This window comes from Mangrovimonas sp. TPBH4, from assembly GCF_001280505.1.
Lineage (GTDB): Bacteria > Bacteroidota > Bacteroidia > Flavobacteriales > Flavobacteriaceae > Mangrovimonas_A.
On sequence record NZ_LBIO01000040.1, the window covers coordinates 1 to 115,343 of the forward strand.

At 39.1% G+C, this 115,343-nt stretch carries 101 protein-coding genes (1 of these 101 running past the window's edge); 50 read left to right on the plus strand and 51 right to left on the minus strand.

Features of this window, described 5'->3' with window-relative positions; translation table 11 throughout:
* The 4 genes from ZA05_RS04035 to gdhA all read right to left on the minus strand — a co-directional run.
* Positions 1 to 891: acyltransferase (locus ZA05_RS04035; protein WP_053990404.1), on the minus strand; the 891-nt coding region annotated here is incomplete at its 3' end.
* Positions 892 to 932: 41 nt separating this feature from the next.
* A complete protein-coding gene (recO, locus tag ZA05_RS04040; protein WP_053990405.1) occupies positions 933 to 1,652 on the minus strand; it encodes a DNA repair protein RecO in 720 nt (239 codons plus the stop codon).
* Between the two features lie 12 nt (positions 1,653 to 1,664).
* Positions 1,665 to 4,037 (minus strand): two-component regulator propeller domain-containing protein, encoded by a 2,373-nt coding sequence (locus ZA05_RS04045; protein ID WP_053990406.1) that lies wholly within the window; start codon positions 4,035 to 4,037, stop codon positions 1,665 to 1,667.
* Between the two features lie 128 nt (positions 4,038 to 4,165).
* Positions 4,166 to 5,509 carry an NADP-specific glutamate dehydrogenase gene (gene gdhA, locus ZA05_RS04050; protein ID WP_053990407.1) on the minus strand — a complete coding sequence of 448 codons (1,344 nt, stop codon included), beginning with the start codon at positions 5,507 to 5,509 and terminating at the stop codon, positions 4,166 to 4,168.
* 229 nt (positions 5,510 to 5,738) lie between these two features.
* On the opposite strand from gdhA, the gene ZA05_RS04055 reads away from it, so the two are divergent.
* Positions 5,739 to 6,578, plus strand: a complete 840-nt coding sequence (locus ZA05_RS04055; protein WP_053990408.1) for a hypothetical protein — start codon at positions 5,739 to 5,741, stop codon at positions 6,576 to 6,578.
* 60 nt (positions 6,579 to 6,638) lie between these two features.
* On the opposite strand, the gene ZA05_RS04060 is transcribed toward ZA05_RS04055, so the two are convergent.
* A complete protein-coding gene (locus tag ZA05_RS04060) occupies positions 6,639 to 7,778 on the minus strand; it encodes a cystathionine gamma-synthase (RefSeq protein ID WP_053990409.1) in 1,140 nt (379 codons plus the stop codon).
* Between the two features lie 86 nt (positions 7,779 to 7,864).
* Between ZA05_RS04060 and ZA05_RS04065 the strand changes: the two genes are divergently transcribed.
* Positions 7,865 to 8,584: a DUF3298 and DUF4163 domain-containing protein gene (locus ZA05_RS04065; protein WP_053990410.1), complete on the plus strand. Its 720-nt coding sequence runs from the start codon at positions 7,865 to 7,867 to the stop codon at positions 8,582 to 8,584.
* Here the strand turns inward: ZA05_RS04065 and ZA05_RS04070 are convergent.
* On the minus strand, positions 8,577 to 9,824 hold the full coding sequence (locus ZA05_RS04070) for a sodium:proton antiporter (RefSeq protein WP_053990411.1): 1,248 nt from the start codon (positions 9,822 to 9,824) through the stop codon (positions 8,577 to 8,579). The two genes, ZA05_RS04065 and ZA05_RS04070, sit on opposite strands and share 8 nt — an antisense overlap.
* A 3-nt stretch (positions 9,825 to 9,827) precedes the next feature.
* On the minus strand, positions 9,828 to 10,283 hold the full coding sequence (locus ZA05_RS04075) for a DinB family protein (RefSeq protein WP_053990412.1): 456 nt from the start codon (positions 10,281 to 10,283) through the stop codon (positions 9,828 to 9,830).
* A 99-nt stretch (positions 10,284 to 10,382) separates the two neighbouring features.
* Here ZA05_RS04075 and ZA05_RS04080 point away from each other — a divergent pair, with 99 nt between their 5' ends.
* Both ZA05_RS04080 and ZA05_RS04085 read left to right on the plus strand, forming a co-directional pair.
* Complete coding sequence (locus tag ZA05_RS04080) at positions 10,383 to 10,739, plus strand: arsenate reductase family protein (RefSeq protein ID WP_053990718.1); 357 nt, start codon at positions 10,383 to 10,385, stop codon at positions 10,737 to 10,739.
* Positions 10,740 to 10,759: 20 nt separating this feature from the next.
* The gene (locus ZA05_RS04085; RefSeq protein ID WP_053990413.1) at positions 10,760 to 11,647 is read left to right on the plus strand and encodes a DMT family transporter; all 888 of its coding nucleotides are present in this window, start codon (positions 10,760 to 10,762) and stop codon (positions 11,645 to 11,647) included.
* On the opposite strand, the gene ZA05_RS04090 is transcribed toward ZA05_RS04085, so the two are convergent.
* On the minus strand, positions 11,644 to 12,138 hold the full coding sequence (locus ZA05_RS04090) for a thioesterase family protein (RefSeq protein WP_255350050.1): 495 nt from the start codon (positions 12,136 to 12,138) through the stop codon (positions 11,644 to 11,646). The genes ZA05_RS04085 and ZA05_RS04090 overlap by 4 nt on opposite strands.
* Before the next feature lie 108 nt (positions 12,139 to 12,246).
* Here ZA05_RS04090 and ZA05_RS04095 point away from each other — a divergent pair, with 108 nt between their 5' ends.
* Genes ZA05_RS04095 through nadD form a run of 3 tightly spaced genes read left to right on the plus strand, consistent with a single transcriptional unit; the run spans position 12,247 to position 14,266 of the window.
* Positions 12,247 to 13,104 (plus strand): YicC/YloC family endoribonuclease, encoded by an 858-nt coding sequence (locus ZA05_RS04095; protein ID WP_053990415.1) that lies wholly within the window; start codon positions 12,247 to 12,249, stop codon positions 13,102 to 13,104.
* Between the two features lie 7 nt (positions 13,105 to 13,111).
* Positions 13,112 to 13,684 carry a guanylate kinase gene (gene gmk / locus ZA05_RS04100; protein ID WP_053990416.1) on the plus strand — a complete coding sequence of 191 codons (573 nt, stop codon included), beginning with the start codon at positions 13,112 to 13,114 and terminating at the stop codon, positions 13,682 to 13,684.
* Between the two features lie 3 nt (positions 13,685 to 13,687).
* Positions 13,688 to 14,266 (plus strand): nicotinate (nicotinamide) nucleotide adenylyltransferase, encoded by a 579-nt coding sequence (gene nadD, locus ZA05_RS04105; protein ID WP_053990417.1) that lies wholly within the window; start codon positions 13,688 to 13,690, stop codon positions 14,264 to 14,266.
* Between the two features lie 48 nt (positions 14,267 to 14,314).
* Here nadD and ZA05_RS04110 read toward each other — a convergent pair whose 3' ends face one another.
* The gene (locus ZA05_RS04110) at positions 14,315 to 14,974 is read right to left on the minus strand and encodes a hypothetical protein (protein WP_053990418.1); all 660 of its coding nucleotides are present in this window, start codon (positions 14,972 to 14,974) and stop codon (positions 14,315 to 14,317) included.
* 134 nt (positions 14,975 to 15,108) lie between these two features.
* A complete protein-coding gene (locus ZA05_RS04115) occupies positions 15,109 to 15,468 on the minus strand; it encodes a YraN family protein (protein ID WP_053990719.1) in 360 nt (119 codons plus the stop codon).
* Between the two features lie 127 nt (positions 15,469 to 15,595).
* Here ZA05_RS04115 and ZA05_RS04120 point away from each other — a divergent pair, with 127 nt between their 5' ends.
* The 5 genes from ZA05_RS04120 to ZA05_RS04140 all read left to right on the plus strand — a co-directional run bounded on the left by ZA05_RS04120 (position 15,596) and on the right by ZA05_RS04140 (position 20,596).
* The gene (locus ZA05_RS04120; RefSeq protein ID WP_053990419.1) at positions 15,596 to 17,533 is read left to right on the plus strand and encodes a S9 family peptidase; all 1,938 of its coding nucleotides are present in this window, start codon (positions 15,596 to 15,598) and stop codon (positions 17,531 to 17,533) included.
* Between the two features lie 738 nt (positions 17,534 to 18,271).
* A complete protein-coding gene (locus ZA05_RS04125; RefSeq protein WP_053990420.1) occupies positions 18,272 to 18,877 on the plus strand; it encodes a hypothetical protein in 606 nt (201 codons plus the stop codon).
* 81 nt (positions 18,878 to 18,958) lie between these two features.
* Positions 18,959 to 19,459 carry a DUF3592 domain-containing protein gene (locus ZA05_RS04130; RefSeq protein ID WP_053990421.1) on the plus strand — a complete coding sequence of 167 codons (501 nt, stop codon included), beginning with the start codon at positions 18,959 to 18,961 and terminating at the stop codon, positions 19,457 to 19,459.
* A 39-nt stretch (positions 19,460 to 19,498) separates the two neighbouring features.
* The gene (locus ZA05_RS04135; RefSeq protein WP_053990422.1) at positions 19,499 to 20,032 is read left to right on the plus strand and encodes a GNAT family N-acetyltransferase; all 534 of its coding nucleotides are present in this window, start codon (positions 19,499 to 19,501) and stop codon (positions 20,030 to 20,032) included.
* Positions 20,033 to 20,104: 72 nt separating this feature from the next.
* Complete coding sequence (locus ZA05_RS04140; protein WP_053990423.1) at positions 20,105 to 20,596, plus strand: hypothetical protein; 492 nt, start codon at positions 20,105 to 20,107, stop codon at positions 20,594 to 20,596.
* Between the two features lie 89 nt (positions 20,597 to 20,685).
* Here ZA05_RS04140 and ZA05_RS04145 read toward each other — a convergent pair whose 3' ends face one another.
* The 3 genes from ZA05_RS04145 to ZA05_RS04155 all read right to left on the minus strand — a co-directional run bounded on the left by ZA05_RS04145 (position 20,686) and on the right by ZA05_RS04155 (position 23,222).
* Positions 20,686 to 21,702, minus strand: coding sequence for an LD-carboxypeptidase (locus ZA05_RS04145; protein WP_082333667.1), 1,017 nt, complete (start codon positions 21,700 to 21,702; stop codon positions 20,686 to 20,688).
* Positions 21,703 to 21,797: 95 nt separating this feature from the next.
* Positions 21,798 to 22,424 (minus strand): hypothetical protein, encoded by a 627-nt coding sequence (locus ZA05_RS04150; RefSeq protein ID WP_157514502.1) that lies wholly within the window; start codon positions 22,422 to 22,424, stop codon positions 21,798 to 21,800.
* Between the two features lie 162 nt (positions 22,425 to 22,586).
* Positions 22,587 to 23,222, minus strand: coding sequence for a hypothetical protein (locus tag ZA05_RS04155; RefSeq protein ID WP_053990426.1), 636 nt, complete (start codon positions 23,220 to 23,222; stop codon positions 22,587 to 22,589).
* Positions 23,223 to 23,430: 208 nt separating this feature from the next.
* On the opposite strand from ZA05_RS04155, the gene metG reads away from it, so the two are divergent.
* The 8 genes from metG to ZA05_RS04190 all read left to right on the plus strand — a co-directional run bounded on the left by metG (position 23,431) and on the right by ZA05_RS04190 (position 33,149).
* Positions 23,431 to 25,500, plus strand: coding sequence for a methionine--tRNA ligase (gene metG, locus ZA05_RS04160; protein ID WP_053990427.1), 2,070 nt, complete (start codon positions 23,431 to 23,433; stop codon positions 25,498 to 25,500).
* Between the two features lie 12 nt (positions 25,501 to 25,512).
* Complete coding sequence (locus ZA05_RS04165; RefSeq protein ID WP_053990428.1) at positions 25,513 to 26,139, plus strand: class I SAM-dependent methyltransferase; 627 nt, start codon at positions 25,513 to 25,515, stop codon at positions 26,137 to 26,139.
* A gap of 116 nt (positions 26,140 to 26,255) precedes the next feature.
* Entirely contained in the window at positions 26,256 to 26,705 is a 450-nt protein-coding gene (locus ZA05_RS04170) for an META domain-containing protein (RefSeq protein ID WP_082333668.1), read from the plus strand.
* 53 nt (positions 26,706 to 26,758) lie between these two features.
* Positions 26,759 to 27,661 (plus strand): DUF6268 family outer membrane beta-barrel protein, encoded by a 903-nt coding sequence (locus tag ZA05_RS04175; RefSeq protein WP_255350051.1) that lies wholly within the window; start codon positions 26,759 to 26,761, stop codon positions 27,659 to 27,661.
* A gap of 5 nt (positions 27,662 to 27,666) precedes the next feature.
* Positions 27,667 to 29,796, plus strand: a complete 2,130-nt coding sequence (locus ZA05_RS04180; RefSeq protein ID WP_053990431.1) for a Tex family protein — start codon at positions 27,667 to 27,669, stop codon at positions 29,794 to 29,796.
* Between the two features lie 74 nt (positions 29,797 to 29,870).
* Positions 29,871 to 30,389: a ferritin gene (locus ZA05_RS04185; RefSeq protein ID WP_053990432.1), complete on the plus strand. Its 519-nt coding sequence runs from the start codon at positions 29,871 to 29,873 to the stop codon at positions 30,387 to 30,389.
* Between the two features lie 76 nt (positions 30,390 to 30,465).
* Positions 30,466 to 30,642 (plus strand): hypothetical protein, encoded by a 177-nt coding sequence (locus ZA05_RS18305; RefSeq protein ID WP_197276043.1) that lies wholly within the window; start codon positions 30,466 to 30,468, stop codon positions 30,640 to 30,642.
* Between the two features lie 116 nt (positions 30,643 to 30,758).
* On the plus strand, positions 30,759 to 33,149 hold the full coding sequence (locus tag ZA05_RS04190) for a carboxypeptidase-like regulatory domain-containing protein (RefSeq protein ID WP_053990433.1): 2,391 nt from the start codon (positions 30,759 to 30,761) through the stop codon (positions 33,147 to 33,149).
* A gap of 34 nt (positions 33,150 to 33,183) precedes the next feature.
* On the opposite strand, the gene ZA05_RS04195 is transcribed toward ZA05_RS04190, so the two are convergent.
* A complete protein-coding gene (locus ZA05_RS04195; RefSeq protein WP_053990434.1) occupies positions 33,184 to 33,516 on the minus strand; it encodes a single-stranded DNA-binding protein in 333 nt (110 codons plus the stop codon).
* Between the two features lie 193 nt (positions 33,517 to 33,709).
* Here ZA05_RS04195 and ZA05_RS04200 point away from each other — a divergent pair, with 193 nt between their 5' ends.
* From ZA05_RS04200 to ZA05_RS04215, 4 genes are all read left to right on the plus strand, one after another.
* Complete coding sequence (locus tag ZA05_RS04200; protein ID WP_053990435.1) at positions 33,710 to 34,354, plus strand: spermidine synthase; 645 nt, start codon at positions 33,710 to 33,712, stop codon at positions 34,352 to 34,354.
* A 53-nt stretch (positions 34,355 to 34,407) separates the two neighbouring features.
* Positions 34,408 to 34,758 carry a DUF2116 family Zn-ribbon domain-containing protein gene (locus tag ZA05_RS04205; RefSeq protein WP_053990436.1) on the plus strand — a complete coding sequence of 117 codons (351 nt, stop codon included), beginning with the start codon at positions 34,408 to 34,410 and terminating at the stop codon, positions 34,756 to 34,758.
* 50 nt (positions 34,759 to 34,808) lie between these two features.
* Positions 34,809 to 35,504 carry a hypothetical protein gene (locus ZA05_RS04210; protein ID WP_053990437.1) on the plus strand — a complete coding sequence of 232 codons (696 nt, stop codon included), beginning with the start codon at positions 34,809 to 34,811 and terminating at the stop codon, positions 35,502 to 35,504.
* Between the two features lie 103 nt (positions 35,505 to 35,607).
* Positions 35,608 to 35,916 carry a hypothetical protein gene (locus ZA05_RS04215; protein ID WP_053990438.1) on the plus strand — a complete coding sequence of 103 codons (309 nt, stop codon included), beginning with the start codon at positions 35,608 to 35,610 and terminating at the stop codon, positions 35,914 to 35,916.
* Positions 35,917 to 36,071: 155 nt separating this feature from the next.
* On the opposite strand, the gene ZA05_RS04220 is transcribed toward ZA05_RS04215, so the two are convergent.
* Entirely contained in the window at positions 36,072 to 36,539 is a 468-nt protein-coding gene (locus tag ZA05_RS04220; protein WP_053990439.1) for a CBS domain-containing protein, read from the minus strand.
* 112 nt (positions 36,540 to 36,651) lie between these two features.
* On the opposite strand from ZA05_RS04220, the gene ZA05_RS04225 reads away from it, so the two are divergent.
* The 8 genes from ZA05_RS04225 (at position 36,652) to ZA05_RS04260 (ending at position 53,338) form a co-directional block, all read left to right on the plus strand.
* Positions 36,652 to 38,955, plus strand: coding sequence for a M28 family peptidase (locus ZA05_RS04225; RefSeq protein ID WP_053990440.1), 2,304 nt, complete (start codon positions 36,652 to 36,654; stop codon positions 38,953 to 38,955).
* Positions 38,956 to 39,116: 161 nt separating this feature from the next.
* Positions 39,117 to 40,514 (plus strand): sensor histidine kinase KdpD, encoded by a 1,398-nt coding sequence (locus ZA05_RS04230; RefSeq protein WP_053990441.1) that lies wholly within the window; start codon positions 39,117 to 39,119, stop codon positions 40,512 to 40,514.
* On the plus strand, positions 40,511 to 41,209 hold the full coding sequence (locus ZA05_RS04235; protein WP_053990442.1) for a response regulator transcription factor: 699 nt from the start codon (positions 40,511 to 40,513) through the stop codon (positions 41,207 to 41,209). The genes ZA05_RS04230 and ZA05_RS04235 overlap by 4 nt, the downstream gene beginning before the upstream one ends.
* 1,082 nt (positions 41,210 to 42,291) lie before the next feature.
* Positions 42,292 to 45,186 (plus strand): T9SS type A sorting domain-containing protein, encoded by a 2,895-nt coding sequence (locus tag ZA05_RS04240; RefSeq protein ID WP_082333669.1) that lies wholly within the window; start codon positions 42,292 to 42,294, stop codon positions 45,184 to 45,186.
* 329 nt (positions 45,187 to 45,515) lie between these two features.
* Positions 45,516 to 48,458, plus strand: coding sequence for a T9SS type A sorting domain-containing protein (locus ZA05_RS04245; RefSeq protein WP_053990444.1), 2,943 nt, complete (start codon positions 45,516 to 45,518; stop codon positions 48,456 to 48,458).
* A gap of 550 nt (positions 48,459 to 49,008) precedes the next feature.
* A complete protein-coding gene (locus ZA05_RS04250) occupies positions 49,009 to 51,576 on the plus strand; it encodes a T9SS type A sorting domain-containing protein (protein WP_053990445.1) in 2,568 nt (855 codons plus the stop codon).
* A gap of 489 nt (positions 51,577 to 52,065) precedes the next feature.
* Complete coding sequence (locus tag ZA05_RS04255) at positions 52,066 to 52,356, plus strand: GIY-YIG nuclease family protein (protein WP_053990720.1); 291 nt, start codon at positions 52,066 to 52,068, stop codon at positions 52,354 to 52,356.
* A gap of 295 nt (positions 52,357 to 52,651) precedes the next feature.
* A complete protein-coding gene (locus tag ZA05_RS04260) occupies positions 52,652 to 53,338 on the plus strand; it encodes a M48 family metallopeptidase (RefSeq protein WP_053990446.1) in 687 nt (228 codons plus the stop codon).
* A 439-nt stretch (positions 53,339 to 53,777) separates the two neighbouring features.
* On the opposite strand, the gene ZA05_RS04265 is transcribed toward ZA05_RS04260, so the two are convergent.
* Both ZA05_RS04265 and ZA05_RS04270 read right to left on the minus strand, forming a co-directional pair.
* The gene (locus ZA05_RS04265) at positions 53,778 to 55,847 is read right to left on the minus strand and encodes a M13 family metallopeptidase (RefSeq protein ID WP_053990447.1); all 2,070 of its coding nucleotides are present in this window, start codon (positions 55,845 to 55,847) and stop codon (positions 53,778 to 53,780) included.
* A gap of 113 nt (positions 55,848 to 55,960) precedes the next feature.
* A complete protein-coding gene (locus ZA05_RS04270) occupies positions 55,961 to 56,488 on the minus strand; it encodes a hypothetical protein (RefSeq protein WP_053990448.1) in 528 nt (175 codons plus the stop codon).
* Positions 56,489 to 56,643: 155 nt separating this feature from the next.
* On the opposite strand from ZA05_RS04270, the gene ZA05_RS04275 reads away from it, so the two are divergent.
* On the plus strand, positions 56,644 to 57,609 hold the full coding sequence (locus ZA05_RS04275) for an NAD-dependent epimerase/dehydratase family protein (RefSeq protein WP_053990449.1): 966 nt from the start codon (positions 56,644 to 56,646) through the stop codon (positions 57,607 to 57,609).
* Here the strand turns inward: ZA05_RS04275 and ZA05_RS04280 are convergent.
* The 24 genes from ZA05_RS04280 to ZA05_RS04390 form a co-directional block, all read right to left on the minus strand.
* A complete protein-coding gene (locus tag ZA05_RS04280) occupies positions 57,606 to 59,162 on the minus strand; it encodes a DUF6377 domain-containing protein (RefSeq protein WP_231632445.1) in 1,557 nt (518 codons plus the stop codon). The two genes, ZA05_RS04275 and ZA05_RS04280, sit on opposite strands and share 4 nt — an antisense overlap.
* 237 nt (positions 59,163 to 59,399) lie before the next feature.
* Entirely contained in the window at positions 59,400 to 59,816 is a 417-nt protein-coding gene (locus tag ZA05_RS04285) for a DsrE family protein (RefSeq protein WP_053990450.1), read from the minus strand.
* A 12-nt stretch (positions 59,817 to 59,828) separates the two neighbouring features.
* Complete coding sequence (locus ZA05_RS04290) at positions 59,829 to 60,506, minus strand: Tat (twin-arginine translocation) pathway signal sequence containing protein (RefSeq protein ID WP_053990451.1); 678 nt, start codon at positions 60,504 to 60,506, stop codon at positions 59,829 to 59,831.
* A 2-nt stretch (positions 60,507 to 60,508) separates the two neighbouring features.
* Complete coding sequence (locus tag ZA05_RS04295) at positions 60,509 to 61,483, minus strand: c-type cytochrome (protein ID WP_231632446.1); 975 nt, start codon at positions 61,481 to 61,483, stop codon at positions 60,509 to 60,511.
* A 259-nt stretch (positions 61,484 to 61,742) separates the two neighbouring features.
* On the minus strand, positions 61,743 to 62,210 hold the full coding sequence (locus ZA05_RS04300) for a protein-disulfide reductase DsbD domain-containing protein (RefSeq protein WP_053990453.1): 468 nt from the start codon (positions 62,208 to 62,210) through the stop codon (positions 61,743 to 61,745).
* On the minus strand, positions 62,188 to 62,739 hold the full coding sequence (locus tag ZA05_RS04305; protein WP_053990454.1) for a peroxiredoxin: 552 nt from the start codon (positions 62,737 to 62,739) through the stop codon (positions 62,188 to 62,190). Before ZA05_RS04305 ends, ZA05_RS04300 begins: the two co-directional genes overlap by 23 nt.
* A gap of 109 nt (positions 62,740 to 62,848) precedes the next feature.
* On the minus strand, positions 62,849 to 63,295 hold the full coding sequence (locus ZA05_RS04310; protein ID WP_157514505.1) for a hypothetical protein: 447 nt from the start codon (positions 63,293 to 63,295) through the stop codon (positions 62,849 to 62,851).
* 156 nt (positions 63,296 to 63,451) lie between these two features.
* Positions 63,452 to 63,967, minus strand: coding sequence for a hypothetical protein (locus ZA05_RS04315; RefSeq protein WP_053990456.1), 516 nt, complete (start codon positions 63,965 to 63,967; stop codon positions 63,452 to 63,454).
* 157 nt (positions 63,968 to 64,124) lie between these two features.
* Positions 64,125 to 64,670 carry an HNH endonuclease gene (locus tag ZA05_RS04320; protein WP_053990457.1) on the minus strand — a complete coding sequence of 182 codons (546 nt, stop codon included), beginning with the start codon at positions 64,668 to 64,670 and terminating at the stop codon, positions 64,125 to 64,127.
* Between the two features lie 123 nt (positions 64,671 to 64,793).
* The gene (locus ZA05_RS04325; RefSeq protein ID WP_053990458.1) at positions 64,794 to 65,375 is read right to left on the minus strand and encodes a DUF1287 domain-containing protein; all 582 of its coding nucleotides are present in this window, start codon (positions 65,373 to 65,375) and stop codon (positions 64,794 to 64,796) included.
* Positions 65,376 to 65,515: 140 nt separating this feature from the next.
* On the minus strand, positions 65,516 to 66,358 hold the full coding sequence (locus ZA05_RS04330; RefSeq protein ID WP_157514506.1) for a hypothetical protein: 843 nt from the start codon (positions 66,356 to 66,358) through the stop codon (positions 65,516 to 65,518).
* A 339-nt stretch (positions 66,359 to 66,697) separates the two neighbouring features.
* Entirely contained in the window at positions 66,698 to 66,883 is a 186-nt protein-coding gene (locus ZA05_RS18575; RefSeq protein WP_082333689.1) for a PLD nuclease N-terminal domain-containing protein, read from the minus strand.
* 11 nt (positions 66,884 to 66,894) lie between these two features.
* Entirely contained in the window at positions 66,895 to 67,473 is a 579-nt protein-coding gene (locus ZA05_RS04335; protein WP_053990460.1) for an outer membrane protein, read from the minus strand.
* 203 nt (positions 67,474 to 67,676) lie between these two features.
* Positions 67,677 to 68,258 (minus strand): TlpA disulfide reductase family protein, encoded by a 582-nt coding sequence (locus ZA05_RS04340; RefSeq protein WP_053990461.1) that lies wholly within the window; start codon positions 68,256 to 68,258, stop codon positions 67,677 to 67,679.
* Positions 68,259 to 68,323: 65 nt separating this feature from the next.
* Positions 68,324 to 68,548 carry a PLDc N-terminal domain-containing protein gene (locus ZA05_RS04345; RefSeq protein WP_082333671.1) on the minus strand — a complete coding sequence of 75 codons (225 nt, stop codon included), beginning with the start codon at positions 68,546 to 68,548 and terminating at the stop codon, positions 68,324 to 68,326.
* An 85-nt stretch (positions 68,549 to 68,633) separates the two neighbouring features.
* On the minus strand, positions 68,634 to 69,218 hold the full coding sequence (locus ZA05_RS04350) for a hypothetical protein (protein WP_053990463.1): 585 nt from the start codon (positions 69,216 to 69,218) through the stop codon (positions 68,634 to 68,636).
* A gap of 87 nt (positions 69,219 to 69,305) precedes the next feature.
* Positions 69,306 to 70,154 carry a hypothetical protein gene (locus ZA05_RS04355; RefSeq protein ID WP_053990464.1) on the minus strand — a complete coding sequence of 283 codons (849 nt, stop codon included), beginning with the start codon at positions 70,152 to 70,154 and terminating at the stop codon, positions 69,306 to 69,308.
* 105 nt (positions 70,155 to 70,259) lie between these two features.
* Positions 70,260 to 70,523, minus strand: coding sequence for a hypothetical protein (locus ZA05_RS04360; protein ID WP_157514507.1), 264 nt, complete (start codon positions 70,521 to 70,523; stop codon positions 70,260 to 70,262).
* Positions 70,524 to 70,806: 283 nt separating this feature from the next.
* Complete coding sequence (locus ZA05_RS04365; RefSeq protein ID WP_053990466.1) at positions 70,807 to 71,670, minus strand: hypothetical protein; 864 nt, start codon at positions 71,668 to 71,670, stop codon at positions 70,807 to 70,809.
* A gap of 353 nt (positions 71,671 to 72,023) precedes the next feature.
* Positions 72,024 to 72,638, minus strand: coding sequence for a hypothetical protein (locus ZA05_RS04370; protein ID WP_053990467.1), 615 nt, complete (start codon positions 72,636 to 72,638; stop codon positions 72,024 to 72,026).
* An 819-nt stretch (positions 72,639 to 73,457) separates the two neighbouring features.
* Positions 73,458 to 73,601, minus strand: a complete 144-nt coding sequence (locus tag ZA05_RS04375; RefSeq protein WP_197276044.1) for a hypothetical protein — start codon at positions 73,599 to 73,601, stop codon at positions 73,458 to 73,460.
* A gap of 218 nt (positions 73,602 to 73,819) precedes the next feature.
* Entirely contained in the window at positions 73,820 to 74,026 is a 207-nt protein-coding gene (locus ZA05_RS04380; RefSeq protein WP_053990469.1) for a hypothetical protein, read from the minus strand.
* 424 nt (positions 74,027 to 74,450) lie between these two features.
* Complete coding sequence (locus tag ZA05_RS04385) at positions 74,451 to 74,663, minus strand: hypothetical protein (RefSeq protein ID WP_053990470.1); 213 nt, start codon at positions 74,661 to 74,663, stop codon at positions 74,451 to 74,453.
* A 168-nt stretch (positions 74,664 to 74,831) separates the two neighbouring features.
* Positions 74,832 to 75,419: a hypothetical protein gene (locus ZA05_RS04390; protein WP_053990471.1), complete on the minus strand. Its 588-nt coding sequence runs from the start codon at positions 75,417 to 75,419 to the stop codon at positions 74,832 to 74,834.
* A gap of 563 nt (positions 75,420 to 75,982) precedes the next feature.
* Here ZA05_RS04390 and ZA05_RS04395 point away from each other — a divergent pair.
* The 13 genes from ZA05_RS04395 to bglX all read left to right on the plus strand — a co-directional run bounded on the left by ZA05_RS04395 (position 75,983) and on the right by bglX (position 99,625).
* On the plus strand, positions 75,983 to 76,504 hold the full coding sequence (locus ZA05_RS04395) for a DUF5004 domain-containing protein (RefSeq protein WP_053990472.1): 522 nt from the start codon (positions 75,983 to 75,985) through the stop codon (positions 76,502 to 76,504).
* 10 nt (positions 76,505 to 76,514) lie between these two features.
* Complete coding sequence (locus ZA05_RS04400) at positions 76,515 to 77,597, plus strand: hypothetical protein (RefSeq protein WP_053990473.1); 1,083 nt, start codon at positions 76,515 to 76,517, stop codon at positions 77,595 to 77,597.
* 31 nt (positions 77,598 to 77,628) lie between these two features.
* Positions 77,629 to 80,562, plus strand: a complete 2,934-nt coding sequence (locus ZA05_RS04405; RefSeq protein WP_082333672.1) for a TonB-dependent receptor — start codon at positions 77,629 to 77,631, stop codon at positions 80,560 to 80,562.
* Between the two features lie 32 nt (positions 80,563 to 80,594).
* Entirely contained in the window at positions 80,595 to 82,100 is a 1,506-nt protein-coding gene (locus ZA05_RS04410; protein WP_053990474.1) for a RagB/SusD family nutrient uptake outer membrane protein, read from the plus strand.
* A 78-nt stretch (positions 82,101 to 82,178) separates the two neighbouring features.
* The gene (locus ZA05_RS04415; RefSeq protein WP_053990475.1) at positions 82,179 to 83,435 is read left to right on the plus strand and encodes a glycoside hydrolase family 71/99-like protein; all 1,257 of its coding nucleotides are present in this window, start codon (positions 82,179 to 82,181) and stop codon (positions 83,433 to 83,435) included.
* 21 nt (positions 83,436 to 83,456) lie between these two features.
* A complete protein-coding gene (locus tag ZA05_RS04420; RefSeq protein ID WP_053990476.1) occupies positions 83,457 to 85,478 on the plus strand; it encodes a glycoside hydrolase family 97 protein in 2,022 nt (673 codons plus the stop codon).
* A gap of 100 nt (positions 85,479 to 85,578) precedes the next feature.
* On the plus strand, positions 85,579 to 88,407 hold the full coding sequence (locus ZA05_RS04425; RefSeq protein WP_231632447.1) for a triple tyrosine motif-containing protein: 2,829 nt from the start codon (positions 85,579 to 85,581) through the stop codon (positions 88,405 to 88,407).
* A 237-nt stretch (positions 88,408 to 88,644) separates the two neighbouring features.
* Positions 88,645 to 91,719 carry a TonB-dependent receptor gene (locus ZA05_RS04430; RefSeq protein ID WP_053990724.1) on the plus strand — a complete coding sequence of 1,025 codons (3,075 nt, stop codon included), beginning with the start codon at positions 88,645 to 88,647 and terminating at the stop codon, positions 91,717 to 91,719.
* A 3-nt stretch (positions 91,720 to 91,722) separates the two neighbouring features.
* Positions 91,723 to 93,192: a RagB/SusD family nutrient uptake outer membrane protein gene (locus ZA05_RS04435; protein ID WP_053990477.1), complete on the plus strand. Its 1,470-nt coding sequence runs from the start codon at positions 91,723 to 91,725 to the stop codon at positions 93,190 to 93,192.
* A gap of 11 nt (positions 93,193 to 93,203) precedes the next feature.
* On the plus strand, positions 93,204 to 95,285 hold the full coding sequence (locus ZA05_RS04440; RefSeq protein WP_053990478.1) for a hypothetical protein: 2,082 nt from the start codon (positions 93,204 to 93,206) through the stop codon (positions 95,283 to 95,285).
* Between the two features lie 11 nt (positions 95,286 to 95,296).
* Complete coding sequence (locus ZA05_RS04445) at positions 95,297 to 96,181, plus strand: hypothetical protein (RefSeq protein ID WP_053990479.1); 885 nt, start codon at positions 95,297 to 95,299, stop codon at positions 96,179 to 96,181.
* Positions 96,182 to 96,201: 20 nt separating this feature from the next.
* Positions 96,202 to 97,311 carry a family 16 glycosylhydrolase gene (locus ZA05_RS04450; RefSeq protein WP_053990480.1) on the plus strand — a complete coding sequence of 370 codons (1,110 nt, stop codon included), beginning with the start codon at positions 96,202 to 96,204 and terminating at the stop codon, positions 97,309 to 97,311.
* Between the two features lie 7 nt (positions 97,312 to 97,318).
* Positions 97,319 to 99,625 (plus strand): beta-glucosidase BglX, encoded by a 2,307-nt coding sequence (gene bglX, locus ZA05_RS04455; protein ID WP_053990481.1) that lies wholly within the window; start codon positions 97,319 to 97,321, stop codon positions 99,623 to 99,625.
* A gap of 55 nt (positions 99,626 to 99,680) precedes the next feature.
* On the opposite strand, the gene ZA05_RS04460 is transcribed toward bglX, so the two are convergent.
* From ZA05_RS04460 to ZA05_RS04490, 7 genes are all read right to left on the minus strand, one after another.
* A complete protein-coding gene (locus ZA05_RS04460; protein WP_053990482.1) occupies positions 99,681 to 101,561 on the minus strand; it encodes a hypothetical protein in 1,881 nt (626 codons plus the stop codon).
* Between the two features lie 118 nt (positions 101,562 to 101,679).
* Positions 101,680 to 102,693, minus strand: coding sequence for a phytase (locus tag ZA05_RS04465; protein ID WP_053990483.1), 1,014 nt, complete (start codon positions 102,691 to 102,693; stop codon positions 101,680 to 101,682).
* A 3-nt stretch (positions 102,694 to 102,696) separates the two neighbouring features.
* On the minus strand, positions 102,697 to 105,543 hold the full coding sequence (locus tag ZA05_RS04470) for a TonB-dependent receptor (RefSeq protein WP_369793850.1): 2,847 nt from the start codon (positions 105,541 to 105,543) through the stop codon (positions 102,697 to 102,699).
* 162 nt (positions 105,544 to 105,705) lie between these two features.
* Positions 105,706 to 107,289: a transcriptional regulator gene (locus ZA05_RS04475; RefSeq protein WP_053990484.1), complete on the minus strand. Its 1,584-nt coding sequence runs from the start codon at positions 107,287 to 107,289 to the stop codon at positions 105,706 to 105,708.
* A gap of 134 nt (positions 107,290 to 107,423) precedes the next feature.
* Positions 107,424 to 107,684, minus strand: a complete 261-nt coding sequence (gene rpmA, locus ZA05_RS04480; RefSeq protein WP_053990485.1) for a 50S ribosomal protein L27 — start codon at positions 107,682 to 107,684, stop codon at positions 107,424 to 107,426.
* Positions 107,685 to 107,707: 23 nt separating this feature from the next.
* On the minus strand, positions 107,708 to 108,190 hold the full coding sequence (gene rplU, locus ZA05_RS04485) for a 50S ribosomal protein L21 (RefSeq protein ID WP_053990486.1): 483 nt from the start codon (positions 108,188 to 108,190) through the stop codon (positions 107,708 to 107,710).
* Positions 108,191 to 108,267: 77 nt separating this feature from the next.
* Entirely contained in the window at positions 108,268 to 108,723 is a 456-nt protein-coding gene (locus ZA05_RS04490; RefSeq protein ID WP_053990487.1) for a DUF4199 domain-containing protein, read from the minus strand.
* A gap of 192 nt (positions 108,724 to 108,915) precedes the next feature.
* Between ZA05_RS04490 and ZA05_RS04495 the strand changes: the two genes are divergently transcribed.
* Positions 108,916 to 110,238, plus strand: a complete 1,323-nt coding sequence (locus tag ZA05_RS04495) for a pitrilysin family protein (RefSeq protein ID WP_053990488.1) — start codon at positions 108,916 to 108,918, stop codon at positions 110,236 to 110,238.
* Positions 110,239 to 110,254: 16 nt separating this feature from the next.
* Positions 110,255 to 112,303 (plus strand): pitrilysin family protein, encoded by a 2,049-nt coding sequence (locus ZA05_RS04500; RefSeq protein WP_053990726.1) that lies wholly within the window; start codon positions 110,255 to 110,257, stop codon positions 112,301 to 112,303.
* Positions 112,304 to 112,362: 59 nt separating this feature from the next.
* Here the strand turns inward: ZA05_RS04500 and ZA05_RS04505 are convergent, their stop codons facing one another.
* Entirely contained in the window at positions 112,363 to 113,241 is an 879-nt protein-coding gene (locus tag ZA05_RS04505) for a DMT family transporter (protein WP_053990489.1), read from the minus strand.
* A 115-nt stretch (positions 113,242 to 113,356) separates the two neighbouring features.
* Between ZA05_RS04505 and ZA05_RS04510 the strand changes: the two genes are divergently transcribed.
* On the plus strand, positions 113,357 to 113,767 hold the full coding sequence (locus ZA05_RS04510) for a heavy-metal-associated domain-containing protein (protein WP_053990490.1): 411 nt from the start codon (positions 113,357 to 113,359) through the stop codon (positions 113,765 to 113,767).
* Between the two features lie 49 nt (positions 113,768 to 113,816).
* Here ZA05_RS04510 and ZA05_RS04515 read toward each other — a convergent pair whose 3' ends face one another.
* Positions 113,817 to 114,359 carry a YciI family protein gene (locus ZA05_RS04515; protein WP_053990491.1) on the minus strand — a complete coding sequence of 181 codons (543 nt, stop codon included), beginning with the start codon at positions 114,357 to 114,359 and terminating at the stop codon, positions 113,817 to 113,819.
* 21 nt (positions 114,360 to 114,380) lie between these two features.
* Complete coding sequence (locus ZA05_RS04520; protein WP_053990492.1) at positions 114,381 to 114,851, minus strand: CYTH domain-containing protein; 471 nt, start codon at positions 114,849 to 114,851, stop codon at positions 114,381 to 114,383.
* Positions 114,852 to 114,914: 63 nt separating this feature from the next.
* Between ZA05_RS04520 and dinB the strand changes: the two genes are divergently transcribed.
* Positions 114,915 to 115,343, plus strand: the start of a protein-coding gene (gene dinB, locus ZA05_RS04525) for a DNA polymerase IV (RefSeq protein WP_053990493.1). Its footprint extends 684 nt past the window's final position; the window shows 429 of its 1,113 coding nt (coding positions 1–429); the start codon lies at positions 114,915 to 114,917; its stop codon lies beyond the right edge, outside the window.

The window sequence follows — 115,343 nt, forward strand, 5'->3', positions numbered from 1 at the left end:
GTATAAACCATAGGTATAGACTCCTAATTTACTAAACCACAAATTATCACCAATGTGAATGGAATTGTTTCCTAAAGTAAATAAAATAGTAATTGAAAATAGAAGAGCCAATATAGTTGGATATAAACCCTCAATATAAACTAAGCTTATATTTGGTATGACAAATACCATAGAAATAGTAAAAACTAAAAAACTGTACTTTAAATATTTTGGTATTTTCTCTACGAAACTTATGTAACTTTTTTTATGAATGAGTAAATATGCGGGCATTGCACCAAAAGCAAAATAATCTAAATGAGATAATACATCAATATGCCCTAATCCAAAATAAGTATAAATGAGTCGAGCAATATTTGCAATAACAATACTCAATATAATAAGAAGAGGAATACTTTTATTGGAGATATAGTAAAATAACACTCCCCAAAGGATATAAAAATGTTCTTCTATACAAAGTGACCACATAACTCTTAAAGGAGCCCCGTCAGGAAATGTATTGGTCATCATCATTTTATAATTTTCACCAAAGAATATTGATGTCAATAAATTTGGTTTGTAACCTTCATTTTCAAAAGGCAAGTTCAGGGCATTTAATATATATGGGGATACATAGGCAAATCCTATCATAAGATAGAATAGCGGCCAAATTCTCAAAATTCGCCTAGAGAAAAAATTCTTAAGAGAGATTCTCTTTGTATGTTCTTTTTCATAAAGCAAAATGTATGTAATTAGAAATCCACTTAACACAAAAAAGAATGTCACCCCAATTCCCCCACTTTTAAGAAAAAAATCAATATAAGTTATTCCCGTTTTAGGTACATGCAGAAAAAAAACCAAGAGAAAAGAAAAAAATCTTAGTGCATCAAATGTGTGAAAATGTCTTCTATTCATTATGTATGGGTACCCTTAAAATTTCCTTATTTCAGTGAAAATTAGTTAAACACCTGATTAAGCACTATCAAAGATTTCGGTTTTCTGAAATCCCCCAAATGCAACTCATAATATAACAACAACATATTAAGGAAGGATTGACGCTGTTTTGAATTCAGTTTTACATTGGAAAGGCCTTCAAAATTTGTATTCAATAACTGTTTTAAAATGCTCAAGTTTTCATCAGATATAGAATAAACACCATCATTGTGACTTTCAAACAAACCATTGCTCAAATTAAAATAAGGCTGAGAACTATTTGAAACATCCGGATAAAACCCTAAATGTCTCGTAAGCTGAAGCAAAAACAACAAATGGAAATTGGAAAATTGGGTTTCGTGATCCAACAGCAATAGGCAGTTTTTCAAATAGTCGTAGAGAGCCTCGTTGGGCTCCTCTTCTCTCAAGGCGGTAGACAAGACTTCTGCGAGAAACATTACTATAGAACCCTTCAACAAATTTGTATGCAAAGACTCATATGGATGCTCTACCTTAATATCTTTGATAGTTTGAAGCGAATGATTGGGCTTGTAGTCTTCATCGATTTGTAACTGTGACAACATTTGAAAATAGGCCACCTTAGAATTCCCCTTTTTACTTTTTAGAACGCCTCTCAAAATATAACTCACTGTCCCTCGATTGCGGGTATAACATTTTACAATTAAATCGTGGTCTCGATATTTTAGTTTGGACAGTACAATGACCTTATTTTTAGACAACATCAGCGAAAGACTTTATCTAACAATTAGCAACTTCAACACTTTAGTATCGAAAGAATCCAAATCGGAAATCATGATAAGATACACACCAGTAGCCACCACATTATTGGCAAGGTTTTTACCATTCCAAATCGCGGTTCCTCCATCAATGGCAAAATTGTAACCTGCTCTCGAGGTACGTTGGTTTACTCGCGATTGAGCTTCAGCCACCAAATTCCCCTCTATATCGGTAATTTTAATATTGACATTCTCGGTAAGCCCTTTTATTTTGACTCCTTTGGTAATATTATTCAGATCATCAAACCCTAAAAGATTATACTCGGGTCTTACCGGGTTAGGATACACAAAGGCATCATCCAACTCGTCCTCCGTCTTCGAACCACCTGCTAAAAAGGAAACTAACCCATTCTCAGTTGCAAAATAAACCCGCCCATTTTCACTATCAATGGAAATGTCATTAATTACATCCGATGGTAATGGAGAATTGCTTTTCGTAAAATGATAAATTGTTTCCTGTCCGTCTGGAGAAAAGTAAAACACGCCTGAAGTTAAGGTCCCAATCCATTTATTGTTGGAGCCATCAACTTTGATATCCGTAATAAACTGATCCGCCAAAAGTTCTTGGGCAATATCGTCTTCTAAAATGACTATTTCATTGACCGTTGGATTGGGATTCTCCAGAAAATTTGCCGTATTGTAAAGAACTCGCAATCCTTTTATGGTTCCAATCCACAATTGATTTCTATTATCCATTGCTAGGGCCCTTACAATGGAGGAAGGCATGTTCTGTTCAACACTATAAACTCTATTAATCGAATTTCCGTTCTCATTATATGCTAAAACTCCATTATGATAACCTCCTGTCCACTTAGTTCCATTATTATCGATTACTAAATCTGAATATCCCCACTCACCACTAAATCCATCTGGGATTATTTCATTAAAGCTGTACGAATTCCAATCACCCGTAGTGGGATTATAAGATTTTAATGGACTGTCAACCCTTCCTGTCATGGTCCATAACACACCGTTCCTATCAAATTGAGAAGCACTTTGCCTAATGCTAAAGTAATTTGGGTTTCCTGGAATCACCAAGGACTCCAATCCACTATTGGTATTATCCAGCAAGATAGTTGGAACTTCATTATCTATCTGCAATATCCCATTTTGGAAAGAACTGACAAAAACCTGGGACAACTTGAAAGGATTCACTGCTACATAGTTAAGGTTTCTAGCTCCAAAAACACTATCTTTAGAGGTATTGATCCATTGTTCCCCTTTCAAATGACTCACTCCAAACAATATTGATGGAGAAGGAGCATAATCAACGGTATACCCACCAAAAGTAACCCATAAATTATTATTGCCTGCCTGAATTTTAAAAGCGTCATTTCTTAGAGGCCCTCCAGGACGAATTTCAAAATAAGTAGAAGGGCTGTTGAGTTCTGTTTGGAGTAAGCCAACACTATCAGTTCCAATATAAATATGATTATTTGAAACTGTAGCAGCACTAAAATTAGTTGTATAAATTCCCGTAACCTGGGCATCACTAATTAAATTAAAATTGGCATCATAGATGAATACATCCTTTTTGGTCGTAACAATTAAAAAATCCCCCACAGATTTCATATCCAAAGGAATATCTGTATATGTATATAATTGGTCCAATAAAGTGTCTTCTAACTCATAAATTGATTTATTTGCCCTGATAGTATACAATCTTCCATTCACTCCTCTTATACCAATAAAATTACCGCCCACAACTCCTTGCCATTGCTGATAATCAATTAAATTTGGATTGCTCAGCTCAGCTCTTTTTATACCATTGTTATTTGAACAGGCTGCATAAATGTAACCATCGTGAACTGTGGTTTGGTTCACAGTAATTTGAGAACCCCCATTTCCGATAAAAAACGTATCTCCAAACTCCAAATACTCTAAATCATAAACCGAAATACCATAAACTGTTGAAATGTAAACCAAGCCCTCGTATTCATAGAAGTCATTGATTCGTTTTAAATTTGGAGAAATAGTTTCCTTTTCAAGAATATCAACTACCGTTAAAATCTCATGCTCACTGCCCTGAACCACTTCCATCAATCCATTTTCATAACCAATCAGTAGCAGGTCATAATTTTCACTATAAGCAATAGTAGAAATAACATCCCCTGACAGTCCTTCAACTGTAGTAACCGTTTCTATGTCCTGAGTATATTCATCATAAATAAAAATGGCATTTTCTGAAGCAGCATATATTTTATCATTTCCCTGTACCACATCTTTAATGTCGTAATAAGAGAAATGCCCCTCCCAAAGCACAGAATAATCCTGTGAAAAACAATTTATTGCAAATAAAAAAACTAGAAGTCGTATAGTTTTATAAACCATCTTAAAATATTAAGGTTCAAATATATTTATTACAAACGAGAATTTATATATAATCATATGCTTAAGGGCAATAAAAAAGCTCCCATTTTTCAATGGAAGCTTTTTAAAATTCATTATGATAGTTTGTGTTACACTACTCCTTGAGCCAACATGGCATCTGCTACCTTAACAAATCCGGCAATGTTTGCACCTTTTACATAATCTACATAGCCATCTTGATCTTTTCCATATTCAATACAAGCTTCATGAATATTAGCCATGATTTCTTTTAGCTTATTATCAACCTCATCTCTTGTCCAGTTATAACGTAAAGAGTTTTGCGTCATTTCCAAACCAGAAGTTGCTACACCACCAGCATTAGATGCTTTACCTGGTGCGAATAGGATTTTAGCCTTGTGGAATTCAGTAATGGCCTCTTTGGTCGAAGGCATATTGGCTCCTTCACTCACACAGATACAACCATTTTCCACTAGCATTTTAGCATCCTCTCCGTTAAGTTCGTTTTGAGTAGCACATGGCAAGGCAATATCACAAGTCACTTCCCAAGGTGTTTTACCTTCGAAGAATTTAGCATTTGGATATTCGTTTACGTACTCACTAATACGTCCTCTTTTTACATTTTTCAACTCCATTACATAGGCTAATTTACCAGCATCGATACCTTCTTCATCTATAATATATCCAGAAGAATCAGATAAAGTTACTACTTTACCACCTAGCTGAGTTGCTTTTTCAGCAGCATATTGCGCCACGTTTCCAGATCCAGAAACTACCACTGTTTTTCCTTCAAAGCTGTCTCCCTTTGTTTGCAACATACTTTGTGCAAAATATACGTTACCGTAACCTGTTGCCTCTGGACGGATCAAAGATCCTCCCCATGACAATCCCTTACCGGTCAACACTCCTGAAAACTCATTTCTTAGCTTTTTATACATTCCGAATAGGAACCCAATTTCTCTAGCTCCTACACCAATATCACCAGCAGGAATATCGGTTTGAGGACCAATATGACGGAACATTTCACTCATAAAGGCATGACAGAATCTCATGATTTCATTATCACTCTTCCCTTTAGGATCGAAGTCACTTCCTCCTTTTCCACCACCCATGGGCAATGTGGTCAAACTATTTTTAAACACCTGTTCAAATGCCAAGAACTTAAGGATACTCATATTTACCGAAGGGTGGAAACGCAAACCGCCTTTATATGGTCCGATTGCAGAATTCATTTGAACTCTATATCCTCTGTTCACCTGGATTTCGCCTTCATCGTCAACCCAACAAACTCTAAAAGTAATGACACGTTCTGGCTCAACCATTCTTAACAGGATGTTCTTCCCGTGATAAATATCTTGCTCTGCAATGTAAGGAATTACAGTCTCTGCAACTTCCTCAACCGCCTGTAAAAACTCAGGTTCTTGCCCATTTCTTTCTTTTACAAGGTCTAAAAAAGCATCTATTTTTTCTCTCATTATATTAAATATTAAAAATCAAAGGTTCTTTTCGAGGCGCAAAGATAGGGAATCTTTAAAAAATTAAACTTATTTTTTTGATATTCTCAAAATAAATTTAACTCAATGTTAATCTCATAATTAAACCTCAAAATTGTACTTAATTACTTGTTAAAATGCTTTTATTTGTTTGTTAATGCACTTTTTCTATATTTGTTAACATCATTTGCCCTAGGACAAACCAAACCATATGAAGCTTAATTTCAAACTATTATCCATTATATTTCTCTTTTCAACCACCTATAATGGATTTTCTCAATTGGGTTTTTCACACGAAATCGGGGCAATTGTTGGTCCAGTTCAATTTCGTTCAGATTTTGGAAGCCGTAACGACGAAGAAACCAACTACGGTAACTCCGGGATTGGAATAGGTATTATCCATTATATCAATTTTGCCTATCGGGCCGATTGTAACTGTTACTCTACAGATACTTATTTTAACGATCACTTTAAGCTAAGATCGGAAATTTCATGGAACAAAACCATTTTGGATCACCATGGGCAATGGGTAAGACCTAGTAAAACCAGTGAAAATGCACAGCGTTTGAGAGACCACCATGGGGTAGCAGAAAATTTTGATGTTGGAATGCAGTTGGAATATTTCCCAAGAAGTATCCGTTCATTTCAAGCTTTCAGTTACAGGTTTGCGCCTTTTGTAAGTTTGGGAGCGCACTATACCTCGGCGTCGCCACAAGCCAGCACTACACATGGCAATGGTCTAATTAATGACCCTAGTAATATTTATTCCTATTGGTACGAAAATCCTGTATACCTACCCCCATTACCTCCGGGAGCTTCTCCTTTGTCACGGGAATATCCAATTAACACAGACCATATCAACACATGGTCCGTTGTTACCAGTGTTGGGGTGCGATACAAACTCGGAATCCTTTCCGATTTAATGCTGGACCTACGTTGGCAATACTATTTTAGTGATTGGATTGATGGCTTTAACCATAAATTGAGCTACAACAAATATAACGACTGGTTGATTTGGTTGAATTTTGGATACATTTACTACCTAGATTAAATCAATACCATATAAAAAAAGCAGGCTAATTGGCCTGCTTTTTTAGTTTTATATCTCTATCTACCCAATCGCTTGTTCCAAGTCCGCAATCAAGTCCTCCATATCTTCAATTCCTACACTTAACCGAATCAAGGAATCTACAATTCCCGTTTGCTCCCTTTTTTCCTTCGGAATACTGGCATGGGTCATACTCGCTGGATGACCAGCCAAGGATTCCACGCCTCCCAAAGATTCTGCCAAGGTGAAGATCTTTAAATTTTCAACAATCTTAATGGCTTCTTTATAATTGTTGCCCTTTGTTGTAAATGATACCATCCCACCAAAATCCTTCATCTGTGTTTTTGCGATTTCATGGTTTGGGTGCGATTCAAAACCAGGCCAGCAAACATTTTCAATCTTTGGATGAGCTTTCAGGTACTCTGCCACGGCTCGTCCATTCTCGCAATGCCTTTGCATTCGTATATGCAACGTTTTAATTCCTCTTAACACCAAAAAGCTATCCTGAGGCCCGCACACAGCACCACTAGCATTCTGAACAAAATAAAGCCTATCTGCCAATTCTTTGTCCTTTACAATCAAAGTCCCCATGACAACATCGCTATGTCCTCCCAAATATTTCGTAGCAGAATGCATTACAATATCCGCTCCCAAATCTAATGGTTGCTGTAAATAAGGCGTAGCAAACGTATTGTCAACAGCTAACAATACATCGTATTTCTTGGCAATGCCGGCCACAGATTTAATATCGATAATATTCATCATTGGGTTGGTTGGTGTTTCCACCCAAATAAGCTTGGTATTGCTATTGACATAATTTTCAATTCTATTTGCATTTTCCATTCCCACGAAATGAAATACAATTCCAAAACGCTCAAAAATCTTTGTAAATAATCGGTAACTCCCTCCATACAAATCGTTGGTTGAAATCACTTCATCCCCCGGATTCAATAATTTGATTACGGCATCAATAGCTGCCAAACCAGAACCAAACGCCAATCCATAGTTCCCATTTTCAATACTTGCCAAAGCTTTTTCCAAGGCATGGCGTGTTGGGTTTTGGCTTCGCGAATATTCATAGCCTTTATGACCACCTGGAGTGGATTGCGCGTAAGTGGATGTTTGATAAATTGGGGGCATCACAGCTCCATAAGCCTTGTCGTGTTCCTGCCCACCATGTATGGTTTTGGTATTAAATTTCATATAAAATGGTTTTAAACAAATTTAGGCTTTAATTCGCTGTATTCAAATGGATGTTATACCTTTAACTTCCAAAATTGACCCTTCCTATGAAAAAATATCTGTCCCTGTTTGCCCTAAGTCTATTTCTTTTCAACTGTGCCGAAGATGCGTCTTTAAAATTTGAAGATTCATTTCTTTCACTTCCTTCCGGAGCAAAAATCGAGGTATTATACCCAAAGGCAACAGGGCCTTCCGAAGTAGCCAAAACAATCAACACTGCCATCGATTCATACATCGCCAATCAAATATCCTTCAATGACAGTATTCCTCCTGGCGATGTCAAAGATGCCATAGAAAAATTCAATTCGGAATATACTGGTTTTAAAGATGAATTTGAAGATAGCGAAGCCAGATGGGAAGCTTTGGTTGAAGGGGAAGTACAGTACCAATCTCCAGAAATTTTATGTATTTCCATAAACACCTATCTATATACAGGCGGTGCTCATGGCAATGACCGCATCGATTTCTTGAATTTCAACCCAAATACAGGGCAATTATATTCTACCCAAGATCTCATTACAGATATGGCAGGGTTTAGCAAACTTGTAGAAGCTAACCTAAAAAAAGAACAGGCCAAAAAAGCAAAGGACAAGGCCATGGAAGACCTTTTCTTCGGAAAGGATTTCCAACTACCGGAATCCATTGGCTTTAATGAAGATGGTGTTATTATCCTTTACAATACTTATGAAATAGCCTCCTATGCACAAGGCATTACCGAGTTTTTAATTCCTTATGATGAAGCAAATTCTTTTCTTAGCATCAACTGATTTTTTTGGTAAATCGTTTAATAACTGGCTCCACTGTTAAACCTTGACCAATGATAGAAAACACCACAATAATATAGGTAATTACCAAAAATAAATCACGGTGCATTTCTGGTTTTAAGCTTAGTGCCAAGGCAATGGAAATACCACCACGTAAACCACCCCAGGTCATGATTAGATTGGTAAAAGGGACAAAGCCCAACCTTTGCGCATAGACTTTTATGGGCACCCAAAGCGAGATATAACGGCATAATAAAATAATCGGCACTGCTATCAAGCCAGCCAAAACATAACTGGTTTCAAAACTCAAAACCAACATTTCCATCCCTATCATCACAAAGAGAATGGTATTCAATAAAACATCAATAAGTTCCCAAAACTTGTCTACGTAAAGTTCCACAACATCAGACATGGCTGAATTTCTCACGGTATCATTTCCAACAATCAAACCAGCCACTACAATAGCCAATGGTGCCGACACATGAAGTTTGTGTGACAATAAAGTCCCTCCCATCACGGCCGCAATCGTGATGATCACTTCAATTTCATAATTGTCTATGGATTTCATCAAACGATAAGTTACCCAGCCCAACAACAAGCCTAATGCGATGCCGCCCAGAACTTCCTGTCCAAACAGCTTCAAGATATCCGTTGCTACCAATTCCGAATTTGGAAAAGCGGCTACCGAAAAAATTGTCAAGAACACGACCACTCCAACACCATCATTAAACAAGGACTCTCCCACAATTTTTGTTTCCAATATTTTGGGAGCATTGGCCTTTTTCAAAATTCCTAAAACGGCAATTGGATCCGTCGGCGATATCAAGGCTCCAAACAACAAACAGTATATATAGGCCACGTCTAAACCAATTAACAACAGTAAATAGTACATTAAGGTTCCTACCAAAAAAGTAGACACCAAGACCCCTAAAGTTGCAAATAGTAAGACAGGTCCTCGTTGCACTTTCAATTGGGAAAAATTGGTATGCAAAGCCCCAGCGAACAACAGAAAACTCAACATTACATCCAACAGGACCGTTTTAAAATCAATTTGTGAAATGAATTCCTTTTCATGCGCCAACAGGGTATCGTCAAACCTTGACACCCCTAAAACAGCTAAGGTAAATACAATGGTAATCACCATTAAGCCAATGGTAATTGGCAATTTTAAAAATCTAACATTGATATAGCCAAAAATGGCCGCAAGCACTATTAAAATAGTGGCAATACCGTAGTAATCCATAAATTAAATTGATTTTTTAAGGGCCAAAATATAGCCTAAATGTATGCCTTCGTGAAAACAATTAAACCCAATGGCGTCTTCCACACAGGTCAAAGTACTATTTGTACTAGTAGTATATTCGTTATAAGAATTAAAAATCTGATTGGCGTAGTCGGTTTTTGTTTGCTCCAAAGTAGAGAACAACAATTCCTTAATGTTGTCTACTTCTTCTTGTGTCACATCCCGTTCAGGTTTTGTCCCCTTTTTAAACTGCTCTATAAAATCCTCCGAAACTAAAGTTGGCAAACCAGACAATTTGTATACTAAAATTTGTTGGGTAGCAATGGTATGGGCTATGTTCCAAATAACATTGTTCTTAAATCCTGAAGGAATGGTATTAAGTTCTTTCAAACTCAACTGTTCCAAGATTCCTTTTAATAACATTCTGTTTTTGTAAGTGACATCAAAAATCCAATCCATGTCTTAAATTTTCACTAAAAGTAAGTAAATTTCTTTTGAAATGATTTTACTTTGCACCTCAAAAGAAAAGATTCCTTTTCGGTTTTACAATTCTTGGCCATGAAAAAAATATACTACCTAAAAACCTGTAGCACCTGCGTTAGAATCATTAAAGAATTGGACCTTCCTTCCGATTTTATATTCCAGGACATCAAGACCGAACCTATCACGGTAGCGCAATTGGATGAAATGGGAGCTCTAGCAGGTAGTTTTGAGACTTTGTTTAGCAAACGTGCCAAGTTATACAAGGAAATGGGCCTCAAGGACCAAAATCTAACTGAAAAAGATTTCAAACACTACATTTTGGAGCATTACACTTTTTTGAGCCGTCCGGTAATTATTTACAACGACGCCATCTTTATCGGCAATAGCAAAAAAGTGGTGGAAGCTGCCAAAGAAGCTATCCACAGCAACTAAACTTTCTCAGCAATTTACATATGAACGGTAGGATATGGGCACTCCTCGCAGCCATCGTGGTACAGGTGCTTTATGGAGTAACTTTTACATTTGCCAATGATGTTATTGACGGCGGACATGTAGCTCCTTTTGGTTTTATTCTCCTGAGGGTTTTAGGGGCCACCACACTTTTTTGGATCATTAGCATTTTTGCTCCTAAGGAACGAATAGAACGCAAAGATTATAAAACGTTTCTATTGGCCTCCATTTTTGGAATTGGCCTGAATATGCTCACCTTTTTTAAAGGGCTACAGTATACAACACCCATACATGCCTCGGTAATCATGACCGTGGTTCCTATTGTGGTTTTGGTCTTTTCAGCCTTTTTACTGAAAGAAAAGATTACCAACCTAAAAATATTGGGGGTGCTTCTTGGTTTTACCGGAGCCATTGTGCTTTCGGTTTATGGCAAGTCCACACAAGTGGGCGACCATATTCTACTGGGGAATTTCTTGGTATTCATCAACGCCGTTTCCTATAGCTTCTACCTTATCATCATAAAAAAAGTAGTAGACAAATACCACCCCTTGACCTTTATAAAATGGTTGTTTACCTTCGGACTTATTTGGGTACTGCCTTTTGGATTCGGGGAATTAAAAAGTGTCAACCTTAGTACTTTTTCCACATACACCTACTTTGCTGTGGGCTTTGTGGTTATTGGCGCTACTTTCGGCACCTATTTGCTCAACTTGTTTGCCCTAACCAAATTAAGAGCCTCAACAGTAGGCACCTTCTTGTATATGCAGCCCGTAGTAGCCGGCATCTTTGCCGTGGTCATGGGCAGCGACACCTTAAATGTTATCAAACTAAGTGCCGCAGCCTTGATCATGACAGGTGTATTTTTGGTAACCAAAAAACCTAAGAACTAACTAAGGTTTTTTGGCATTTTCCCGTGTTTACGGGTATCTTCTTTGGTCAATATTTTAAAGTCCTCGGCTTTGGGAAGTGACATAATTTCCTCCAACAAGTTTTCTGGCAAGGCAGTAAGCTTTCTGGTTTTTAAGTTAATCCAAGCCCCCATCAATTCGCAATTGGCCAAGTGATTCCCTTTATGGTCGTAAAGGTCATGTTCAAATTTAAAGAACATTCCATCGGCACTAAACCCCTTTATTTCCAAAGACACCGTAATGGGTGTTCCCATAAAAGCCTCCTTAAAATAGTAGATATGCTCATAAAAAATGACCGGACTGATATCAAACTTGGCGAGATCGGCCAACGAAAAGTCATGGTCGTCAAAAAAAGACACGCGCGTATGGCTCATAAAATTCACATAGGCCGAATTGGCCAAATGCCTATTGGCGTCTACATCGCTCCATCTTATCTCAAATACTTTCTTGTACATAGCTGTTTTTTGTTTCAAACAAATTTATGCTTATTTTACTATGCAAGCATAACAAATACGCTTATTTTATAATATCCTTAACTTTAGCTTTTTGTTTACCTTTGCACAACTTTATAAACTAAGTTCATGATACAGTCAATGACAGGCTATGGAAAATCTGTACTACAGCTTCCTAGCAAAAAGATTTCCATTGAAATAAAATCTCTAAACAGTAAAAATTTAGATTTAAACACCCGCATGCCTTCCATGTACAGGGAAAAGGAGTTGAATATTAGGAAACTCATTGCCTCCCAATTGGAACGTGGTAAGATCGATTTTTCATTGTATATGGAAATCACTGGAGAGGAAACTTCATCGCAAATCAATAAAACTGTCGTTAAGGAATACATCAAACAGCTTAAGGATGTGGTTGATGGTGATGAGACCGAACTTTTGAAAATGGCCATACGCTTACCCGATTCCGTAACTACAGAACGGGACGAGATTGATGAAGATGAGTGGACCCAAATTGCCGCTGCCATTAACGAAAGCATTGAAAAAATCCAGAAGTACCGTAAGGATGAAGGAAAAGCTTTAGAGACAGAGTTTGAAGACCGCGTCCAAAATATCGGAAAACTTTTGGAGGCCGTAATTGAAATGGACCCAGAGCGTATTGAAGGCGTACGTGCCCGATTGGAAAAAGGTATTGCCGACATCAAAGAAAAAGTAGACGAAAACCGCTTTGAGCAGGAGTTGGTCTATTACATCGAAAAATTTGACATTACCGAAGAAAAAGTACGCTTGCAAAACCACTTGGACTACTTTTTGAAAGCCCTAAAGTCGGCGGATTCCAATGGTAAGAAACTTGGATTCATTGGTCAGGAAATGGGCCGTGAAATCAATACTATAGGTTCCAAATCCAACTATGCCCCAATGCAAAAACTGGTAGTTCAAATGAAGGATGAACTTGAAAAGATTAAAGAACAACTATTAAACGTATTATAATACCGTAATGAACAAAGGTAAATTAATTGTATTTTCTGCACCTTCGGGTTCAGGTAAAACCACCATTGTTAGACATTTATTAAAGCAAGAAGAATTAGGCCTCGAATTTTCCATTTCAGCCACTTCCCGCGCTCCTAGAGGTGAAGAAGTAGATGGCAAAGACTACTACTTTTTATCCTTTGAAGATTTCAAACAAAAAATTAAAAACGACGAATTCCTGGAATGGGAAGAAGTCTACAGAGATAATTTCTACGGCACTTTAAAGAGCGAAGTAGAGCGCATATGGGCCAAAGGCAAGCACGTGATCTTTGATATCGACGTGTCCGGAGGTTTGCGTATCAAACGGAAGTTTCCAGAACAGACCTTGGCCATTTTTGTAAAGCCACCAAGCATCGACGAGTTGAAAATTCGCCTTAAAAAACGCAAAACCGAAAGTGAAGACAAAATCAACATGCGCGTTTCCAAAGCCTCTGCCGAATTGGCCACCGCACCGCTTTTCGATAAAATTGTCGTGAACAAAGATCTTGACGTCGCTTTGGAAGAAGCCTATAATTTGGTATCCAATTTTATAAAGGAGTAAGCCATGAACATTGGACTCTATTTTGGAACCTTTAATCCTATCCATATAGGGCACCTCATTATTGCCAACCATCTTGCCGAAAACAGCAATTTGGACAAAATTTGGTTTGTGGTCACACCTCATAATCCATTCAAGAAGAAAAGTAGCCTGCTGGACAATCACCACCGATTGGAAATGGTATACCAAGCCACAGAGGAATACCAAAAACTGGAACCCAGCGATATTGAATTTGGACTGCCTCAGCCCAATTACACCATCAATACCCTAACCTATCTACAGGAAAAATATCCCAAGCACAACTTTTCCTTAATTATGGGAGAGGACAACCTAAAGAGCTTCCACAAATGGAAAAACTACGAGGCCATCTTGGAACAATACAACCTGTACGTGTACCCACGATTGTCTGAAGGGAAAATGCACACACAGTTTGATGGCCACCCAAAAATCCATCACGTAGAAGCCCCCATCATGGAACTGTCGTCCACCTTTATTAGGAATGCCATTAAAGAAGGTAAAAACATTAGGCCCATGCTTCCGGAACCTGTTTGGAAGTATGTTGACGAAATGAATTTCTATAAATAAAAAAAACCTGCGGATGCAGGTTTTTTAGTATTCGGATAATACCATTTCCTAGGTTGGTAATGGAGCCTCTTCTTCTCCATCATCCTCACCACCATCGGTAGGGTCTTCTGTAGCAGTATCTGGACAATCCAATAGAGAAGCCTCTACAAACATGGCCCAGCTATTGCCATCAAACTGGGCACCTTCGGCCCAAGCGGTTTCTCCTCCCGTAGGTCCTTCAACCTCGGCATGCGCCGCAAAACAATAATTGTCACCTAAATCTTCCAAGCTAATGGCATACACCACTTCATACTCGGTAGCGGAAATAGGTTCGGTAAATGGAAACTGCCCTATTTGCGGATTTCCGGCACCGTTTAATGGCACCCAATCATCCTCGCAATTTCCTAAGCTCAAATGTGTGGTTCCAAGCGCCCACTCACCATTAGAGCTGAAAATAACAATTAAATGCTCCCCGTCATTGTAAACCGAAACGTCTCCGGCAACATGATGCTGTCCTGCAATCAAATTAACACTTACGCAAGGACTATCGGTATCTAAATCACCTAAGGAAACCGCTTCGGGGTCTACAACCGCTTCAGGCGTTTCTACCTGTGGCGCCTTTTTACTTGTGCTCGCGGTTTCAAAATCATCAGCATTAACACTTTCTACCTGACAACTACTACTTAGCAGCAATAATAGTCCAGAAAGCGTGAACATAACTTTTTTCATTATTAAAATAGATTTGGGGTTAAATCATGATGAAATTACATAATGAAAGGTCAAAATCACAATTTAATCGATGTACGACATAAATTAGCCAAATTAAAAAGAATTTTTCCTACAAGTTTCGATGAACGACCTTTCTAGAAATAATAAAAGGCATCTTCCAAATGTTCAATGGAAAAGTCAGTACCATTTTTAACAATCGCCACAATATCAAAACGGACTTCAACGTCCAATGCATTTTCAGTGACATAGGCGTCTACAGCCTTTACCAAGCGTTGAATCTGCTTTGGTTTTACAAACTCTTCAGGGTTTCCAAAATCGGCAGTGGAGCGTGTTTTCACTTCAACAATGGCCAAAAAAGAGCCCTTTCGGGCAATAATGTCCACTTCAGCCTTGTCGAACCTATAATTGCGATCCAAAATGGCATAGCCCTTGTTCAGCAGAAAATCCACTGCCATTTGCTCTCCTTTTTCACCTAATGTATTGTGCTGTGCCATAGCAAGAATTCCATTCTTATGGAAATTTAACATTTCCTGTTCAAAAAAGTGGGGATACTTTATAAAAACTTTAATACCGTAACCGTGAAGTAATTGATATATTTGGCGCTGTTTAAAAATTAACTACATGAAGAAATTAATCTTAATCTTAAGTTTAGTGATTACTGCCAACACCATCCAAGCTCAACAAGTGATGGATCCTGAAATGTTGTGGACTGTAAAGCGCATTAGCGTTTTAGGATTATCTAATGATAATTCCCACATTATCTACAGTGTAAAAACCCCAAATATTGCCGAGAATGGCTTTGACACCGCTTACTTTCAAATCCCTGTGGAAGGAGGCGCTGCAATAGCCATTGAAAAGGAAGCCATTACCGTAGCCGATAAAAACATTGCCCCAAACGGAGCTTATAAAGTATTCCACAAAGCGGTGCACATTGAAGCTATCAAAGCTACCGACATTTATAAAAACTTGGACAAGGCAGATGCCTATGTGTTTACCGATTTGGACAACCGCCATTGGGACACTTGGCAAGATGGAAGTTTCAATCATGTATTCTATAAAGCTATCAATGCCGAAGATGATGCAGCCATAGACATCATGCCAAACGAGCCTTACTACGCTCCACAAATGCCATTTGGTGGCGACGAGGATTATGTTTGGTCCCCAGACAGCAAGAGCATTTACTACGTAAGCAAGAAGCTGAAAGGTAAAGCCTATGCTACCAGTACCAACACCGATATTTACAAATACGACCTAGATACTAAAACCACTACCAACATCACCGAAGGAAACATGGGGTACGATACCAACCCTACCTTTAGCCCAAAAGGTGCTTTGTCTTGGTTGCAAATGAAAACCGACGGTTACGAAAGTGATAAAAACGACATTATTGTTCTTGAAAACGGTGTAAAACAAAACCTAACCCAACAGTGGGACGGTACCGTAAAAAGCTTTAAATGGAGCAACGAAGGTAAAAAAGTATTCTTTACAGCGCCTGTAGATGGTACCATTCAATTGTTTGAGGTAAACTATCCTGGCAAGAAAAGAATTGCGCCTGTGGTAACCCAAATTTCCGAAGGGCAGTTTGACGTTAGAGGTATTGTTGCTCAATTGGACAATACCCTTATCGTTACCCGTGGCGACATGAACCACGCTACCGAAGTGTTTGCCTACAACCTAAAAAAGCAAACCTTCAAACAACTTACCAATGTAAACGACGAGCTTTACAGCAGCATCGATTTGCCAAAAGTTGAAAAGCGCTATGTAACCACTACAGACAACAAACAAATGTTGGTATGGGTAATTTTGCCTCCAAATTTCGATGCCTCTAAAAAATACCCTACCCTATTATATGCACAAGGTGGCCCACAATCGCCATTATCGCAGTTTTATTCTTACCGTTGGAATTTCCAATTAATGGCCTCTCAAGGCTATATTGTGGTAGCGCCTAACAGAAGAGGAATGCCAGGTCACGGTGTAGCATGGAACGAAGCCATCAGCAAGGATTGGGGAGGACAGGTAATGAAAGATTACCTATCGGCCATCGACGCCATTGCCGAAGAGCCTTATGTAGACAAGAACCGTTTGGGGGCTATTGGCGCTAGCTACGGTGGGTATTCTGTGTTCTACTTGGCAGGAATCCACAACAACCGTTTTAAAACCTTTATTGCCCACGATGGTGTATTCGACACTAGAACCATGTTTGGTACTACCGAAGAGCTGTTTTTTGTAAACCACGACTTTGGTGGCAACTACTGGGACTTGGACAATAAAGTGGCCCAAAAAGCCTATAACGAATTCAACCCTATCAACCATGTATCCAAATGGAATGCGCCTATTTTTATCATTCAAGGAGGAAAAGATTACCGTGTGCCAATGGAGCAAGGTTTAAGCGCTTTCCAAGCTGCTAAAATGTTAGGTCTAAAGAGTAAACTATTATACTTGCCAGAAGAAAACCACTGGGTGTTGAACCCACAAAACGCCTTGGTTTGGCAACATGAGTTCTTTAAATGGTTAGATGACACCTTAATGAACGAATCCTCTGAAACCATTTCAGAATAAGAAAAGCCCCAATATCTATATTCCGAAACATCCCAAAGGCAGCACTAGCTTTTGGGATGTTTTTTTTGGATTGAAATGAAATACGATTACAGCACAAGGTTGTTCTCGATACAAAATGCTTTACAAGCATTCCACTCGAACCGACCTCAGGGTTATATTTCACACAAAGCCCCAACAAGAACACCATCGTCACTTCGATCCTGCCAGCCGCAGGCAGGTGGTTATTTGAAATGCTAATGAAAAATAACAGTATCGAGAAGCGAGTGACCTCTTATGACACATCCTTAACTGTTTTGACCCGTCAAGACACTTCGTGACCCCTTATGACACATCAACCCTATTTTTAAGGGGTTTTGTTCGAGGATTGTTCGGGGTTTGCTCGTGTGAGGCTTTGGGGTGTTTGGACGGATACCCCTTTGCACGAACAAAGGCTAAGGCAAGCCCTAGTTATGGTAATTGGTGGGGGATGGTACCATGATAAAAAAGTGATGTTTTTGCATTGTAATTGTACATCCCCCTAACCCCCTTCAAAGGGGGAATTTACTAGTTCCTTGGAAAGGGATATGGAGTTGTAAGGATGTCAACAACTGTTCTATAAGTCTTCACCAAAAGCATGAATCCAACCTTAACTTGTAAGATTAATCTATTATATTTACAGATAACCAACTGATGCTTGTATGCATCTTGAACCTTTTTTTGGGGTTACATGTATGTTATAAGCATTACTAAAACTAACCTATGAAAACAATATTAATTGTACTTGGAATTATTGGACTACCAATTGTACTATTTGTGATTTACAAATACTTTAAATTCCAAAAACAAAGTTCCCTAGCACTAAAATTAAGATTTGAACGCATCCAACCTCTTTATGAGAAATTAGAAAATGGCATTGCAATAAATGAAGAAGATGTAAGGGAATATGCGAAAGACAATAAAACGAGAGAAATGACCCATCAACTTCTTTTGGAGTATAAAAAAACTGAATTGTTTCCAGAAGAATATTTAACAATAGAAAGTGGTGCAGAAAGTCAGTTGGTGAACTGGCTTGAATTTCCAACAGAATTGGACAAAGCACCTGACGAGATAGAACACCTTAAAAAAGTTACCATTCAATTTGATGGAAACAATATGTTTTATCACGTCTTTAAATATATGACCAATGCTCCTCATTGGGCTGCAGAAAATGGTTGGATGTTAGGAGTTGTAGGCCCTTATTTCGAGGATAGCAAACCTTATGATTTTGCAGGAGCCACATTTAGCAGATGCAACAGTCTCCTTGGAGAAATTGAACCAGAAGATGAAGCTAAATGGGTTCATGAAAATATTGCTTTAAAAAGATGAAAACACCCATTATTGGAAGACACCATAATATCTAACTATAATGAAATGTGGCATAAATAGCTTTCCAAATAATATCCATTAATGAAAACTAACATTACCAACCATATAATGACATTAGGGCTTTTGGCCATTGTTTCATCAGTATATTTTTTCAATAAAGAATCTGTTGGAGGGCTTATCTTTTTAATTTGTGGAGTTAGCTTCCTATATGCAGGTCTCCGAAGTCGTAATACCAACAAAAACATACAAACCAATGGCACCAAAACAAAGGCAAAAATTATAGATTTTGAAGAGGAACTCGCAGAAGACAACGAGGGATTTTCAAGAGTCCATCATTTTCCAATTGTAAGGTTTATGGATAGAAACGGCATTGAAACGACGCAAAAATTAAACTCCAGTGAAAATCCAAAACGACTAAATGAACTGATTGACATTATTTATGTAAAGAAAGACAACAAATACCAAATAATGATAGACAGTGACTACTGGATGACATTTTTCCCAATGACACTTATAGTTGGTGGAATTCTATTTTCCGCAATTGGGGTTATTTGGATAATTAGCAAAATTCAAATATCCTAAAAGGAATTGACGTATTAGCTATCCATTAATAATACAAAAATGACAAAAAAAGCATTCACACCCTTCCCAGTACTTACTACCAAAAGGTTGACCCTTCGGCAAGTGTTGATAAGCGATGTGAATGCCGTATTTGCTTTGCGTTCGGATAATGAGATCAATAAGTATTTGGACAGGCAACCCGCCAAAAACCTTGAAGACGCCAAACACTTTATTGCCAACATTACCGAAAACATCCAAAAAGGGGAAGCCCTCTATTGGGGCATTACCTTAACCGAAAGCGGCATATTTGTGGGCAGCATTTGTCTTTTTGAGTTTTCAGACCAACATAACACCTGCGAGATAGGCTATGAACTTTTAAAAAACCACCAAGGAAAAGGGATTATGACAGAAGCTGCAAATGCCGTGATTGCCTATGCCTTCCAAACATTGTCCGTTCAAACCATTGAGGCCAGCACCCATAAAAGCAATCAAGCTTCTATCAAACTCTTGGACAAACTCCACTTCAAAAAAGCAACAACACAAGACCCAAAAGATCCTGATTTTCTTTTGTATGTTCTTTATAAATGGGAGTAGAGATTATGAAAGCTGTTTATATAAATACTTAATATGAGACAACTTAAAACACTAGTTAGAATAATTTGTTTTATGATACCAGTAGTAAGTATATCCCAGGAAGAGGAATATATCGTAACAAAATATGATGACACTATTTACGGAAAAGTTATAAGAGGCACCAATTACCTTGACACTTCTGAAGTAGTTTTCAAATTTAAAAACAAAGCAGGCGATAAAATACGAATCGATGCAAGCGAAATAAAAACAATTAGATCCATCAAAGGTGTTGATGGCGACTGCTACATTACAACAATTTATGATGCGCTCTTTATAAAAAAGATTATCGATGGTAGAATAAAAGTGTATCAATTAGTTGATGGAGCCATATTTTATGCTTCCAAAGACGATTCTGAAATTACATCTACCGATATTGGTGAGTTCTTTTCAAGGAAAAAAGCGCATTCCCAAGTAAGACCTATGATACAAGACAATGTTGAGCTGCTGAAGGAATTTGATACGCTTCCAGGAAATCAAAAAAACATCTTTTACATCATAAACAAATACAACAGCTCTGTGTATTGAGCTATTCCCTTATCTCATAATACCCATTCCTTAAAAAACAAAGAAATTTTTCCTTGATAGTATTTAAAATAGAACGGTCAGCACTCAACTTACTGCCTAAACACCACCGTAGTTCCCTCTTTGGTGACAGTCATCTCAATAGTTCTACCAAATATCATTGCACGGTTGTCCTTTTCATGGCCGGCAGGCATATGAAAGGCAATTGGAAAATCATAGTCGGATAGGGCATCCAAAATCAACTGTTCAATGGAAGTGCCCCAAAGCGTGGTGTTCTTTCTAAGCTTGCTCATATCACCCACCAACACACCTTTACAGTTTTCAAAATAGCCGGCACGCTTTAAACTTTGTAGCATCCGGTCGATATGGTATTTATACTCTCCAATTTCCTCAATAAAGAGGATGTCGCCCGAGACATCGATACTTGTCTCTGAACCCAACATGGTATGCAATAAGGTGAGGTTGCCTCCTACCAAAGGGCCAACAGCTTTACCAGTCCTATTGTATGAAGAACCTTTTAACGTATAGGACAGAGGCTCCCCAAATATCGCCTTTTTGAAACTTGCAATGGTTTCCTGAATCTCGCTTACATCCTTTTTCAAACTGATACACATCATAGCATGAATGGACTCATATCCCAGATTATGGAATTGGTTATGCAAACCTGTGATATCACTATAGCCAATCAACCATTTGGGGTGCTGCTTAAATTTTGTATAATCCAATTTATCCACGATACGCACACTCCCATACCCTCCTTGGGCACACCAAATAGCACTAATGGTAGGATCGTCTAGAGCCTTTTGGAAATCGGCAGCCCGTTGGGCATCGGTTCCCGCAAAATGATTATCTTGACTGAACACATGATCACCTACTTTGGCATGTAGTCCCCAGCTTTCCAACAAGGTAACAGCATCCTGCACCTCCTCTTCCCTATTTTTCAATATTCCCGAAGGCGCCACTATGGCCACGGTATCCCCTGCTTTTAAGTACTCTGGCTGTATCAATTTGTTTGGAATTTGTGAATTGGATTGCTGTGCATTACCAGTGGCCATTGCAAAGAACCACAGAGCACAACACAGATAAACTAATTGAATCTTTTTCGACATAGGGTAAATGTACAGTTTTCATTCCAATATCATAAATCACTTTAGAGAATAAAAAAAGAGGCTTATAAGCCTCTTTTTAAATATCTATTCAAAAATTATTTCCTTCTAGAAAATCCTTTGGTTTTGGTTACTCCTGACGGTCTTCCTTCATTTTGCCAAAAAGTGAGATCTTCAAAATACATTAACTCTCCCTCATAACTTCCAGAAAACGCAGCCCCATCCTCGGTAGTACCCTCAAATTCTAATTTAAAGGCAGTTCCGTTCTCTAAAACTGTAAAAGTACCAGAAGTCATTTCATAATAAGCCTCTTCTTCATCAGTTTCATAATTGTAATTTAAAAGAACATCCCCTACAAAAGTATTAGCAACTCCATAAGTTGGATCAAAAGCATAAGTACCTGGCTCTAAACCTGCTTCACTTTCTGTAAACAGTTCAAAATAAATTTCAGAATACACGTTATTTACAGCCTCAGGATAACCATCTACAATTGATATTTCAGAATCTATTAAACTCACATCAAAATTATAGACCCCACTATCAAAATATTCTCCATAGTTTAATAATGAAGCTCCTTGAATTTGGTGCTCTTCACCATTATAAACAAGTGCATTTGTAGGATTGTTGTTATTGTTGTTGTCATTATTGTCACTGTCATCATTACCACAGTTGAACATACTTAAGCCTAAAGCCATTGCTAGTGTAAGCGAAAAAAAATTCTTCATAGTTGATTTTATTTAAAAGTTTAACATAAGTCAGCGAATATATATTTTTTCATCAATTCCTACAATTAGCTTTTTTTACTTACAAATTAGCTCTTGTAGAATTTGTTAATCTTAAAATAAAAAAGAGGCCAAAAACCTCCTTTTTAAATCTATAAGTAACTGTTATTTTCTTTTTACAAATCCTTTTGTTTTGGTTACTCCTGTTGCCATTCTTCCAAACTCATCAGAATACTCAAACTCCTCCAACTCTCCTTCATAATTCCCTGAAAACTCAAGACCTTCATCAGTGGTTCCTTCAAACTCCAATTTATAGGCAGTTCCATTCTCCAAAATAGTGAAAGACCCAGAAGTAATTTCTAGAATATAATCCTCATCAAGAAAGTCTTCAGCCATTGCATAATTAAGATTAATTACCATGTCCCCATAGTCAAACGTATTTGGCACAGATTCAATACTCGTGTAATAATAGGTTCCTGGTTCAAGTCCCGCAGGATTCTCGGTAAACAGCTCAAAACTTAAACCGGAAAAAACATTGTTCTCTGGAAAAAGTTCCTCTCCAATCATCTCATAATTAGTATCCAATAAATAAATATTAAAAGTGTAGACACCTTCTACATCCATTTCTCCATAATTATAAATAAAACCGCTTTTCAATTGGTATTCTTCTCCATCATATACCAATACATTTGTCGCAGTTTCAGGTTCATTATTGTTATCATTGTCATCGCTATTGGATCCACAATTGAATACAGAAAGTCCTAGCGCCATGGCTAGCAAAAAAGATACACGTGTTTTCATAGGTTGATTTTTTAAAAGTTTTACATTTTGTAGCTAAACATATACAAAAAATAAAAACCAGCATAAATTTTTAACCTTTATTTAGGAAGTTTCCTACCTTATATTTTTTTCCTAAACCTCATTAAAATCCGTATTTTTGCCACCTATTTGAAACACTAAAACATTAGAGCCTTGTTGCCCTTGCAGCAAGTATTAAACATACAAATCCATGACAGATCCTAAACGCTATACCATTACCGCAGCATTACCTTACACCAACGGCCCTATCCATATTGGCCACTTGGCTGGTGTATACGTACCTGCTGATATTTACGCTAGATTTTTAAGACTTAACGGCAAGGATGTTGCCTTTGTATGCGGAAGTGACGAACATGGGGTACCTATCACCATCAAGGCAAAAAAAGAAGGGGTGACACCTCAGGACGTAGTGGATAAATACCATGCCATTATCAAACAATCGTTTGAGGACTTTGGTATTTCGTTTGATAACTACAGCCGTACCTCGGCGCAAGTACATCATGAAACGGCTTCGGAATTCTTTAAAGAGTTATACAACAAAGGAGAATTTATTGAAGAAGTAACGGAGCAGTTATATGACGAGCAGGCCAATCAGTTTTTAGCAGACCGTTTTGTAACGGGAACTTGTCCAAAATGTGGTAATGAAGAAGCTTATGGCGATCAATGTGAAAAGTGTGGCTCCAGTTTAAATGCCACGGATCTTATCAATCCTAAATCGGCCATTACTGGAAATGTGCCAACCTTGAAGCAAACCAAGCACTGGTTTTTACCATTGGACAAGCATGAAGACTTCCTTAAGGAATGGATTTTGGAAGGTCACAAAAAAGACTGGAAACCTAATGTTTACGGACAAGTAAAATCATGGATTGACGATGGATTACGTCCTCGTGCGGTAACGAGAGATTTGGATTGGGGAATCCCAGTACCACTACCAGATGCTGAAGGAAAGGTGTTATATGTTTGGTTTGATGCACCTATTGGGTATATCTCCGCTACCAAGGAATGGGCAGAGCGAGAAGGCAAGGATTGGGAACCGTATTGGAAAGACCAAGACACCAAGTTGGTACACTTTATTGGAAAGGACAATATTGTATTCCACTGTATCATTTTCCCAGCTATGTTAAAGGCTGAAGGCAGCTATATCCTGCCAGACAATGTACCTGCCAATGAGTTCTTGAATTTGGAAGGCAACAAATTGTCCACCTCCAAAAACTGGGCGGTTTGGCTTCCTGAATACTTACAGGATTTCCCAGAAAAGCAGGACGTATTGCGCTACGCATTGACTGCCAATGCCCCTGAAACCAAGGACAACGATTTTACCTGGAAAGACTTTCAGGCGAGAAACAATAACGAATTGGTAGCCATTTTCGGAAACTTTATCAACCGCGTTGTGGTCTTAACCAACAAATATTATAATGGCATTGTGCCAACACCTTCAGAGTTGACTGAGATTGATGAAGAAACCTTGGCAGCCGTAAAAGCGTACCCTTCTGTAATTGCAAGTTCTATTGAACGCTACCGTTTCCGTGAGGGAAGTCAGGAGTTGATGAACTTGGCCCGTTTAGGAAATAAATATTTGGCTGATGAGGAGCCTTGGAAAGTGATCAAGGAAGATGAGGCCCGCACACAAACCATCATGTACGTAGCGCTTCAAATAGCTTCGGCTTTGGCAACTTTAAGTGAGCCGTTCTTGCCATTTACGTCAGAAAAATTGAAGAACATCCTTAATCTAGCCTCCGCAGCAGAAAGCATTTCTTGGAATGACATCATTTCCAAAGAGGTCTTGCTTACTGCTGGACAACAAATTGGCAAGGCTGAATTGTTGTTCTCAAAAATAGAAGATCAAGACATCCAAGCCCAATTGGACAAATTGGAAGCAAGTAAAAAGGCCAATGAAGCAGCCAATAAAACAGTAGAGCCTCAAAAGGATATTATCACTTTTGATGACTTCACCAAATTGGACCTTCGTGTAGGAACCATTTTAGAAGCCGAAAAAATGCCAAAGGCCAAAAAATTATTGGTACTAAAAGTGGATACTGGTATAGATGTAAGAACCATTGTGTCTGGTATTGCTGAAAGTTTTACACCAGAAGAAATCATAGGCAAACGTGTGACCGTATTGGTAAACTTAGCACCAAGAGCCTTGCGTGGCGTAGAAAGTGAAGGGATGATTTTAATGACCGAAACAGCCGATGGCAAATTGGTATTCGTCAACCCAGACGAAGGGCAAAACGTTACAAATGGATTGCAAATAAGTTAAATCTACCCTTACATGAATCACCTCAAATCTCATTGGGACACTGTTTATGATACCAAAGCAGACCCTGAATTAGGATGGTATGAACCCCATCCAGAAACCACATTGCAGCTCATTGACAAATGCAATCTACAACCTCACGCTTCTATTTTAGCGGTTGGTGCTGGCACTAGCAATCTGATAGACGAGTTAGTCTCAAATGGGTACCACAATATCATCGCTAACGATTTAAGCGACGTAGCCTTAAACAAATTAAAAGCACGTATCAAGGAAGCATACAATCACGACTTAAATTGTATTGCAGATGACTTGACGCAACCTAAAGCACTTTTGGAACACGACCAAATAGATCTTTGGATAGACCGCGCGGTGTTGCATTTCTTTTTGACGGAAGAGGAGCAGCACTCCTACTTTGAGCTGATCAAAAAAGTAGTTGCCAAAGGTGGCTATGTATTGATTGCCGTATTTGCTTTGGACGGGGCAGAAAAATGTTGCGGCTTACCCTTGCAACGATACAACACGGATATGCTACAGGACAAACTGGGAGCCGAATTTCAACTTTTAGAAAGTATAGACTTTACGTTCATCAATCCTTTTGGTGGTGAGCGCCCATACGTGTACACGCTTTTTAAGAGACTATAAATACACTTTTTAAAAAGGATTTATCTGAAAACATGCCATTGATTTTGGTATGGTAATTGGTTAAATTAGAGGAGCAACTTTTCCAAAAGAAAGTTGCTCCTCTAAAACCATTAATTATGAGAACAAAAGCACTTTTCTTATTTACATGCATCCTAATGCTAACCGCTTGCAAAAGCTCAAAACAAACCACTAGTTCCAACAATAATACAACTCCCATTTCCTTAACCGACACCCCTTGGAGATTGGTGGAATTACAGGGACAAAAAATCACCGACATGACCCCACAACCCTATCTATACTTGGATTCCAAAACCAATCGTGCTGGAGGGAATTCAGGATGTAATGGCTTTGGCGGCAGCTATACGCTTGAAAATGATTACAAAATCAAATTGTCTGGACTCATTTCAACAATGAAAGCCTGCCCAGACATGAGCACTGAAAAAGCCTTTTTGAAAGTTTTGGAATCTGTAGACAACTACACCATCGTCAACGGAGTTTTAAGTCTCAATAAGGCCAAAATGGCCACCATGGCAAAGTTTGAAGTCGACCAATCGGTGATGGATTAAACCACTCACCGATTAACCTATCTTAAAACAGCTAGGTATAATTACACTATATTTTGAAAAATTTCTGGTTCCTTTTAATTTGGCTTCCCTCTTTCTTTTGTGCGCAAAATTACGTTGATGTGCTTCAAGTTAGGTATGCCTACACCCCTCATTCTAATTTTGAAAACACCCCTAATCATACAGATGTCAACTCCTTTGAAACGGTCGCCACGGTTCCATTTCCAATCAATGAGTCTACAGCCATCATTGCCGGAGCCAACTTTACCTACAACAACCTAAAGTTATTTCCAAACGACAGTTATTACCACCTTTACAATACCACACTAAGGTTAGGAATCAACACCAAACTTTCCGAAACATGGCAGGGTACTTTTATTGCCCTCCCCAAAATTGCTTCGGATTACCAAAACATTTCCTCAGACGATTTTTATTTAGGGGGCCTAGCCATATTCAAAAACCAACGTAAGAGCAATCTGTTTTTTAGATACGGTCTTTACCTCTCGCAAGAGGCGTTCGGAGTTACGACGACCCCAATTTTGGGACTTTACTACCTCAGCAACAACAAGCTTTTTGAAGTTGACCTGGCTATTCCGCTTTCTGCCAATATCAATTATGCCCTACCGCATTTTAAACTAGGGGTAGATTATTTAGGAATCGAACGCAGCTACCACTTACACAGTCCAGAACAAATAAGCCGATATGTTGAACAAAACCGATTGGAGTTTGCCGGGTATATAGAGTTCAACACTTTTAACAAACAAGTTCTTTTACGAAGCAAATTGGGTTACGCCACTAACAGACATGCGGTTTTTGACGATGACGACACCATTGGCTTAAAGGTGATTGACTTCAGAATTGATGACAAACGCACCCAATTAAATCCAAAGCTAAAAGGAAGTTTGTTCTTCAAAATTGAGGCTATTTACCGTTTTCATTTAAATTCGCAACAAAACTAAATATCATGTCCCAAAGCATCATTTCCTATATCATTTCATACACCAATTTACCAGAGTCTGGAGTTAAAAACACGCTTCAACTTTTGGAAGAAGACTGCACCGTACCCTTTATTTCCCGATACCGAAAAGAGCGTACTGGAAACTTGGATGAAGTGCAAATTGGGGATATTGTGAAATACAAGGAACAATTTGAGGCTTTGGAAAAACGCAAGGCGACCATTTTAAAAGCCTTAGAGGAACAGGATGTTTTAACTCCAGAATTGCAAAACAGCATTGAAAAAGCAGCAGATCTAACCACCTTGGAAGATTTGTATCTGCCCTATAAGAAAAAACGCAAAACCAAAGCCGAAGCAGCTCGAAAAGCAGGCTTGGAACCTTTGGCCAAAATCATTATGAGCCAAAATGCCTCTGATTTGGATTCTATCGCTTTTAAATATGCCAAGGGAGACATTAACTCTGCCGAAGACGCTTTGGAAGGGGCACGCCATATCATTGCCGAATGGATCAATGAACGCTGCGACATCAGAAACCAAATTCGCCACCAATTGGAACGCTTTGCTCTCATTTCCTCTAAGGTGGTAAAGGCAAAGGCCGAAGAAGACGACGCCCAGAAATTCAGGGATTATTTTGAATGGGAAGAATCGCTGAGCCGAATCCCTTCCCACAGACTTCTGGCCATTTTACGTGCAGAACATGAAGGTTTTATTCGCCTTAAAATTGATATTGATGAAGAGCGCTCACTTTCTAAAATTGAAAGTCGCATCATTCGCTCCAACAATGCTTGCGCTGCACAGATTGAATTGGCTATCAAAGATGCTTATAAACGTTTGTTACTGCCCTCGCTTTCCAACGAAGCCCTTCAAAATGCCAAGGAAAAAGCCGACGCATCGGCCATTTCGGTATTTGCGAAGAACCTTAAACAATTGCTTCTTGGATCACCTTTAGGAGAAAAAAGAATCTTGGCCATTGACCCAGGGTTTAGAACCGGCTGTAAAGTGGTTTGCTTGGATGCGCAAGGAACTCTAAAGCACAACGAAACCATTTACCCGCATGCCCCTAAAAATGATACTACGGGAGCCATAAAAAAAATTAGTTCTTTGGCAGAGGCGTATCAGATAGAGGCCATCGCCATTGGAAACGGAACTGCTTCCAGAGAAACCGAAGCCCTTATCAGACGCATTCATTTTAAAAATGACATTCATGTATTTGTAGTGAATGAAGCTGGCGCCAGTATTTATTCAGCATCCAAAATTGCCCGAGAGGAATTCCCAAATTACGATGTGACCGTGAGAGGTTCTGTTTCAATTGGGAGACGATTGCAGGATCCCTTGGCAGAATTGGTAAAGATTGATCCAAAATCTATTGGGGTTGGGCAATACCAACATGATGTAGACCAAACCAAGTTGAAAAACGAATTGGACACGGTTGTGGAAAGTTGTGTAAATGCTGTTGGCGTGAACATCAACACCGCCAGTAAATCCCTGTTGAGTTATGTGTCTGGAATTGGTCCAAAATTAGCAGAAAACATTGTGGCTTATAGAGAGGAAAACGGAAAATTCTTAGCTAGAACCGACATTAAAAAAGTGCCAAGATTGGGAGACAAAGCCTTTGAACAAGGTGCTGCCTTTTTACGAATTAAAGGCGCTAAAAATCCTATGGATGATTCGGCGGTGCACCCAGAAAGTTACAGCATTGTTAAACAAATTGCCAAAGACGAAGGCAAAACAGTTGCCGAATTGATAGGCAATTCCGAGCTTCTTAGAAAGATTGACCTCAACAAATATTGCACAGATACCGTAGGGCTTCCTACTCTAAAAGATATTGTCAAGGAATTGGAAAAACCAGGGTTGGACATTAGGGAACAGGCCAAGGTATTTACCTTTAACCAAAACATCAAAACCATTAACGATTTACAGGAAGGCCAATTGCTACCGGGAATTGTCAATAACGTGACCAATTTTGGCGCCTTTGTGGATATAGGGATTAAGGAAAGTGGCTTGATTCATATTTCCAATCTATCCGATGGTTTTGTAAGCGATGTCAACGAACACATCAGCCTGCACCAACAAGTAATCGTTAAGGTTTTGGAAGTGGATATTAAGCGTAAACGGATTCAACTTAAATTGCACAAATAAGCCCTTTTTATTTAAAACCATTCTAATACTAAATGCTTAGTAATTTTTATAACTTTACGTAAAAAGAATATATCATGTTATCAAAATCTATAGAAAAGGCCCTCAACAACCAGATACGCATTGAAGCCGAATCCTCGCAAATTTATTTGGCCATGGCCTGTTGGGCAGAGGTAAAAGGCCTGGAAGGAGTGGCCAATTTTATGTACGACCAATCGGATGAGGAGCGTATGCACATGTTGAAATTGGTGCGATTTGTAAATGAACGTGGAGGCCATGCTCAGGTATCTGCCCTAAAGGCTCCCAACGTTACATTCAATTCATTTAAGGAAATGTTCGAAAAATTGTTTGATCACGAAGTATTTGTATCTGAGAGCATCAATGAATTGGTTCATATCACGCTTCAGGAAAAAGACTATGCGACACATAATTTCCTACAATGGTATGTTTCCGAACAGATAGAAGAAGAAGCCATGGCCCGTACTATTTTGGACAAAATAAATATGATTGGGAATGACAAAGGAGGCTTGTATTTATTTGATCGCGATATCCAACAATTAAGTGTAAGTACTGCTGCTGCCGAATCGCCCGAATAATTTTAACATTAAATCTTATTTAGATTTATTTAAAATAACTATTTTCGCCCTCGTTTTGAAATAGTTATTATTTGTTTTGGGCAAGAAAAAAGACAAAAAGAAAAAAAAGAAAGAGGCAATAAAGCAACTGCACGCATCAGGCATCATCAATGCCGATAAGGTTAAAAGCAGCTGTTGCAAAAAATATAAAAAGGGAGAAAACAAGCGCTGTAAAAAATGTCCTTGTTTTGATTTACTTAAAAAAGTGGCTTAGTTCCACGGCATATCCTCCAATAATACAAAAGAGATTAGTTAGCGCTAATCTCTTTTTTTTGTGCTCCACTATTTATAAAATTAATAACTTGGAGAATTCATCACACCTAATATTGCATGCCTAACAACCAACAAATAAAAACTAAAACAACCTACAAAACCTATCATATTTGGCTTCTATGCCTGCTAGCCTTCGCTTCATCATTTTCTCAGGAGTCATTCACCATAAACCAAATTGCGGAGTCATTTACGGCCTATACCAAATTACCAAGGGAGGTTGCCTATGGTCATCTTAATAAATCCACTTTTATTAAAGGGGAAACTCTGGCCTTTACGGTATATGTATTTGATAAAAACAGTAAACAACTTTCCACAGGAACCTCCAATGTATATTGCGCCATCGTTGATACTCATGGTAAGATTGTAAAGCATAAAATGTTATTGGCACAAAACGGGGTCTGCTATGGAAGCTTTTTTGTGGATGAACAATTTGCATCTGGCAATTACAATTTTCAGGCCTATACCAATTGGATGAAAAATTTTGACGAGCAGAATTTTTATGTTCAGGCTATCTCCATCATCGATCCAGTCGAAGCTACAACACCTCCAATTGTGTCATCAAAACTCGACATTCAATTATTGCCAGAAGGAGGTCATTTGGTAGCCAATACTCAAAACACTGTAGGCATCGTTGTAAAAGACACTTTAGGACTTGGCGTTCCCAATACCACTTTTGAAGTTTTGGATTCCGACAATCAAAGTATGGGGAGCATGACGACCAACCAATTTGGAATTGGAAAATTTGCACTCAGGCCAAACAAAGCAGCAACCTATAAGGTAAAAGTGCAAACCCAGGAGATTACCCAAATCCAGCCGCTTCCTATTGCAGAAGCCTATGGCATTGCAATGACGTTAAACAAACTAAACGATAAAATAATTCTAAGGTTTCACACCAATACAGATACCTTCAAGCCCATTCAAAATAAGCCCTACACCCTTGTGGTCCACAATGGCCATGATCTTAAAACCATTAGCATTCAATTTACAGATGCGGCAGAAATCCTAACCTTGATTCCCCATCAAGACCTCTTTAAAGGCATGAATATTCTAACCTTGTTTGATGAGAAAGGGAATCCTATTTTGGAGCGGCTCTATTTTAAGCATGAGGGCATTCAGTTGGTAAAATCTGAAGAAGTGAATTTCGAACAAGGCGAAGATTCAACGCTGATAAAAATCCCTATGAAAGCTGCCAACCCTAAGGTCTTTAATAATTTCAGCTTGTCCGTTTTACCTGCTAAAACAAAATCCTACCAACACAATCAAAACATTATTTCAGCGCTGTATTTACAACCTTATGTAAAAGGATTCATTGAAAATGCGCAATATTATTTTACGGACATTGACAGACAAAAGGAGTTTGAATTGGACCTTCTTTTGTTGACACAAGGGTGGAGCAGTTATAATTGGGAAAACATCTTCAATCACCCACCTACTATAAAGTTTCCTTTTGAACAGGGTATTACTATAAAAGCACACATCAACCAATCCAAGTCCAATACTTTTGCCATGTTCCCCATCACCTACAATGATTTTGAAACCTTCGAACTCAAGGGCAGCAATGCATCTTTCGAAAAACAAGGCCTATATCCACTGGACAAAGAACAATTGCGCTTTGTGGAACTCAACCGAAAAAATTCAGGAGTCAAACCCCATTTATTTTTAGAATTTACACCTTCCAAAATCCCCAATTTGGAAAAGCATCTGAAAATTGAGCCTATAAAACAACCCATTATTTTTAACTCCAATAACTCTCAAGCTTTTTTGATCAATTCTTGGAGTGGTTTGGAACAATTGGATGAAATTGTCCTATCGGTAAGAAAAAAAGAGAGTCGTAAAGAACAATTAAGCCAACAACAATCTGGCAAAATTGACGTGTTTGATGACAACCTACGGAAATCTTATATGGACTTTGCCTCCTATATACGTACCAAAGGTTTTATGGTCTACCAGAATAATGGGCAGCTGAACATCATTAATCCATCAGCGGCTTCCGCAACCAACAATAGCCCTATGGTATATCTTGACGATATGAGACTGTTTGATTTGAACACCTTATATCAATACCGTTTGGACATTGTGGATTACATCCTTGTTGACAAATCAGGATTTGGTCAAGGTGCTAACGGAACTGCTGGAGTCATCAAGATTTACACCGACCCCAAAATTTCATTTACCTTTAATGAGAGCAGTCCATTCCAAACCTTTAACATCCCGCTTACATTTAGTTCGCCTACAAAATTTTACACTCCCAAATATGCCTTTTACCAAACACAATTCTATAAAGAATATGGTGTTGTGAACTGGCTTCCCAATTGCAAAGTGGATGCTCAAGACAACATTACCTTTAAAATTGACAATATCCAAACAGGCGATCTCAAGATTTTTATAGAAGGCACTTGCAATGATGGCATCCTGATTTCGGAAGTAAAACGGTTGCAGATTAATTAAAAAAAAGGCTCCAAATGGAGCCCTTTTCATTAGCTTACTTCCCCAACATCAATAATTCACTGCAGAGGATTTCAGTGGCATAATGCCGTTTGCCGTCCTTATCCTCCCAACTGCGGTTGGTTAATTTTCCTTCCACGGCAATTTCCTGCCCTTTTGTAATATAGTTTTCCACCACCTTTACAAGGCCTCCCCTTACAATAACATTGTGCCAATAGGTGCGCTCTATCTTTTGGCCTTTTTTGTCCTTATAGCTATCATCTGTAGCCAAGGAGAATTTGGCCATTTTATTGCCATCTTCAAAATTCACAATTTCAGGATCTTGTCCCAATCTTCCAATCAACTGTACTTTGTTTCTAAGTGCATTCATAATTTTAAATTTTAAGGTTAAACAGTTAATACCATTGAATTTCGTTAGTTCAATTCAACAGGACAAAGATTGCAAACCACTTTAAAATTAGTCGGTAGTTACGCATTTATAGTCGTTTGTAAACGTTTGTAGTCGTTTGTACACGGATAATTATTTGCCGCAACCTCCTATATTTGCAGCTTTTTTCTTCCATATGAAACGTCTTTTAAGCTATCTCTATCCAATACGAAAAAAGGTCCCTTCCCAATACAATGGCAAGTTGGAGGTGACTTGGTACGACGGTAAAAAATACCTCAACACCAAAAACGCCAACTATTCATACGGCTCCCTTCAGGAAATTTTAAAGTTCGGTTTAGAACAAATTAATTTGAATCCAATCTCCAACTGTTTGTTATTGGGTCTTGGTGGCGGTAGTGTGATTGACACGCTACGCAGCGACTTTAATTTTCAGCAACACATCACGGCAGTGGATATAGACCCTGTGGTAATCGCCATTGCCCAAAAAGAATTTCAGCATTATAACTCGCCTGCTCTAAATATGGTCTGTGCCGATGCCAAAGCGTTTATCCATGAAACTACAACAAGGTTCGACCTCATTATTGTAGATCTTTACATTGACGCCTACATGCCTTCACAGTTTACGGAACTCTCATTTTGGAAAGCTATTCTAAAATCGCACTCCAAGCAAGGGGCCATTATTTTTAATGCGGCATTACACACTTCCAACTCCAAAGTCCTGCAGCCCATTATCTCACTTTTGAAAGCCAATGGCTTTACTGTTAACATCCATCAAAAAGTAAATGGCACCAACACCCTGCTAGTGGCCCAAACACCGTAATCTATTATAAATGAATATTTCCTATATTGTATACGCAACCAACCCATTGAATTATGCAAAAAGCGTGTCCAGAATGTGGAGAAACCATTCGCGGAAGAGTGGATAAAAAGTTTTGTAGCGATGCCTGCCGAAACAGTTATAACAACAAGGTCAACAAGGACGTTAGGAACATTATTAGGAACACCAACAACAAGCTGCGCAAAAATTATAGGGTTTTAGAAGAACTCAATCCCGAGCAAAAATCTACCGCATCCAAAGGACGTTTGGTTGAAAAAGGCTTCGACTTCAATTACATTACCAGCATTTACACCACCAAAACCGGCAATATCTATTATTTTGTATACGACCAAGGTTACCTCCCTCTTGAAGGCGACTTTTATGCCCTGGTGAAACGCCAACAATAACTGTAACATTTTAAGCCGTTTTCCTACTTATTATTTATAGTTATTTTTTTATGATAGCATTAGTCACATCATTTGTCCCTGCCATTATAGCCCTTGTAATCATTGCTGGCATTGGTTTGGGCTCCTACTATTTTAGTTCAAAAAAGGTCATCCTTCGGGCCCTTGCCAAAATACCTCACAAAACCTTGGGGAGTATCAGAACCAATGACCTAGTGAAGATCTCGGGAAAGGCCCTACATGCCAAAGAACCACTAAAAGCCCCCTTAAGCAAGCGCGACTGTGTGTTTTACAGCATTACCATAGAACAGAAGAAAAACAGTGGCAAACATTCGCATTGGAAAACCTTGGTTAAGGATGAACAATTTCACGATTTTTTTGTAGACCATCGAGGTGAAATGGTCATGATCAAACCTTCCCATTCCCCTAAAAACTATATCACCTATTTGGTGTCCGACAAGAACACCTCGTCTGGAACCTTTAACGATCCAAGCCTAGAATTTGAAGCCTTGCTAAGGCGTTACAATATTGAAAGCACCAACTTTTTTGGTTTCAACAAGCAATTGCGCTATAGCGAAGGGATTATAGAAGTAGGCGAACACATTACCGTATCGGGGATTGCCAAATGGAAAAGTTTTAATGAACCCATTGAAGGTTTCCCATATTCCAAAATATTGTCGCTTGAAAGCGAGGGCAAACAAAAACTGATCATCACCGATTTGCCTGAAGCCATGGAAATCCAGTCTTAATTTATAGGAATAATCTATTATATTTACAACAACCAACATGCCAATTGTATCGTAAACCACTTGAAGAGCTTATGTTCACCTTGGCAACCAAAAACAAGCAGAAATGAAACCAGAACCAACAAAACAAACAAATTACAAACTATGGGCTTTTAGAGTATTTCTTTATGTGGTTGTAATAAACCTAGTAATCGCTTATGGGGTAATGACTTTTGCCGTTGGGTTTCACGATATGGAAAAATTCCAACGTAATATTGGTATTGCCTCTGTATTTGGTAATTTACTTCTTATAACTGGCATAATCCTAACTATTCTCAGTATTAAAAATAACGAGAAAAAAAATTATCAATTTTACATTTCGATAATTGGATATCCATTCTTCTTAATCCTAACATTTATGTCTTTTGTGTTCTAAAATAGAAACCAAAAATTTATACTGGATTGAAAAGGGCTACTTGGATTAACTCCCAACACCCCACAAAAAATACAGCGACACTATAATAAGTATCGCTGCATCCTATTTAACAAACCCAACTGAAGCGTGATTGTATCACGTTCAAATAATCCTTCTTATTTCCAATTATGCCCTTTCAACTGAAGGGCTGCTTTTAAAATATCTTTTTGACTAATCTGCCCAACCAATTTACCATCCTTTACAATGGGAAACCGTCTAATTTTTGAGTCCAAGAACTTCTTGGCAGCGTCAAATACATTCATATTGCCATCTATGGTCTCTACATCTTTTATCATGCGTTTTTCCACACTGTCCTGCTCCATTGGCATATTGTAATATCTACTATCACTAATCTGCTTTAAACAGTCTCCTTCAGAAATGATTCCAACCAATTCATAATTGTCATTTACCACAGGACCACCAGAAATGCGATTGGCAATTAACGACTTGATCACCTCCTCTACAGACTGCTCTGGCTTAAATGTAATTAATGTAGTACTCATATAATCTCTAACCCTAAATGGGGTCTCCTCTACCGTATTGCTTTGCTGCTTTCTCGACCCCTGAAAACTTTTAATGCCCATAACCTAAAATTTTAATTCCTTCTAAATTTACTGAATTTAAGTCATTTAACCTAAAGCGAATTTTAGCAAAATATTCAGTACTTTTAAGATGAACTAACTAACATTTCTTCCCATGCTAAAAAAAGTTATCGCCTTAGCACTGATTCTTGTGGCCATTTATTGGAGTTTTCTCGCCCTAAAACCCACTTCAATTTCTGGTCTGGAAACTACCGATACTGAATTTTCCACAGATAGGGCTTTGGGACACCTTAAGGAAATTTCAAAACAACCGCATTATGTTGGTATTCCAGAACATCAAAAAGTAAGAAACTACATTGTAAATGTTCTGGAGACCTTAGGATTGGAAACCCAAATTCAGGAAGGCTACAGTCACAATGAAAAATGGGGAAGCATAACCAAGGCCAAGAACATTTTGGCCCGAATAAAAGGAACGGACAGCACCAAGGCACTATTGCTCTTGTCCCATTATGATAGCAACCCGCATTCCTCCTTGGGTGCCAGTGATGCTGGCTCTGGGGTGGTGACTATTTTGCAAGGCCTTCGTGCCTTTCTGCACGAAGGGAAACAACCCAAAAACGACATTATCGTAATGCTTTCCGATGCCGAGGAATTGGGACTCAATGGCGCCGAACTTTTTGTAAACGAACACCCTTGGGCAAAGGATGTAGGTCTGGTTTTAAATTTTGAATCCCGCGGAAGTGGCGGCCCCAGTTTTATGCTGGTGGAGACCAATGGGGGCAACCATAAATTGCTGCAAGGCTTTATAAGTGCCCATCCACAATATCCCGTAGCAAATTCCTTGGCCTATAGTGTCTATAAAAAGCTACCCAATGATACAGACCTTACCAGTTTTAGGGAAGATGGCGATATTGATGGATTCAACTTCGCTTTTGTAGATGACCATTTCGATTACCATACCGCCTTGGATACCTTTGAACGATTGGATCGATCTTCCTTGGAGCACCAAGGCAGCTACCTTATGCCCCTGCTCCATTATTTTGCCAATGCAGATCTAACAGATTTAAAAAGCGATGAGGACGATGTGTATTTCAACATTCCGCTATTTAAAACCATAAGTTATCCCTTTGCTTGGATTGTCCCAATGCTTATTGTTGCTATCGTTTTGTTTTTAGGTCTGGTGTTTTACGGATTAAAAAAACGCATGCTTAATTCCAAACACATGGCCATTGGCTTTATACCGGGAATTGCGGCCATATTATTGAATGGTCTCATAGGTGTTGGAGGCTGGAGAGTACTAACGGTATTTTACCCTCAATATAATGAAGTCCTTCAAGGATTCACCTATAACGGACACACCTATATCTTGGCATTTTCCATATTGTCAACCGCCATTTGCATGTGGCTCTACAACAAAGTCTACAAACCCGAAAATACAGCCAGCTTGGTGGTGCCTCCATTATTTTTATGGTTGATCATCTGTACACTTATGGCCATCTACCTTAAAGGCGCCAGCTTTTTTATCATACCGGTCTATTTTGGTTTAATCAGTCTGTGGGTGCTGGTTCGTCAAAAACGTCCCAACATTCTATTAATGGCCCTACTGCTCTTTCCAACCTTATGGATTTTGGTACCCTTTGTACAAATGTTCCCCGTTGGACTCGGCTTAAAACTTTTGGTAGCCACCACCGTTTTGGTCTCTCTGATCTTTTCATTATGCATCTCTGTATTTGGCTTTTCCAGATATAAAAACCGCTGGGCCTATTTCCTATTTATTGTAGCCATAGGCTGCTTTATTTCGGCACATATAAATTCCGACTTTAATGAGGAACGCCCTAAACCCAACAGTTTGATCTATTTCTTGGATGCCGACACCAACAAAGCGCTTTGGGCCACGTACGACCAACTATTGGACCCTTGGACCAAAGCTTTCCTATCTGAAACCCCAACCGCCAATGACACCTTGTCCAAATACAATAGTTCCAGTAAATATGGTACCAAAATAAGCTACACCCACCAAGCCAATGTAAAAGTATTACCGCGTCCTCAAATAGACATTCAAAAGGATACTGTAATTGGTAGTGAACGGCATGTCAAACTGCTGGTCTCACCTCAACGTAAAGTACATAAACTAGTATTGTTTGCCGATTCAACTCAACATTTTACCAATTTTAAAATGAATGGCTACAATTTTAGAAGCACACCAGAGTCCAAATATGTATTGGAACACCGTAAAGGCGAGCAATTGTTTGCCTACTCGGTGGTAGATGACAGCTTTATGGAAATTGAACTTTCTATTCCAAAGGAAAATCCTTTGCTTTTGGAATACGTAGAAATCTCGTTTGACCTGCCCAGCAACCCCATGTTTGAGGTTCACAAAAGACCGGCTAGCATGATCCCAAAGCCTTTTGTTAACAATGATGCGGTCATGATCAAAAAGTCCATTGATTTAAATTGAGTGTTTTCATTCTTATGCAAATAATCCTACACGATATTTTAAATAACTCTACATAAAAATCATTAAAATCGTCATTTTTGTAAGAATACACTATGTTAATAGAACGTTAACACGAAATAATTTCGAAGCCTGTTTTTCTTTGTTAACATAATTTTAAGACCATGAAACTGGTTGACAAGACAAAACTTCTCATTATCGGATCCATTTGTACCCTTTTGGCCCTCACCGCCATTCAGGTGTACTTGATCCGTAACACCTACCAGTTGAAAAGAGCTACGGCCCAATATGAAAGCCAGAGCCTTTTCACCAAAATCTACAATTCTGAGCCTGTTGAATATTTACTTTGGGAATTGCGAAATGACGCCATAAAACAAGCCCAGGCCTATAAAAACAAACAAATTTCCAAAGAAGAGGTTATCACCAACATCCAACAAAAGGCTGCCACTTTAAACCCTTATTTTCTAGAAGAAGTTGATAAAGGTTTTTCTGAATATACCATACCTGTAGATATTTCGGTTCAAAAAACATTAATAGCCGTGGTGCTACATGATACCTTGGGCAATGCCGAAACGATTTATAAAGAAAAAGACAGTACCCTGCTGCTGTTAGGAACTCCTTATAAGGCTACAGAAAACAGCCAACAAAAATTGATTAATAACGCAACCTTTACCAAAGGCCTTGTGGCAGATATCAATGGGAAATCTTATACCTACATGCTTGAACTCAAAACCAAAGTGTTCATGTCTGAATCAACAGGTTGGAGCGGTTATTTAATAAAGCAAATGTCTGGCGTATTATTGTTAGCCTGTCTGTTGTTTTTATTTGTTACCGGTATCTTATTTTATTCCATCCAAAGTCTGTTGAAACAAAAAAAGTTGGCCGACATCAAAACCGATTTTATCAACAATATTACACACGAGCTAAAAACGCCATTGTCTACCTTGGCCATTGCCATCAAAAACCTTAATAATGAAGCATCCAAATACAAAGGGCTTTTCAATTCTGGTGTTCTTGAGGTCATTAATCGTCAAAATTTAAGGTTACAAAAATTGATTGACCAAGTTCTCAATACCAGTTTGGGGTATGAGGAAATTGAACTCAACCAAGAAATTTTCAACATGCCACAGTTTCTAAGGGAAACTGTAGACGACTTTAAACTTAGCCTAAAGGAAGATATTGACATCAGTACGAACATACGTAAGGACGCTATCCTTATTTCTGCCGATAAATTTTACATCAGCACGGCTATTAACAATCTTTTGAGCAATGCCGTTAAATATGGCAGCACTTCAGTAAGCCTGGACTATGATTATATACCTAAGGAACGTACCCATTTCATTACAATTAAAGACAATGGTATAGGCATCCCTAAAAAACACCAACGATTCATCTTTGACAAGTTTTACCGTGTTAGTGAACAGGACACCCACAATTATAAAGGATTGGGATTGGGATTATTTTACACCCACCAGATCATCGAGGCCCACTCTGGAAAAATCACGGTAAGCAGCAATAAAGGAAACGGAACTGAATTCACCATAATACTTTTTAACCAATGAAAAACATACTACTAGCAGAAGACGACCACGATTTTGGAGGTATGTTAACACAGTATCTTCAAAGTAACAAATTCAATGTAGAATGGGCCAAAAATGGAGAGGAAGCCCTGGAATTGTTCAACAACAACACCTTTCATATTTGTGTTTTGGACGTGATGATGCCCAAAATGGACGGCTTTACCCTGGCAAAAAAGATTACACAGGTAGATCCAGAAATGCCCTTTTTGTATTTAACGGCACGCAAAACCAAGGAAGACAAAATAAAAGGGCTTAAATTGGGGGCCGACGATTACATTGTAAAACCGTTCGACCCGGAAGAGTTTATACTACGTCTTAAAAACATTATCAAACGTACCGAACAACAGCAGTTTGTAATGCGTGAATATGGCGACAGGGACATTATCTCTATTGGCAGCTATCGTTTTGATTATAAAAACTCTTTGTTAAAAAGCAATACCACTACCCATTCCCTTACCAAAAAGGAGGCCCAACTCATCTACTTCCTTTACAATAACAAAAACAAATTGGTACGCAGGGAGGACATCCTTACCAAAATTTGGAACACCAACGATTTTTTCTCAGGAAGGAGCATGGATGTGTACATAAGCAAGGTGCGCAAATACTTTAATGAAGATGAAGACATCAACATAAAAAGCATCCGCGGGTTGGGACTGGAATTCCAGCTACCATCATAGGCTTAGAACACAAACCAACACTGAGAAATATTATAGCCTAAAGTAAGGTAACAAGCTTAATATAGAAAAGCCAAAAATAGCGAAGAGGGTCTAGAACCATTCAACCCAAACGCCATAGCCCTCTGTGTATTGCATGTGATTATGCCCATAACGAACGCGTTTATCATAGTCCAAAAAATAACACAGAAAGACCCCAAAATGCTTTTGCTGAACTTAATGAGTCACAAAATCAAAGAAGACAGAATTAAAGATTCAATGTTAGGCTGCTACATTGCAAAACCATTTGACCTCTAAGAATTTGTACTGCTCCTTAAAACCATCCCAACCGTACCTAACAACAACTATTTGTGCAGCATTGCATGTTAACCAAAACATCACCTTATTTAGCAGCTACATTTTGATTACAGAAATGCCCTTTTAAGGAGCCATCCTACCGACCCTTCGTTTACTAATAGAAAAACTCAACTCATTTACTTTCTTTAAAAGACCAATTGGTAGGCAGGGAAGACATCCTTTCTAAAAATATGAAATGGCAACAATTTTTTCTTAGAAAGAAGCATGGACGTTTATATAACCAAGGTTGGTAAATATTTTAACGAAAATGAAGATTTCACAATTAAACGCATTCGCGACTTTGGGCTGGAATTCTAACTACCAACACCAGCTTAAATCACAACACAAATCCGCGTATTCATTAATCTTACATACGTATAATTATCCTTACAAAAAATACTTCTAAGTTAAATTAAGGTTAATAGGTTAATTATTTAATTAATCTCACAAAGTATCTCATATTTTTAAGAATACTTTATCATATAACCGAAAACACAGCTAATGCTATTGATTTTTCCTACATCTCAAATTTTAGGTCCGGCTAACTACCAAATGTTTTTAGGCCTAAAACCCAGCAAACAGCTGAGAGCACAAGCTATTCTCGTTAAAAATAACAGGATAAAATGCGATCAAGAATGACGCAATGGAAGAAGCAATCCATACTGTTTCTGTAACCAAAAACAACAAGATCACAACCTTTAGAAACCAATTACACAATTATAGTTTATTAACCTTTAACTTTTAAACACATGAAAAAAGTTACCCTTTTATTTATGCTACTCTGTAGCTTTATGATTCAGTCACAGATTCTTGTGACCCAAGATTTTGAAACAACTTCAAACAATCAGGTACCAACCGATTGGACGGGCACTGGCGAATGGGCAGCAATAGGTGCTTCATTTTGGACAAATGGGATGCATTGCGGCTCGAAATTCCTTGGTGCCTTTGGTGCGGCAGGAGCCACAAAAACCTTTACAACAGCCAATCTATCTCAAGCATCCAATGGTACAGACATAGTAATTAACTTTGATTACAATATTTTTGACAGGGCAGAAATTCAATTTGCATCAAGTGCTGCTCCAGCTGCAAATTGGGGATCTTTGGAATTTGAATACACCACTAACGGCACCGACTGGGTTAGTTTTGCAACTATTGATGATAGTAATTTCACGTATAGCACAACATGTCAATCAGCCTCTTATACTATTGCTGGCACTGATGTACCCGCTGATAGTGACTTCCAAGTGAGAGGTACTTTAAATGTGGTTACTGCCACTACAAACACCTGGGCAGTAATTGACAACCTTTCTTTTGCTCAAAGTGCAACAGAAGTACCAAACTGCGACGTGACTTTCACCTCTGAAACTACCGATGTTTTTGTAGACACCACCATTACTTGGAGTGAAGCTTCAGGTTTGCCAACAGGTTACTTTGTAAGTGTAGGTTCAGAATCTGGTGTATATGACGTCGTTGACAATGCTGATGCATTAACTGCAACATCATATGAATTAACCGATTTAGAATATAATACAACCTATTACGTATTAATTTCCCCTTATAATGCCATAGGTACGGCATCTTGTACAGAATTCACATTTACAACCGTAGATGCTGTGGCACCTAACTGTGATGCAGCAATGACATCTGCGACCACAGAAGTACCAATCAACACTACAATTACTTGGAGTGCTGCCACCGGATACCCTACAGGCTACAATATTGCTATGGGGGTAACTGAGGGAGATTATACCGTAGTAGCCAGCACCGATGCCGGCGACACCACTTCTTTCCCTGTACCAGTTACATTGGCATATTCTACCACCTACTATGTATTAATCACGCCTTACAACGAGTTTGGCAACGCAACAGACTGTACTGTTTATAGCTTTGTAACAAGAGATGCCCCTATTCAAGGAGCCATTTGTGAAGACCCTATTGTTATTGATATTGACGCTGGCGATTATTCTGCTACAGCGGTAAGCTTAGATGCCTATGAAGACAACTACAATGATGCTCCATGTAACGCCGGTACCGGTTCAACGATGGCTGGAAACGAAATAGTATATGCTATCACCCCTTTCTCGGATGTTTCCGTTGATATTGCCGTCTCTAACATTGTCAACCAAAGAGCTAATATATATCTTTTGGATAGCTGCGTAGATGTGGCAGAAGGCTGTATAGCTTCCGCCGCCACAGGATATGGAACCCCTTACATTGACCTTCTATTAGAAGAACAAGTATTGCTTGCCGATAATATTTACTATATCGTAATTTCAACCTCTAGTAATGCCACAGAAAACAACACCCAGTTTGATCTTAACATAACTGCTAACGATTGCATCATTCCATCAGCTACTCTTACGGCTGTTCCAGACTGTGACAATGAGCAATACTCTGTAGAGGTAGAGGTCACTTACTTTGGAGATGCTTCAACTTTAATTATTAGCGATGGTGTAAACGACGACCAAGAACTTGACGGAATCGGATCAGTTACTTTTGGACCCTACACTAACGGCTCCACCCAATCGTATACAATCACTTCAGATTTAGGTTGTAACATTATGGAAACTATAACCTATTACTGTACTCCAACCAATGACGCTTGTACTGGTGCCATTGACTTGACCCTTTCTACTGATGAAACCTGCGATAATAGCGTGGCAGGCTACACCTACGCTGCTACCCTTTCTTCTGAGGATGTTTGCAACACTTCTTATCAAGACGTATGGTACACCTTTACACCAACTGAGGATGGCTACTACAACTTTAACCTTGATACAGAGTATAGTTCTCCTAAAATTTCCGTATTAAGCGGAAGTTGCGAAACGGAATTTACAGCAGTAGGGATCTGTTCTGCCGGGGATTCTATTATCCGTTTTTTAACCGCAGGAACTCAATACTATATTCCTGTATATGTCCTTGTACAACCAGGTGTTCTTGGATACGATTTTAACATCTGTGTTTATAAAATGCCAGATGCCGTTGCAAATGATGAGTGCAGCGACGCCCAAGTAATAACTGAATCTGATGAAAATGGCAGCAACACCATAACAGGCACGCATGAAAATGCATATTTCTCAACTGAAATGGAAAATTGTGGTAGCGGCTTATCATCTTTCTATGAAGATGTATGGTATAGCTTTACCCCTCAATACACAGGAACCTACCATATCGATATTGATATCCTTACAGGAAGCAACGTTTTCTATAGCATGTTCAGCACTTCAGATTGTGCTGCAATATCTACAGAAAACAGAGTGACCGCAAGCTGTAGCGTAAGTGGAAATTCAAGTGTAGACCTTGTTGCAGGAACAACCTATTTATTGGATATTCATTCAAACAGTAACAGCGAAATAGCTACCTTCTCATTCTTCATCTACCCAGACGCATCCTTAAGTACTGAAGATGTAAACTTTGAAGGGTTTAGATACTATCCAAACCCAGTTAAAAACACCTTGACGTTTGAGTCTCCAAACATGATTTCGTCTGTAGACATCTACAATGTAGTAGGTCAAAAAGTGATGGCTACTGGCGGTAACAACACCATGTCTACAGTAAACATGGGCGCTTTACCAAACGGTATCTACTTTGCCAAAGTGAACATTGACGGAGCAGAGAAAACAATCAAGATTATTAAGGAGTAGTTAGTCTATGGGAAAACATATCTATAAATACAGGTTACAGCTATTTTTAATTGTATTATATCTAGCCTTAAGCCTTTCCATATTTTTATGGTATATAGAATAGGTCCCACATATCTCTTTAAAAAAGGGCAGCCAATTGGCTGCCCTTTTTTATTTAACAAAATATACCAGAGGTTAATTTAAGGTTAAACGGCTTCATAAAATTACGCCCAAAACAAGTGTGCTATATATTTAACGCGTAGTACTTATACCACAAACAGCAAAACTACAACCGTTAAGAAACCAATTACACAACAATAAATTATTATTAACCTTTAACTTTTAAACACATGAAAAAAGTTACCTTATTGTTTATGCTACTCTGTAGTATAATTACTTACTCACAAATTAGTATTGTTCAAAACTTTGACTCAGGTACAGGTGGATGGACATCTGACTGGTATCAGTTCAGCATTGCCGACGGCTTTAATGCTGCATGTAGCAACGCAGCCCTACAAGCACTTGGATCGGCTGGGGGATCTACCACAGCAACTTCACCTGCTTCCACTTCTAATGGTACCGATGTTACTGTAAGTTTTGATTATAAAATTTCAAACTTTGGACCTCCTTATGCTCCTGTTGCGAACTGGGGATCATTCGTGTTTGAATACACAACCGATGGTACAACTTGGACAACCCTAACAACTATCAATGACTCCAACTACACCTATTCTGAAACATGTGCCAATTACAGCACAACTATCGCTGGAGCAGAGGTACCTGACGGAAGTAGCTTTCAATTTAGAGCTACTTTAAACACTGTAACCACATCTGGCACAGGACCTTCAGTATATTTACTTGGAGGTATTGATAATGTTTCCATTACTCAAGCAGCTACAACGGTACCAAACTGTGACGCTGTTTTAACATCTCCAACAACCGATGTTTCTGTAATGTCTCCAACAATTACATGGAGTAATGCAACTGGAATCCCATCAGGTTATAAACTTGCGGTTGGTTTAATAGAAGGCGACTATACCGTTGTGGCTTCTACTAATGTTGGCAACGTTACTTCATACCAATTGCCAAACCTTCAGTTTGAAACCACGTATTATGTGCTAATTACACCTTATAACGAGTTTGGAGATGCTACTGGTTGTACGGTAGCTAGCTTTACAACAGAAGAAGAGCCGCTATTAGGAGATGTTTGCTCTAACCCAATTTTAATTGATATCGATTCTGGCGACTTTTCCGCTACAGCTGTTAGCATAGCAGGTTTTTCCGACGACTACAGCTCTTCCCCTTGTACAAGCAACTATAATACAGGAGGAAAGGATATGGTTTACGCTATTGCTTCATTTGAAACTACTTCAATCAGCATCGATTTAACAAATATCGCCAATAAAAGAACAACAGTTCATGTCTTGGATGCTTGTGTAGATGTTGCCGATTATTGTATAGCATCAGCAACTTCCGAGGATTCTGAAACTTCTGGGGTGTATCCAGATTTAAATTTAACAGATATCGTATTATACCCAGACACTATTTACTATATCGTAATTTCTAGCGAGAGTACCAGCGATACAAACAGTGTCTTTGATTTAGATATCACTACTAACGATTGTATTGTTCCGGCAGCAACATTGACAGCCGTACCAGATTGTGATAACTATGAATTTTCGGTTGAGGTAAATGTAACACACATTGGAAATGCCAACACCGTTACCATAAGCGATGGTATCAATGCAGACCAAACACTTGACGCCCCTGGAATAGTAACTTTTGATTCCTACGAATCTGGCTTTGTACCAACCTTTACAATATCTAACGATTTGGGTTGTGACATCACTAGATCTACAACGTACTATTGTACCCCTTTGAATGATGAATGCTCTGGTGCATTACCATTAACACTTTCTGAAGATGATACTTGTACCAATGTTACTGCTGGTTATACCCATTCCGCAACATTATCTACTGACAACAATTGTGCCTCAAATACCATAGATGTTTGGTATAGTTATACACCAACTGAAACTGGATATTACAATTTTGCAGTACAAAATACTTCTGGATCAGTTAATATTTCATTATATAGTGGCTCTTGCGGCGCAATGGCTTTAGAATCCGATTGTGATCATACAGCAGAATTGACAGAACTTCTTACAGCTGATACAACCTATTATATCATGATCCGTTCTTACCAAACAACGGGGCAAACCTTTGAAATTTGTACCACTATGGCTGCAGACGGTGCAGTTAATGCAGAATGTAGCGATGCCATTGTTGTTGAAGAGTCCGATGCAAATGGTAGCAACACCATTAGCGGCATTTTAACTAATGCGTATTACTCTGCAGAATTGGAATGTGGCACCTCGTCTACTATAGATGTTTGGTATAGCTTTACTCCAGAAACAACTGGTACTTATTACGTTAATTTTTCGCAGTTAAACATTACTTTCCCAAATTTTGCCATGTATGATACAGACGATTGTAGCAACACAGCAACCGCCGGACTTGTAGAGGGGCTAACCACATGTAACAGCAAAGGATTAAAAGCAGTAGAATTGGTAGCTGGCAATACCTACTTAATGGATGCGCATCATAATGATGCAAATGGAGAATACGAATTCTTCATCTATCCTGATGAATCAGAATGTAGTGACGCTACAGTTGTAGAAGAGTCTGACATGAGTGGTAGTAACACCATTACTGGATCTTTAGCAAATGCCAAAAACTCTCCTGAATTAGAATGTGGCACCACATCATCAATTGATGTTTGGTATAGCTTCACCGCTCAAAGCACCGGTACTTATAATATTAACTTTACGCAGTCATCAGGGACTCCAAGCTATAAAATGTACAACACTGCCAACTGTGCTGACACAGCAACAGCAGGTATTGTAACTGGTCTTTCTGAAGTTTGTGACAACACTGGCGCAAACGCTGTTGAATTAGTTGCTGGATCTACATATTTAATGAACGTACATGGTACTGAAACTACAGATACATACTCATTCTACATCTACCCAGATGCGTCCTTGAGCAATGCAGATGTAAACTTTGAAGGCTTTAGATACTATCCAAACCCGGTTAAAAATACTTTGACGTTTGAGTCTCCAAACATGATTTCCTCTGTAGCTATCTACAATGTTGTAGGTCAAAAAGTATTGGCTACTGCTGGTAACAACACCATGTCTACCGTAAACATGGGTGCCTTACCAAACGGTATCTACTTTGCCAAAGTGAACATTGACGGAGCAGAGAAAACTATCAAGATTATTAAAGAGTAGTTAGTCTATGGGCAAAAACATCTATAAATACAGGTTACAGCTATTTCTAATTGTATTATATCTAGCCCTAAGCCTTTCCATATTTTTATGGTATGTAGAATAAGTCCCGCATAACTCTTTTAAAAAAGGCAGCCCAATGGGCTGCTTTTTTATTGGTCCGTATTAAGACTATGTTCTTGGCAATAGTTCTCGATACAACCTGCTTTGCAAGCAGGCCACTCGAACTGACGTTTCTTCCTTGAGCGAGAGTTAAGGAGGGTGTTTTCAATCTAAATATTTTCAAGCTTATTAAAAACCAGAGATTTGAAAAAGGTTTTTATAATTAAAGCCATACCGAAATCACGCTAATTACATTTTCCACCTTGCAATTGCATAAACAAACACCGTGTTAATTATAGGTTAACCCACTTATCAAAACTCGTATCCCAAAAATCATCCTATAATTTTGAGGGTAAATTTTTCTTCAATTAAAGACTTAAACAAACACAACAATAACACAAAGCACTAACTACACATTTTTACATTTTTTAACCTTTAACAAGTAACACCAATGAAAAAAGTTACCCTTTTCTTCATGCTACTCTGTAGCTTTTTTACCTACTCCCAAGTTTTTTTAAACGAAGATTTTAATGGCTCTAAACCTTCTTGGGCGTCCGGTTGGGAATATAATGGCGGTATGTTTCCTTTTACTACCTGTGAAACTCAGTCCTTATCTAGCCTAGCCACAAAAACCTTAACAACCCCAGCGCAAACTTCCATAGGTACAGATATCACTATCAGTTTTGACCATAAAATTGTGGATACAGCAAACTTTGAACCAATAGCTCCTCTTGCCAATTGGGGAACTGTGGTATACTCTTACACTAGCAATGGAACCGATTGGACAATTTTGGAAACCATAGATGACTCCAACTATACCTACGATGGCACGTGCCAAGCCATGTCTTTTACCATCGATGGCTCAGAGGTGCCTAGCGGCAATAATTTTCAATTTAAAGTCCAATTCACACAAGTCACTGCTAACTTTCTCCTTTTTTATATCATTGACAATCTCAACATTACTCAGGCATCCAACACAGTCCCAAACTGTGATGCTAGCTTAACTTCTGATTCCAGCAATGTATCTATTGATATGCCTACCCTTACTTGGAACAATGCAACAGGAAGCCCTACTGGCTATACTATAGCGGTTGGTCTATCAGCTGAGGATGACTCTGTAGTGGCAACCACCGATGTGGGCAGTGCCACCTCCTTTACCTTCTCCAATACTTTGGAATATGCTACTACCTACTATGTAACCATCACCCCATATAACAATGCTGGAAACGCTACCGACTGTAGTGTTCAAACCTTCACAACAGAAGAAGCTCCGCTTTTGGGAGATGTTTGTAGCCACCCTATTGAAATTGACCTAGGTACTGGAAATTTCAACCAGACGGCTGTAAGTTTAAATCCTTTTTCAGATGATTACGAAAGTGTTCCTTGCTACGAAGCAGGTTACAGTATTGCTGGCACCGATATGGTGTATGCGCTTACTACAACAGAAGACACTTCCCTTGACATTGCTATCACCAATGTGGAAAACCAAAAACTTACGCTTCTTGTTTTGGATGCTTGTATTGGCGTAGCAGATACCTGCATTGCATCTGGCACTACTGGTTCTGAAAATACGGATGGCACATTTAATGATATCAACCTAAATAATGTGGTATTACAAGGAGGTAACACCTATTATTTCGTTTTTGGGTCTTTTGGTACTTCTTCAACTGCCAATAGCCAATTTAATCTTAACATTACCACTAATGATTGTATTACACCTGCTGCTTCCTTAAGCACTGTAGCAGATTGCGACAACCAAGAGTTTTCGGTAACTGTAGATGTGACTTCCATAGGTAACGCCACTACTTTAACTTTAAGTGATGGGGGAACCTACCAAGATGAAGAACTTAGCGCTTTAGGTCAAGTAACTTTTGGTCCTTATGCTTCAGGAACCGCTGTAACTATTGAAATTACAAGTGACCTAGGATGTTCTATTGCACCGTCTACCATCTATTACTGTGCACCGGTTAACGACGAATGTGACTCGGCGCTTCCATTAACCCTTTCCACATACAATACCTGTGACAATGCTATATCTGGAGCTACCTACGGCGCAACGCACTCAGCAAACAATGCATGTAATACCGATTATAAAGATGTTTGGTACAGCTTTACGCCCACTACCTCAGGATACCATAACATCTCCCTTACCAATACCAATGAGGACATAAACCAAAGAATTAATATTTACGGTGGTACCTGTGGTGAACTTACAGACCTTACAGACGAGTGTGACTTTAATTCTAACTTCTCTATCTATTTAACCGAGGGGAACACCTATTACATTCCGGTACAATCCGAAGGTGAGGACAACGACATAACCCTTGGAAAAACCTTTGAGCTTTGCGCTTACAAACTTCCTGAAGCGATTGCCAATGACGAATGTAGCAACGCGATTGCCATTCAAGCTTCAGATGCTTCCGGAAGCTATAATGTGGTTTCTGCAACTACTGCAAATGCTTACCACTCTGCAGAATTAACCTGTGCAGCTAGCTATTATGAAGATGTATGGTATTCATTCACTGCGGAAAACAGCGGAACCTACTACTTTAACTTTGACATTCTAGTAGGCAACAACACGTTCTACACCATCTATAACACTGGTGATTGTACTTCTGTAGATACGAACTATGTATCAGGTCTTACCAATTGCAATAATGGAACGGGTGAAAAAGCAATACAGCTTGTGGCAGGGTCTACTTATTTAATAAATGTGCATTCCCAACAAACAGCCACCTATGCCTTCTATATCTATCCAGATGCTACCTTAAGCAATGTAGACGTAAACTTTGAAGGCTTTAGATATTATCCAAACCCAGTTAAAAACTCTTTGACGTTTGAATCTCCAAACATGATTTCATCTGTTGCTATCTACAATGTTGTAGGTCAAAAAGTATTGGCCATTGCTGGTAACAACACCATGTCTACCGTAAACATGGGAGCCTTACCTAACGGCATTTACTTTGCCAAAGTGAACATTGACGGAGCAGAGAAAACCATCAAAATCATTAAAGAGTAATCCTTCTATGGGAAAATATATCTATAAATACAGGTTACAGCTATTTTTAATCATGTTATATCTAGTCTTAAGCCTTTCCATATTTTTATGGTTCATAGATTAACTCCTACAAAACTCTTCAAAAAAGGGCAGTCCATTGGCTGCCCCTTTTTAGTTCTCAGAATTCAGCAGTTAATTGGAATAGGTTCTTGCCAATAGTTCTCGATACAAAATTCTTTTCAAGAATTTCACTCGAACTGACGTTTATCCCACTCATTTAAAACCGCACTGAAATACCTTCCATCACCTCGAGTGATTGGTCGGCATGATAATGCGGAACAATTGTATCGACCTGTTCGTCACCTCGAGTGATTGGTTTGCATGATAATGCAGAACAATTGTATCGAGAGGAATTGTACCACCCACCATGGTTCTCGATACACCCTGCTTTTCAAGCAGGCTACTCGAACTGACGTAGAGCTAACTCAAGAAAATTTCATATTTTTAAATATGAAGCTCTCCTATGTCTACATCCTAAAATGTTCCGACAATAGTTATTACACTGGCGTCACATCAAATTTAAACAAAAGGCTCTTTGAACATCGAACTGGAATCCATCCAGAAAGCTATACGTTTACACGTCGCCCCGTCCATTTAGTGTTTTATGCCGAATTCACTAATATCAATCTTGCCATTGCCTCTGAGAAACAAATAAAAAAATGGTCTAGAGCTAAAAAGGAAGCCTTGATCTCGAATAAGTTTGATGCACTCCCCAACTTGGCTAAAAAGAAATTTAAATAATTATGAAAAGTAACAACTTTTTTGGCCGATAAGTTCTCGATACACCCTGCTTTGCAAGCAGGCCACTCGAACTGACGTTTCTTACAATCATTTAAAATCACACACGAATAGCATACCGTCGCTTCGAGCCTGCCAGCCGCAGGTTGGTGATTGGTCGGCATGATAATGCTGAACAATTGTATCGAGAAGCCTTTTAAACTCACATACTATCCTCATACAAATCTTAAATTATTAGCATCTCTTTAAGAGAATATCATTTGAATTTTTATAGATTTAGAACCTAAACTTTGAAACTATGAAAAAACGATTTTTTATGGTCTTGGCATTGGCGAGTTTTGGCCTAAATGCCCAAACCAACTCCGAACTTACCAAACACTTCGAAGCCTATTATAAACAAATGAAAGAACATGGGGATGTGCAAGGTGTGATTAACGCGCTAACACATTTGGACGTGCTGAAGCCTACCCAATCACGAAAAGACACCCTAGCTTACATTTACGTATCGGAAGGACGCTATATGGAAGCCTTAAATACTATTGGAATTGATAAAAACCAAAACGACTCCAACCTCAACACCGAAGTAAAGGCCATTGCCCTTAAAGCCATCAACCAACCACAGCGAGCTTTGGAACATTACGAAGTCTTGTTCGCTAAAGAGCCTAATCCATATTTGGCTTATGAAATTGCCGACCTTAAAATGCAGGTTCAGGATCTTGCGGGCGCCAAAACCAGTGTAGAATACGGATTGGCTAATGCCACAGATGATATGAAACGCACCTATTACGAATCTCAGCCACCTTACCAAGCTTCTTTAAAAGCAGGGTTTTTATACCTAAAAGGCATTTTGGTATTCAATGAAAACAAGGACGAGAATGTTGAAAGCGCTTTGGCTTTATTGAACCATGCTTTAGCGGTAGACCCTAGTTTTAAACTGGCCCAATTGGCTAAAGACGCCCTGTTGTCCAGACCCTCTAAATCATAAGTGGTGATAAGTGAAAAGTGAGAAACTCACTTTGTCATTGACTGATTTCAAAATGAAGTGGAACAAAATGGAGGATCTATTTGATAGCACTTGATTCCTCCCCCAAAAAGAAGTGCAACAAAGGTTCTCGATACACCCTGCTTTGCAAGCAGGCCACGCGAACTGACGTTTCTCCCAATCATTTAAACCCACACAGGAATGGCCAATCGTCACTTCGAGCCTGCCAGCGGCAGGCAGGTGATTGGTCCGCATATACATGCAGAACAATCGTATCGAGAAGCAAACGCAAAAACTCATAACTAGTTCTCGATACAAAATCCTTTGCAAGAATTTCACTCGAACTGACGTGTTCGATATTTACAATAAATCGTATTAAAACAAAAAAGGCGATGGAATGTTCCAACGCCTTTTTGTTATAAAATTTTGTTTGACTTTCGTCTTACCAAATTCTTACACGATCTTCTGGTGCCACGTACATTGGGTCACCTTCTTTGATATCGAAAGCTTCGTAAAACGCATCGATGTTTTTCAATGGCTGTGTAGCTCTTACTTGACCAGGAGAATGCGTATCGGTTTTGATACGGGTTCTCAAAGCATCTTCTCTCATTAAAGTTCTCCAAACTGTAGCCCAAGACATGAAGAAACGTTGCTCTGGAGTAAATCCGTCAATGTTCTCTGGTCTGCCATTCTTTTCGAAATCCAATTGAAGGGCATCATAAGCTCCCAATACACCACCTAAATCTCCAATGTTTTCACCAAGAGTAAAAGCACCGTTAATGTACACGCTGTCCAATACTTCAATAGCACTGTATTGCTCAGCCAATTGGTTACCACGCTTGGTAAACTCTTCTAAGTCTTGCTCTGTCCACCAGTTTTTAAGGTTTCCGTCACCGTCGAAACGTGATCCAGAATCATCAAAAGAGTGTGAAATTTCATGACCAATTACAGCTCCAATACCTCCGTAGTTTACAGCATCATCAGCATCGAAGTTATAGAAAGGTGGTTGTAAGATTGCCGCCGGAAACACAATTTCGTTGTTCATTGGGTTGAAGTATGCATTCACAGTTTGCGGAGACATTCCCCATTCTTTCTTATCTACAGGCTCTCCAATTTCAGAAAGATTCTTTTGGTTAGACCACTCAGAGACAGCCATCATGTTTTGGAAATAACCATTACCTTCTTTAACAGCCATTTTTGAATAGTCTTCCCACTCATCTGGATAAGCAATTTTAATGGTCATTTTACCCAATTTTTCAACCGCCTTTTCCTTAGTTTCAGCAGACATCCAATCTAAAGCTGTAATTCTGTTTTGGAAGGCAGTAATTACGTTACGGATCATATCTTCAGCTTTCGCCTTAGCTTCTGGTGGGAACTTGGCATCCACATACAATTTTCCTACCGCTTCCCCTGCAGCACGATCTACAGTACCCAAAGCACGCTCGTCTGCTGGTTGCATTTGTTTAGCTCCATTCAATGTTTTTTGGTAAAACTCCCAGTTAGCTCTTTCAATTCCGGTAGTTAAATACCCAGCCAAACCATCTAAAGTTTCCCAAGTCATTAGGGTTTTGATATCCTCGATGGAAGTAGTTGCCAAAAAGTTTTGAACAGCGGCCATATACTTAGGCTGCATTACATTTACAGTATCAAGAGACTTTTCAATTCCCATATCTTTGACAAACTTTGCCCAATCGATAGCAGGAGTCATTGCTTGCAAATCAGCAAAAGCTGTTGGGTTATTAAAGTTTCTTGCATCACGTCTTGCTACTTTATCCAATCTAGGCTCTGCCAATTGGGTTTCCATAGCCAAAATCTTGTCGGCAGCTGCTTTAGCTGAAACCTCATCATAATTGATGAACTGCAACATTCTAGCAATGTGCGCTACATATTTTTGACGGATTTCTTGAGACTTCGCATCTTGATCCAAATAGTAATCACGTTGCAAACCTAAACCACCTGGTACTACCCAAGCAATGTTCATTGAACTGTTGTTCAAATCGGCAGAAGCACCAATGCCTACAAAAGGAGCAGCAACACCTGTAGTTTTAGCATACACGGTTTGCATATCTTCCAAGGATTGAATGCCGTTGATAGCCTCCAATAATGGTTGAATTGGAGCAATGCCTGCAGCATTACGCGCTACGGTATCCAATTCGGTTTCATAAATTAAAAGGGCTTTCTTTTGGTCGGTTCCTTCAGCATAAGCTCCCAACTCTTTGGAAGTATTTACGATCTCAAGAACATCCTGTCTTGTATCTTTTCTCAATTGGGTAAAACCTCCCCAACGGGTTTCATCATCTGGTATCTGGGTATTTTTCATCCAGTTACCATTTACGTAATTGTAAAAGTCATTCTTAGGGCTAACGGAAGGGTCCATATTCTCAAGAATAATTCCCGGCACCTTCTCTTCTGCCATTGCAGTTTCCCCAACTTTGGCCTCTTCCTTACAAGAAGTAAAAGCTGCCAAACTTAGTACAGACACTGCCAATACATGTTTGATATTGGTATTCATAAATAAATAGTTATATATAATAGAGTTAAAATTAGTTACATTAGAAGTTTAATTGTTGCATTTGTTACAAATTAACAGAACTTTATATGTTAAAATTGAAGCATCAACATAATTTACTCCGGCCTACCAACGTTATTGGCGTCCTTTTCGAATTTCTTGTTGATTTGAAGATTAAGATTGGCCAAGGCTTCCAAAAATTCCTTGATATCCTGAAGCAACACTTCCTTAGCAATGTTATCCAAATCGGTATCGGCATTCAACTTTAACAATTTGGTCTCCAAAGCTGTAACCCTTGCCTTGATGACATTGGTCTTTACAGTGGCAGGAATTTCAGCCTTAAACTCCCCAACAAACACTTTTACAATGGAATCTGACCCCGCGAAAAAAGACAAATCTCCCTTTCTTAAAAACTCGGCCTGTGTATTAAGTTCGTGTAGTTTTTCCCAATCGGCTATTTTGGATTGCGAGCTGGAATTTAGTAGATAATCGGTAAAATCAAGTGCCTCAATATCCTTGGAAGTAATTTGATTGGGGTCCTCCCTTGTTTCATTTACAATAACGGTTTGGGTTTGGGAATCCCCTCCGCAGGAAACCACCAACAGGGCACTGCAGCACAGCAAGGCTGTTTTAAAAATATGCATATTTCGTTGCTATTAACGTAATTAAAATCAGGACACAAATATAGCGAATCTTATCTTCAGACTTCTTATGTTAAACCATACATATATTTCATTAATCTGTTTTTCGGACACCATATTCTTATTACTTTTGCAAAAAAATCAAATATCATCAGTTTATGTCATCAAAAATATTAATTATTGGCGCTTGTGGGCAAATAGGATCTGAATTAACCGCGAGACTTCGCAGCATTTATGGAAACGACAATGTGATTGCCAGCGACATCAATTACAACAACCTTGATGTGGTAAACTCTGGGATATTTGAAATAGTAGATGCTCAAGACTACGCTTCCATAAAAGTATGTGTTGAAAAATATCAAATTGATACCATTTACTTAATGGCGGCCATGTTGAGTGCCACAGGTGAAAAATACCCAATAAAAGCCTGGGATCTAAATATGGACTCCTTATTCCATGTGTTGAATTTGGCCAAAGACGGTTTTATCAAGCATGTATTTTGGCCTTCCAGTATTGCCGTTTTTGGGCCTACAACTCCAAAAGTAAACACCCCTCAACATACGGTTATGGAACCAACCACCGTTTATGGAATCACCAAACAGGTTGGAGAACGTTGGTGTGAATACTACCATAACAAATATGGTGTGGATGTACGAAGCATCCGTTACCCTGGCATCATCAGTTGGAAAACCCTTCCTGGTGGAGGGACCACAGATTACGCCGTGGAAATCTACCATAAAGCTTTGGCTGACGGCACTTATGAATGTTTCCTTTCTGAAGCAACTGAATTGCCAATGATGTTTATGGACGATGCCATTAATGCTACGGTAGACCTTATGCAAGCCGATGCCGATAGCCTTAGCATCCGTTCTTCCTACAATGTAGCAGCAATTAGTTTTACGCCAGCGCAATTGGCTGAGGAAATTAAAAAGCACATTCCTGAATTCAGCATTTCTTATAAGCCAGACTTCAGACAGGATATTGCAGATAGTTGGCCAAAAAGCATTGACGATTCTATTGCTAGAAACGACTGGAATTGGTCACACTCTTTCGACATGTCGAAAATGACCGAGGAAATGTTGACGAATTTGGCTAAAATCCAAAGCGAAAAAGAGGCTAACTAAATAGCTCTAATTTCCATAATTTTTTCATCGAAGTCCTCTTTATAATTGGATCGCGCCTTGATGCGCGCCTTGTAAGTATAAATTGTTGAAACCGTGAGTTCTAAAAATTGGGCAATTTGACTACTGTCTTGTATTCCCAAACGGTAAAGGGCAAAAATACGCAGTTCAGTATTTAACAAATCGCCACGCTTTACAGCTGTGACCTGATCTTCAGGGAAGAGCTTATTAAAGTCATCAATAAACGTTGGAAAGAGTTTTAGAAAGATTTCATCAAATTGATGGAACAACTGTTCGCGTTCTTCCTTGACATTATACCGCTTTAAATTTGGGATGACCTCATTATGCTTTTTGGCAATCATCTTTTGAATGGTACTCTTTTGAATATGGTCTATTTTATTGATGAAATCTGAAGTGGCATTGATAAAATACTTAATATATTCCTGCTTAATCGCATCAGACTCACTCAAACTTTTATTCATTTCCTGCAACTTGGCATAAGAATTGGCCATTGCCTTTCTAGACTTATTTCGAACCTGAAGCTGTTTGAAAATAATCACCAAAAACACGATAATAATTACCGAAAGAACTGTCAATAAAATAACTATGCCTGCTAGTTTATTATTTTGGCTTTCTACCTTGTTCAACTGAGCTTTTTCAATAATTGGCAGAATTTTAGATATCTCAATTTTTCGGTGTCGCGCATTGTAAAAAGTTGCATCTTCCATAGCCAATCCAATATAGCGGTTGGCCTTCTCCAAATCGCCCATTTTAAAAAGCTCATTGGCCAAGTTTCTGAGCGCTACCGTTTCTTTGGTAGCATGCTTCACATCGGCAATTGCTGCCAAAGCCAAATATTCAATTGCCTTTTGAGGATAACCTTCTTCCGAGTAAATATATCCCAAACTAGAGGTGGCAATCCCATAATACTCTGATGGCAACTGGAAATTGTTAATCCAATATTTAAAGGCGAATTCGGCCCCTTCCCAGTCTTGCTGTTTCATGCGCTTCAAACTCTCGGTAGCCCAATATTCGTTAGTATTGGGTTCCGCTAACTCTAAGGCCCTTTCCAAAAATTGAGTCCCTTGCTGTATGTAATGGATGCTAAAGCGTTCGTCTTTATTGTAATCAGCTAAATCGTAATAAGACCTTGCCTTAACTGCATAATATTGAAATTGACTGTTGCTATCCAACCGAGTCACGTCAATACTGTGAAGGGTATCCAAGGCCTCCTTAAACAAACCGGAAGACATCAATACAAACCCTTCCTTAATCTTGGCCTTGTCCAATAATTGTGAATCCTGCAATACCAAGGCCCTTGCTTTGGCTTTGTCCAAAAAATAATACGCCGAATCGTACTTAAACGATCGGTATTCATTGAACAACTTTAAATAGGTATCGTAAAGGCGGTGATTATCTTGGCTGAGGGTATATTTATGCACCTCATCCTTGAGCGCATCAATAGTGGTATACTTGTTTCGAATATAAAGCTCTTTCTTTCCCAGCACATCGTCTAACTGCTGTAAAACAGTTAGCTTTTGATTAGTAAAAGACACTAAACCTAAACTTAAAAAAAGTAAGACAATAATTCTGTGGGCCATGCAAGCAAATTAAATTTCCTATAGGTTCTTTAAGGAAAGCTTCAAAAGTTTGGCCTAAAATAAACAATTTTTAATGATAGATTATAAAATTTGACGGATTCACAATATTGCATTGCCATTCCATTTCAAAAGAAAACCGCATGGCATGCGGCTTTCAAAATTAATATGTATACAACTGCGGATAAATGATAACTACCGCCCTTCCTTTATGTAACTCCATCCCTGTTGCTGCTTTTCTACAATTTCCAAAATCCCATCGGGAACACTCCTTACGCCCGGGATCAAATCGGAGTCTTTGGCTTTATAGCGCTTCATGGTCCCTTGGCAAATCACAAAATCCACATTGTCCTTTTTGACCAGAGCTCCCAAGTCCTCTGCTACCACAGATTTGTCCTTGAGCACCATTTCAATGGCTCCACTGTACATCACTACTTCAAACTGAGAATTTGGGTAGGCCTGCGACATCGCTTTTACATGTCGTACTGTGGATTGATGCACCTTGGTATCGGAACTGGTAACGTCAAATACAATTTTCACAGGAACTTGCTGCGCCATCATAAACATATTTGATAACATGAAGACGCAGACTACTTTTATAATTGTTTTCATAATTCTACTATTTTATTCTCCAGCGAAAATATAGCCACAGCCTTGCTCCTGCGCACGTCCTAAAGCCCAAACGCCAGAAGGCACCAATTGAATACCCGGAAGTACTGCATTGACCCAATCTTGGTAAGCCTCCTTAGGATCTATGCCCATTTTTAAAGCAGCTCCTCCACTATACACTTGAATCGCTAGATCACATACACAAAATAAGGCCCCGCGCTCCTGCATGCGCTTGATTCCTTCAATTTGCGCCATTGGAAAATCCCCTTCTTTCGGTTCATAATAAGGATTACGGGTATAGGCCTTACCGTCACTCATATTCACTTTAAACATTTCTCCCAATGGATACTTCTGCCATAACGAGTCTTTCATAGCAAGAGGTATGGCATCATGACGCAGCACTGTTACCGCCGTCATTTCTTTATCCAACACCCCCATACTATTGTTGCTCAGGTAATATGCCCAATTCCAAATAATTGGGAAGCCATGGTGTGGTTTCGACCCATCATACACTATACGATGAGTTCCCTTAATGTTTTTGAGCCATGCCTCTGCCTCTGAAAGTTTCTTGCTATCATCCATAGGAATATTGGCATAGATTGGATTGGTTAGTACCGATAAGGTACTAGCTGTGGCACCTAGGGCTAAGGCCCCTAGAAATTGCCGTCTTGAATTACTTTTGGTTGTTTTCATAATTATTTGTTTTTGGTTATGTTATACGTGGTTTTATAAAATTCCATAATGGGCTGAAAAGGGCCCATTTGGTGCTGTTCCAAAGGAAAATCATCGGCATAAGGAGGGTAAGGAGTAGAAACGGGTTTTTTAAGAAGATCGGGGAAATCCTTTTCGGGATGCGCCTTCTGAGGCCGCAACTGTTGGTTGATATAGCCAGCTACGTCATAGGCTTCGTCATCTGTCAATTCAGGGGCATCATAGGTGGTGCCAAAAGGCATATTAGCCTTAATAAATTGGGCCGCCGTAATCACCCGTGCCATTCCAGCCCCGTGATTAAAGGAATCCTCTCCCCACAAAGGCGGATATAAATAGGTATAGCCATTGGCATCCATCACACCCTTTCCAGTTGGTGTATGGCAAACCGCACAATTCTTTGAAAATACTTGTTTGCCGTTCTCCAAATTGACCGCGCGGTTGGGGATAAAGATTTTCATAAAGCCCTGCCCTTTGATTTTACCGTCCTCGGGAGCAAATCTGCTGAGCCATTCCAGGTACTTTACCAAAGCAACCATTTCCTTACTTTCTTCAGGAAGCATTTTCCCATTCATACTGCGTTCAAAACAGCCATTAATCCGCTCCTGAATAGTCCCCATTTTATTTTCACGACCCCGGAATTGTGGAAACCGCTGAATGATTCCTATCAATGGGGCCGAATATGCTTTGGTCCCAGCATTGAGATGGCAATTTTTACATGCCAATCGGTTGCCTTGAAAAACCATCTCCTGGTCGCCATTATCAGGACCAATATACCTTGGGGTTTGACTGAACAATTGGAAACCGTATTTTATAATGGCATCTTCTTCGGAATCACCCAAGGTAGCAGGATCATAGTTTTGGGCGTATACATCGAGATTGGTTTCATTGGGAGAGACCAAAGGCTCTGTATCATGTTGTTCACAGCCCTTTAAAAACAAAAACGTAATAGCACTTGTCAAGACGATAACAAGCCCACAATACAATAGACTTTTGTTCCTTGACCTACCAAGTTTATGTTCTGAGGGCCTGCCCATGAATCCTTTCAAATAATGCAAAAGGTTAAATTGGCGGTATCACTGAGGCGTTTAAGCGGGAAAGTATAGTGTAGTTGGGACGGCTATTTGTTGGTCATTTTCAAATACGAATGTCTGAAAGAAGGAATTAGCCTTCTTCTAATTTACAAAAAAAGCGCTTTGCTTTACAAATTCTCTTACTTTTTTAATCAAGATTTAATCGTAATGTAACGGGCAGATTCCTTGGGTAAAAACATTGTTTATCATCACAGGCTTGATACCACAAGCTTCCCTTCCAAAGCATAGAAGGCTCAGTAATTCTAGAAATGCTAAATTCAACCTTCACCAAAAGTCTGTTTGAAAAGACTTTTAATGGATCTTCAATACCTTCAAGAAAAATTTCATGAGATTCTGGAAAACACACGGTAACATCAGTCAATGCATCTATGGTTTCCATGTTCAATACGGAAGGAGACACCCAGTCCAAAACATTTGTATTTGCTTGAATATGGTAACCCTCCGAAATGAAAAACTCAAGTTCAACAGTATTTTTACCCTTTTGCACCTGGTATATTGTATCCTGAATTTGCACCCATTGCGTTTGGGCATTTATTAGGTTGGCAATCCCTAGAGCACCTATGAAGAATAACTTACTGTTTAGAAAGCAGTTCATCAAGCCTGGACTTAAGAGCCAACAATTTGGCATCAAAATTTTTGGAATCCAAAAGGGACAAAAACTGAATTTTGCCTAGTGGATCTATCAACAAATTTGAAGCCAACATCACCTCATCACGAGCCAAATCCGGCAAAACACCTTCAGGAGCAAAACTTGCGGCAACCGCACCATCCTCATCCAACAACACTGGAAAAGGAAAGGCAAACCGATCCTGTAACTTCTCCTGAACTAAGGTCTGTGGTTCCTTCACATCAATTATCAAAACCTTCACATTCTTGCCATCATACTCATTGGCCAATTCCACCAAATAGGGTGCTTCAGCATTACAAAACGGACACCAAGTTGTGGCAATATGGATTACCAAATAACTCCCCCGATAGGATTCGGATGTAACAATATTGCCATTTAAATCCTTAAGACTGAAATCTGGGGCCATCGTCCCCACAAAAGCCACTTCCTTATCTTGGGCTTGGAGAGATAGCAAACTGATGAAAAACACCCCTAAAAAAATCACTAACTGCTTCATAACTCCTTGATTTTAAGAAAAACACAAAGATAAAGAAATTACACAATCTTTTAAAAATCAACAAGTTGAAACAATACATAATTAAGAACACTCTATTTTGAGCAAGCCATTAATGCTTTTCCCCCTTACCTTTTGATTTCTTTTTAGAAGCCCCCTTTCCCTTTTTGGACTTTGCGCTATTTTTAAGCTGATGGAATTCTGCCGAGCCTGGCTTGATCCCCATCTGTTTGGCAATATAGCCCCAGCCTTTGCTTTTGTTTGACTGATAGCAGACTAGCACATCTTTTAAAGGTTTACGGGTGATTTTGGCAATTTCCAAGGCCAGATACACTTCTCCAAAAGCCATGTGCAAATTACCCGTCATATAGTCAATGCTCTTTTCAGACACATTGTAAGATAGTTGCATGTCTGTTTTAAAAGCTCCAAAATCTGCGCTGGCACGCGCATTGATCGTATTTAAATCGGAGTCTAACTGGATGTTACCAGTATTGAAAGAAATTTGTGCCGAGGCTGTAAACACAGTGAATGCCAGCATCCACATACATAACTGTTTCATAAGTAGGTTTTATAAGTTCATTATTAAATACGCCCATGAGCTGTTGGGGCAGCTTAAAGACGAAGACAATATAACCCAAATTTCTTACAAATGAACCAACAATCAGCTACTGAGACTTAATCCCATCACAATTCCTATCAAATTATGGCCTTAAACCTATTGAAACACTTGCTTTAACTCCGCAAACAACTTCTGCTCATTCTCACTAAATTGTTCACCTCCGAAACCTAAAAAGCCACCTTCCTTAGCAGTATTGGCTACCGTTTCAGCAATGTTGAGCACCCAGGCTTTATAATCTTCCACAACAGTCTCGGGTTCCTTTTCCTTTACAATGGACAGGGCTTTTCGACAGTCCTCCAACACTAATTTAGTCAGCCCTTCCTTTGAATTTATCTGGGCCTCCTTGACTCTGTTTACAAACTGCTTGCGCTGTACACTGGCATCAGACATCGCTTCTTTAGCCGCTTCTGGATCTGGAATAATAGCTGTAATTAACGGGTTGTTGGCATAGGTTTCCTTGGCTCCCATCATACTACGAACAGTAGCAAACAACTCCTTACCGGAGCCTACAATTCCACTAAAACCAGCACTGGCCATTGTAGCACCGACCAACTGCGGAACGGAGGCTACTACATGCCATTCCTCTTCTGAATAGTTATCTAATTTCCCCATGAATATTGACTTTAAAAATTAACCCTCTAAAGGTAAAACAATTACATAACAAACTGATTAACTGGTAGTTAAATATCAATTCTGAACTATAATTTTAAACCATTCTGCATTATAACAGCTGGAAGCTACAAAAAGGATCGTTTTTCGAGGAGATATATTAATAATCGGTTACCGAGCCCCAATTCTCACCATTTTTGATTCGGTATAACTGCATTTCGGAAATCCCAAACTGCTTGGCAATCATTTTTAAACGGGTCCTACGGTTTGGATCATGGATTTTACGTTTTAGAAGCTTCACTTTGGCCTCGCTTAATTTTGAATACGTTCGTTTGCGTGGCCCTTGATAGATAGGGTTTTTGAACTGGTGCTGCTCCTTTTCCTTTTTGGTGGCCCATTTCAAATTCAAGACCCTATTATCGGTTTTATCATAATTAAGGTGAATGACATAAATACCGTCCTTTTGTTCAAGGAAGTGCTGAGCTACCAATTTGTGCACATAACGGCTGGTAGATTTTCCGTTCCTTTTTTGTTTAACCGGTAAATTTTGATAGCCATTGATATAGGTTTTATTAACCAACACTTCTATATCTCCCTTACAGTTTATAACACGTCCGTAATTGGAGATTTTAAACTTTTCGGTATCGGCTATCTTATCATCAAATACAATGGTTTTCCATTCTTCTTTCCAAAAGTCACTTATCATATGTTTAGAATCTTAGCATGTAGAACGCTAAATATAAACATTTTACGCAACCTAACACAAAAGATTTCAGCCACTTAACAAAATTGCTTCATATTCCAAGCGCCTTCTTTTCAGAAATAGGCATTATTTTACATACCTATAATGACCAATGATTGTAAAATCAAACAAGCAATCTTCCATTACCTGCCCACTACCAATATTATGGACAATCAAATATCGTTCACCATCGCCAGACTTCTTATTAACTACAATACCTATATGGGTGATGGCTCCTCCTAAATTCCAACAGACAATATCTCCAGGCAGGTAGTCTTTGGCCTTTTGGGTAACAGGTATTGCAGCTCCCTTTCTATTAAAAAATGTCATTAAATTGGGTACCCGTCTATGATCAATATTCCGGTCGGTAGTATGCAAACCCCAAATATTAGGGTAACGACCAAAGTTAGCTTTCATATCCTCATGCACTTCTTTTTGAAGATCCACCCCAATTTTTCTATAAGCTCTGATGACGACATCGGTGCACACCCCCTTATCGGCAGGGACATCTCCATTAGGGTAGGCTATTGAAAAATAACTAGGATCGTAGGTCACCTTTTGCTGGGTCAGCTCCAATGCGCAATCAGCCAATGTTGGAGTAGAAAACGAGGCTTGCGAAACGCACACGGTCACCGTTAATAAAAAGAGAAGTGTTAACACTTTTTTCATGGGCAAAATATTTTTTGAGCATTCTAAAGATAAGCAATATCCAATGTTTTAGAAACGGACCATAAAAAAGCACCAGCAATTGCATGGTGCTCCAGTTGATTGTCATTTTCGAGCTCACAGCTCAAAAAAAATATTCTTATCTAATCCCTTTCAATTCTAATACTGGAAGTACGGTCGTTCATATCGTCATGGGTTAGGCAGCTTACATCGTCATAGTAGGTTTTGCTGCGTCCACCATAACCCTCATTTTGATAAATGGTAATTCTATAGCCCCGAGGCACTTCAATTGATGACAAATTATCATTACCGATCCCCAATTCATCATGGTCATAACGTCCAACCCCCAAAGTCACGTTGCCGCCTTTAAAGCCACAATCTTTGTAAAGGGTCACTCCCCTGCCATATTCTCGACTATTATGACTGGAATGATGGCTGCTAGAACTGCTGCCTCCAGAGCATAAAGACGAATTCACTTTTGTTACAGAAGACACATCGTCATCCTTTACCAGCATCAACAAACATTTATCGCTCCTATTATGCTGCCAGTACATTGAAATGACATTTGAGCCATAACTTTTCACCACCTTATACCCATGATCCTGCAATCTGGTAGAAGCTCTTGATTCCGACATTCCTCTAAGATCATACAAATTGATGTCGTCATCTCTATAGGAAGAGTGATTGGAGCTGCCCCCATCCTTGTTGCAATCAAAATCTGGGGATTTTACCACGGAGCGCACCCTGCCATCCACAAGGCGTACCGTCACACATTGACGCCGTCTGCTGTTCCACCAATTTTGGTAGATTCCGTTGGAGGATTTATCCACATTTTCCAGATGGTAGCCTCTATCTTTAAGAACTTCTTCCGAAGAGGAGCCTCGCATATCTACGATGTCTCTTAATTCATAAGCGGTGTCCTGACCAAATACCAAGGTTTGCAGTAACAAGACTGCCACGATTAAAATCTGTTGCTTTGTTTTCATAAGGTTGTGTATTAAAAGTTGCATAAAACGTTACGTAGGAAACTAAAATTCAAGGCAAATGCTATTAATACAAACCGCACAGAACTGCAAAAACTAAGGAAACATAAAGAAGTTGGGGCTGTTCAGCTTAAGAAATACCAACACTATACAGCCCTTTAAAATTAGTGAATTTCAAATTAAAAAAGAAACTTTTTTCTTACCAATAAAAAGATAACGAACTAATAATGTGAAACATAAACTCACAAACAACACTCAAACAACCAACAAACATCATCATTGTGTAATGAGCACTTTAGGCAAAAGGTTAGCCTTCCTATACAACTAAGCATTTTCATGCAATTAATCCAATTGCAGCTTTCGCTTTTTGCCAATAAACAGAAATAAAAGTGCCCCTACCACTTGAAGACATACAACTACACTAAGCCAAACAAGTTTATCATTTTTTGCAAAAGAACCTCTTAAAACATCTACAAAGGCATAAAGCCATAGTGCAACGGCAAGATGTATATTTCCTGTTTTAATAATTGCTTCTCACTTTAAAATCTGAAACCAACTCCAAACTTTAGTTGATTATAATTAATCCCAAAAGCTTTATTATCAATCTCACCTTTACTATAAACCCTTACATAATGAAAATATGTTTGAACAAAGAAACTATTTGTAACATCATACTGCACGCCCAACTTTAAATTAAACCCATAAGCACTCTTTTTTCTTACTCTAGTTTCTAGAAGTAAATCGTAACCATAAAGATACTCATAATCATAATTTAAATAAGTAAAGCCTACAGCTGCATAAGGATGCAGCCTTTCAACCGATGGTATTGTCATTTCCGCAAAGGCATTGGCATGACCAAAATAGTAGTTCCTTTTTAAATCTTCGTTACTAAAACGATGACTACCCTGTATATAATCAAATGTTAAAGAAGCTCCGTAAACAAACAATTCCGCTTCCGAAAAGCGATATTTATAACCAACATCTATTATCCCTTTAAATTCACGATACCCCTCATCAAAAGCTAATGGATAATTAATTTCTAAACTGGATTTCCTTTCTTGAGAAAAAATGTGTAATGACACAAATAAAAAGAACAAAAATACATAGTTGGTTTTCATTTAGTAGTTTATTTAATTTAGGGTTAATGTTTGTTTAATAAGTGGAAACTACAAAAATCGCTTTACGCAAACGCCTATAGTTTCGACCCTAAATATATAAGAATTTTTATACAAAACATACTGTACTGTAATTCATCTAAAGACACCTTAACTCATATTAACAATATCTATTAATTTTCAGTTCTTGTTGTTTCATAACCAACCTAAAGCAACTCCCTCAATTCGGTTCTCAGACGATTTTTAAGTGCTTCCCTATTTTTTTCCTCTGCTTCGGGATCTTTTGGAATGCCCCCAATAACCTCCGTGACACTACCATCTTTGTCCAAAATCAAGGTCTTGGGCCAAGTAAAAAACCCAAAGGTCTTAATATAATCCCTTGCACCTACCACATGGGTAAAGTTAAATGCTGTACGCTTTAAAAAGGCCTCCACCCCCTCTTGATCATGAAAGGTAATGGCAATAAAATTAACGGCATCACCAAATTCAGATGTTATCTCATTCAGCAGTGGTATTTCCTCCACACAGGGCATACAATCTTTAAACCAGAAATTAATTAGGGTTGGCTTGCCCTTTAATGAGGTGGAATGCAAGGTATCTCCAGTAAGCAATGGCAAGGCAAACTCAGGCAATACTTTGCCTTTAAACTTATAAATGTCCTGCTGAAATTGGTTATTGGCCTTCATGCGTTCTAACATGGCCTGCCTTAAAGAGTCTTGGTTTTGACCAAAGCTCAAACAAGAGCTTAAGCCAATGCATAACATCAATACTAATTGTAAGTGTTTCATATTTAAAATTGGTTTACGATACTATTGAAAAATTTATTGAATACTCCTAAGGAATCAAGAATACCTTATTGCCTTATCTTCTCGTCTTTCAACTTTTGTTTTCTTCCAATGGCAACATAAAGGATGGCTCCCACAACATTTAAAAACAAGAGCACCAACACCCACACCAACTTATCGTTGCCATTAAATTTACTCTTTAACACATCAATTAATGCTACCACGGTAATAACAAAGGTCAATAAGGTGGCTACCAATAATACGGTTACCAAAAAAGGATTCATTACAGTCATCGTTTATCTTAATTTAATTCAGTCATCTTTGCAGTCCTAAACAGATGCTCACACACCTAGCAAAGCCATTCCACACAAACAGCCTTTATTTCACTTCCTCTATAAAGTCAATGATAATTTCATTTACCTCACCTTTTTCTAAGGTCATTTCCTTAACATTAGGCCAATTCAATCTAGGGTACTTCTCTTTAAATGCTTCAAGATCTCTTTTCCACTGATTGCTTATAACCAATGTATTTCCTTTGTCATTAAAAAAGGGGTAGAACGTTAAATCTCCAATATATTGCACAGCACCTTCCTCTACTGTAAACGGAATGGAAAACTCCTCCTTTAAATCATAACTTACGTAACCATAAGAAAAATCAAAGTTGAAAAATTCATAATTCCCTGCCTGGAGTTCTTTTATAAAAAGGTACACCCTTTTATCTGCCATTTTGTAGTGCCTAGAACTTCTACGTATTGATATACCATTGCGTCTTCCTAATACTCCCTTTTGTCTTTCTTCACTTTTAATACTTAGCCAAAAGCTTTCAAATCTAGGTTTAGCACTAGCAATGGTTAAAGTTCCAATAATGTAACCATTACCTTTTGCAGCCTCCCTTACCATTATCTTTTCCCCTGCACAGTTAAACAGGAATGCAAAACACAATAACCAAATAATATGTTTCATGCTTTCAGTAGGTTTAAATAATTGCTCTCAAACTAAGCCAAACAAAGTGAGCAACATACAATCTAAGATTAAATACCTTGTCGGCTCTTAATAATACGTAATAGAATACGGCAAACTGTCTTCCAAATCACCCTCATTTACTTGTATAGGATATCCCGAAGCATCATACGTATAGGTGCGGGTTTCCGTGTTGCCCCCTACTTGGGTAACAGAAGTAATATTGTTTTGCAGAAACGGAAAGTTATAACCTCCAAAGCCACTTATAAAAATCCCCTCAAACTCCCAGAAGAATTCAATAAAACGCTCCAGATAAATAGATTCCAATTGCCCGTAAAACGGATTGATTTTATCGTCATACCCAATAGTAAACTCCATTACAGGGTTGTTGGAAGTATCGAATGACTGTGCCGAAACCAAATTCCCATTGGCATCATAGCTAAAGTTGGTGTACTGGTAGCTTTCGGTTAGCGTCACCACACGCCCATTGCTGTCCAATTCCAATACAAGCAGTGCATTGGCATCGCCTTCTATGGTCCCCTCCATGGTTACGGTAGTCCCTTCATAGCTTAAGGTAACATCTTCGTTGTTGGAAACATAACCTACCAATTGGCCATTGGCATTATAGGTAAAGTTTGCGGTATCACTATAAGAAGAAGCTCCTGTTTCTTGATGACTCCATTGTGTAAGTCTATCTGCTGTATCATAGGTTAAGCCCTGAGAATAGCCATAACTGTTATAAATACCCGTAATGCCTGCAAGGAGGCCATCATCTTGATAGAGATAGTCTATTTTTTTGGTTTCCGAAATTTCTTCAGTTTTCACCAATTTAACCGTTGATGGATTAGGGTCTAGAGTGTTTGTACTATCCTCTGTTGTACAGGAAAAAAGGCCTAGGTTAAGCAAAATTAGGGCAAGAATACTTTTTGTTTGTTTCATAAAAGGTTGGTTTAATTTTATTATTGTCTTATGTATTGGTTAGTGTATTTTTTATGTTGTTAGTTACTGTCATTTCCAAAATAGGGCAATTGTTATTGAACGGTTTCAATCGACATATTTCTTTTCTAAAACATATTTCCGAAGCCCTTCAACCACCATACCAACTATATACCCAACCATTAAAAGTGGTATTATCATAACACTCCCAAAAATCGCTTTCAAAGGCCATCCAATTCCCATAATTCTAGTTTGAATGGTTTTCACCTTTTCTAAATTCTCAGGCTTAACATTTTCATACATCCCAACACTTCCCATAGCATCATCATTATAACCATAATGTTTTAACAATATCAAATCCGCTTTATCCACCCACCAAGCAAATGTCCAAATTAAAATTAACAGGAGACATATTCCAACTACCGAGTATATTAGCAAATGAAATGTTATGTTTAACTTTTTTAGAATATAATATAAGGCAAAAGGTGCTGTAACTATTAGCGCCAACATCAAAATATGAGATATGTCAAGTAGTATTTCGATTGTTATTAATATTAATTGAAATTATTAAACTAGCCACAACCTGCTCTATAACAATGTTTAAAATCAATTAATAGCATCCGCCAATTATTGGTTAGCGTATATAGCCTAAATTCTACTTATTCACATCTTTAAGGAATTTAGGACCTACCAAATCCAGAAACATCCCCGAGGTAACCCGTCCATACAAAAGCTCACTAGTTTCTGCATCAATAAGCAGGTAAAAATACAACGTCCTCAACCTAATCATTTTACCATAAACAACATTGGCCTCTTGGTTAAAAACAGCAGCATCTATCTCCTCTTCACTCTTTAATTCAAATGGATAACTATAAAGCTTTTTAATTTTTTCAGCCGAATCAACTTTAGATTTTAGGGCTTCGTCATTCAAATACCACGTTTTCTCTTTAACAATAGCTTTCTTTTTATCGTTCACCACTTCCAAGAAATCTTTAAAATTTAAATTCTTACTCGAATTCATTTCAAAGACAAAGTCAATTTGGTTATTCAACATTCGGATGGCATAACGCAACTCTGCAGGTGTTATTTCCCACTTTTCATTAGGCTCTACATACTTTAATTCTACGGTACCCAACACATCTCTAGGATACCTTTTCTTACCCTTCTTTTTGGCCTCCGTCAACTCCCTAAACATTGTTAGTTGTAATAGGGTATACTCCTGAGCCATGGTACTAGATCTATTCTCATAATGATGTTCTAAGAAATTCACAAAATAAGCATGCTCCCCTACCGTGGCATCCAATTCAGAAGCATCGATTATTTTATAAGGATTAACTGTCCAATAATCTGCCAAAAACTCATTCATGTAAGCATTTAGTGATTCGTCGTCGCTTTTCACAAAATAGGAAGTACCTTCTTTAAAAGTTTTGTAGTTATCAATATCGGTATTGACAATCTGGCCAAAACATGTTAAGGAAACCGTTAATAAGGCAACAAAAAGCATTTTTTTTAAAATCATAGTATGGTTGGTTTTAAGTTAGTATTTCAATTTTATGCTATACAATCCGATACGCCTTGTTGACTTAGCCTACTCCACTCGTCAGTTACCTCTGAGTTATACACTTATTATTGTGAGATCCACCTATCAAATATAGCAGATTTACCCTACAAAATAATAAAAACACAGGCTTTTCGTTAAAATCTTAAAAGATAGGCAGTGAAGGAGATAAAGAGAGGTATTCTCACAGCAAGTAAAACTAACTTTCCTCGATCATTACCCAATTCCCAAAAAAACAAACCCGCTCCAACATACTTTGGAACGGGCAATAACACTTAACATCTTATTTGTTTTATATGCCGAATTAAATAGGATTAATTCATGGTTGAGCGCTCATAGCTGAAGCCTCCGCCTTGGCCACCTCCTGTCCAAGACGTAAATTTAATATCAATATAAATGTCATCTGTAATTAAATGCAGCACCATGTCTTGGTCAACTGTACTTGGAGGATTACTAGCGTTGGTGTCTTCCCATGTATCAAAAGTCAAAGACCCTAATTCTTCGGTCGTACCGAAAGCCCATTCTGTATCTTCAGGGCTTTCAAAATCTGTATAATCTCCCTCAACGGCTATATTAAAAATACCTTTAGTATCTGCTCTTGTAATCCATACATTATCGGTAATTCTGTCCTGGTTAGATTCCATAGTCCAATCTGCATTGTTCTCTTTAATAAATGTCATGGTTTCCCCCTGCCAAATATTAACTATATTTAGAGTTGCATCTGTATCATCAATGTCATCTGCGTTGTCAACATAATTTTCGGGTTGGCTACATGAAGACTGAGTTTCCAACGCATTTCCATATCCATCACCGTCCAAATCTTGATACCAAACAGATTCATTACAGGAATCATCATCATCGCTACAGGAATTAAAGGTAAAAATTGATGATACTAAAATTGCGGTTGTAATAAATTTAATTCTATTCATTTTTAAAAATTTATGGTTGTTTATAATTTCCTATTATTCCTTTCCGTTCCTATCAATCGTCTTTTATCCAACAATACTATTTACTTAAATAGCCAATAACATATTAGGTGTAAAACACTTACAAATATTAGACATAGTAAACAGTAAAATTAAGTTGCCAAAAATACTTTTTAAATCCAAAAAGCCTAAGAAATTATAATCTTTTTCGTTAAAATCAAATATATACTATCAAGAATTCACAAATTCAACATATTATTCCCTCCCACAGTAAATCTATATTTATCCAACCTTTATTCGTTCCAAGGTAACTTCCACCCAAATAGCACTGAACTATAATCGAACAGTATATTTAAGTGCGACTTCATGTGAAGACATCAAAACAAAAACACAACAAAAAGAGAGGAAAGTACCTATCGAAATAATGAACACCCCAAACATTGTTCTCATGCAAACATGCCAAGACCAGCAGCACAAAATTACTTGAGTTTTTGGCTGCTGGCTTAGGCTTTCATCACTATATCTCAGGGAAAAGATAAATCTAAGTGTGCTAGGCCTGGGCCCCCTTTATAAAAGTCGACCTACTATTTTGCTTAGTATTTTTAGGCTAGCTTACATACCTCAAGATATTCATTTTCAATACACAACCATAAACAACTCCCATTTATTATCAACAAATAATTGTTTATAAATGGGTTATAAAATTCAAGTTAAAGGAAGTTTAGAATCTATCGCAAAGAAGTGGTATGCAATACAAATGTATGGCAGCAATTTCACTACACATCTTTTGTCATTCCGAAGTTAAGGAAAACATAACAAGGCCTATTGCTCTTTATTAGCATGGAGATAGGATCCTCCGGCACTTATTATAATGAGCACCCAAATAAGTACTTGCATATAATCATCTCTGTTTTGGCTCCATGATAAATTGGAATAATCCAAAGCCAAAGCATTAATTACAATCATAAGGACACCCACTATTAACAAAAAAATTCTAATACGTTGCATGATATAATAGGATTTTGTTGGTTACTATAAATTACAGAATTACAATATAACATATAACAAACACACAACAATAGCAAGGGCATCAACTTTTGCTAGCAAGAGCTTATCTTGACAATCTCCTGAGGTAGGACTAAAAAAAACCCTAAATATTTGCCTACTTAGTACTCAATCCGATGCTACGCAGTAGTTTTTACATACAAAAGGCGCATGAGTTGACGGTACATTGTAAGGGTACCTATAGCAGTAAAAACAAGGGTTAATACATTGAGAAATAAGGAGGATGGCATAACCTCGGCAACATTGGTTCTAATCTGTAAGCTTAAGCCAAGCCCCAACACAAAGGATACAAGGCCTAAGGCTACTTTTAAATTTTTGGTATGCATATAGTTCTAGTTAATGGATTACTAACTTTAGTTATTGTTTAATTAATGTGGGTTTATAATTTCGGATGGCGGGATAGCTCATCCAACAAACAAGATACTTGGTCAGGACATTGTTTGTAATTATGTTGACACAATAGGGATTTAGACCTTTGTGTCTGATAGCGTGACCAATATAATAAAACAAGTTGAATATGCAGTATAAAAATTTCCTATAATTTCCACATAATGTACTGGAACGCAATTTTTTAACACTTCATCGAAACAATCGATTACAAATTGACAGTGACTACTTAAAATATATAAATAAAAGACTACAACTTACAGGCCGCTAAAAATTCAAGGTTTAGACAAATTCCTCTACCTCCCAAAAAGACAATCAGTTAGTATTAAAAAGAAAATATGAAGAGTCGCTATGCGCGATACCTTAGGAAGTTTTGGACGATGCTTTACAAACCATGCGCTTTAAATAATGGTAAACAACTAACATCCCTACCAACTGAAATGCTCCAACAGCACTATACTTTATCATATCTGTCGTGAACATTTCAGTCATATAGTTCATCCAAAGTAAAGTGATGCCTCCACTAATCAGTAAAGCTATTAAGCCTAAGAGAATTTTTAAAAACAGTTGCTTCATGGTTGGTAGATGTTAAGATAAGGATAAAATTACGAAAGTATCCTATATAATGCTAGTATCAACTATAGATAATAAGGTATAAAAAGGAAAGGTTTCAAAAACACAGGAACTATTAAAAGAAAAAAGCACTCGTTTAAGGCGAGTGCTTTAGATATTATGAAGTTGGAATTAGTTTACCTGATAGTCTATCAACTCCAGACCAAACCATCCCATGCCATCTTCTTTAATATTTCCAAAATCCTCATTCCAACAAATATATGTTTCATTAATTGCAGAAGTAGTAGTGTGTTTAAAAACATTACAAGAAAAAGTACCTGCAGGCACAGTAATTAAAGAATCTACAGCCACCACTTCATGAGTAACCGTATGGCCATCACCTCTAGTATAGGTCCAAACATCTCCTACACTCACATTTTTCTTATAGATTTGAGCTACGGTACCAGTACCATTGTCCACCTCGTTTATCAAATAGTCTCCATCTTGCATCCATAAATCCGTACCAGTTTCCAATTGCCCTGTTGAAAGATTCGGGACCACACGCTCTACCTCATAACCCGATCCATTGCATTGACCTACAGTCATACTTGCCTCTCCATTATCAAAACCAAAAACGGTCATCTGATAGGTCCAGCTATTCCCCTCTTGCAAAAAAGGGATATCTGTATCACAATTAGAACTTGGAGAAGAATCACTGTCATCTGAAGAACAGTTAAACAATAGAGAAATCGCTAATAATAGTACAAATTTTGTTTTCATAAATGTTGGTTTAATGTTAAAAAAAGTGCTAAATATAAGAGAATATTCTTACTTCAACATATCATTTTATACGTCACAACTCCTTATCCATGACAACCAACTCCTTACCACTACAATTTAAATTTGATATAATTAATAGACTCTTGCCAAATACAAACCCATTCCATTCTCCAACTACCCAAAACCAAATACGAACCACGACACGTCTCAATTAGGTATAAAAAACAAGTACTTATTGTCAAATTGACAATAAATGATTAGCGGCATTATTTTTAAACGAATTAAAAGAGCTTTATTTGCGAATTAGCAAAAAACATGCCTTTTATATTATGAAATCCACATTATTTTCAGCAAAAAACACTTTGATTTTTCTTAATATCATCTTGATTTTTTCCATTTACCAATTTCAATAAACCCATATACTACAACGTTTTAGGAGAATTTTCCGTCTTGAAACACTTTGATTTTAACTCAATCTTTTTTTTAAGGATTTCTTAACAGATAATTTAGACCATCGCTTTTTAGGAGTGGTACAAGTCTAACAATCACCAATTACTTTTTTTATGAAATACACTAACATTCGGTTTCTAATGATCATTGGTTTCTTGGCATTTTTTGGATGCAACAAATCCGATGATGGGAGTTATGTAGCCCCCATTACCGTGTACGAAAAAATCGCGGGCCAATGGAACTTGATGAACCTAAAAATGGTGGACGAGGTGGCCAAGGCCAGCAACATCTCCCCCAACGAACAAAACTTGAGCACTTGGTTCAATTATGACACCTTCCAAATTACCTTTAATGTAGATGGCGACAACAAGCCTACCACCTATGAGGTAATGGGCAATGTGCCGCCTTTGTTTGCTGCCAGTGGGTACTATGAGTTGAGCACGCCTTTTCAGCCTACCACGGCCAATCCTATCCTGATCCATCTGTATAGCGATGCGGCCCACACCAACCTTACCGATGTACTACAGCTTACAGCGGTACCTGGCACCAACGCACAGATGCAAATTACTTTGGTGCGCACTTCGGGCGGAACTCCATTTGTATCCTATGTATTCAACTTAATGGCTAACAACTAATCTAACACTAATGAAGAAACTATTATATACCTTATTAATGGCACTGTACCTCATCCCCAACCTGACACAGGCTCAGGAGTTGGTAGGGTCGGTTGGTTCTATGTGGTCCTACCCGGTAGTGTACCAATACAGCGAGGAGGTCACTTGGTACTTTGACCTTTCGGGTACCACCCTTGCCGAAAACGAAGACGTATACATCTGGATCTGGTCACCAAGCGAACCCGATGCAGGCAACTGGGAAAACTCCTCAGAGTTCGCGCACCTTAGTTATGAAGGCAATTTTATTTGGAGCTTTACCTTAACCCCTACTGAGTACTTTTCTATGAGTGCAGAGGACATTGCCGCTAGTGCAGGCTTTTGGTTCCGTTTAAAAGACCTTACAGGAAGCAAACAAACCGAAGTGGCCAACATGCCCTACACGCCAATAGACTCCTTCTTTACAGCAGATGAAATGATGCGTTCCTATCCAACCGAAGCCACCTTGGATGGAGGTTTGAGCATCCTGTTCAACTCCAATTTGGTAGATGGTTTTGCAGACGCTACTAGCGTACACATGCATTCCGGAATGAACACTTGGGCCATTTTACAAGAATACCAATCGTGGCTCCCAGAGATTGTGGAAAAGACCAAGTTGAAAGACATGGGGGACGGCTTTTACAAAATGGACTTGATTCCTTCAGAGTACTATAATGATATTCCAGAAGGCTTTATCATGGAGAATATTACCTTTTTGTTTGTAAAGGACGACTGGGCAGGCACTTCACCTGAACTGGTAATCTATGCCGCTGAATATATTCCGCCACCACCACCAGAGTTTAGATTCTTTCCGTTGCAGATCAGTCAAAAGGACTTTCTACAAATTTCCCGTATCAATAACGAAACAGGCATCAATACCTTGATCTATACGATTACAGCGGGCAGTACGGAAATCAATGGTGAATTCTCGGGCAATATGGACGAGATCAAAGGGTTTATCGATTTGCCTACCCTGTTAGAGGGCATTCCTAACCTTACCGAAATTCAGGTATTGGTAGTAGACAACCAGGGCAATACCATAATTGACACTACTCTTCCATTGAAAACTCTAGACTAACTAATACTATCACTTTAAAACATCGATTAGAATGACACTTAAAAACATACACAAAAGTCCAAATCCATTCAGGACTTTTAAGGCGTTGTTTGCTCTATTGCTCCTGTGTTGCCTGTCTGTGACAGCCTATGCCCAAGAAAAGCTTTTGGTAACAGGAACCGTATTTGACAACAACGGATTAGAATTGGCCGGTGCCACGATCTTGGAGGTAGGTACCTCCAATGGAACCACAGCAGACTTTGATGGAAAGTTCAGCTTACAAGTGACCACCGGCAATGACATTCAAATTTCCTATTTAGGATATGCCACACAAACCATTAACATTACCGCCAATACGGCTTTGCCTTTGCAAGTGACCCTTCAGGAAGATGCCTATGCCTTGGACGCTGTAGAACTGGTAGCCGTTGGTTATGGTACTATGAGAAAATCGGACCTTACCGGAGCTATTTCTACCGTATCGGCAGACGAGCTTGAAAAAGGGGTGATTTCTTCTACAGAGCAGGTACTACAAGGGAAGGTAGCAGGTTTAACCGTAATACAAGGTACAGGAGATCCAAGTAGTGGTGCGTCCTTACGCCTTAGAGGAGGCACCTCCTTAACGGCCAGCAACAATCCGTTGGTGGTAGTAGACGGGATTCCGGGGGTAGACATCAACACTGTTCAACCAAACGACATTAAAACCATAGACGTTCTTAAGGATGCTTCGGCTACCGCCATTTACGGATCTAGAGGAGCCAATGGGGTCATTATCATTACCACAAAGAGCCAAAAATCTGGTTTCAACGTGACTTATAACGGGTATACCGGGATTAGTTATGCCAGCAACAACCTAGACATGCTTTCGGCCAACCAATGGCGTCAATATGTACGTGACAATAATGTTACGGGTGCTATCGACTACGGTGGCAACACCGATTGGCAGGAAGAATTGCAGACAACCTCAGCAACCATGTCGCATACCGTAAGCTTAGCTTCTGGAGCAGAGTATAATGGTTTAAGAGCATCGGTGTCTTATTTGGACAATAAAGGGATCATCAAAACTACAGGATTGGAGCGTTTGAGTGGAAACTTGAGCATTTACCAATATGCCATGGACAAGAAGTTAAAGTTTGATGCAGGAATGTTTGCTACCGTTGACAAATGGAATCCGTTGGATTACCGCATCTTTGAGCGTGCCTTCAACTTAAATCCAACCATCCCAGTATATGATGAAAACGGGAATTTCACTTCCGTAGATGGAACCTTATACGAAAACCCTGTGGAAATCTTGACCAACCGTACCGCAGACAGCAAGCGCAACCGCCTGTTGGGATACTTTAAAACAGAGGCCGATCTTTGTACAGACCTTAAGGCCGTATTGAACCTTTCCTACGAGCATAATGCAAGCACAGGAAATACATACAAGCCTTCTTATGCTATTTTGGAAGGGATTACCGAAAACGGTTATGCCCAAAAAACCTATGGGGAATATACCAACATGCAGTTGGAGACCTATTTAAACTACACCAAGGAATTTGGAAAGAATAACCTGAACTTAATGGGTGGATATTCCTTCCTTGAAAATGTATACGAAGGTTTTGGAGCCCAACGTAGTGGATTTGTGACCAATGCTTTTGGTTACAACAACCTTGGAGCGGGTACCAACTACCGTATTGGTGATGTGTACTCCTATAAAGGGAAATCGCGTTTGGTGTCTTTCTTTGCAAGAGCCAACTATAGCTTCGACAGCCGCTTTATGCTTACCGCAACTATTAGAGAGGATGGATCAAGTCGCTTTGGTAAAAACAACAAATGGGGAACCTTCCCTTCGGCCTCGGTAGCTTGGAGAATTTCCAATGAAGCATTTTTGGAAGACTCCAGTTGGTTGAACAACCTAAAACTTCGTGCTGGATATGGGGTAACCGGTAACCAAGATGGAATTGGCGAGTACAAGTCTCTATCAATCCTTGGAGTAGGAAACGATTCTTACTACGACCCTGCAACCGGCGATTGGAGTTTAGCCTATTCACCAACACAAAACCCAAATCCAGACTTGAAGTGGGAAACTACTGAGCAGTTCAACATTGGTTTGGACTTTAGTTTGTTCAACTTCTTGAATGGTACTATTGAGTGGTACAACAAATACACTAAAGACCTCTTGTACACTTACGAAGTACCTCAGCCGCCTTATTTGGTGGGAACCATGTTAGCTAACGTGGGGGAACTTTCCAACAAGGGGATTGAGTTGAGCTTAAACGCAAACATCATCAACACCGATAAGTTTACTTGGGATGCCAACCTTACCATGGCACATAACAAACAAAAGATAGAAAAGCTATCCAACCAAACTTATGAAACCGATGTGATCTACAGTGGATCGCTTCATGGCTTGTCAGGATTGTCCAACCAATTCTCTCAAATCATTGCCGAGGGTTACCCTGTTGGAACCTTTTGGGGATACGAAAGTTCTGGTTTGGATGAAAATGGAAACTTCATCCTGAGCGAAGAAAAAACAGACATAGGAAACATTCAACCGGACCTATCTATGGGATTGGCCATGAACTTCACCTACTCCAATTTCGACTTTGCCATTACAGGTTACGGAATGTTCGGGCAAGAAGTATTGAACGCTACCAACATGGTATTGTACAATCCAAATCGTTTGCCTGCCTATAATGTTCCAGATGATTATCTAGGTAGCGGTATTAATGAACCTTCTCCTACCTACTCTAGCTACTGGATTGAGGATGCTTCTTTCTTCAGATTACAGTCTATGAGCTTGGGTTACACCATTCCGTTTGAGAAATCCAACTCTAAATTGCGTGTATACCTATTGGGAGAAAACTTAGCTGTATTTACAGGCTACGATGGTGTAGATCCTGAAATTGACATGAGCGGATTGGCAAATCCTGGAATTGACAGATTTAATAATTACCCAAGACCAACCACCATTTCTTTGGGTCTTAACTTAACACTAGGTAATTAATAGAGCGATAGTAATTAGAAAATATGAAGACAATGAAATTTAAAATATTTGCAGTACTACTAAGCAGTTTGTTTGTGACGGTATCCTGTACCGATTTGGACGAGGATCTGTACGACCGCGTAGAAGACAACAACTTTGGGACCACCCCAGATGAAATAGATGCCCTTGTTGGGGGTGCCTATTCGTCCCTAAGAGGCTTTAGCGACGAAATCTCCAATGCCTTCCCTGGCAGCGAGTTTGTATTCTTTCTTAACGAAGTAGTGTCAGACGAGGCTACCATCCCAACCCGAGGCACCAACTGGTACGACGGCGGGGTATACCAACGCGCCCAAAACCACACATGGTTGGCAGAGGACGGCATCATCCTTTCGGCATGGCGCTATTGCTATGCAGGAATTGCTAAGGTGAATTCCATCATCTATCAAGTGGACCAATCTGGTTTAACCGAAGCTGAAAAGACCCCTATCTATGCCGAATTGCGATCGGTGAGAGCCTATTACTACTACATGTTGTTGGACATGTTTGGAAATGTGCCAATTGTAACCGACTTTGAAGATACGGGCTTACCTTCCAATTCATCACGTCAGGAAGTGTACAACTTTGTAGAGGCCGAATTGTTAGAATCCTTACCGTATCTGAAATCGGAAATTGTGTATTCTAAATTCACTAAAAATGTAGCTTATGCCCTATTGGCAAGGTTGTATTTAAACTCCGAAGCGTTTGTTGGAACACCAAGATGGCAGGATTGCATCAACATGTGCCAAAACATCTCTGGATACACGTTGGAACCTGATTATTTTGCCAATTTCTTGACAGAAAATGAAAACTCCAGTGAAACCATTTTCGCCATTCCTTATGACAACGATGCAGGAACTATCGGCAACTATATGAACTCCATGTCCCTACACTATTTGCACCGTTTAACGGTTTCGGCTTCAGGAAATGATTTCCCTTGGTCTGCCAACGGAATGTCGGCCCAACCAGGTGTATATTCTTCCTTTGCTGAAATTGATATGCGAAGAGAGGCCATCCTTATTGGGGATCAAATCAACGTAGCAACCAACTCAGTAATTATGATGGACAACGGATCGCCATTAACCTATACAGAAGAGATCAGCAGTCTTACAGATGCACAGGAAAATGAAGGAGGCCGCCTGTTTAAATACGAAACCAAAGTCGGGGAGCAGTGGGAGCGCGACCATGATTTGGTAATCATTCGCTATGCCGAAATCTTGATAATGCAAGCCGAATGTTATGTACGTTTAGGGAATCCAGATGGTGCCATTCCGTTCTTGACCCAAATTACCGAAAGAGCAGGTACAGACATGCCAGACATGATCGACCTACAGTTCATCAACCAAGAGAGTTTAAGAGAATTTATATTTGAAGGAAAACGACGTACAGATACCATCCGTTTTGGAACGTTCTTTGAGCCTTGGTGGGAAAAAGGATCCACCGAGCCTTATAGAGCCATTTTCCCAATACCTGCAACGGTACTCAGTACCAATACTAATCTAACTCAAAACCCAGGGTATTAAGTTGTTTTCATGTTGGCCTTCTAAGATATTTGAATTAGTTCTTAGGAGGTCAACTCTTTATCGATTAATTTTATAACAATGATAACTTCCAAAAGTTTAAAAACAGTTTGTGCAATGCTATTGGTGTCCATGTTAAGCTGTGGTTCCGACGATGGCGGCAGCGATAATCCTGATCCTACCCCAGAAGTAGAAGTACTGGATCCCGTGGCCGTTAGCAAAACCAATAGCACCAAAGTGTACATGCATTATATGCCTTGGTTTGAGACCAACGAGAGCAGCGGCAACAACCAATGGGGCTACCATTGGACCATGGCCAACAAAAACCCCAACACTGTGGATGGAACAGGAAAACGGGAAATTGCCTCGCATTTCTATCCGTTGATTGGTCCTTACCACTCAGGTGATAAAGATGTCATAGAATACCATTTGTTATTGATGAAGTATGCCGGTATTGATGGCGTTTTAATAGATTGGTATGGTCGATATGATGTAAATGACTACAGGATGATTCGCGACAACACCGAAGCCCTAATAGATCTTTTGGATGAAGTAGGCATTAGCTACGCCATAGTGTATGAAGACCGCTTTTTACAGGCTATTGTAGACCAAGGAATGGCACCAACTATAGAGAGCGCTGCCAAGTCGGATATGAGTTATATGCAAAGTAACTACTTTAACGACGATGCCTACATTCAAATAAATAGCAAACCATTGTTGCTCAATTTTGGCCCCATTACTTTAACTACTCCAGAACAATGGACAGAAACCTTTAGTGTTTTGAACCCTAAACCTAGCTTTTTGACGCTGTGGTACGAATCGGCAGAGGCTGGCAATAATGCCCAAGGCGAGTTTTCTTGGGTTTATGAAAACAATACCCATCTCACCAATTTTTACAACAACCAATATCCTAATCTAGATTTAGCTTTCGGAAGTGCCTACCCGGGCTTTGACGATTTTTACGAAGAAGGCAGCGCCGAGGCAGGTATCGGTTGGAGCATAGACCATAATAGTGGAGCAACCTTAACTGAAACCTTATCTTTAGCTACTAGCTCTAATGCTGAATATTTGCAGTTAATAACTTGGAACGATTTTGGAGAAGGCACCATGCTGGAACCCACTCAGGAATTTGGATACAGTTCTTTGGAAAGCATAAAATCCTTTGCAGAGGTTCAAAACCTTCCTAATGTATTCAGCAGCATATATCAGCTGTATACCCATAGAAAGGCACATGCCAACAATACCAACATACAAAAACAATTGGATCAAGTATTCTATTATTTCGTGGCTTTGCAGGTAGATGATGCCCTTGCACTGCTACAAGCAATTGAAGACTAAATAACCACTCAATATATCACCATGAAAAAATACCTCTATACATTTGGCCTCACCCTCTGCAGCTGCGCGCTCATTGTATCCTGCGCCAAAGAGCAACCAACCTACAAGCTTAGCTCTCCAGACCAAGCAACCACATTAGAGTTTAGCCTCACCGAATCAGGAGCGCCACAATACAAGGTATCTCATAACGGAGCCTCGGTTTTGGAACCTTCCTTATTGGGATTTGAATTTGAAGACCTGAAAAGCATGACCGATGGTTTTGAAATTATTAGCAGTGAAGAGCATAACACCGACACCTCTTGGGAGCAACCTTGGGGTGAATTTAAAACCATAAGGAATCATCACAACGAATTGGTGGTACACCTTAAAGAAACCGAAGGTGAACAACGTTTGATGGACTTAAAATTCCGTTTGTTCGATGATGGGCTTGGGTTTAGATATGTCTTTCCAAAGCAAAAACATTTGGACAGTGTAAAAATCTCAAATGAACTGACCCAATTTACGTTTCCTAAAAACCATGATGTATGGTGGATTCCTGTTCATGCTGAAAACAGCTACTACGAAAGTCTGTACAAAAAAAGCCCGATGAACACCACTGATACTATCAACACCCCTGCAACATTCGAAACCAAGGACGGACTGTATTTGGCACTTCACGAAGCTAACTTAACAGACTTTGCTTCGATGACCCTATTGAAATCCAAAGACAATCAATATGAAAGTGATTTGGTGCCTTGGGCCAATGGTGTAAAAGTCTACGCCCAAACACCTTTTGAAACGCCATGGAGAACCTTAATTATTGGTGAGCAACCTGGCGATTTGGTGACTTCAACCTTAATGCTCAACTTGAACGAACCGTCTAAAATTGAGGATTTGTCTTGGATCAAACCTTCCAAATACATCGGCATTTGGTGGGGAATGCATTTGGATAAATATTCTTGGGGACAAGGAGATAAGCATGGTGCCACCACTGAAAACACTAAAAAATACATCGACTTTGCTGCGAAGCATAGTTTGGATGGCGTTTTAGTGGAAGGTTGGAATGTAGGCTGGGATGGCGACTGGACTGCCGATGGAAGAGCATTCAGCTTTACACAGCCTTACCCCGACTTTGATATTGAAGCCATAGGTGAATATGCAGCCATGAACAATGTGCGTTTGATTGGTCACCATGAAACCGCAGGAGCTGCCAAACATTATGAAGACCAATTGGAAGACGCCTTTAAACTTTACAACAGGATTGGAGTGAATGCCGTAAAAACTGGCTATGTCAACAAATATTTAGACAAGAAGGAATGGCACGATGGCCAATATGGAGTACGTCATTACAGAAAAGTAATTGAAACCGCTGCCAAATACCATATCATGATCGACAACCATGAACCTGTAAAAGGCACGGGGTTACAACGCACCTACCCTAACTTGATGACCCAAGAAGGCGGAAGAGGCCAAGAGTACAACGCTTGGTCGGCCGATGGTGGCAACCCTCCGGAACACACTACGATTTTACCATTTACAAGAATGTTATCTGGCCCTATGGACTTTACCCCTGGAAATTTCGACTTTAGTTATGAAACTCCTAACAAAGCCATGGTACCAACTACCCTTGCAAAACAATTGGCTTTGTACGTTACTATGTTCAGCCCGTTGCAAATGGCATCAGACTTACCAGAAAATTACGAAGGCCAACCAGCGTTTCAATTTATAAAGGACGTCCCTGAAATTTGGTCAGAAACTGTGGTGCCAAATGCCGAAATTGGCAAGTACGTCACTATGGCTCGCAAGGATTGGAATAGCCCAGATTGGTATCTAGGAGCCATTACCAATGCGGACGCCCGCCAACTACAGGTTCCCTTAACCTTTTTAGACGAAAACACTTCTTATACAGCTCAAATTTATGAGGACGGCGAAGGCGCCAATTACAAAAGCAATCCCTACCCAATTAACATAACTACTAAAACAGTGGACCGAAACACCACTTTAAAATTGAACTTGGCTGCTGGTGGAGGAACCGCCATTAGGTTCACCCCAGTAACCGAGTAGTTCATTTGTTTAAATGTTAATTTGAAAGCCATATCACTATCAAAAGTATATGGCTTTTTTTATGGATTCCTTAAAAATCGACATTATTTAATTTGTATTATTGTATATTAACATCAAGGAATTGCCAATTGTGAAATTATATCTCATCCCTCTTTTTGCACTCTGTTGTATATTGAATTTGGCAAGCCAAGAGCTGCCTCCCATTGAAATTTATACTCCCACACAATACGGTGCAGAAAACCAAAACTGGGGCATTTCACAAACTTCCAATAAAACCATTTATGTAGCCAATAATAAAGGCCTTTTGGAATTTGATGGTGCCAAATGGCGGTTATACGCCTCTCCAAACGAAACAGTGATTCGCTCAGTCAAAGTCATTAACGATGTAATTTACACAGGCTGTTATATGGAGTTTGGATACTGGAAAAAAAATTCATTGGGAGCTTTGGAGTACACTTCACTTTCTAAAAACCTTTCCACTCCTTTAATTGAGGACGAACAGTTTTGGAAAATTCTAGCGATAGACAACTGGATTCTCTTTCAATCCCTTAACAGGATTTATGTTTACGACACGACAACTTCTGAATTCAATGTGATTGAATCTAAGGTGGCTGTTACCAAAATGTACAAAGTAGACAATAGCATTTATTACCAAGACATTGGCTTGGGAATTTGCAAGATTGAAAATGGTCAATCAAAAATAGTGTCTGGCGACCCTGTAATGACCCAGAGTATTGTCGTTAATGTTTATTTGCATAACAATATGCTTTTAGCGGAAACCCAAGACAATGGTTTTTATGTCATAGAAAATGGAACAGCCAAACAATGGGATATCCCCGCCAAAGATCTGCTCTCCAAAGTAAGTGTCTATAGCAGCATCCAATTACAGGATGGAAGTTTTGCCCTTGGAACCATTTCCAAAGGAATTATTCATTTAACCAAAGATGGAGAAGCCAATTACATTATAAATCAGCAAAATGGCTTAAGTAACAACACCGTGCTTTCCATGTTTGAGGATATGGAACAGAATATCTGGCTAGGATTGGACAATGGTATCAATTGCGTAAATATTACCTCTCCATTTCGTATTTACAAAGACGAAAATGGCACCTTAGGAACGGTATATGCTTCGGCCATTTTTAAGGATCTATTATATCTTGGCACCAACCAAGGACTATTTGCAAAGCCTTTAAATTCTTCAGAGGAATTCACTTTTGTTGAAGGCACCAAAGGTCAGGTTTGGTGTTTGGTTACCCATGACAACTCACTCTTTTGCGGACATAACATTGGCACCTTCATAGTTGAAGGCTACAAAGCCTCCTTAAAAATTCCTATTGATGGTACTTGGGATCTTAAACCTGTCCCAAATCATAACAACTTATTATTTCAAGGAAATTATAACGGCATCAACGTACTCGAAAAAACAAATGGCGAATGGACCTTTAGAAATAAAATTGAAGGTTTCAACAATTCCACTAAGTTCTTTGAAGTTTTGGGCACCAATGAGTTTTTTGTGGATCACGAGTACAAAGGGGTTTATAAAATTACCACAGACAAAGATTACACAAAAGTTCTTAACCTAGAAAAGGTTCCAATTGAACAGGGCATCAATTCCAGTCTCGTTAAATACAACGACCAAATTCTATATGCTTATAAAAAGGGGATTTTTGCTTATGATACCGAAAGTAAAACCTTTGAAAGAGACACTACTTTAAGCCAAATATTTGATGAAGCATCCTACACTTCAGGGAAACTAATCTCCGAGAAACTCACCAATACCCTTTGGGGATTTTCAAAAGCAGACATTAGTTTCCTTTCTGAAAGGAATTTCAGTGGCCATCCCAAACTTACCAAAATTGCCTTTCCAAACACCTTGAGAAAAGGGATGACCGGCTATGAAAACATAAGTTATATCAACCAAAACAACTATTTGTTTGGATCTTCAACAGGCTATACCATTTTGGATCTTGACAAAATTCCAAAAAAACAATATGAAATTTCTTTGAATACGGTAAGTAACCAATCCTTAGACTCAGATAACTTTTTTGTTGACAAAACTCAAACAGGAGATTTTAAAAACAAACAGAACAATCTTGAATTCACCTTTAGCATCCCTGAATTTGACAAATACCTAAAGCCAGAATACCAATATCAGTTAGAAGGGTTCTATGATCAGTGGAGTCCTTGGTCTGAATCTTCCACTGAATTATTCAAAAACCTACCATACGGCTCATATACTTTTAAAGTGAGAGGCAAGGTAGGAGAATCCATAACAGACAACATAGCCAGCTACCAATTTACCATTGGAAGGCCTTGGTATTTATCAAATTTGGCTTGGGGCATCTATACGTTGTGCCTAATACTGCTCTCTTTACTACTTCATAATGTTTACAAAAACTACTACAAAAAGCAACAACGTAAACTCCTAAAAGAAGCGGAACATGAACTTGAATTAAAAGAGCTTGAAAATGAACAGCAGCTCATGCAGTTTCAAAATGAAAAGCTACAGCAAGATATAGAAAATAAGAATCGGGAATTGGCCATTTCAACCATGAGTCTCATCAAGAAAAACGAATTCCTGAATGGCATTAAAAACGAACTCAAAAATTCAAAAGAAGGCAAGAGCATTAAATCGGTAATTCGTATTATTGACAAAAACCTCAACAATAAGGAGGATTGGAAGTTCTTTGAGGAAGCCTTTAACAATGCGGACAAGGACTTCTTAAATAAGATCAAAGACAAACACCCCACCCTTACTCCTAACGATTTAAAACTTTGCGCCTATTTAAGGCTTAATCTTTCTTCAAAGGAAATTGCACCATTATTAAATATTTCTGCAAAAAGCGTGGAAGTAAAACGCTACAGACTTCGAAAAAAAATGGATTTACCACACGAAGCGAGCTTAACAAATTACATTTTGGAAATCTAGAGCCTATACAAAGCTTAAAATTACCTATACATTACCACTACATTACCTGATTTTCAGCCTTCAGAAAACGTTTTCGTTAGTAGTCCCTCTCTACTCAAAAGCCTTAACCTACATGGACTTCTTTAGCATATTCTTAAAAAAACATCGGTAATTTTATATTGTATGTTTTTTGTTGTGGTAAATTTTAAGGATTTCACACTGCTTTATAATAAGTTTATCATACTAAAAGCTAATTCTATGATTTCAAAACTTATTTCAACGACACTCTTCCTTTTAGTGTCGACATTGGCATTCTCCCAGAATGTCAATGTTACTGGAACGGTATCTGACACAGACGCCCTACCGTTACCAGGTGTTAATATCATTATTAAGAATACCACTAAAGGAGTAACCACCGATTTTGACGGTAATTTCCTTTTGGAAAATGTCCCTATCAATTCCATTTTGGTGTTCTCCTATGTAGGTTACCAAACTCAGGAAATTGTCATTACAGAAAGTACCAATTTGAACGTCATACTTCAAGTAGATACCGAAACTCTAGATGAGGTGGTAGTGGTAGGTTACGGAACCCAAAAACTGAGCAAGGTATCTGGTTCTGTAGCTACAGTAAAAGAGGAAGCGGTAGAACAACTCAAACCAGTTCGAGTTGAAGAAGCCCTTCAATCTAATGCTGCTGGTGTTAACATTATTTCCAGTGGTTCTCCTGGAGCGGGTCCTGCAATAGCCATTAGAGGAGTTGTTTCCAACAGCGGAAGCAGTCCTTTGGTAGTTATCGATGGTATCCAGCAAACTTTGGCCGATTTAAACTCCCTTAACCCTTCCGATGTCGCTTCCATAAGCGTCCTTAAAGATGCTGCCTTGGCTGCCATCTACGGAGTAAAAGGAGGAAATGGGGTTATTGTAGTAACCACAAAATCTGGATCCAAATATGGTAAAACCACCTTTAACTTCGATTCGTATTATGGAGTTCAAGAAGTTACCAAAACCATTGACGTCCTTAATGCCAGTGAATATGCGGCAATTCTAAACGAAGCGAGTGCAAATGCAGGAGAAGGCATTATATTCCCCAATATTTCTCAATTTGGGGTAGGTACCAATTGGCAGGATGAAGTGCTTCGTACGGCTCCAATTGAAACCTATAACATTTCAGCCTCTGGAGGTGGAGAAAAAGTAGATTACTATGCTTCTGCAGGATATTTAAGTCAAGAAGGTGTTGTAGGCGGTGGTGACAAATCGTTTTTTGACAGATTGACCTTGGCAAACAGATTGAATGCCGACCTTTCGGACAAATTCAAACTTCTTCTAAACACCAATTACACTAATATAAAAGGGAAGGGGCTAGCGGAAAACAGTGTGAATAGTGTTCTTGCCAATGCTTTGAACTTTGACCCCACTGTTCCTGTGTACAATGAAAATGGCGGCTACAGCATCAGTAATACCATTACCCAGGAAATTGTAAACCCTCTGGCCCAAATTGCAAATACCTTTAATGAAAGCAATACCAACAAACTTTTTGGTAAAATTGAATTGCAATATGACCTCCTAGACAACTTAAAGGTAACCTCTCGATTTGGGTATACCTATGTAGATATCTACAACAAAAACTTCTCTCCCTTTGTATTCTACGGGGTTGGACATAACGCTACAAATGCAAATCCTGATTTATCTCCAATTGTAACAGTAGATGAAGAAACAGGAGAAGAAACCAGAACACACAACAGAGTGAGTGAGTCCAAGACCAATTACTTCAATTATACGTACGAACTGTTTGCGAACTACAATTTCATAATCAATGAAAACCACAATTTTGAAACGGTTCTAGGAATGTCACTTCAACGTGATAAAGGCGAAAACATCACCGCCAATGCGCAGGACATTCCATTCAATTCTTGGACCTATGCCGATGTTAGTTCAGCTACGGGCGATGCCGAGTCTCAAACCTCCAGTTCTTGGCAATATGTAAAACGTAACCTATCCTACTTTGGACGTGTCAATTATGATTACAAAGGAAAATACCTCTTATCCTTCACAGGCCGTGTGGATGGTTCCACCGTATTTGGAAATAATAACAAGTTCGGATTTTTCCCTTCAGGGTCTCTTGGTTGGGTTATTTCAAACGAAGACTTCTACAGTTCCAATACTTTCGACTACCTAAAAATTAGAGGAAGTTATGGTACCGTAGGAAATGACAATATCCCGAACCAATTCTCAAGAATCTCTACATTCCCAAAATACGTGTTTGATGGTAATATCATTAGTGGCGCCACTTTGGGAACTATTCCTAACGAAGATGTTTCCTGGGAAAAACAAATACAGATCAATGCCGGTTTTGATTTAAGAGTGTTCAACAACTCACTCTCCCTAACCGCGGATTACTATCAAAAAACTACAGATGATTTACTTTTTGACCCCACGCCTTCCCTATATCTGGGTTCAATCACGGCTCCACCTGCAAATATTGGAAAGTCCAAAACCAATGGGGTTGATGTTTCCTTGGGCTACAACAATAGTTTTTCAGAAAACTTCTCCTTTAGTACCAGTGTAAATTTCACAACAGTAAGTACCAATGTAGAAGAAGTTAGCAATGACAGTAAATTTATATGGGGTTCTGGTTACGGGATTCCTTACACAAACATCACGCGCTTTGAAGAAGGCTTTACCCCGTGGTATTTCTTTGGCTACCAAACGGACGGAATTTTTCAAAACCAATCAGAAATTAATGCACACGCAACTCAAGATGGTGCACAACCTGGAGACATCCGATATAAAGATGTTAATGGAGATGGCATCATCAACGATAACGACCGTACCAAAATTGGCGATCCTTTCCCTGATTTTACCATTGGTTGGAACCTGTCCTTCAACTTTAAAAACATAGACTTTAACGTGTCCACGTTTGCTTCCGTAGGCAACGATATTTACCGTGCCTATGAAAGAAACCTGAACTACACCAACAGATTTGCTGGCACATTAGATAGATGGACAGGAGAAGGCACTAGCAATAGCGAGCCAAGAGTAACTTTTGTAGACACCAATAACAACCGCAGGGCTTCCGATAGATATATTGAAGATGGAAGTTATTTCAGAGTGAAAAACATCCAATTGGGATACACGCTTCCTCAATCTGTATATGACCAAACTGGTCTAAGCAGTGTGCGCCTGTATGCACAAGTTAAAAATGCCTTGACGTTTACTGACTATTCAGGTTATGACCCAGAAATATCTGCTGGTTCTTTTTCTGATACAGGAATTGACAGAGGAACCTATCCAATCCCTCGAATTTGGGCCATGGGTGTAAATGTTAAATTTTAAAAAATGAATACTATGAAATATCTAAATAAAATTTTCGTGATAGGTACCGCACTTTTAACAGTTAATGCCTGCACAAATTATGTCGATTTTGAACCCTCCGAAACACATGAAATTGTCGCCGGGGTTTACTTTCAGTCCAAAGGCGATTACGAAGCCATTCTTACAGGCTGTTACGACCCACTGCAGTGGCTCTACCTCAACACTTTGATTGGCGATATTGCTACAGGAAACTCCCTTTGCGGTGGCGAAAGTGCCACAGACGTTATAGGATTACAGCAAATCGATGATTATACACACAACCCAAACAATGATAACCTAACCTCTATTTGGCAATGGTGTTACGAAGGTGTGAACCGCGTGAATTATTTGGAAGAAAATAAAGCCAAACTGTACTTTGAAGGTAAAGACGCTATTTATGGTCAAGCCTATTTTTTAAGAGCATACTATTATTTTGAATTGGTCAAGTTTTTTGGAGACGTTCCTTTATTTACGGAGCGTAGACTCGATGGTACAGATTCAGGAACGCTTCAAAGAACTCCTAAAGATGAAGTATATGCCCAAATAGAAAATGATTTATTGGAAGCCATTAACAGTATTCCAACCACTCAAAATCAAGATGGGCGCATCACCAAATATGCAGCACAGGCCTTACTAGGAAAAGTATACCTGTTCCAGGATAAGTTCCAGGAAGCGGCCTCAATGCTTCAAAATGTGATTGGTGTTTATAGTTTGGTTCCAGATTATGAAAGTCAGTTTTTAAGATCGGGAGAAAATGGCCCTGAATCTGTATTTGAAATTCAATATTCCAATGAATCAGAATGGTACGATTGGGGATGCCCAACCTGTGGGGAAGGAAACTTCGGCATCATCCACAACGGACCGAGAGCCTACTCTGGGCCACAATTTGCATCGGGATGGAGCTTTAATGTGCCTACTGCAGCGCTTTACAATTCTTTTGATAACGGAGATACCCGTCGTGATGCTTCCATCCTAAATATTGTAGCGTTTTCTGAAGAAACCGGTGCTTCCTACGCTGAAGGTTATGAACATACAGGATACTTCAATAGAAAGTACATTCCTAGAGCAGGTGAAAGTGGCGCACAAACAGAATTGAACTACCTCACCAACTATAGAGCGATCCGTTACGCCGACGTGTTGTTAATGGCCGCCGAAGCGAATGCCAGAGGTAATATCAATGAGGATTTGGCCAGACAATACTTAAATCAAGTACGAGAACGTGCCTTTGGAAATTCAGACCATAATATTTCAAGTTCAGGAACTGCTTTGGTACAAGCTATTTGGGCAGAGCGCAATTTGGAACTCTCCATGGAAGGCCATCACTTTTTTGATTTGGTAAGAACGGGGCAGGCAGCTACCGAAATAGAAGGCTTTGTTTCTGGGAAACATGATGTATTCCCTGTGCCGCAACGCGAAATTGATATTTCAGGATTAACCCAAAACCCACAATACTAAAATTGAATCATATGAAAAATATTAAATACATAGCTTCCATTTGTCTGATAGCATTGTTGGTGTTTGCCTGTAGCAATGATGATGACAACGCAGATTTTGTCAACTCTGCCGTAGCACCTTCCAATGTCTCGGCGGCTTTTAATGTTACTCAAGACAATACTGGCTTGGTAACAATTACGCCAACCGGGCAAGGCGCCGTAGCTTTTGATGTGCATTTTGGAGATACTACCGAAGAACCTACCACCCTCACAGCAGGAGAGAACGTAGAACACATTTATGAAGAAGGTACCTATAATGTACAATTAGTCGCCTATGGCATTACAGGTTTGGAAACAGAAGTATCCCAAAGTTTGGTAGTTTCCTTTAATCCTCCTGAGAATTTAATGGTAACCATTGAAAATGATTTGGCGGTTTCAAAACAAGTCAACGTCACAGCAACGGCCGATTTTGGAATCACCTACGATGTATATTTTGGAGAACCTGGAGTTACAGATCCTGTAAGTGGTAACATGGGTGAAACAGTCTCTTATGTTTACCAAGAAGCCGGCATCTATACCATTACAGTGGTAGCCATGAGTGCAGCCATTGAAACAACCACCTATACAGAAGAATTTACGGTAACCGAAATTCTACAACCTATCAACTCGGCACCTGCGCAACCATCCAGATATGAATCGGATTATATTTCAATTTTTGCAGGAGCCTACACCAATGTAGCTGGAACCGATTACAATCCGGATTGGGGTCAATCTGGTCAAGGTAGTAGTTATGCCATGTTCAACTTAAATGGCGACGAAATGTTGCAGTACATCAATCTTAGCTATCAAGGTATTCAGTTTGGAGAAACGGTAGACGCTTCACAAATGGAATATTTGCATATTGATGTTTGGACCGCCGATGTAGACCAAATACAAATATTCCCAATTAGTTTGGCTACGGGAGAGCAACAGGTTACCCAAGATTTAACTCCAGACCAATGGAACAGTTTCGATATTCCGCTTTCGGCATTTACCGATCAAGGATTATCCATGGCAGACTTACACCAGTTTAAATTTGTAGGAGAACCTTGGGCCGCTGGCAGTGTCTTTATTGACAATCTTTATTTCTGGAAAGTACCAGCAGCAGCTTCTGGTATTGAAGGTATTTGGCAATTGGCACCAGAAGCAGGAGCCTTGATGGTTGGGCCTAGCCCTGGTAATGGAGATTGGTGGTCTAATGATGCCCAAGTAGTAGCGGATCGCGCCTGTTTCTTCGACGATAAATACGTATTCTCATTAGGCGGCAATTTCAATAATGTATTGGACGGAGAAACTTGGCTTGAACCTTGGCAAGGAATGGACCCTGAAGCCTGTGGCACCCCAGTAGCACCTCACGATGGTTCTAATCCTGCTACCTTTACATACAATGAAGGAGATGGCACTTTAACCTTGAATGGTCAAGGCGCTTATCTCGGCCTTCCTAAGGCCAATAACGATGGTGAACTTCCCAATGTAGCCGTGCCGAGTTCCATCACTTACGACATTACACTTTTAGACAACAACAATACCATGATTGTGAGTATTGAAGCTGGTTCAGGAGTTTTCTGGACCTACAAATTGGTGCGTTACATTTCACCAATCGTTGGGTCTTGGCAAATGGCTCCTGAAGCAGGATCCCTTATGGTTGGGCCCACTGCTGGAAGTGGAGATTGGTGGTCAATTGATGCGCAGGCAGTATCAGACAGAGCCTGTTACTATGACGACGTGTACCAATTTACTTCAGACGGCACATTTAGCAATATCCTTGGAGATGAAACTTGGGTAGAAGCATGGCAAGGCACCGATCCTGAAGGCTGTGCTGCGCCTGTAGCACCTCATGATGGCTCAAACAGTGCTTCCTTTGATTATGATGAGGCTGCGGGAACATTAACACTGAATGGTTCTGGAGCATATTTAGGACTTCCAAAAGCAAATAACGATGGAGAGCTTCCTAATGTGGCCGTTCCAAGCTCCATTACATACAATGTTACCCTTACGGATAATGACATGACCATGACCGTCAGCATTGAAGCGGGAGCAGGCGTATTCTGGACCTATAAATTGATTAAGCAATAAAAATAAACAAGATGAAACATTTAAAATATATCATTAGATTATTACTTGTTGGTTTCTTTACCTTCTTTAGTTGTGAGGAAGAAGACTACGAATTTGGAGATATCATAGCTCCTTCCAATCTGCAGATTACAGCCAATATTGTTGGACAGGATGCCGAGAACCCTTATGGTGATGGAAGCGGAAATGTCAATTTTTCTGCAAATGCAGACAACGCCATTACGTATCAATACATCTACAACGGTTCAGAATCGCTGGCTCCTAGCGGAGAAAAGACCTATAGTTTTGGCAACACAGGAGTACATACCTACACCGTAACTGTTTTGGCTTTTGGAACTGGAGGCGCCACCACCAGTGCTACCGTAGAAGTGGAAGTGTTAGCCCTTTATGCACCTCCAGCTGATTTACTGACCATGTTGACCAATGACAGTTCTAGAACTTGGCGATTGAAAGCTGAAGCAGCAGGGCACTTTGGTGTAGGGCCAGCCGATGGAACCAGTCCAGTTTGGTGGGCAGCCGCTCCTTATGACAAGGAAGGATTGGGAGCCTACGACGATCGCTTTATTTTTAATATCGATGGTACATTCACCCACATCACCAATGGTACCGGATACGGAAAAGCAACACCTCTTGACCAAGATTTTGGAGTTGCAGGACAAACGCCTAATGCCGATGACGAATACGTTAACTACCCTCTAGATGATTATTCCGAGTCATGGGCACTGAGTGCTCCTGGAGGACAGGAAACCTTGACTTTCTCAAATGTAGGATACCATGGATTTTACGTTGGTGGCGATCATAGTTATGCCATTCTGGAGCGTTCAGCCAATGAAATGATGATTAAAACGGTAGGATCTGATGGCAACGGTTGGTTTGCCATTTTGATAGCCGAAGACTAGACACAACAAATTGATTTATAATGAAACATACCATGTTAAATATATGTCTTAGTTTGCTTTGTGCTCTTTCCATATCATGCTCTAGTGGTGGTGATGATTCACAATCCACTGGAGATGATGACGGGGGCATTGTGCCAATTATTCCTTCGGCTTTGGTATTAAATATTACCAAAGTTGGAGCTAGCGAACAATTTCCCAACGGAGATGGTTCCGGCACCATTCAATGTACAGCCTCGGCAATAGATGCCGTGAGTTACGGCTTCCGTTTTGGAAATGGAGAGGAAATACCAAGTACAGATGGTACTATGGAATTCACCTATACCAATCCCGGCACCAACAATTACACCATCTATGTGTATGCTTATTCAGGTACAGACCATAACATTAGCACTTCAGAAACCATTTCACTTTATGTAGACGATTCCGTGCAATTGGTTTGGTCTGATGAATTTGATGTCAGCGGTGCTCCAGACACCTCCAAATGGGGCTACAATATTGGAACAGGACAAAGTGGTTGGGGAAACAATGAGTCGCAATATTATACCGATAGAGCGGACAATGTTATTGTAGAAGATGGGGTGTTAAAAATCATCGCCAAACGTGAAAACTTCCAAGGATCGGAGTTCACCTCAGCACGATTGTTGACCAAGGATAAATTTGAATTCACCCATGGTAAAGTTGAAATTCGCGCCAAACTTCCAGAAGGAGGAGGTACTTGGCCTGCACTATGGCTATTGGGTGCCAATATAGATGCGGTGGGATGGCCAGCCTGTGGCGAAACCGACATTATGGAACATGTTGGCAACAACCAAGGCTATATACAAAGCGCCATGCACACCCCTTCCAGTTTTGGAAACACCTCTAATTTGGGTGGACAGCAAGTCGCTAATGTTTCTAGTGAATTTCATACCTACGAGCTGGAATGGACTTCTGAGAAAATGGTGTTTTCGGTGGACGGCAATGTGCATTACACCTATCAACCAAGTAATAAAAATGACCAAACCTGGCCATTTGATTTAGATCAATTTATCATTATGAATGTTGCCATGGGAGGAAATCTAGGCGGTACTATAGACCCCAATTTTATGGAATCCACCATGGAAGTAGACTATGTAAGGGTATACCAATAATAAGCACATGAAAACACGGTTAAATTATGTTTGGGGCTATGCCCTAGCGGTACTTTTTTGTGCCTGCGGAAATACAAACGACACTGGAAAATCAGCTGATACCAATGTAGCATCTCAACAAGGACTCAATCCTGATATTGAAAGAAAAGTAGACTCTCTACTCTCACTTATGACCCTTGAAGAAAAAATTGGTCAGATGAATCAATACACAGGTTTTTGGGAAGTTACAGGTCCCACCCCTAGCGAAGGGAATCAAGCCTTAAAATACGAACACCTAAAAAAAGGATGGGTAGGCTCCATGTTGAATGTTACCGGAGCCAAAGAGGTGACGGCCCTGCAAAAAATTGCGGTTGAAGAAACCCGATTGGGAATCCCCTTAATTATTGGTTTTGATGTGGTACACGGCTATAAAACGGTTAGTCCTATCCCATTAGGGGAAGCTGCAAGCTGGGATTTGGAAGCCATCCAACGTTCAGCCGAAGTAGCCGCCAAAGAAGCAGCTGCCTCAGGAATAAACTGGACCTTTGCCCCAATGGTAGACATTTCTAGAGATGCCAGATGGGGACGTGTAATGGAAGGCGCCGGGGAAGACCCCTTTCTTGGCAGTAAAATTGCAACTGCTAGAGTACAAGGCTTTCAAGGAAACGACCTTTCTTCTAATAGTACCATTGCCGCTTGTGCCAAGCATTTTGCAGCCTATGGATTTCCCGAATCGGGAAAAGATTACAATACTGCAGACTTAGGGACATCAACTTTATACAACGTTGTACTCCCACCTTTCAAAGCAGCCAATGATGCAGGCGCAAGAACGTTTATGAATTCCTTTAATGAACTAAACGGTATTCCTGCCACTGGAGATAGCTTTTTACAACGTCAAATTTTAAAAGGCGACTGGAACTTTAATGGCTTTGTAGTGTCTGATTGGGGCTCCATTGGTGAAATGATTGCCCATGGTTATGCTAAAGACGGAAAAGTAGCCGCCAAAATTGCGGCCAATGCAGGCTCTGACATGGATATGGAATCCCATTTATATGTAGAGCACCTTTCACAATTGGTAAAAGATGGTGCAGTGAAAGAAGCTTATATTGATGATGCTACCAGACGTATTTTAAGAGTAAAATATGAATTGGGATTATTTGAAGATCCTTACAAATATTCCAACGAAACCAATGAAGCTAATGTAGTAGGCAGTACCGAAATACAGGAAGCTGTTTTGGATATGGCAAAAAAATCTATCGTCCTTCTTAAAAACGAAAAACAATTACTCCCCCTCCAAAAAGAAGGTCTTAATATTGCTGTCATTGGAGCCCTTGCCAACGATAAAACTAGTCCTTTGGGAAATTGGCGATTGGGAGCAAAAAACGGAACGGCCGTATCGCTTTTGGAGGGCCTTCAAGCTTATGAAGGAAATACCATTACTTATGTACAAGGTCCCAATTTTGTTGAAAACGACATTGCTTTTTCTCGTCAGTTAGAATTTAACACTTCCAAAAAAGGCCTAGAGGAAGCCGTATCGGCTGCAAAAAATGCCGATGTGGTATTAATGGCTTTAGGGGAACATGCCATGCAAACAGGTGAAGGACGAAGTCAAGCCAATATTGAAATGGATCCATTACAACAAGAATTACTGGAGGCTGTTTACAATGCAAACTCCAATGTTGTTTTGGTATTAAGCAACGGACGCCCCTTAGCCATTAATTGGGCCAATGAGAATATCCCAGCAATTTTGGAAACTTGGCATTTGGGCACTCAAAGCGGAAATGCCATCGCCCAAGTGCTTTATGGTGATTACAACCCTAGTGGAAAATTGCCAATGACCTTTCCCAGAAGTGTGGGACAAGTACCCATTTACTACAACCATAAAAGCTCAGGAAGACCTAACGAACCTTCACCAGGAGAAGTATTTTGGTCTCACTATACAGATGAAAGCAATACACCTTTATACCCATTTGGATATGGCCTAAGCTATACTTCCTTTGAGTATAACAACCTACAAGTATCCAATATTGGAAAAAATAGGGCTACTATTTCTGTTACTGTAACCAATACTGGAGCTTATTCCGGCAAGGAAGTAGTTCAATTATATATCCAAGATATATTTGCTAGCGTTACTCGTCCTGTAAAGGAATTGAAAGGCTTTGAGATGGTTCCTCTAGAATCTGGAGCATCCAAAACAGTCACCTTCAGTTTAACTGAAAAAGAATTAGGCTTCTATGACAACCAAGGAAAGTACATTGTAGAACCTGGAGGTTTTAAAGTGTTTGTTGGTGGAAGCTCTACAACTGATTTGGAATCAAAATTCACAATAAATTAATCCAATCTAATAACTAACTAAATAGAGATGCTAGGGGATACTGTGATGGGATTCCCTAGTTTTTATAAAATACCCCACCCTTCAACCATGCATCCTTTAAAGCCTTTTTGGATTCATCGGTAAACTTATAACCTTCACCCTGGGAATAATTAAGTACTACATTTCCCTTGAGCTCCATGATTTCTCCTTGACGTTCTATCTTAATGGTCACGGGCGCTCCTTCTTGAAGACCATAGCCCATCATTAAGGTTTTTTGAAGATTGTCGCCGTCGAAGGCAGTTCCATCCATTTCCAACAAGACGTCTCCATGTTTTATACCCATAGCATTGAAAAAGGCATTCTGATCATCTGGTACCACGGCAACGAACTTTCCTGAAAGTTGGTCCAAACCAATATAAGGTTGAAAATCTTTTATAAATACTACAGAATCTGCAACCGGCATGATAACTTTACTGATTCCCATTTTAGCTAAGTAAGCATCATAATCAATCGGTACACCTTTTACAATATGTGTATTGATGAAATCTCCAACTTCAGGATAGGTAAGCTTTACAAAAACCGGGATTAGCTCTTCATCTTCAAAAGCTTTTCCAGGTCCATACATTTTGGCCAATTCTCTCATTACATCCATGAGGCTTCGCTCTCCATTGGACTGCTCCCGAATAATAATATCCAAACACATACCAATTAAAGCGCCCTTTTGATACACATTTGCGTACTGCAATTGCATCTTACTGTCCAACACATTTTTGCTCATTTCTGTAAAAGACAAATGGTCTTTGTAATGATGTGATATTTTTATCTTTTTCATCATGGCGGCCAAAAATGTAGGTTCATCAATTAAACCTTCATACACCTGAAAATGTTGGGCAAAATATTCGGTAACGCCTTCATACATCCATAAATGCTCAGACATTTGGGGTTCGTTAAAATCGAAATATTGAATTTCCTTGGAATGGATATGCAGGGGTGTTAGGGTATGAAAAAACTCATGGGAAATAATATCTATCAAATCGTGGCTTTTCATGGTTTCTAAAAACACTCCCAAGGTGGAATAATTGTGTTCCAAAGCACCAATACCCTTGGCATCCCCCTTTTGAAAAGAGGTTACATAGGTTAAGACCGCATACTTTTTGGTATTATTGGCATCTCCCATATAGTTTTTCTGGGCGATGATAATCTTTTTTAAATCCGGCAAAAATACCTGGGAAGTGATGTTGGTGTTTTCTGGGGAATACACAGATAATAGCACCTCCATATCGTTATACTCAAACGTCGAGACATCGGGTGCCCCATACATGATTGGAGAATCTACCAATTCGGCAAATCTCGAGGTATAGAAGCTATCCTCATCATTCCTTTCGTTTATATCAACCAGAGCAGAGCTTCCTACCAAAGTTTCAGGGTGGGTGATGCTAATTTGATAAGGATACTCCAACATTTCGGAAAAATACCCCACGAAACCACTCATATTGAGCACAAAGTTTTTATTGGCCAATATATTGGTTCCGGCAGGAGAAAAAATGGTTTTGGAGTTTTCCGTAGTAAAATGGGAAGCGCCTTCAGAGTCAAAGGTATCATCCACGAGGTAACTGATATGATGAAGTTTTTTAGCCTCTTCAATTTCCCAAGAATTATCATCCTTTTGGGCTACAGCCAATAAATTTCCTTTGGAATCGAAGGCCTTTACATCTGAAATGTAGCGTCCATAATCCGCTATGGCGTAAGTGCCAGGAATAATTTTTGCCATGCGATATATTACCGTTTCAGCATCTATCTTAGGTGGTGTTACCACAACCTTTACCTGATCATTGGTCACATTCACTAAATCCATGGTCACTTTTACCGCCTTTGTCTCCTTAACCGTTTCTTTTGTACTTCCACAAGAGAACAAAAGGGCTGTCAAGCCCATAACATACCACAACCTTACTTTCATAGGGAAATATTTATGTTTACATTGAAAGATACCTATTAATTTCCAATTACATATTCCTACAAACGAAAAAACCCTTTCCGTTTCCAGAAAGGGTTCATCGAATTAAAACAACTGCTGATTAATCAGCTAACATAAGTGTACCAAGTTCATGATAGAAAAAATCCTGTTCATCGTTCATTGATACAAATAAGCCTTTTGGATATTTTGGCCCCAATGCCACTGTAGTAACATCGCAACCATCGGTTTCCATAGTTCCCAAATTAAGCGTCTTCACATAGGTGTTATCCGCACGTTTGAAAATATTGAAGCTATGGTCCTGTTGATTGGACACAATCAAAAACCCTTCGCCGTTGTCATAAGCTGCAATAGCAATACCTTCTATATCTTCCTTAAAATATTCTCCTCCAAAAATCGCTATCTCCTCATCTCCTTTTAATGGATTGGCGTGGTATTTTCTAATCCCCACACCTTCATCAGAGTAATACACATAGCCTAGGGCATCGTCCACGGCAATAGCCTCGATTTCCTTTTGGCCACTAAACGTCCCGAACTTTCTCATTAATGTAGCCGATACACCCAAAGAATCCGATCTTAAAGCATATTGATGCAAATACCCTTGCTTAGGTCCATTTTTACGGCTTACGATAAATGATACCTCAGCGGTTTCAGGATTCTTGTAAATGGACACTCCCATCGGGCGCTTCATTTCAACATCGGTTTCATCTTCAAACACCTTAAAACCTCCATTGTCCAACTCGGTCATATCCGGCACAGAAAACACACGTACTTGGTGCTTTTCTCTCTCCGAGAACACAATAATATCGGTAGTTGTGGAATCATTCAACTTAAAGCCATATTCCACATCCACATTGTTAGGATAACTGATACCAACAATGCTTTTTTCTGGAATGATTTTTCCGTCCAAATCAAAGGCATACACCCCGCCATTGGTTTCATCTTTGTCGGTCCCAAATACGATGCTCTTTGCAGGATCGTTTGGGTTGATCCATATTGCTGGATCATCACTATCATGAGGTGTTTTTTCCGTTACCAAGGTTGGAGCAATCACGGGTAGAGACTCCTTACATCCCATCAAGGCTAGGACACAAACTAAACTTAATATATTCTTCATTCTTTATTTCTTAAACAAATCGTATTTCAATCCAAAAGTTAAACGCTTTTCATAGTATTCCATCTGCATGGTTCTTCCTTTTGAACCTTGGAAGTAACGCAACGGCTGGTTGGTGATGTTATTCAAATCAACATACAGGCTCAAATTTTTGGTAATAGAGGCCGTTGCATTGAAATCTACAAACAACTGTTCGTCATAGTAACGGTCTTCGAAAGCACGTCCTCCAATTTCGTCGATATAGGAATCTGAATAGTTAGCAGATAGACGTACACTGAAATACTTTCCGTTATATCCTAAAGATCCGTTGAACATGTTAGGAGCGGTGTTAGGCAAATCCAAATCCGTACGCTCTTCACCATCTTCGTTGAAGATACCATCAGCATCCGACTTTAAATAAGTGTAGTTTAAATAGATGTTGAAGTTTTTAGCAAATCCTGGCAAGAAATCCAAACGACGTTGTAAGGACACCTCAGCACCGAATACACTTGCGCCATCTCCATTTAAAGGTTGGTAAATTTCATATCCATTGTCATCCTCAGTTTGTCTTGTATACACAAATTTATCGATGTCTTTATAGAATACACCTCCAGAGATGATTCCCACGGATTTAAAGTAATGTTCTGCCATAACATCGAAGTTCATAGAGGTTGTTGGATCCAATTCTGAATTCCCTAAGAAGATTTCTTCATCTTCGTTGTTTATTTCCATGTAAGGTACTAGATCTACATAGTTTGGACGTGCCAAAGTGTTGGTCCAAGCAGCTCTTAACACAGTATTTTCTCCCAATCCATATTTTACATGTACGCTTGGCAAAATATTGGTATAGCTGTTTTCATCCATTAGAACATTGGTTCCAGCAAAATCACCTTCTTCATCAAACACAATTTCGTTTCCTTGACTTTCAATAGAAGTATGCTCAATTCTAGCTCCAAACAACACACTGAACTTGCTCGAGAAGTTCTGGCTCATCATGGCATAACCCGCATACACATTTTCATTGACGTCGAAGTTGGCAGTCAAGTATTCCTCTGGCAAATCTTCCCCTTCAAAAAGGTTGCTATCGTATAAGTCCAAACCTCCCAAAAAGCTTGGATCTGCAAAAGATCCCACTTGGTATTGGCTACCTGCCAAGAAATCAGAATCTGAATAGTTTCTAGTTGGAATATCTCCTAAGAAATCGTAGTCACTTCCTTCTGGGCTGAATTCTGTAAAACCATTCTCTCTATTTTTATTCTTTAACCTAGTTTTTCCACCAAATTTCAAGAACCCTTCCTCTCCTTCGATAAAGCTTAACGGGGCTTGCGCATTTACGAAAAAGTTAACATCCTTTTCTTCAGTATATTGGTTCTCTTCTGTCAACTCTCCAAATTCGAAAAGGGCAAAATCAGCATCTGCCGCATCTAATGGAGAAAATAAAGGCTTGTCTTCATTTCCATTGAATGTCACGGCATACTCGCTTTCGTATTCCATATAACGCTCATTCAAACGTTCTTCTGAAGCTTTAGAATACGATGCCAACCAGTCAATTTTCCAGTTGTTAAGCAAATGATCTCCACTAAGGCTATAGTTTTGCATACGTTGGTCTTCCAAGCGTGCATTTTGGTTACGTCCACCAGAAATACCTCCTTTAGTTTGACGTTTTGCCTCAACAGGGAAACTTGTTAAGTTTCCGTTGCTATCTACGCTGAAATCTCCAAATTCAATATCCTCTCCATCCAAAATTTCATTTTCCAAACGTAATCTGTTTTCACGGTCATCTCTCCAGTTGTAGATGGACTTGAAATAAAGGGTATTGTTTTGATCTAACTTATAATCGAAATTCGCAGAGAAACTTCTACGCACACGTTGTACCAAATACTCTCTTATTTCAAATACACTTGCGTAAGGATTTACATCAACTTCTTCCAAGTTATCCTCATCACCATTGTTGAATTCAAATTCATCTTCCCATTCTGCTTCTACGTTATCACTTCCAAAATCATTGTCGTTGATAGAAGCTGCTACCATCCAACCAAATTTGTCATTTTTAGAACGATCTCCTACCAAAAAAGATCCGTTAAGAATTCTTTTATCAGTAATGAAGTTGATACCAGACCCAGCAGTAGCGGACAACCTGAACCCTTGTGGCGATGATCTAGTGATCAAGTTCACCGATCCACCCAAAGCATCCCCATCCATATCAGGAGTAACGGCTTTGTTTACTTCAATAGTTTGGATCATGTCTGAAGGAATCAAGTCCATTTGTACATTTCTGTTGTCACCCTCTGCAGAAGGAATTCTACTGCCGTTTAAGGTTACAGAGTTTAATTGTGGCGACAAACCTCTTACAATAATATTACGTGCCTCCCCTTGGTCTACCTGCATTGTGATACCAGGAATACGCTTTACAGCATCCCCAATGTTGGCATCCGGGAATTTCCCAATCTGATCGGTAGATACAATATTGGTAATGTTGGTTTTGTTCTTTTGGGTATTCAAGGCTCTTGCCTGACCGCTTAAACCGTAACCAGTAACCAATACCTCATCCAATTCGGTATTTTCGGAGGTTAAAGTGAAGTCAAGAACCACAGTTCCACCAGGAACCACAGTGGCCTCTTTGCTGATATCGGAATATCCCAAATATTTCACCGTTACAGTATGGGTTCCCTCCGGAACTTCCAAAAGGGTATACGCTCCGTCAAAATCGGAAACAGCTCCCTTTTTTAAACTGTCAATTGCCACGGTGGCCCCTGGGACGCTCAATCCATTGTCATCTGTAATGACCCCGCGGATAATTCCATTTTGTGCCAATAACGCATTCGAACCAAATGCTAAAAGGCACCAAATAAATAAACTTTTGAGTAGTTGCATTTTCATTTGTTATATAGATTAGTTGACAGCAAAACTAAATTGACCACTTCGAAACTGGCTAAACTTAGCGTTAACAAAACGTAACAACCCATTGATTTTAGGCTATATAACAAGGCAACATTAACATTAAGGTAACATACGGGTAAGACTGAGGAAAACTTGTTAAAGTTTTAATAAGAACGCCTGCAGATCCTCTTTGGAATCCAGGGGCAATTTTTTTCGCATCCTGTATCTTGCTATCCTCACACTATCAGGAGTAATCCGTAAAATGGAGGCAATTTCCTTTGAGGACAAATTAAGTCGCAACAACATGGCAAGACGTAATTCTGCAGGTGAAAGCGCTTCATCAGCAGCAGCATTCAAATTCTGAAAAAATTGGGGATGGATCTGTTCAAAATACCCTGTAAATTCTGTCCATTCATTATCCTTGGACAGATCAAAATTAATTTCCTTTACCAGTGTCTCCAATTTGGAGGAAACCAAGTTTTGATTTCGACCCTTTAAATTGGTAAGGGTTCTGGAAATATTCTCCAACATTTTGTTTTTATTGGACAAGTGTAAACTGTAATTGGTCAAGGCGGAAAGTTTGAATTCTATTTCACGTTGCAAGGATGCTTCCTCTGCCGTTTTCCGATCCAAATCGGCTTGTAAAATTTGCTGCTTAAAAGCACTTATTTTAACTTCCTGCTGTTTCTTCTTTTTGAAATACATAAACCAACCCAACAAAAGCAACAAAACAAAAGCACTGGAAAGGCTTATTATTTTTTGCTGTATACTTTGGATCTCGTTTTGTTGATTTAGCAAAGTTACTTTCGCCTCCTTTTCCTTCACGTCGTACAATACTTGTAAGGTCCCAACCTGCTCGGCATTTTTGCGCTCTATTTCCTGTTCGTTCAAATCGGCATGTTCCTCCATAAACTGATAGGCCAATTCATAGTCTCCCAAAGCCGAATGCACTTTGGCCATATCCTTTAAGGCACTTTCATGTTGATGTGTATTACCAGTGCTTTTGGCCATCTCCAAAGCCAGTTGGGTATAGGCCAAACCTTTTTCAAACTCCTCATTCTTACGCTTGACATCCCCCAAATTATTGATGATATTCAACCGTACACTCGAAGGACTATTAACGGAATACTCTTTGGCTTTTGTAAAATATTCATAGGCCTTGCCATAATCTTCCAAATCCTCGTAGATACTGCCCATGTTTTCATAAGTAACTGCCAGGCCAGTACTATCATTTAAACTTTCAAATAAACTCAGACTGCTTTTCTGATATTCCAATGCCATTTGGTAATTGGACTGCTTCTCTGCCACGCTTCCTATTAGTGCCAGGGCTCTTGCTTTTCCCCTATCGAACTTTAAAGCTTCAGAGAGTTTTAAACTTTCATCCAAATAGGTCTTGGCAGGCCCGTACTTTTTTAATGACAAATGAAGTTCGGCAATTTTATTTTTTATATAGACGGTTGAAGTATCTTGTTCCTCTTGAAAATCCAAGGCCTCATGATAATGCTTCAATGCCTCATTGGCAATACCAAGCCCTCCATAAAAATCGGCCATCTTTATATGCGCACTCACAATACCATGCTCATCCTGAAGACTTGTTGCTTTGAGCAATTCTGATTTAAAATTCCTGAAGACAGAGTCTACATTGTGATTTTGAAGGATGGTTTCTTGGGCAAAACTCCTTATAGAGGAAAGACAAAAAAGAAGGATGGCAATTGAGGTTAGGACTTTGGAAAATTTCATTGGTATTAACATATAAAACCTTCAAAGAAACAGTTTGCACATTACCCAATGTTGACCCTAATGTTAAATTACCGCAAACAAAAACCCCCGCCTAATTTAGGCAGGGGTTTTTATATCATGTTCGAGACTGTTTCTTAAGCTTCGAAAGGCTCAATAGAAACAAAAGATTTTCCACCTTTTTTCTTCTCAAATTTTACGATACCATCTACTTTAGCATGTAAAGTGTGGTCTTTTCCAGCATACACATTCTCACCTGGATTATGTGCAGTACCTCTTTGTCTAACGATAATGTTACCAGCAATAGCTGCTTGACCACCAAAAATCTTAACACCTAAGCGTTTCGATTCTGATTCTCTACCGTTTTTCGAACTTCCGACTCCTTTTTTATGTGCCATTTTATTTCGATTTTATTTTGTTATTAACTTAAAGCAGCGATTAATTCAGCTTTCTTCATTGTAGAATATCCTGAAATATCTTTTGCTTTCGCCATTTCTCTTAATTCAGCAACAGTTAAAGCGCTTAAATCCTCTGAAGCTTCAGCTTTTGGAGCTGCGGCCTTTTTCTCTGCTTTAGCAGCTGGCTTAGCACCTGTAGCAACGATGTTTTCAATAACAATCTCAGTAAGAGCTTGTCTGTGACCGTTTTTCACACGGTAACCTTTTCTACGTTTTTTCTTAAAAACGATTACTTTATCACCTTTAAGGTGCTTTAAAACTTTTGCTCCTACTTGAGCTCCGGCTATAGCTGGGGCGCCAACAGTAATGTTCTTTCCGTCACCAATAAGAAGTACATTATCAAAAGATACTGCTTTTCCTTCTTCAGTAGCTAAACGGTGAACAAACACTTTTTGGTCTTTTTCAACTTTAAATTGTTGCCCTGCTATCTCTACAATTGCGTACATAGCGTTACGTTTAATTAAAATTTGTTTATTAAAAAATGAGTGCAAATATAACGCTAAAATATTAATCTACAAACGTTTTATACGTTTTGAGGCGTATTATAGCTTTTTTTGAAGATTTGCATGAACGATAAGGTAAGTACAATGGTTGATGTCAGGCCTTCTATCAGGATGATAAACACCAGTATTCCAGGCCCAGCCCCATAGTTTCCAAACCACTCTCCCAACAACAATTCTGTAAAGGCGGGATCCAGATGGAACATGTAAACTGCCATAAAACCTGTAAAAATCAAGGTGCCTATAAAGCCAGACACCAAACCTGTTTTAAAACCATCTATATAGGTAAAGGCAGAACCAGTTCCGCTTTTGTAATTTTTTATAGCATAATAAATCCCTGCAGCCATGATTACACCATTAAAAAGCCTCAACCAAGGATTTTGATGGAGGCCAATAAGTCTCACCAATAAAAAATAGGCCGTTAGGGCCACAGCAATGATGACCCCAAATTTTACAGAAACTGAAAAAGGTGTTTTCATAATCTAAGTTATTAAAAATCAACTTCCTTTAAATTTCGTGAAAATTTATGTATTAATATAATTTTTATAATAGTTTTTACATAATTGTTATACAAAGCCAACTTTGATTTTTATTTTTGCAAGGAGTGTAACAATTTCAACCTGTGTTAGACTTACATTGAAACTTATAATTTTAAAACTAAAAAACGCACAATGAAAAAAGGCTTATTTTCTTTAGCTTCTTTGTTGCTAATTGGTAACTTGACCATGGCGCAAAAAGTTGAATTTGAAGAGTATGACTTGGATAATGGGATGCACGTTATCCTACATCAAGATAATTCTGCTCCAGTAGTAACCACCTCTGTTATGTACCATGTTGGAGCTAAAGACGAAAACCCAGACCGTACCGGTTTTGCCCATTTCTTTGAACATTTATTGTTTGAAGGCACCGAAAACATCGAAAGAGGAGAGTTTTTCAAACTTGTTTCTTCTAACGGAGGTAAAAACAACGCCAATACTACAGATGACCGTACGTATTATTATGAAGTATTCCCTTCTAACCAAGTAGAGTTAGGTTTGTGGCTGGAATCTGAGCGTTTAATGCACCCAGTGATCAACCAAATCGGGGTAGACACACAAAACGAAGTTGTTAAGGAAGAAAAGCGAATGCGTGTAGATAATAGTCCTTACGGTAAGTTTTTGGAAAATGTTAAGGTGAACCTATTCAAAAAGCACCCATACCGCTGGACTACCATTGGAGAAATGGAGCACTTGGATGCTGCTACCCTAGAGGAATTCCAAGCATTCAACGCTAAATTCTACGTACCAAACAATGCTGTTTTGGTAGTGGCTGGAGATTTCAACAAAGCAGACGTTAAAAAAATGATCCAAGACTATTTTGGACCAATTCCTCGTGGTAATGATATCGTTAGAAACTTCCCTAAAGAAGATCCAATTACCGAAACAATTCGCGCCAAAGCTTACGATCCAAACATCCAAATCCCAGCAATTATAGCTGCCTACAGAACACCTTCGTTCAAGGATAGAGATGCTTATATTTTGGATATGATTTCTACCTATTTAAGCGGTGGAAAATCCTCTAAATTGTACAAAAAGATAGTGGACGAGAAAAAAATGGCTTTACAAGTTGGTGCTATGAACTTCTCTCAAGAGGATTACGGTTCTTACATCCTATTTGGTCTGCCTATGGGAGAAGTAACGCTTGATGCTATTGTAAAGGAAATCGACGAGGAAATTGTAGATCTACAGACCAATTTGATTTCTGAGCGTGACCACCAAAAGCTGTTGAACCAATTTGAAAACCAGTTTGTAAATTCTAACTCAAGTGTTGAAGGCATTGCCAACTCTTTAGCAAGATACTATATGCTTTATGGAGACACCAACCTTATCAACAACGAGATCGACATCTACAGATCTATCACTAGAGAAGAAATTCAAGCCGTTGCTAAAAAGTACCTAAACCCTAACCAACGTTTGTTATTAGAGTACTTACCAGAAGAAAAAAGCAACAACTAAAACATAAATGTCACAGATGAAAGCAAAAATATCAACTTTATTAGTCTTGTTTTTAATGTCATTGGGTGCCACGGCGCAAATTGACAGATCAAAACAACCAGAAGCGGGACCAGCTCCCAAAATCACTCTTGAAAAACCAAATGAATTTGAACTAAAGAACGGCATCAAGGTACTTGTGGTAGAAAACCACAAATTGCCAAGAGTATCCTATTCTCTTCAAATTGACAACAAGCCAATTATTGAAGGCGACAAAGCTGGTGTATCCAGTCTATTGGGTGCCATGTTAGGAAACGGAACAACGTCTATCTCCAAGGATGCTTTTAACGAAGAGATCGACTTCTTGGGAGCTCGATTAGGCTTTGGTTCTCAAAGTGCCTACGGAAGTTCTTTATCTCAATATTCCGAAAGAATTTTGGAATTGATGGCAGATGCAGCCATTAATCCATTATTGACTCAAGAAGAGTTCGAAAAGGAGAAAACAAAAGCTTTGGAAGGCTTAAAATCCAATGAAAAAAGTGTTGATGCTATCGCTGGTCGTGTTGGAGGCGCATTATCATATGGTCTTGATAACGCCTATGGAGAATTTACTACCGAAGAGACCTTAAACAATGTAACTCTTGAGGACGTTAAAGCTTTCTACAACAAATATTTTACGCCTAACAACGCCTACATCGTAGTAGTTGGAGATGTAAAGTATAAAGATGTTAAGAAGCAAATCAAGAAGTATTTTGGAAAATGGGAAAAAGGAGAAGAAATCACAACTGCTGTACCTGCTCCTAAAGCCAATGTAGCCACTACAGAAATTGACTTTATCGACATGCCAAATGCGGTACAATCCAACATTTCTGTAACCAACAATGTGGATTTGAAAATGAAGGATGCCGATTATTTAGCTACTAAACTGGCCAACTACATCCTTGGTGGTGGAGGTGAAGGTTATTTGTTCATGAACCTACGCGAAGCTCATGGATATACTTATGGCGCTTACTCTAGCATTTCACCTAGCAGATATAAAACATCTCGCTTTAATGCCTCTGCGAAGGTTAGAAATACAGTAACTGACAGCTCTATCGTAGAAGCTTTAAAAGAAATCAACCGTATCAAAACAGAACCTGTAGATGCAGAAGCACTTAAAAATGCAAAAGCTAAATACATCGGTTCATTTGTAATGAACTTGGAAGATCCTTCTACAGTTGCTGAATATGCCCTTAACATCAAGTTGAACAATTTACCTGAGGATTACTACGAAACTTACTTGGAACGCGTAAACAATGTAACGGTTCAGGACATCACCAACGCCGCTAACAAACACTTTGCAACAGAAAATGCTCGTGTAATTGTAGTTGGAAAAGGAAGTGAAGTTTTGGATAACCTTGAAAAGGTAGGACTTCCTATTAAATATTACGACACCTACGCCAAGCCAACCGAGAAACCGGTTTATGAGATTGCAATGCCTGCAGACATGAATGTAAACAAGGTATTGAACGCTTATATCGATGCTATTGGCGGTAGAGCTAAATTGGACGAAGTAAATTCTGTTTACATGTCTGCTGAAGCTGAATTACAACCAGGTATGATGATGAATCTTGAAATGAAAAAAACGGTGAAAAACCAATTCCTTCAAGAAATCACGATGATGGGGCAAACTCAAAAGCAAGTTTTGGATGGTGATTCTGGTTATGCATTTGCTCAAGGTCAAAAAATTGACATGAACGAAGAGCAAGTTAAAGCTGTACAAGTAGAGTCCTCTCCATTCCCTGAAGTAAACTACCTAAATGGTGGTGTTTCTTTAGAAAAAATTGAAATGGTTGAAGGTGAAAAAGCTTATAAAATCAAAGTTGATGAAGAAACTGCTATCTTCTACAGCGTTGAAACTGGTTTGAAGATTAAAGAAGAAAAAACAAGCCCAATGGGTGTGCAATCTACTTTCTATACAAACTACCAAGAAGTAGCTGGAGTAAAATTCCCATTCACTATTGGTCAAACGTTTGGACCACGTCGTTTTGATTTCACAGTAAAAGAAATCAAAGTAAACGAAGGTGTAAGTGATGCCGATTTCAAATAAGAAAAAGGATTAACATGAATACAAAAGGGCAAAACGATATGTTTTGCCCTTTTCTTTTATCAACGATTCCTTCTATGCGACAGATAGACTCCCAATAACACAATGGCCGTGGCAAGGCCCTGTAACACACTATAGGATTCTCCATCCAAAACACCCCACATTAAGGCTACAACAGGCATTAAATACGTTACCGAAGATGCAAATACCGGTGTTGAAATCTGTACCAAAGTTGTATACAGCACCTTTGCCAATGCGGTCCCAAAAAAGGACAAAATCGTCACATACACCAATGACATTTTAAAATCTGGATTTGTAAAAGTAGTTTCAGTAAAAAATCCAGACCAAACCAACACCAATATGGCAGGCACAATAATGGCTACATAATTCCCCGTGGCAATGGCCAAGGGTTTCACATCCTGCAAATATCTTTTAATAATATTTACATTACTTGCATACATTACCGTTGCCAACAATACAAATCCTGCGTACAAATAGTTCTGTTCTGGATTCAGTTCAGCTCCTTTTAAAATAAGCAGACAAGTCCCAATAAAACCAATGATTACCCCTAACAATTGTCGTTTGGTAGAAGCTATTTTAAATACGGCCATTCCCATCAACAATGTATTCAATGGCACCAAAGAATTCAGCACAGACGTTACGGCACTATCAATTTCGGTTTCGGCTATGGCAAACAAAAAAGCCGGGAAGAATGAGCCCAAAAATCCCGAAATAGAAATCCATAACCATTGCCTAGCCTTGACGTCCTTCAAATGTTTCAATCCCACACTGAAAAGGAACAATCCGGTAATTATTGTTCTCAAAGAACCCAATTGCCAAGGCGTCAAACCTAATAACGATTTCTTGATAAGTATAAAAGAACTCCCCCAAATCAATGATAGAAGTATGAGGTAAATCCATTTAATGTTAATTCTCTCCATGCAAACTATTTCAAAATCACAAAATTCGTTAATTATTCTGCAGGAAACATCAATAATTATTAGATTTGTCTTACATTAACATACAGTCCCTCCCTAGGGACACAAACGAAAAACTATGAAATCTATCTTTACTATTTTGGCTGTTGGCGCTTTAACATTGAGCAATGTTTCATGCAAGGACAATTCAGCTCCTGAGGTTAAGACCGTTGCGATTGAAACTGGTGCAGAAGAAGCAAAGCAATTAGACCCGAATGCAACTTACGCCAAAGCCGAATTCAGCATTGAAGGAATGACCTGTGCCATTGGCTGTGCCAAAACCATTGAAAAGAACATTTCTAAAATGGATGGAGTAAAATCTGCCACAGTTGATTTTGACAAGAAATTGGCCATGGTTGAATATGACGAAGCAAAAGTAACGCCATCATCATTGGAAGAAACAGTAACAACTACTGGAACCACGTACAAAGTGAGTGATATGAAAACCGTAGAAACTTTCTCTGAAACTTCTACCTCCAGCGCTCACTAATTTTAAATTGAACACATAAAAAAGCCGCTTGATATAAGCGGCTTTTTTATTATCTCAGTTGAAATCCTTTGGCGGCCCACCACGGATGAATTTCAATCTCTAATCGGCCTGCTTTCACCGAAGGATCGGCATTTGCCAAACTATCCGCCATTTGCAAGGTAGGCACATTGTAAATCGTGATTCCCCTAATATTTCCATCATCACCAAATGGTCCAGAAATATCAGCATACCCCAATTCGTACATTTTCCCTAAGTGCTTTAAATGTTCATCTTGAAGCCTTGCCGCTTCTTCCTCATTTTGATTTCTAACAGGCCCTTTCTTTAAAAATGCAATAAAATACTGTTGCATCAACACCGTATCTTTGGTCTTGGCGTCCACATATTCAAAGGTTTGAAAGCCCTTTGAAGTCAATGAATCCTTGAGAGCCCTAACCGATATATTTTTCTCGACAGGATTCTCTTCTTGAACCACAATGGAATCCATGACTGCTTCTACCGTCGCTTCATCATTGGATTCTTCCATTGCTTTGGAATTGTCCTTACATGCAACCAACATTCCAAAAACCATTGCCATTACTACTATTTTTCTCATTATTTATGATTTTAGGTCATCCTACTTCCAAGTTTTATAGGGTGATTTACTTAAAAAGGAATTGTAATATTCCACTTTACCTGTCACCTCTTCTCCCAACCATTCAGGTTTCAAAAAGTCTTCATCTGCAGCATTCAACTCCACTTCGGCAACAACCAAACCTTCGTTATCATCATGAAATTCATCCACTTCAAACAAATGGTTTCCCATTGGTATTTCATACCGTGTTTTATTGATGACACCGGGCTCACAAATCTGCAACAATGCTTCAGCTTCTGCCTTATCTAAAGTGGTTTCCCATTCAAATCTGCTCAATCCATCTTCAGTGCTCTTCCCTTTTACCGTCAGGATACCTTTATCACCTGAAATCCTCACTCTAACTGTACGTTCTTTATCCGTATTCAAAAACCCCTGAACAATCTGCTTGCTACTGGTTGCTTCAGTTTTAAACGCTTCCGACGACACTAAAAATTTGCGTTCTATTTCTACCATAAACCTTTCTTACTCCTTTTAAAAACCAATCATTAAAAGGCATTTAATGCCTAAATTTACGGCATGCAAAGTGATTTACCAATAAGAAAGATTATACATGTAGACATGGATGCCTTTTATGCCTCTGTGGAACAAATGGATAATCCTGAACTGAAGGGTAAAGCCATTGCGGTTGGTGGCAGCAGTAAACGTGGCGTAGTAAGTGCCGCCAGTTATGAAGCCCGAAAGTTTGGTGTGAAAAGTGCCATGAGTGGTATTCAGGCCAAACGCCTATGCCCGGAACTAATTTTTGTCCGCCCTAATTTTGAACGCTACACAGAAATCTCCAAAAGAATCAGGAAAATCTTTTACGATTACACCGATTTGGTAGAACCTCTATCCCTTGACGAAGCCTATTTAGATGTTACCACCAACAAAAAGGGACTTTACAGTGCTTCCATGATTGCCAAGGAAATCAGACAGCGCATTTTTGATGAGATAGGCTTAACAGCT

Coding starts and splice junctions, on each gene's coding strand:
- recO (WP_053990405.1), bottom strand. CDS start 1,652: ATGTTGTCTAAAAATAAGGTCATTGTACTGTCCAAACTAAAATATCGA.
- ZA05_RS04045 (WP_053990406.1), bottom strand. CDS start 4,037: ATGGTTTATAAAACTATACGACTTCTAGTTTTTTTATTTGCAATAAAT.
- gdhA (WP_053990407.1), bottom strand. CDS start 5,509: ATGAGAGAAAAAATAGATGCTTTTTTAGACCTTGTAAAAGAAAGAAAT.
- ZA05_RS04055 (WP_053990408.1), top strand. CDS start 5,739: ATGAAGCTTAATTTCAAACTATTATCCATTATATTTCTCTTTTCAACC.
- ZA05_RS04060 (WP_053990409.1), bottom strand. CDS start 7,778: ATGAAATTTAATACCAAAACCATACATGGTGGGCAGGAACACGACAAG.
- ZA05_RS04065 (WP_053990410.1), top strand. CDS start 7,865: ATGAAAAAATATCTGTCCCTGTTTGCCCTAAGTCTATTTCTTTTCAAC.
- ZA05_RS04070 (WP_053990411.1), bottom strand. CDS start 9,824: ATGGATTACTACGGTATTGCCACTATTTTAATAGTGCTTGCGGCCATT.
- ZA05_RS04075 (WP_053990412.1), bottom strand. CDS start 10,283: ATGGATTGGATTTTTGATGTCACTTACAAAAACAGAATGTTATTAAAA.
- ZA05_RS04080 (WP_053990718.1), top strand. CDS start 10,383: ATGAAAAAAATATACTACCTAAAAACCTGTAGCACCTGCGTTAGAATC.
- ZA05_RS04085 (WP_053990413.1), top strand. CDS start 10,760: ATGAACGGTAGGATATGGGCACTCCTCGCAGCCATCGTGGTACAGGTG.
- ZA05_RS04095 (WP_053990415.1), top strand. CDS start 12,247: ATGATACAGTCAATGACAGGCTATGGAAAATCTGTACTACAGCTTCCT.
- gmk (WP_053990416.1), top strand. CDS start 13,112: ATGAACAAAGGTAAATTAATTGTATTTTCTGCACCTTCGGGTTCAGGT.
- nadD (WP_053990417.1), top strand. CDS start 13,688: ATGAACATTGGACTCTATTTTGGAACCTTTAATCCTATCCATATAGGG.
- ZA05_RS04110 (WP_053990418.1), bottom strand. CDS start 14,974: ATGAAAAAAGTTATGTTCACGCTTTCTGGACTATTATTGCTGCTAAGT.
- ZA05_RS04115 (WP_053990719.1), bottom strand. CDS start 15,468: ATGGCACAGCACAATACATTAGGTGAAAAAGGAGAGCAAATGGCAGTG.
- ZA05_RS04120 (WP_053990419.1), top strand. CDS start 15,596: ATGAAGAAATTAATCTTAATCTTAAGTTTAGTGATTACTGCCAACACC.
- ZA05_RS04125 (WP_053990420.1), top strand. CDS start 18,272: ATGAAAACAATATTAATTGTACTTGGAATTATTGGACTACCAATTGTA.
- ZA05_RS04130 (WP_053990421.1), top strand. CDS start 18,959: ATGAAAACTAACATTACCAACCATATAATGACATTAGGGCTTTTGGCC.
- ZA05_RS04135 (WP_053990422.1), top strand. CDS start 19,499: ATGACAAAAAAAGCATTCACACCCTTCCCAGTACTTACTACCAAAAGG.
- ZA05_RS04140 (WP_053990423.1), top strand. CDS start 20,105: ATGATACCAGTAGTAAGTATATCCCAGGAAGAGGAATATATCGTAACA.
- ZA05_RS04145 (WP_082333667.1), bottom strand. CDS start 21,702: ATGTCGAAAAAGATTCAATTAGTTTATCTGTGTTGTGCTCTGTGGTTC.
- ZA05_RS04150 (WP_157514502.1), bottom strand. CDS start 22,424: ATGAAGAATTTTTTTTCGCTTACACTAGCAATGGCTTTAGGCTTAAGT.
- ZA05_RS04155 (WP_053990426.1), bottom strand. CDS start 23,222: ATGAAAACACGTGTATCTTTTTTGCTAGCCATGGCGCTAGGACTTTCT.
- metG (WP_053990427.1), top strand. CDS start 23,431: ATGACAGATCCTAAACGCTATACCATTACCGCAGCATTACCTTACACC.
- ZA05_RS04165 (WP_053990428.1), top strand. CDS start 25,513: ATGAATCACCTCAAATCTCATTGGGACACTGTTTATGATACCAAAGCA.
- ZA05_RS04170 (WP_082333668.1), top strand. CDS start 26,256: ATGAGAACAAAAGCACTTTTCTTATTTACATGCATCCTAATGCTAACC.
- ZA05_RS04180 (WP_053990431.1), top strand. CDS start 27,667: ATGTCCCAAAGCATCATTTCCTATATCATTTCATACACCAATTTACCA.
- ZA05_RS04185 (WP_053990432.1), top strand. CDS start 29,871: ATGTTATCAAAATCTATAGAAAAGGCCCTCAACAACCAGATACGCATT.
- ZA05_RS04190 (WP_053990433.1), top strand. CDS start 30,759: ATGCCTAACAACCAACAAATAAAAACTAAAACAACCTACAAAACCTAT.
- ZA05_RS04195 (WP_053990434.1), bottom strand. CDS start 33,516: ATGAATGCACTTAGAAACAAAGTACAGTTGATTGGAAGATTGGGACAA.
- ZA05_RS04200 (WP_053990435.1), top strand. CDS start 33,710: ATGAAACGTCTTTTAAGCTATCTCTATCCAATACGAAAAAAGGTCCCT.
- ZA05_RS04205 (WP_053990436.1), top strand. CDS start 34,408: ATGCAAAAAGCGTGTCCAGAATGTGGAGAAACCATTCGCGGAAGAGTG.
- ZA05_RS04210 (WP_053990437.1), top strand. CDS start 34,809: ATGATAGCATTAGTCACATCATTTGTCCCTGCCATTATAGCCCTTGTA.
- ZA05_RS04215 (WP_053990438.1), top strand. CDS start 35,608: ATGAAACCAGAACCAACAAAACAAACAAATTACAAACTATGGGCTTTT.
- ZA05_RS04220 (WP_053990439.1), bottom strand. CDS start 36,539: ATGGGCATTAAAAGTTTTCAGGGGTCGAGAAAGCAGCAAAGCAATACG.
- ZA05_RS04225 (WP_053990440.1), top strand. CDS start 36,652: ATGCTAAAAAAAGTTATCGCCTTAGCACTGATTCTTGTGGCCATTTAT.
- ZA05_RS04230 (WP_053990441.1), top strand. CDS start 39,117: ATGAAACTGGTTGACAAGACAAAACTTCTCATTATCGGATCCATTTGT.
- ZA05_RS04235 (WP_053990442.1), top strand. CDS start 40,511: ATGAAAAACATACTACTAGCAGAAGACGACCACGATTTTGGAGGTATG.
- ZA05_RS04240 (WP_082333669.1), top strand. CDS start 42,292: ATGAAAAAAGTTACCCTTTTATTTATGCTACTCTGTAGCTTTATGATT.
- ZA05_RS04245 (WP_053990444.1), top strand. CDS start 45,516: ATGAAAAAAGTTACCTTATTGTTTATGCTACTCTGTAGTATAATTACT.
- ZA05_RS04250 (WP_053990445.1), top strand. CDS start 49,009: ATGAAAAAAGTTACCCTTTTCTTCATGCTACTCTGTAGCTTTTTTACC.
- ZA05_RS04255 (WP_053990720.1), top strand. CDS start 52,066: ATGAAGCTCTCCTATGTCTACATCCTAAAATGTTCCGACAATAGTTAT.
- ZA05_RS04260 (WP_053990446.1), top strand. CDS start 52,652: ATGAAAAAACGATTTTTTATGGTCTTGGCATTGGCGAGTTTTGGCCTA.
- ZA05_RS04265 (WP_053990447.1), bottom strand. CDS start 55,847: ATGAATACCAATATCAAACATGTATTGGCAGTGTCTGTACTAAGTTTG.
- ZA05_RS04270 (WP_053990448.1), bottom strand. CDS start 56,488: ATGCATATTTTTAAAACAGCCTTGCTGTGCTGCAGTGCCCTGTTGGTG.
- ZA05_RS04275 (WP_053990449.1), top strand. CDS start 56,644: ATGTCATCAAAAATATTAATTATTGGCGCTTGTGGGCAAATAGGATCT.
- ZA05_RS04285 (WP_053990450.1), bottom strand. CDS start 59,816: ATGAAAACAATTATAAAAGTAGTCTGCGTCTTCATGTTATCAAATATG.
- ZA05_RS04290 (WP_053990451.1), bottom strand. CDS start 60,506: ATGAAAACAACCAAAAGTAATTCAAGACGGCAATTTCTAGGGGCCTTA.
- ZA05_RS04300 (WP_053990453.1), bottom strand. CDS start 62,210: ATGAACTGCTTTCTAAACAGTAAGTTATTCTTCATAGGTGCTCTAGGG.
- ZA05_RS04305 (WP_053990454.1), bottom strand. CDS start 62,739: ATGAAGCAGTTAGTGATTTTTTTAGGGGTGTTTTTCATCAGTTTGCTA.
- ZA05_RS04310 (WP_157514505.1), bottom strand. CDS start 63,295: ATGAAACAGTTATGTATGTGGATGCTGGCATTCACTGTGTTTACAGCC.
- ZA05_RS04315 (WP_053990456.1), bottom strand. CDS start 63,967: ATGGGGAAATTAGATAACTATTCAGAAGAGGAATGGCATGTAGTAGCC.
- ZA05_RS04320 (WP_053990457.1), bottom strand. CDS start 64,670: ATGATAAGTGACTTTTGGAAAGAAGAATGGAAAACCATTGTATTTGAT.
- ZA05_RS04325 (WP_053990458.1), bottom strand. CDS start 65,375: ATGAAAAAAGTGTTAACACTTCTCTTTTTATTAACGGTGACCGTGTGC.
- ZA05_RS04330 (WP_157514506.1), bottom strand. CDS start 66,358: ATGAAAACAAAGCAACAGATTTTAATCGTGGCAGTCTTGTTACTGCAA.
- ZA05_RS04335 (WP_053990460.1), bottom strand. CDS start 67,473: ATGAAAACCAACTATGTATTTTTGTTCTTTTTATTTGTGTCATTACAC.
- ZA05_RS04340 (WP_053990461.1), bottom strand. CDS start 68,258: ATGAAACACTTACAATTAGTATTGATGTTATGCATTGGCTTAAGCTCT.
- ZA05_RS04345 (WP_082333671.1), bottom strand. CDS start 68,548: ATGACTGTAATGAATCCTTTTTTGGTAACCGTATTATTGGTAGCCACC.
- ZA05_RS04350 (WP_053990463.1), bottom strand. CDS start 69,218: ATGAAACATATTATTTGGTTATTGTGTTTTGCATTCCTGTTTAACTGT.
- ZA05_RS04355 (WP_053990464.1), bottom strand. CDS start 70,154: ATGAAACAAACAAAAAGTATTCTTGCCCTAATTTTGCTTAACCTAGGC.
- ZA05_RS04365 (WP_053990466.1), bottom strand. CDS start 71,670: ATGATTTTAAAAAAAATGCTTTTTGTTGCCTTATTAACGGTTTCCTTA.
- ZA05_RS04370 (WP_053990467.1), bottom strand. CDS start 72,638: ATGAATAGAATTAAATTTATTACAACCGCAATTTTAGTATCATCAATT.
- ZA05_RS04375 (WP_197276044.1), bottom strand. CDS start 73,601: ATGATTGTAATTAATGCTTTGGCTTTGGATTATTCCAATTTATCATGG.
- ZA05_RS04380 (WP_053990469.1), bottom strand. CDS start 74,026: ATGCATACCAAAAATTTAAAAGTAGCCTTAGGCCTTGTATCCTTTGTG.
- ZA05_RS04385 (WP_053990470.1), bottom strand. CDS start 74,663: ATGAAGCAACTGTTTTTAAAAATTCTCTTAGGCTTAATAGCTTTACTG.
- ZA05_RS04390 (WP_053990471.1), bottom strand. CDS start 75,419: ATGAAAACAAAATTTGTACTATTATTAGCGATTTCTCTATTGTTTAAC.
- ZA05_RS04395 (WP_053990472.1), top strand. CDS start 75,983: ATGAAATACACTAACATTCGGTTTCTAATGATCATTGGTTTCTTGGCA.
- ZA05_RS04400 (WP_053990473.1), top strand. CDS start 76,515: ATGAAGAAACTATTATATACCTTATTAATGGCACTGTACCTCATCCCC.
- ZA05_RS04405 (WP_082333672.1), top strand. CDS start 77,629: ATGACACTTAAAAACATACACAAAAGTCCAAATCCATTCAGGACTTTT.
- ZA05_RS04410 (WP_053990474.1), top strand. CDS start 80,595: ATGAAATTTAAAATATTTGCAGTACTACTAAGCAGTTTGTTTGTGACG.
- ZA05_RS04415 (WP_053990475.1), top strand. CDS start 82,179: ATGATAACTTCCAAAAGTTTAAAAACAGTTTGTGCAATGCTATTGGTG.
- ZA05_RS04420 (WP_053990476.1), top strand. CDS start 83,457: ATGAAAAAATACCTCTATACATTTGGCCTCACCCTCTGCAGCTGCGCG.
- ZA05_RS04430 (WP_053990724.1), top strand. CDS start 88,645: ATGATTTCAAAACTTATTTCAACGACACTCTTCCTTTTAGTGTCGACA.
- ZA05_RS04435 (WP_053990477.1), top strand. CDS start 91,723: ATGAATACTATGAAATATCTAAATAAAATTTTCGTGATAGGTACCGCA.
- ZA05_RS04440 (WP_053990478.1), top strand. CDS start 93,204: ATGAAAAATATTAAATACATAGCTTCCATTTGTCTGATAGCATTGTTG.
- ZA05_RS04445 (WP_053990479.1), top strand. CDS start 95,297: ATGAAACATTTAAAATATATCATTAGATTATTACTTGTTGGTTTCTTT.
- ZA05_RS04450 (WP_053990480.1), top strand. CDS start 96,202: ATGAAACATACCATGTTAAATATATGTCTTAGTTTGCTTTGTGCTCTT.
- bglX (WP_053990481.1), top strand. CDS start 97,319: ATGAAAACACGGTTAAATTATGTTTGGGGCTATGCCCTAGCGGTACTT.
- ZA05_RS04460 (WP_053990482.1), bottom strand. CDS start 101,561: ATGAAAGTAAGGTTGTGGTATGTTATGGGCTTGACAGCCCTTTTGTTC.
- ZA05_RS04465 (WP_053990483.1), bottom strand. CDS start 102,693: ATGAAGAATATATTAAGTTTAGTTTGTGTCCTAGCCTTGATGGGATGT.
- ZA05_RS04470 (WP_369793850.1), bottom strand. CDS start 105,543: ATGCAACTACTCAAAAGTTTATTTATTTGGTGCCTTTTAGCATTTGGT.
- ZA05_RS04475 (WP_053990484.1), bottom strand. CDS start 107,289: ATGAAATTTTCCAAAGTCCTAACCTCAATTGCCATCCTTCTTTTTTGT.
- rpmA (WP_053990485.1), bottom strand. CDS start 107,684: ATGGCACATAAAAAAGGAGTCGGAAGTTCGAAAAACGGTAGAGAATCA.
- rplU (WP_053990486.1), bottom strand. CDS start 108,190: ATGTACGCAATTGTAGAGATAGCAGGGCAACAATTTAAAGTTGAAAAA.
- ZA05_RS04490 (WP_053990487.1), bottom strand. CDS start 108,723: ATGAAAACACCTTTTTCAGTTTCTGTAAAATTTGGGGTCATCATTGCT.
- ZA05_RS04495 (WP_053990488.1), top strand. CDS start 108,916: ATGAAAAAAGGCTTATTTTCTTTAGCTTCTTTGTTGCTAATTGGTAAC.
- ZA05_RS04500 (WP_053990726.1), top strand. CDS start 110,255: ATGAAAGCAAAAATATCAACTTTATTAGTCTTGTTTTTAATGTCATTG.
- ZA05_RS04505 (WP_053990489.1), bottom strand. CDS start 113,241: ATGGAGAGAATTAACATTAAATGGATTTACCTCATACTTCTATCATTG.
- ZA05_RS04510 (WP_053990490.1), top strand. CDS start 113,357: ATGAAATCTATCTTTACTATTTTGGCTGTTGGCGCTTTAACATTGAGC.
- ZA05_RS04515 (WP_053990491.1), bottom strand. CDS start 114,359: ATGAGAAAAATAGTAGTAATGGCAATGGTTTTTGGAATGTTGGTTGCA.
- ZA05_RS04520 (WP_053990492.1), bottom strand. CDS start 114,851: ATGGTAGAAATAGAACGCAAATTTTTAGTGTCGTCGGAAGCGTTTAAA.